This window comes from Sorangium sp. So ce394, from assembly GCF_051474665.1.
GTDB lineage: Bacteria > Myxococcota_A > Polyangia > Polyangiales > Polyangiaceae > Sorangium > Sorangium cellulosum_D.
The window spans coordinates 6,381,421-6,462,500 of record NZ_CP150339.1 but is presented as its reverse complement, the minus strand read 5'-3'; the positions used below and the strand labels follow the sequence as shown (position 1 = coordinate 6,462,500).

62 protein-coding genes, 1 tRNA gene and 3 rRNA genes (2 of these 66 only partly in view) are annotated in these 81,080 nt (G+C 73.2%); 41 read left to right on the top strand and 25 right to left on the bottom strand.

Annotated features, from left to right (window positions below):
- The 4 genes from WMF33_RS23760 to WMF33_RS23745 form a co-directional block, all read left to right on the top strand.
- Window positions 1-183 (top strand): 23S ribosomal RNA (locus tag WMF33_RS23760); it begins 2,825 nt to the left of the window's first position.
- A gap of 136 nt (window positions 184-319) precedes the next feature.
- Window positions 320-436: ribosomal RNA gene (rrf, locus tag WMF33_RS23755) — 5S ribosomal RNA — on the top strand.
- Window positions 437-644: 208 nt separating this feature from the next.
- Window positions 645-761 (top strand): 5S ribosomal RNA (gene rrf / locus WMF33_RS23750).
- A 678-nt stretch (window positions 762-1,439) separates the two neighbouring features.
- Window positions 1,440-6,368, top strand: a complete 4,929-nt coding sequence (locus WMF33_RS23745) for an Lhr family helicase (RefSeq protein ID WP_437339252.1) — start codon at window positions 1,440-1,442, stop codon at window positions 6,366-6,368.
- Between the two features lie 156 nt (window positions 6,369-6,524).
- Here WMF33_RS23745 and WMF33_RS23740 read toward each other — a convergent pair whose 3' ends face one another.
- A complete protein-coding gene (locus tag WMF33_RS23740) occupies window positions 6,525-6,821 on the bottom strand; it encodes a KGG domain-containing protein (RefSeq protein WP_061622275.1) in 297 nt (98 codons plus the stop codon).
- Window positions 6,822-7,543: 722 nt separating this feature from the next.
- Here WMF33_RS23740 and WMF33_RS23735 point away from each other — a divergent pair.
- Both WMF33_RS23735 and WMF33_RS23730 read left to right on the top strand, forming a co-directional pair.
- Window positions 7,544-8,878: a hypothetical protein gene (locus WMF33_RS23735; RefSeq protein WP_437339251.1), complete on the top strand. Its 1,335-nt coding sequence runs from the start codon at window positions 7,544-7,546 to the stop codon at window positions 8,876-8,878.
- A 289-nt stretch (window positions 8,879-9,167) separates the two neighbouring features.
- Entirely contained in the window at window positions 9,168-9,440 is a 273-nt protein-coding gene (locus tag WMF33_RS23730; RefSeq protein ID WP_061622273.1) for a hypothetical protein, read from the top strand.
- A gap of 74 nt (window positions 9,441-9,514) precedes the next feature.
- On the opposite strand, the gene WMF33_RS23725 is transcribed toward WMF33_RS23730, so the two are convergent.
- Complete coding sequence (locus WMF33_RS23725) at window positions 9,515-10,153, bottom strand: response regulator (protein WP_061622272.1); 639 nt, start codon at window positions 10,151-10,153, stop codon at window positions 9,515-9,517.
- Window positions 10,154-10,517: 364 nt separating this feature from the next.
- On the opposite strand from WMF33_RS23725, the gene WMF33_RS23720 reads away from it, so the two are divergent.
- On the top strand, window positions 10,518-11,456 hold the full coding sequence (locus WMF33_RS23720; protein WP_437339250.1) for an LpxL/LpxP family acyltransferase: 939 nt from the start codon (window positions 10,518-10,520) through the stop codon (window positions 11,454-11,456).
- A 311-nt stretch (window positions 11,457-11,767) separates the two neighbouring features.
- Here the strand turns inward: WMF33_RS23720 and WMF33_RS23715 are convergent, their stop codons facing one another.
- The 6 genes from WMF33_RS23715 to WMF33_RS23690 form a co-directional block, all read right to left on the bottom strand.
- Window positions 11,768-12,520: an ABC transporter ATP-binding protein gene (locus WMF33_RS23715; RefSeq protein WP_236644730.1), complete on the bottom strand. Its 753-nt coding sequence runs from the start codon at window positions 12,518-12,520 to the stop codon at window positions 11,768-11,770.
- A gap of 43 nt (window positions 12,521-12,563) precedes the next feature.
- Complete coding sequence (locus WMF33_RS23710; protein WP_437339249.1) at window positions 12,564-14,168, bottom strand: hypothetical protein; 1,605 nt, start codon at window positions 14,166-14,168, stop codon at window positions 12,564-12,566.
- A 270-nt stretch (window positions 14,169-14,438) separates the two neighbouring features.
- Complete coding sequence (locus tag WMF33_RS23705) at window positions 14,439-15,689, bottom strand: alpha/beta fold hydrolase (protein ID WP_437339248.1); 1,251 nt, start codon at window positions 15,687-15,689, stop codon at window positions 14,439-14,441.
- A 30-nt stretch (window positions 15,690-15,719) separates the two neighbouring features.
- Complete coding sequence (locus WMF33_RS23700) at window positions 15,720-15,968, bottom strand: hypothetical protein (RefSeq protein WP_437339247.1); 249 nt, start codon at window positions 15,966-15,968, stop codon at window positions 15,720-15,722.
- 65 nt (window positions 15,969-16,033) lie between these two features.
- On the bottom strand, window positions 16,034-16,210 hold the full coding sequence (locus tag WMF33_RS23695; RefSeq protein WP_437339246.1) for a hypothetical protein: 177 nt from the start codon (window positions 16,208-16,210) through the stop codon (window positions 16,034-16,036).
- Window positions 16,207-16,440, bottom strand: coding sequence for a hypothetical protein (locus WMF33_RS23690; RefSeq protein ID WP_437339245.1), 234 nt, complete (start codon window positions 16,438-16,440; stop codon window positions 16,207-16,209). Before WMF33_RS23690 ends, WMF33_RS23695 begins: the two co-directional genes overlap by 4 nt.
- Before the next feature lie 258 nt (window positions 16,441-16,698).
- Between WMF33_RS23690 and WMF33_RS23685 the strand changes: the two genes are divergently transcribed.
- The 8 genes from WMF33_RS23685 to WMF33_RS23650 all read left to right on the top strand — a co-directional run bounded on the left by WMF33_RS23685 (window position 16,699) and on the right by WMF33_RS23650 (window position 25,866).
- A complete protein-coding gene (locus WMF33_RS23685; protein ID WP_437339244.1) occupies window positions 16,699-17,091 on the top strand; it encodes an addiction module protein in 393 nt (130 codons plus the stop codon).
- Window positions 17,092-17,175: 84 nt separating this feature from the next.
- The gene (locus WMF33_RS23680; RefSeq protein WP_437339243.1) at window positions 17,176-18,765 is read left to right on the top strand and encodes an IS1182 family transposase; all 1,590 of its coding nucleotides are present in this window, start codon (window positions 17,176-17,178) and stop codon (window positions 18,763-18,765) included.
- Between the two features lie 767 nt (window positions 18,766-19,532).
- The gene (locus WMF33_RS23675) at window positions 19,533-19,760 is read left to right on the top strand and encodes a hypothetical protein (RefSeq protein ID WP_020736672.1); all 228 of its coding nucleotides are present in this window, start codon (window positions 19,533-19,535) and stop codon (window positions 19,758-19,760) included.
- Window positions 19,761-19,993: 233 nt separating this feature from the next.
- Window positions 19,994-21,781: a serine/threonine protein kinase gene (locus WMF33_RS23670; RefSeq protein WP_437339242.1), complete on the top strand. Its 1,788-nt coding sequence runs from the start codon at window positions 19,994-19,996 to the stop codon at window positions 21,779-21,781.
- Window positions 21,774-22,385, top strand: coding sequence for a hypothetical protein (locus tag WMF33_RS23665; RefSeq protein WP_437339241.1), 612 nt, complete (start codon window positions 21,774-21,776; stop codon window positions 22,383-22,385). Before WMF33_RS23670 ends, WMF33_RS23665 begins: the two co-directional genes overlap by 8 nt.
- A 123-nt stretch (window positions 22,386-22,508) precedes the next feature.
- Entirely contained in the window at window positions 22,509-23,870 is a 1,362-nt protein-coding gene (locus WMF33_RS23660) for a glutamine synthetase family protein (RefSeq protein ID WP_437339240.1), read from the top strand.
- A complete protein-coding gene (locus WMF33_RS23655; RefSeq protein WP_437339239.1) occupies window positions 23,867-25,021 on the top strand; it encodes an iron-containing alcohol dehydrogenase in 1,155 nt (384 codons plus the stop codon). The genes WMF33_RS23660 and WMF33_RS23655 overlap by 4 nt, the downstream gene beginning before the upstream one ends.
- A gap of 206 nt (window positions 25,022-25,227) precedes the next feature.
- Window positions 25,228-25,866, top strand: coding sequence for a sterol desaturase family protein (locus tag WMF33_RS23650; RefSeq protein ID WP_437339238.1), 639 nt, complete (start codon window positions 25,228-25,230; stop codon window positions 25,864-25,866).
- Between the two features lie 346 nt (window positions 25,867-26,212).
- Here WMF33_RS23650 and WMF33_RS23645 read toward each other — a convergent pair whose 3' ends face one another.
- Window positions 26,213-26,527 (bottom strand): hypothetical protein, encoded by a 315-nt coding sequence (locus WMF33_RS23645; protein ID WP_020736665.1) that lies wholly within the window; start codon window positions 26,525-26,527, stop codon window positions 26,213-26,215.
- Between the two features lie 193 nt (window positions 26,528-26,720).
- Between WMF33_RS23645 and WMF33_RS23640 the strand changes: the two genes are divergently transcribed.
- From WMF33_RS23640 to WMF33_RS23620, 5 genes are all read left to right on the top strand, one after another.
- Entirely contained in the window at window positions 26,721-27,263 is a 543-nt protein-coding gene (locus WMF33_RS23640; RefSeq protein ID WP_061625078.1) for a hypothetical protein, read from the top strand.
- A gap of 171 nt (window positions 27,264-27,434) precedes the next feature.
- Window positions 27,435-27,507, top strand: a tRNA-Gly gene (locus WMF33_RS23635).
- Window positions 27,508-27,756: 249 nt separating this feature from the next.
- Complete coding sequence (locus tag WMF33_RS23630) at window positions 27,757-29,205, top strand: flippase (RefSeq protein WP_437339237.1); 1,449 nt, start codon at window positions 27,757-27,759, stop codon at window positions 29,203-29,205.
- Between the two features lie 259 nt (window positions 29,206-29,464).
- A complete protein-coding gene (locus tag WMF33_RS23625; protein WP_437339236.1) occupies window positions 29,465-30,994 on the top strand; it encodes a serine/threonine-protein kinase in 1,530 nt (509 codons plus the stop codon).
- Window positions 30,995-31,155: 161 nt separating this feature from the next.
- A complete protein-coding gene (locus tag WMF33_RS23620; RefSeq protein WP_437339235.1) occupies window positions 31,156-31,974 on the top strand; it encodes a hypothetical protein in 819 nt (272 codons plus the stop codon).
- Here the strand turns inward: WMF33_RS23620 and WMF33_RS23615 are convergent.
- Window positions 31,935-32,198, bottom strand: coding sequence for a GlsB/YeaQ/YmgE family stress response membrane protein (locus tag WMF33_RS23615; RefSeq protein WP_061628248.1), 264 nt, complete (start codon window positions 32,196-32,198; stop codon window positions 31,935-31,937). The two genes, WMF33_RS23620 and WMF33_RS23615, sit on opposite strands and share 40 nt — an antisense overlap.
- A gap of 239 nt (window positions 32,199-32,437) precedes the next feature.
- Complete coding sequence (locus WMF33_RS23610) at window positions 32,438-34,243, bottom strand: serine/threonine-protein kinase (protein WP_437339234.1); 1,806 nt, start codon at window positions 34,241-34,243, stop codon at window positions 32,438-32,440.
- Between the two features lie 278 nt (window positions 34,244-34,521).
- On the opposite strand from WMF33_RS23610, the gene WMF33_RS23605 reads away from it, so the two are divergent.
- Window positions 34,522-35,604: a tetratricopeptide repeat protein gene (locus WMF33_RS23605; RefSeq protein ID WP_437339233.1), complete on the top strand. Its 1,083-nt coding sequence runs from the start codon at window positions 34,522-34,524 to the stop codon at window positions 35,602-35,604.
- 22 nt (window positions 35,605-35,626) lie between these two features.
- Here WMF33_RS23605 and WMF33_RS23600 read toward each other — a convergent pair whose 3' ends face one another.
- Window positions 35,627-37,156 carry a protein kinase domain-containing protein gene (locus WMF33_RS23600; protein WP_437339232.1) on the bottom strand — a complete coding sequence of 510 codons (1,530 nt, stop codon included), beginning with the start codon at window positions 37,154-37,156 and terminating at the stop codon, window positions 35,627-35,629.
- Between the two features lie 344 nt (window positions 37,157-37,500).
- On the opposite strand from WMF33_RS23600, the gene WMF33_RS23595 reads away from it, so the two are divergent.
- Together WMF33_RS23595 and WMF33_RS23590 are read left to right on the top strand one after the other, a co-directional pair.
- A complete protein-coding gene (locus WMF33_RS23595) occupies window positions 37,501-39,975 on the top strand; it encodes a hypothetical protein (protein ID WP_437339231.1) in 2,475 nt (824 codons plus the stop codon).
- 25 nt (window positions 39,976-40,000) lie between these two features.
- On the top strand, window positions 40,001-42,256 hold the full coding sequence (locus WMF33_RS23590; protein WP_437339230.1) for an ATP-binding protein: 2,256 nt from the start codon (window positions 40,001-40,003) through the stop codon (window positions 42,254-42,256).
- A gap of 48 nt (window positions 42,257-42,304) precedes the next feature.
- On the opposite strand, the gene WMF33_RS23585 is transcribed toward WMF33_RS23590, so the two are convergent.
- The 4 genes from WMF33_RS23585 to WMF33_RS23570 form a co-directional block, all read right to left on the bottom strand.
- Window positions 42,305-43,513: a phosphodiester glycosidase family protein gene (locus WMF33_RS23585; protein WP_437339229.1), complete on the bottom strand. Its 1,209-nt coding sequence runs from the start codon at window positions 43,511-43,513 to the stop codon at window positions 42,305-42,307.
- A 165-nt stretch (window positions 43,514-43,678) separates the two neighbouring features.
- Window positions 43,679-44,173: a hypothetical protein gene (locus tag WMF33_RS23580; RefSeq protein WP_437339228.1), complete on the bottom strand. Its 495-nt coding sequence runs from the start codon at window positions 44,171-44,173 to the stop codon at window positions 43,679-43,681.
- Entirely contained in the window at window positions 44,170-44,676 is a 507-nt protein-coding gene (locus tag WMF33_RS23575; protein WP_020736653.1) for a hypothetical protein, read from the bottom strand. The genes WMF33_RS23580 and WMF33_RS23575 overlap by 4 nt, the downstream gene beginning before the upstream one ends.
- A 251-nt stretch (window positions 44,677-44,927) precedes the next feature.
- Window positions 44,928-45,701 carry a hypothetical protein gene (locus WMF33_RS23570; protein ID WP_437339227.1) on the bottom strand — a complete coding sequence of 258 codons (774 nt, stop codon included), beginning with the start codon at window positions 45,699-45,701 and terminating at the stop codon, window positions 44,928-44,930.
- 139 nt (window positions 45,702-45,840) lie between these two features.
- Here WMF33_RS23570 and mutY point away from each other — a divergent pair, with 139 nt between their 5' ends.
- The gene (gene mutY / locus WMF33_RS23565; protein ID WP_437339226.1) at window positions 45,841-47,175 is read left to right on the top strand and encodes an A/G-specific adenine glycosylase; all 1,335 of its coding nucleotides are present in this window, start codon (window positions 45,841-45,843) and stop codon (window positions 47,173-47,175) included.
- A gap of 318 nt (window positions 47,176-47,493) precedes the next feature.
- A complete protein-coding gene (locus tag WMF33_RS23560; protein ID WP_061627165.1) occupies window positions 47,494-47,709 on the top strand; it encodes a hypothetical protein in 216 nt (71 codons plus the stop codon).
- 65 nt (window positions 47,710-47,774) lie between these two features.
- On the opposite strand, the gene WMF33_RS23555 is transcribed toward WMF33_RS23560, so the two are convergent.
- Window positions 47,775-48,200 (bottom strand): hypothetical protein, encoded by a 426-nt coding sequence (locus WMF33_RS23555; RefSeq protein WP_437339225.1) that lies wholly within the window; start codon window positions 48,198-48,200, stop codon window positions 47,775-47,777.
- Window positions 48,201-48,545: 345 nt separating this feature from the next.
- Here WMF33_RS23555 and WMF33_RS23550 point away from each other — a divergent pair, with 345 nt between their 5' ends.
- From WMF33_RS23550 to WMF33_RS23540, 3 genes are read left to right on the top strand one after another with little or no spacing between them, the layout of a single operon-like run.
- Window positions 48,546-49,220 carry a hypothetical protein gene (locus tag WMF33_RS23550; protein ID WP_437339224.1) on the top strand — a complete coding sequence of 225 codons (675 nt, stop codon included), beginning with the start codon at window positions 48,546-48,548 and terminating at the stop codon, window positions 49,218-49,220.
- Window positions 49,217-49,627 (top strand): hypothetical protein, encoded by a 411-nt coding sequence (locus WMF33_RS23545; RefSeq protein WP_437339223.1) that lies wholly within the window; start codon window positions 49,217-49,219, stop codon window positions 49,625-49,627. Before WMF33_RS23550 ends, WMF33_RS23545 begins: the two co-directional genes overlap by 4 nt.
- On the top strand, window positions 49,624-50,646 hold the full coding sequence (locus tag WMF33_RS23540) for a hypothetical protein (RefSeq protein WP_437339222.1): 1,023 nt from the start codon (window positions 49,624-49,626) through the stop codon (window positions 50,644-50,646). The genes WMF33_RS23545 and WMF33_RS23540 overlap by 4 nt, the downstream gene beginning before the upstream one ends.
- A gap of 25 nt (window positions 50,647-50,671) precedes the next feature.
- On the opposite strand, the gene WMF33_RS23535 is transcribed toward WMF33_RS23540, so the two are convergent.
- Window positions 50,672-52,177 carry a sulfatase gene (locus WMF33_RS23535; RefSeq protein WP_437339221.1) on the bottom strand — a complete coding sequence of 502 codons (1,506 nt, stop codon included), beginning with the start codon at window positions 52,175-52,177 and terminating at the stop codon, window positions 50,672-50,674.
- 203 nt (window positions 52,178-52,380) lie between these two features.
- Between WMF33_RS23535 and WMF33_RS23530 the strand changes: the two genes are divergently transcribed.
- Window positions 52,381-53,364 (top strand): hypothetical protein, encoded by a 984-nt coding sequence (locus WMF33_RS23530; protein WP_061621393.1) that lies wholly within the window; start codon window positions 52,381-52,383, stop codon window positions 53,362-53,364.
- A 23-nt stretch (window positions 53,365-53,387) separates the two neighbouring features.
- Window positions 53,388-55,487, top strand: a complete 2,100-nt coding sequence (locus WMF33_RS23525; RefSeq protein WP_437339220.1) for a hypothetical protein — start codon at window positions 53,388-53,390, stop codon at window positions 55,485-55,487.
- 127 nt (window positions 55,488-55,614) lie between these two features.
- Here the strand turns inward: WMF33_RS23525 and WMF33_RS23520 are convergent, their stop codons facing one another.
- Entirely contained in the window at window positions 55,615-57,519 is a 1,905-nt protein-coding gene (locus tag WMF33_RS23520; RefSeq protein WP_437339219.1) for an aconitase family protein, read from the bottom strand.
- Window positions 57,520-58,064: 545 nt separating this feature from the next.
- Here WMF33_RS23520 and WMF33_RS23515 point away from each other — a divergent pair.
- The 5 genes from WMF33_RS23515 to WMF33_RS23495 all read left to right on the top strand — a co-directional run bounded on the left by WMF33_RS23515 (window position 58,065) and on the right by WMF33_RS23495 (window position 65,040).
- Entirely contained in the window at window positions 58,065-58,424 is a 360-nt protein-coding gene (locus WMF33_RS23515; RefSeq protein WP_020736641.1) for a roadblock/LC7 domain-containing protein, read from the top strand.
- The gene (gene aroQ, locus WMF33_RS23510; RefSeq protein WP_437339511.1) at window positions 58,421-58,888 is read left to right on the top strand and encodes a type II 3-dehydroquinate dehydratase; all 468 of its coding nucleotides are present in this window, start codon (window positions 58,421-58,423) and stop codon (window positions 58,886-58,888) included. The genes WMF33_RS23515 and aroQ overlap by 4 nt, the downstream gene beginning before the upstream one ends.
- A 57-nt stretch (window positions 58,889-58,945) precedes the next feature.
- Window positions 58,946-59,461, top strand: a complete 516-nt coding sequence (accB, locus tag WMF33_RS23505) for an acetyl-CoA carboxylase biotin carboxyl carrier protein (protein ID WP_437339218.1) — start codon at window positions 58,946-58,948, stop codon at window positions 59,459-59,461.
- 21 nt (window positions 59,462-59,482) lie between these two features.
- The gene (gene accC / locus WMF33_RS23500) at window positions 59,483-60,829 is read left to right on the top strand and encodes an acetyl-CoA carboxylase biotin carboxylase subunit (protein ID WP_061621323.1); all 1,347 of its coding nucleotides are present in this window, start codon (window positions 59,483-59,485) and stop codon (window positions 60,827-60,829) included.
- 380 nt (window positions 60,830-61,209) lie between these two features.
- Window positions 61,210-65,040, top strand: a complete 3,831-nt coding sequence (locus WMF33_RS23495; RefSeq protein WP_437339217.1) for an FAD-dependent oxidoreductase — start codon at window positions 61,210-61,212, stop codon at window positions 65,038-65,040.
- Window positions 65,041-65,115: 75 nt separating this feature from the next.
- Here WMF33_RS23495 and yhbY read toward each other — a convergent pair whose 3' ends face one another.
- On the bottom strand, window positions 65,116-65,418 hold the full coding sequence (gene yhbY, locus WMF33_RS23490; protein WP_020736636.1) for a ribosome assembly RNA-binding protein YhbY: 303 nt from the start codon (window positions 65,416-65,418) through the stop codon (window positions 65,116-65,118).
- A 479-nt stretch (window positions 65,419-65,897) separates the two neighbouring features.
- On the opposite strand from yhbY, the gene WMF33_RS23485 reads away from it, so the two are divergent.
- The 3 genes from WMF33_RS23485 (at window position 65,898) to meaB (ending at window position 68,161) form a co-directional block, all read left to right on the top strand.
- Window positions 65,898-66,692 (top strand): arginyltransferase, encoded by a 795-nt coding sequence (locus WMF33_RS23485; RefSeq protein ID WP_437339216.1) that lies wholly within the window; start codon window positions 65,898-65,900, stop codon window positions 66,690-66,692.
- A 104-nt stretch (window positions 66,693-66,796) separates the two neighbouring features.
- On the top strand, window positions 66,797-67,015 hold the full coding sequence (locus WMF33_RS23480; RefSeq protein WP_437339215.1) for a hypothetical protein: 219 nt from the start codon (window positions 66,797-66,799) through the stop codon (window positions 67,013-67,015).
- Window positions 67,016-67,081: 66 nt separating this feature from the next.
- Entirely contained in the window at window positions 67,082-68,161 is a 1,080-nt protein-coding gene (gene meaB / locus WMF33_RS23475; protein ID WP_437339214.1) for a methylmalonyl Co-A mutase-associated GTPase MeaB, read from the top strand.
- Between the two features lie 133 nt (window positions 68,162-68,294).
- On the opposite strand, the gene WMF33_RS23470 is transcribed toward meaB, so the two are convergent.
- The 4 genes from WMF33_RS23470 to WMF33_RS23455 form a co-directional block, all read right to left on the bottom strand.
- On the bottom strand, window positions 68,295-68,588 hold the full coding sequence (locus WMF33_RS23470) for a hypothetical protein (protein WP_437339213.1): 294 nt from the start codon (window positions 68,586-68,588) through the stop codon (window positions 68,295-68,297).
- A 175-nt stretch (window positions 68,589-68,763) separates the two neighbouring features.
- Window positions 68,764-69,591, bottom strand: a complete 828-nt coding sequence (gene nth / locus WMF33_RS23465; protein WP_437339510.1) for an endonuclease III — start codon at window positions 69,589-69,591, stop codon at window positions 68,764-68,766.
- The gene (locus WMF33_RS23460; RefSeq protein WP_437339212.1) at window positions 69,560-71,242 is read right to left on the bottom strand and encodes a Fic family protein; all 1,683 of its coding nucleotides are present in this window, start codon (window positions 71,240-71,242) and stop codon (window positions 69,560-69,562) included. Before WMF33_RS23460 ends, nth begins: the two co-directional genes overlap by 32 nt.
- Before the next feature lie 682 nt (window positions 71,243-71,924).
- Window positions 71,925-77,207, bottom strand: a complete 5,283-nt coding sequence (locus tag WMF33_RS23455) for a protein kinase domain-containing protein (protein ID WP_437339211.1) — start codon at window positions 77,205-77,207, stop codon at window positions 71,925-71,927.
- Window positions 77,208-77,475: 268 nt separating this feature from the next.
- Between WMF33_RS23455 and WMF33_RS23450 the strand changes: the two genes are divergently transcribed.
- Both WMF33_RS23450 and WMF33_RS23445 read left to right on the top strand, forming a co-directional pair.
- Window positions 77,476-77,775, top strand: coding sequence for an FtsB family cell division protein (locus WMF33_RS23450; protein WP_061625815.1), 300 nt, complete (start codon window positions 77,476-77,478; stop codon window positions 77,773-77,775).
- A 396-nt stretch (window positions 77,776-78,171) separates the two neighbouring features.
- Window positions 78,172-79,797, top strand: coding sequence for a hypothetical protein (locus tag WMF33_RS23445; protein WP_437339210.1), 1,626 nt, complete (start codon window positions 78,172-78,174; stop codon window positions 79,795-79,797).
- 305 nt (window positions 79,798-80,102) lie between these two features.
- Here the strand turns inward: WMF33_RS23445 and WMF33_RS23440 are convergent, their stop codons facing one another.
- Complete coding sequence (locus WMF33_RS23440) at window positions 80,103-80,468, bottom strand: hypothetical protein (protein ID WP_437339209.1); 366 nt, start codon at window positions 80,466-80,468, stop codon at window positions 80,103-80,105.
- Between the two features lie 260 nt (window positions 80,469-80,728).
- Between WMF33_RS23440 and WMF33_RS23435 the strand changes: the two genes are divergently transcribed.
- A protein-coding gene (locus WMF33_RS23435; protein ID WP_437339208.1) for a M57 family metalloprotease crosses the window boundary here: on the top strand, window positions 80,729-81,080 show its start. Its footprint extends 1,211 nt past the window's final position; 352 of the gene's 1,563 nt are visible here — the first part of the coding sequence; its start codon is at window positions 80,729-80,731; its stop codon lies off the right edge, out of view.

Here is an 81,080-nt window from a genome sequence, read left to right as displayed (position 1 = left end):
TAGCCATGTACGGAACGGATAACCGCTGAAAGCATCTAAGCGGGAAGCCGGCCTCAAGACTAGGTGTCCCGGGCCGCAAGGCCCCTAAAGACCCCTCGTAGACCACGAGGTTGATAGGCCGGGTGTGGAAGCCGAGCAATCGGCGGAGCTAACCGGTACTAATAGGTCGTGCGGCTTGACCATACTTCTAAGGCAAACATCGAAGCATCGCGCCCGGAGTTCGGGTGACGAGCAGCGTGACACAGCTGGCCCTGCGTAAAAGAGTAGAGCGCCGCGAGAGCGGGCTCCGCGGGGTTCCGATTGGACGCACCCACAAGTTTCCGGTGGTGATATCGAGAAGGTCACACCCGATCCCATACCGAACTCGGAAGTTAAGCTTCTTGGAGCCGATGGTACTGCCAGGGCAACCTGGTGGGAGAGTAGGACGCCGCCGGGATTTTTTTTGAGCCTGCGTGCCGGCTTTGTCGCACGCAGGCCTTTTCTGCCACGGGTCTACAGCGCGAGCTGGACCCGGGGCAAGCAGCGAGCGCGCCGAGCCCGGAACTCGGGCCGCGAGCAGCGCAACAAGAATGGCCCGGATTGGAGCACCGCGAAGAGCGGGCTCCGCCGAGCGTCCCCCCCACGGGGAGGACGTGCCACAAGTTTCCGGTGGTGATATCGAGAAGGTCACACCCGATCCCATACCGAACTCGGAAGTTAAGCTTCTTGGAGCCGATGGTACTGCCAGGGCAACCTGGTGGGAGAGTAGGACGCCGCCGGGGTTTCTTTGAACCTGCGCATGGTGCAAACCGTGCGCAGGTTTTTTTTTGTGCTTTGAAACCTGGCCCAGGCGCGGCCCGTCCTCCGCGCCGCCCGTCTCCCGCGCGGCCCGGTCCGCGCCGTCCAGGGGCCCCGGCGTCCATCGAAACGGCCCCGGGGGTCGTCTGCACCCCACCCACACCTCCAGGCGCTGAGCGCCGGCGGGTGGGGCCACACGGCGGGGGCGGGCGGGCGCGCTGAGCACCGACCGAGGTGCCATAAGGTTCCAGGGGGCTCGAGGTCTCAGGCGCGCCTTGTGTGGCGCGCGACGTGACGTCTCAGGGGGCATGGCCCGAAGGGAGACATGCCGGGTGGTGTTCCCTGCGTAAGCTCCCGCGCCACGGTCTTGGCGGATGGCCAGCGCCCGCCCGCCCCCGCCGTGTGGTCCCACCCGCCGGCCCGTGCCGCTCGGAAGCACCTCTCTTCCTTCCCGGCAGGATGGCCGCCTTCGAGGCAATGCGCCCGTGGCCTTCCGCCTCGCTGACCGGGCCTGAACGAGCGGTTGCGCCAGGTCCCCCCGTGAGGGATGGCTTCTTGCATCGCCCGCAGCCGCCCGCTCAACAAGGGGCCGCATGAAGTCAGGCGCGACGATGCGCCGCGCCCAGCTGTCAGCTGGCTTCATGCGCCGCGCAACGCCGCCGATGGCCAAGAAACGCTCCTCCACGCCCGATCCGCTCGCCCGCTTCCACCCCGCCACCCAGGCGTGGTTCCGCGGAGCGTTCTCCGCGCCCACCCCCGCCCAGGCCCTGGGCTTCCCTCCCATCCTCGACGGCGCCTCCACCCTGCTGCTCGCCCCGACCGGCTCCGGCAAGACGCTCGCCGCCTTCCTCGCCGCCATCGACCGGCTCATGGCCTCGCCCGAGCCGGATGCCGCCGAGCGCTGCCGCGTCGTCTACGTCTCGCCCCTCAAGGCGCTCGCCATCGACGTCGAACGCAACCTGCGCGCGCCGCTCGCCGGCATCGCCGCCGCGGCCGAGCGCCTCGGCCTGCCGTACCGGGTCCCCCAGGTCGGCGTGCGCTCCGGCGACACCGCGCCCGAGGACCGCGCTCGGCTCGCCAAGAAGCCGCCGGACATCCTCATCACCACCCCGGAGTCGCTCTACCTCCTCCTCACCGCCAACGCGCGCGACCGGCTGCGCGCCGTCGAGACCGTCATCATCGACGAGATCCACGCGCTCGTCGCGACGAAGCGCGGCGCGCACCTGGCCCTGTCCCTCGAGCGGCTCGAGGCGCTCCGATCGGCGCCCGCGTCCATGCAGCGCATCGGGCTGTCCGCCACCCAGCGGCCGCTCGACGAGGTAGCGCGGCTGCTCGGCGGCGGCGAGATCGAGGGCGCGGGCGCCCGCTTCGCGCCGCGGCCGGTGACCATCGTCGACGCGAGCGCCCCCAAGGCGCTGGAGCTCCGCATCGAGGTGCCCGTCGAGGACATGACCAAGCTCGCCGAGGCCGCGCGCGCCGGCGAGGGCCCGCTCAAGGGGCCGGCCGAGCCGGCGCAGCGCTCGATCTGGCCGAGCATCCACCCGCGCCTCGTCGAGCTCGTCCGCGCCCACCGCACCACGATGATCTTCGTGAACAGCCGGCGCCTCGCCGAGCGCCTCGCCGCGGCCCTCAACGACACCGCGGGCGCCGAGATCGCGCTCGCCCACCACGGATCGATCGCCCGCGAGCAGCGCCAGCAGATCGAGGAGCGGCTCAAGGCCGGCCTCCTGCCGTGCATCGTCGCGACCTCGTCGCTCGAGCTCGGCCTCGACCTCGGCGCCGTCGACCTCGTCATCCAGCTCGAGGCGCCGCCCTCGGTCGCCGCCGGGCTCCAGCGCGTCGGCCGCGCCGGGCACGAGGTCGGCGGCACGTCGCGCGGCGTCGTCTTCCCCAAGCACCGCGGCGACCTGCTCGCGTGCGCCGCGGCCGCGTCCCGCATGCGCGAAGGCAAGGTCGAGGCGACCCTCTACCCGAGGAACCCGCTCGACGTCCTCGCCCAGCAGATCGTCGCCATCGCCTCGATGGACACCCTCCACGTCGACGCGCTCTTCGCGCTCGTGCGCAAGGCCGCGCCCTTCGCCGACCTGCCCCGCGCGAGCTTCGAGGGCGTGCTCGACATGCTCTCCGGCCGCTACCCGTCCGACGAGTTCGCCGAGCTGCGGCCCCGCATCGTCTGGGACCGCGTGGGCGGCGCCGTGCGCGCCCGCAAGGGCGCGAAGCGCCTCGCCGTCGTCAACGCCGGCACCATCCCCGACCGCGGCCTCTACGGCGTCTTCCTCGATTCCGGCGGCGACGCGGCGCGGCCCGGCCGGCGCGTCGGCGAGCTCGACGAGGAGATGGTCTTCGAGGCTCGCGAGGGCGAGGTCTTCCTCCTCGGCGCCTCCTCGTGGCGCATCACCGACATCACCCACGACCGCGTCCTCGTCGTCCCCGCGCCGGGCGAGCCGGGCAAGATGCCGTTCTGGCGCGGCGACCAGGCCGGGCGCAACGCGGAGCTCGGCGCCTCCATCGGCGCCCTCGCGCGCCGCCTCGCCTCGCTGCCCGACGGCGACGCCGAGCGCGCGCTCGAAGGCGAGCACGGCCTCGACGAGCGCGCGGCGCGGAACCTCGTCCGGTACGTGCGGGACCAGGCCGCGGCCACGGGCGAGGTCCCGAGCGACCGCGCCATCGTCCTCGAGCGCTTCGTCGACGAGGTCGGCGACTACCGCATCTGCCTCCTCTCGCCGTTCGGCGGCCGCGTGCACGCCCCGCTGTCGACCTGCATCGCCGAGAAATGCCGCCTCGAGCTCGGCCTCGCCGTCGACACCGTATGGACCGACGACGGCGTCGTCCTCCGGCTGCCCGAGTCCGAGTCGCCCCCCGACGCGAAGCAGCTCCTGCCGCAGGCCGACGAGGTCGAGGACCTGCTCGTCCGCGGCCTCGGCGACACCGCCCTCTTCGCCTCGCGCTTCCGCGAGTGCGCCGGCAGGGCGCTGCTCCTGCCGCGCAAGTTCCCCGGCAAGCGCTCGCCGCTCTGGGCCCAGCGCAAGCGCGCCGCGGACCTGCTCGCCGTCGCGTCGCGCTACGGCTCGTTCCCGATCCTGCTCGAGACCTACCGGGAGTGCCTGCGCGACGTCTTCGACCTCACGGCGCTCGAGGACCTCCTGCGCCAGATCGCCGCGCGCAAGGTCCGCGTCCTCACGGTCGACGTCCGCGCGCCCTCGCCGTTCGCGGCCACGCTGCTCTTCGCCTACGCCGGCAACTTCATCTACGAGGGCGACCTGCCGCTCGCCGAGCGGCGCGCGCAGGTGCTCGCCATCGACCACGCCCGCCTGCGCGAGCTGCTCGGCGAGGCCGAGCTGCGCGAGCTGTTCGACGCGGACGCCGTGCTGGCCCTCGAGGCGTCGCTGCAGCGCCTCGACGGCCGCGCGCCGCTCAAGCACGAGGACCAGGCGCACGATCTCCTGCTCTCGCTCGGCGACCTCACGCGAGACGAGATCGCCCGGCGCGCGGCGGGCCCCGACGAGCCGCCCGAGGCGGCCGGCGAGCGCGCCGCCGCCTGGATCGACGAGCTCCTCCGCGACCGGCGCGCCATCGAGGTCCAGCTCGGCGGCGAGCGCCGCATCGCCGCCGCCGAGGACGCGGGCCGGCTGCGCGACGCGCTCGGCGTGGTGCCGCCGCCGGGCCTCCCGATCGCGTTCCTCGAGCCGGCCGCCGACCCGCTCGGCGAGCTCGTCGCCCGCTACGCGCGCACGCACGGCCCCTTCCGCGCCGACGACGTGGCCCGGCGCTTCGGCCTCGGGCCCGCGCCGGTCCTGGCCGCGCTCGCGCGGCTCGCGGACCGGGGCCGCGTGGTCGAGGGCGAGTTCCTCCCCGGCGGCCGCGGCCGGGAGTTCTGCGACGCCGAGGTGCTGCGCTCGCTGAAGCGCCGCTCGCTCGCGCGGCTGCGCGCCGAGGTCGAGCCGGTCCCGCCCGAGGCCTACGCGCGCTTCCTCGCCGACTGGCACAACCTGCACCGCCGCCGCCGTGGCCTCGACGGCCTGCTCGCGGCGCTCGAGCAGCTCCAGGGCGCGCCGCTCTCGGCCTCCGCCCTCGAGGCCGAGATCCTGCCCGCCCGCGTCGAGGGCTACCGCCCCGGCGATCTCGACGCGCTCTGCGCGGCCGGCGAGGTGCTCTGGCGCGGCGTCGAGCCGGTCGGCGACGGCGACGGCCGCGTCGCGCTCTACCTCGCCGAGGCGTATCCGTACCTCGCGGCGCCGCCCGGCCGCGCCGAGGGCCCGCTGGCCGAGGGCATCCGCGCCGCGCTCGCCCGCCGCGGCGCGCTCTTCTTCTCCGATCTCTCGCGCGAGACCGGCGCCTTCGGCGCCGATCTGCTCGCGGCGCTGTGGGATCTCGTGTGGGCCGGCGAGGTCACGAACGACACGCTCGCCCCGCTGCGCGCCCTCGGCCGCGAGTCGCGCTCGAGCGGCCGGCGCCGCGACCGCGACCGCCCCGCGCCGGGCCGCGGCCTCTCCGGCCTGCGGGCGCGCCGGATCGGCCCGCCGGGCAGCGAAGGTCGCTGGTCGCTGCTGTCGTTCCCCGGCGCCCCGACTGGCGCCGGCGCGCCTACCGGCGCCCCCGGTGCGCCGGCAGGCCCGCCCGGCGCGCCCGCTGCCCCCGGCGAGACCGAGCGCCGCGCGGCGCTCGCCCGCGCGCTGCTCGAGCGCCACGGCGTGCTCACGCGTGAGGCGGCGGCGGTCGAGGGGCTCGCGGGCGGCTTCTCGGCCGTGTACGACGTGCTGCGCGCGATGGAGGAGGCCGGTCAGGCGCGGCGCGGCTACTTCGTCGCCGGGCTCGGCGCCGCGCAGTTCGCGGTGCCCGGGGCCGACGATCGGCTCCGGGCCTGCCGCGAGCCGTCCGACGATCCGCGCACGCTCGTCCTCGCGGCCACGGATCCGGCGAGCCCCTGGGGCGCCGCCGTCCGCTGGCCCGAGTTCGCCGCGCGCGAAGGCGGCGCGCCCGACGGCGCGGTCCGCGGCCCGGTCCGCCCGCAGCGGGCCGCCGGCGCCCTCGTGATCCTCCACGACGGCCGGCTGCTCGCGTGGATGGGCCGCACCGAGCGGAGCCTCACCACGTTCCTGCCCGAGGCCGAGCCGGAGCGCGGCGCGGCGATCCACGCCATCGCGTCGGCGCTCGCGGGGCTCGTCGCGGAGGGGCGGCGGCGCGCGGTGCTCGTGGCCACGATCGACGGCGAGCCGGCGCACAGCTCCCCGCTTTCGCGCGCGCTGGCCGAGGTGGGCTTCACCTCCGGGTCGCACGGCTACCTCAAGCGCGCGCCCACGGCCGAGCGAGGGCCGTGGCGGCCGCGGCATGCGCCCTCGAACGCGCCCGACTGGGCCCGCCGCGCGGCGGCGGCGGGGCTCGACGCGCCCGAGGACGAGGTCGACGGCTTCAAGCCGCCGCCCGGGCTGCGCTCGTGGCCGGCCGGGCCTCCGGCCGGCGGATGGCGCATGGCGTCCGCCAGCGCGGCCGAGGCCGGCGCGCGCGCGGCCGACGGCGGCGCGCTGGACGACGGCGACCTCGATCTCGACGACTTCGACGACGGTGCGGGGATGGACGACGGCCCCGAGTGACGGTCGCGCGCGTCGACCGCGCGCGCTGTCCGCCGGGCGTGATTGCCAAAAAGGACCGCCGAGCAACCGGGAAGGGACGGACCCTTCGTGGTTCCTCGGCGGCTCTTCGTGGTCCTTGCGGCGCTGGAGGGATCTCGAGCGGCGCGCTGGGACGGCTCAGCCCTGCTGCGGCTGCTCGTCGGCCTTCATCTGCTGGCTCGCGACGCGGTTCCTCCGGTTCCCGTTCCCCTGGCTGCGCGCCTCGGCGCCCTTGCGCCCGATCTCGGCCATGTGCTCGCGGTTCTGGCTGACGGCCTCGCCGCCCTTGCGGCCCGCTGCGCGCGCCTCCTCGGACGTGAACTCGTGCGCGGTGCCCTTCTCATGCGCCGCCTTGCCGCCCTGGCTCGCGATCAGGCGCTGTTGCTCCGCGTTCATCGCCGCGAAGCCACGCTTGGTCTCGGTGCTCTGTCCCATGATCACTCCTCGCATTGATTGCAACGTGAACGTCACTCGACGACCGTGACTACCTGCTGCGTAGCCACATCCCACCGGCGTTGCCGGCAACGCTGGACGTTGCTGCAACGCGGGTGCCATGCGCGAGCGCTCGGACGAAACCGACGAAGCGTCGAGGCCGGACAACCGGTGACCACCCGGGCAACACGCGCATCCACCGACGGGGCGATGCGGCAAACTGCCTCACTGTGCGTGCGGACGTGCGTAGGCGCCCCAACTGGCGCGGGCTCAGCCGCCGCGCCCCTCGAAATGACGCATCGCGCATTCTGATTTTCTCATTGCAATTCGCCGATGGTCTGTCTCGGCTCATCGGCACGAGCCGGCGAGTTGACCTATCACCCACATGAGATCTCCAGGGAGCTCCGTGCCCGCTTAGGGCATCTCCCGAGCACGGCGGCGATGAGAGCGAGAAATCCAGCGTGTTCGAGCGCCCCACCGGCGCGCGCGCTTCCGTCGAATGGTTCTTGTGATACTGTTTATTTTTATCAATATGGTTCTGTCTCGCTCGGCCACGAAGGTCCTTGACACGTGTGTGTCGCGAGAGGGGGAGGCGACGCTGGTGCGTCGCGTCTTGACATCGCGAGGCCGCTGCCGCTTTTGTTGCGCTGCATCATCGTTTCGGCGCCTGCGGCCCGTGGAGGGTCGTCGCGGGCAGCCGGGGTGGCGTGCAGGAGATCCTCACGATGGCGCTTTCGATCCCGGGGGCTCGGCTCGACGACGGCCGGCTCATCTCACCGATGACGACATCCTCGCCCCGCCGCGCGCGCGGCCGTGCTCCGGGCGCTGTGCGCGGCGCGGGCCTCCTCGCGCTGCCCCTCTCGCTCCTCGCCGGGTGCGGCGGGTCCACCGGCGCGGCGCCCGCGGAGGCGCCTGCGCCGGGCCCCGAGCCCGCGGCGCAGGCGCCTTTCGATCTCGAGAAGGCGCTCGCCCGCGAGGCCGGCGACCTCCCTGTCCGCGAGGTCCGCGCCGCGGACTGGTCGGCGCGCGCGTTCGGGGCAGGGGAGCCGAAGATCGAGCCGAAGGAGAAGCTCGTCGCCATCACCATCCCCCTCGGCACGGACAGCGCCGTCGAGTGCTTCGTCTACAACACGATGCTCGACTCGGGAGAGGTGATAAGGAACTTCATCGAGCTTCTCGATCCCGCCAAGGTGGAGGTCTCCCGCGTCGTGCCCTGGGAGGTCAGCGTGCACCGGGAGAGCCCCGCGGTGTTCGTGCAGGCCCTCTATCTCGCCCCCACCGCCGCCGGGAAGGCGGCCGGCCTGCTCAAGATCGCGCTGCACGCGGACCGGGCGCACCCCATCGCCTGCCTGCACGACGAGGTCGGGTATGTCCGCACGTTCGAGCGGCTCGCCAAGGGGATCTTCGACTCGTTCGACGCGAAGAGCGCTGCGCCGAAATCCGAGTACACGGACACGTTGATCCTGCGCATCGACAAGGCCCCTATCGGCTTCGAGACCAGCGATCTGTTCGAGGACGAGGGCGGCCAGCGCCGATGGCTCTCGCGCTCGGCCACCCTCCTGCCGCGAGACCCGAAGTCCCTGGAGATCGAGGACGATGCCTCGAACGTGCTCATCGACGCCCAGGGCCGGATCAAGGGAGGCGTCTGGATCGAATCGTCGGCGGGCAAGGTGAACCACCGGATCGAGCTGTCGCAGAAGGCGAACCATCAATACGAGTACTCGGGAGAGGTCGAGGGCAAGAAGGTCCAGGGGACGTTCACCCCCTCGGCCAAGGCGTGGCTCGCCTCGCCGGTCGCCACCGCCTCCGAGCTCTCCCGGCTCCTCAAGAAGAAGGGATCGTTCGACTTCAAGCAGCAGGAGTATGCGCCCTCCGTCGATCCGACCAAGCCCGTCGACGTCCAGTACGCCCGCGACGCGTCGGGCTCGGTCACGGTCTCGCTCGGGCCCATGCGCCTCGTGGGCAGCCTCGCGCCGGACGGCCGTCCGGAGGCGTTCGAGCTCTCGTCCGGTCCCCCCAGGCTGACGCTCCAGCGCGCCTACACGCGGGGCAAGCTGTAACCGTCCTCCGCGGCGCCGCGGCGGCCCGCCGCCGCCGCGGCTCGCTGGCCCGCTCGACGAGCGCGGTCGCCCGCGCGTGCGTCGAGCGCGTCCTTCCTGCGAGGCCCGCGGATGGCGGCCCGCTGAACACATCGTGGCCTGGTGTTCCCTGAGGGCACGTACGTGGGTATCGGGCGCAGGATGAGCAGAGTCCGGAGGGCCCGTCCTCCAACGGGCGAGCGGCATTTCAGCATCAAAAATCGTCACCGAAAATTGGGCACTCCATGGGGACGCTTCTTAGGGTGCTCTCATGGACAAGAAAATTTTAGCCGCAACTCTCCTGCAGGCGCTTGCCGTTGCCCAGCGCGAAGGACGCGTTGAGACCCTCGAGACGCTCGTCGAGAAGCTGCGCGTTCGCCGCCGGGACATCCGCGGCACGCTGACGGTCCTCCATCGCCAGGGCATGGTCGACGTGCTCCGCATGCGGCTCACGCTCTCGGGGTTCGCCATCGGCTCGGCGCTGATAGGAAAGACGCTGCCGGCGCTCAGGGCCGCTCCGCGGGCCGCCACCGCGGCGGCGTAGCCGTGGCCCAGGTGGCCGCCGCGGCGCGTCGCGCGGGCGTCCGGCGCTCGCCGGGAGCTCGCCCTCGATGGGGGCTACGCCTCGACGAGGCCCGATCGCACCGCGAGGCGGGTCAGGTCGGCCACGCTGTGCGTCGCCACCTTCGCGCAGAGGCGCGCCCGGTGGGTCTCGACCGTCTTCACGCTGATCGAGAGCTGCGCGGCGACCTCCTTGGCCGAGCGGCCCATCGCGAGCAGGCGGAGCACCTGCCGTTCGCGGTCGCTCAGCGCGGCCACCATGTCTCCCTGGGCGGCGGCGTCGCGGCGCTGGAGCGCGCGCACCATCGCCGCGCTCACGTCGGGCGACACGACCGTGCGCCCTCGGGCCACGGTGCGCAGCGCCTCCGTGAGATCGGCGAGCCGGCTCTGCTTGGACAGGTACCCGTCCGCGCCGGCCCGCATGGCCTCGGCCACCCGGAACTCGTCCCGGTGCATCGAGAGCACGATGACGCGGAGCTCCGCGATGTTCTTGAGCTCCCGGATGAGCTCGACGCCGCTGCGGTCGGCGAGGCCGAGCTCGACGATCGCCACCTGACAGCGGCGGCTCTGCTGCGCCCGGAGCGCCTCCTGCCCGCTTCCGGCTTGAACGACCTCGCTCACCCCTGGCTGCGATGCGAGCGCGTGCGCGAGCGCCTCCCGAACGACGTTCTGGTCATCGACGAGCAGGATATTCATGTCGAATCCCCCCTTGCCAAAGGGCCTTGTAACAGAATGCTTTGTGCTCCATGAACCTGTTTTCTACGTAAGGGAGCGCCTGGAGAGCGCGATGTCATGTCTGAGAGCCGCGCGCGGCTCCTCGCGCAATCGCCTTGGACGAGCGAGGAGGTCAATCGGGCGCGGCGGTCGATGTCGCCTGGAACGTCGTCGATCGGGCGTGGGCGCACCGGCCCTCGCAACCTCGTCCGGGAGCGCGGCGTCGCGCGAGCCCCGGGCGGCCCTGTCGGCCGCGGCGCCGGCTGCTCCGGTCGAGTCATGGCGGTGCGGCCCTGGGTCGATGCCTCTCCCTCGCCCGTTATGTTTGCGGTAGATAGGCGGCCCCATGCCTGGTCTGCGCGGCGCGCTCCTCTCCCGTTTACGACCTGACTCGGCCTTCTGGCGTCGCGCCCTCACCGCGGGCGTCACGCGCGGGCCGGAGCCCTGGGTGCGCCACAGCCCTCCGGTCTTCGGGGTGCTCTTCGCGGCCGCGCTCCCCGAGCTGCGCCGCCGCGTCGAGGAGAACCTGCGCCGGGTGCGCGGGCCGAGGTCGCGCGTCGCCGACGTGCTCGACAGCGCCGCGGTGTTCGCCACCTACGGCAGCTGCATCACCGAGGCGCTGCTGCTCGCGAGCGGCCGCGGTTACACGGTCGAGCGGCGTTCCCGGGGTGTCGAGCATTACCACGCGTGTGCTGCGGCTGGCCGGGGTGTCCTCATCGTCACGGCGCACACGGGTGGCTGGGACATCGCCGGCCAGATCCTGGGCGTGGTGCACCCTGGGGGTGTCATGCTGGCGATGCAGCGCGAACGGGACGCCGAGGCGCGCGCCATCCAGGACGCGGCGCGGCAGCGCGATGGCGTCCAGGTGGTGCACATCGGCGACGGGCCGCTGGACGCGTTGCCGCTGCTCAAGCACCTGCAGCGCGGCGGCGTCGTCGCGATGCAGCTCGATCGCGTGCCGCCCGGGATGCGCAGCCGGGAGGTCACCTTCCTCGGCGCCCGCTGGCGCGCGCCGGAGGGGCCGATCGCGCTGGCCGCGCTGAGCGGCGCGCCGATCCTGCCGGTGTTCACGCATCGCCTGGGGTTCCTCGAGTACGAGGCGGTCGTGGCGCCGCCGATCTGGCTCCCCCGCCGTCCGACCGAGGAGGAGCGGGACCGCGCGGCGGCCGAGATGATGGCCGCGATGGAGCGCTTCGTCCGGGCCCACCCCACGCAGTGGTTCCACTTCACCGGCGAAGGCCCCGTCGCCCCGGCGGAGAGCGGCTCTCCGCGTGATGGGGGGTGAAGCCCCCGAGGCGCGGTGTGCAAAGCGAGGTGTCGAGCCCCGTCCCCGCTCATCCGTCTCAGCGTCGATGATCCCTTTCAATCATCGTAAAAGCCACGCTGGCACGCCTAGAACGCAGATCACGTTGAAGTCCTGCTAAAATCGGCTCATGGAAAGAGGACCGCAGGGGCGCAAGGGGCGCAAGGGGCGCAAGGGGAAGAGAAGAATATAATCCCATCTCTGTTCCCTTGCGCCCCTTGCGCCCTTGCGGTCTCTCTTGCGGCCGGGCAGCTCTGCAAGACCTCCCCGCCGCGCCGCGCGACAGGAGACCCCTAGAGCGGCCCCTCGGTCAGCCCGTGGACGAACTGCCGCACGCGCGGATCGTCGCTCGCCTTCGCCTCCTCGGTGGTGCCGTCGAAGATGAGCCTCCCGCGGTACAGCATCCCCACCCGGTCCGTGACCGTGAGCAGCCGATCGAGGTCGCTCGAGACCATCACCACGGTCGCGTTCATCGCCCGCTGCTCCGCGCGCAGCAGATCGAAGATCCGCTGCGACGTCACCGGATCCAGCCCCGCCGCCGGCTCGTCGTAGAGGACGATCTCCCCCCGCGCGATCGTCGCCCGGGCCACGCCGACGCGCTTCTTCTGGCCGCCCGACAGCCCCGCCGGCGTCCGCTCCTCGAACCCCGCGAGCGACACCACCCGGAGCCGCTCCGCGACGCGCTCTTCGATCTCCTCCTCGCTCAGGTCGTAGAGCCGGCGCAGCGGGAACGCGATGTTCTCCCCCACGGTCATGTAGTCGAACAGCGCGTTGTTCTGGAACAGCATCCCGAACTTGAGCCGGAACGTCTGCAGCTCCAGCTCGCTCAGCGCGTGCACGTCCTTGCCGTCGACGATCACGCGCCCCCGATCCGGCCGCAGGAGCCCGGTGATCATCTTGAGCAGCACGCTCTTGCCCGACGCGCCCGGGCCGATGAGGCCGTACAGGCAGCCGGCGGGCACGTCGAGGTCGACGCCCCGGAGGACGGGCATGCCCCCGAAGCTCTTCGTCAGCTGCTCGATCTGGATCATCGGTCGCGTGGACACGGCCGCCGCGGAGGGGGGCGTGCGCCCCCGCATCCTACCCCGGTTACTTCGAGGAGAACGTCGTCCGGGCCACATCGAGCCGCGGATGGGACGGGAACGACATCCCGCGGATCTGCCCGGCGATGCACGACGCGATGCCCGGGTTCGACGGGCTGGTCGTGATGGTGACGCCCACCGCGCGGCCGTTCTGCACGGCGGCGCAGACGTTCACCTCCATGGTCGACGGCACCCCGCACGCGTTCAGGTATGTGCCGCGGTTGAGCACGTTGCCGTAGGCGCCCGCCGTGAGATCGGCCGGACCGTTGTTGCCCAGCTTGTACTCCTCGACATAGCGCGCCTGCGCCGCCTCACAGCTCATGCCGCCGCCGAGCGTCGGGTAGCTGCCGCCGCCGCTCGGCCGCGCCCCGCCGCCGGCGCGCCCCGCCGCCTTCGCGCTGTCGAGGCCCGCGTCGACCTCGATCGCGACGCGGTCGGTCGCGCCCTGGACGGCGAGCTCCCGCTCCTTGTGGCTGCGCTCGCGGTACCACCAGCCCGCGCCCGCGGCGAGGATCACGCCCATCAGCGCCATCCCGAGCAGCGCCTTGTACTGCGTGCCCTGCTTCTCGGCCGTCACCACGGCGTCGAGCGCGCGCTTCTCCTGCACGATGTCCCGGTTCAGCTTCGCCTGCTCGGCGAACGGCGCGAACTCCTCCCAGTCCTGGATCGCGCGCTCGTCCCCGGAGAACGTGTCGCGCAGGACCTGGTCGCCCGTGAAGGAGCCGGACGCGATCTGCTGGAGCAGCTCCACGGACGAGAACGGCCCGTGGTCCATGCCGTCCTTGATGACGACGTACCGCGGCCGCGGATCGGACTCGAGCGCGGCCTTGAGATCCGCGAGCTTGCGCGTCGGATCGTCGCCGCGCAGGCGCGGCGGCTGGTGGACCGGGATCGCGACCGCGAACGGCCCGTCCCCGGTCACCGCCTGGATCTTCGGCAGGGACGGCGCGGACGGGACGCGCGGCTCCTCGGGGTGGCCGTTCGGCGGCATCATGGAGAGGTTGATGTCGACCTCGAAGTCGCCGTCGCCGTCGAGGTGCGACGTATCGGCGCTCGGCGGCTGCTCCGAGGCGGCCGGGGCGATCTGGTAGAGCGCCTGCGCGAGGGCGGCGAGGTCCGCCGGGCGGTGGCTCGGATCGGCCACGAGCGACTTGCCGAGCACGGTTTCCAGCGCGGGCGGCAGGTCGGGGACCACGTCGGCCGGGCGCCGCATCCCTGGGCCCACGCTGCTGTTCGTGAGCAGCTCGTAGAGGATGGCCCCGATCGCGAAGACGCTCGCGCGCGCGTCGCCTTCGCTGCCCTTGCGCTCCTCGGGCGCGAGGCACGCGCGGTCGCGCGGCAGGAGGGGCGCGGTGTGCGCGAGCTCCTCGATGAGCTGGAGCGCGCCGCCCGCGCCGTAGCCGAGGGACGAGGGGTGAACGAACATGGTCCGCCCCTGCGCGTGCAGCTCGTGGAGCTGCGTGCAGAGCGGTACGACGAGGCCGATGGCCTCGCGGACGTCGAAGCGGCGACCGGTCGCGCGGCGCGACTCCATCTCGGCGCGGAGCGTGCCGGGGGGGACGGACATCCCGACCGGCAAGGGGGTGAGGATGGACTGGACCTGAGCAGACATCGGGGAGCAACACTACGACAACACGCCGGCTCCGCTCAACGCCGCACCGCAACGTTGCAGTGTCGACGTGCAGAAGAGCCCGGCGCGCACGTGGGATGAGCAGTGAGAGCGTGCGCTTACGGCGTCAGCGTTCGAGTGTGCGGATTCGGCGCCGATCAGCGTCCTTGAGCGCGCGTTTGCATTCGTTGAGCGCGCGGCGGCGCCAGTCAGCGAGCCTTTGCGTCGAGCGGCGTGCGGGTGCGCTGGCCAGCGCGTGTTCGCGTCCGCCGGTCAGCGTCCGGCGGGGCCCGTCTGTGTCGCGGGGCGCTCGGCGGCCGGGGTGTCCGCGCCGATCGCCAGGACGTGGCCCGCGAAGAAGCGGAGCAGATCGGCCTCGCGCGATTTCGGCCAGCGCGCGTGGTTGATGGCGCCCTTCTTGGCGGAGCAGCGGTTCCTGAGCGCGCAGTGGGGCTCGTCCCTGCTGGCCTCGTCGAGGCGCAGGAACCCGGTCTGCGCGGAGGCCGCGTCGCGCGCGCGCAGCCACCTTTCGACCGACTCGCACGAGAACATGTCGTCGCAGGCGCGGTAGATCGCCATCGCGGGCGGCGGGGGCCCGGGGCACGCCCACTCGGCGGGCGGGGCGTCGCTGCCGAAGGTGGCGAACGCCGCGACGCGGTCCGCGCGCATCATGGCGTACGTCGCCGCCATGTGGCCACCGTAGGAGGCGCCGAGCGCGTAGATGCGCCGCCGGTCCACGAGCTTCTTCTCGAGCAGCTGGTCGACGAAGGCGTCGACGGTCGCGACGTCGACGTTGTCCTCGCCGGTGAACTCGACGTCGAACGGCGCGATCGGCGTGTACGTCTTCGTGCCGCGCTCGCGCTCGGCCTGGCTCGGCGTCTTGAAGGCGCGGCCCTGGGGGGCGAGCACGATGAAGCCCGTGTGGGCGGGGTCGCCCGTCAGGTTCCACGTGGCGCCGAGCTTGCGGAGGCCGGTCTCCTTGTCGACGCTCGTCGGGTTGTCGCCGTCGGCGTGGAAGAAGACGATGAGCGGCAGCGGCGCGCGCGTCTCCACGCCGCTCGGCGCGATCACGCAGGCGTAGCGGGGCGATCCCTCGGCGTCGCGCGTCTCCAGCACCTGGGCGCCGCGGCACGGCGGCCTGCCGAGGGTCTTGCGGAGCTCTCGCCCCGGGCGCCCCTGCTCGGCGACGCAGCTCCCTTCGCTGGGCGGCCTCGCCGCGGGCGGCTTCTGCGGCGTCGCGGCCGCGCTCGCCGGACCGGCGGCGCGGGCGCCGGCGTCCTGTCGCGCCGTCGGCAGCGGCTGCCCGCCGTCGGCCGCGGCTGCGCCGGCGTCCCGCTCGAAGACGCCGAGCAGGTCGCCGCCGTCGACGCTCGAGGAGGGCGTGGAGCACGCCGAGCACGCCGCCGCGAGCGACGCCGCGGCGCCGGCAAGCGCGGCGACGAGCGCGGCGCGGAGGCGCCGGAGGCCGGGAGGGGCGGGCGTCGAGGTGCGCCGGGCGCGGGGGCCAGGTCGAGGTCGAGGCACGGGCGCACTGTAGTACGCGGGTTGCGGAGCTCAGCCGGGATTTCTCGCCCCGCGGACATCAGCGAGCGCGTCGGCGATCGGGCCGACGTCGAGCGGCGGCGGGGCGGCGCTGGCGAGCGACCCGAGCACCCGCACCCGCCTGCGCTCCGTGGGCGGCTCGGCGGTCGCGGCGAGGGCGATCACCTCGGCCAGCCCAGGAGGGAAGTCCTCTGGAAGCGTGAAGGCGATACGGCGGTCTTCAGCGACGTTGGCGTCGAGCTTGTGAGCCTTCCTGGACATGCCCAGAGGATTGGCGTCTGGTAGGCATGCAGCAGGTGATCGGACGTGACGAATGTTGCGTCTCCTCACCGGGCTTGCGCCAGCAGCATTCGATCGAGCGAATCGCGATTGTGCAGTGGGAAGGCGGCCGAGATCGATACCTGGGCTCCAGGCGCCTCGATCGCATCGACGACCTCCCGTCGCGAGCGTCCAGGATCGGCGGCAAACCAGATCACGGCGTGCGTGTCGAGCAGCCACTTCAACGTTCGTCTCCCTCGAACGCGCGCCGGATGTCTTGAGGGAGCGGTGCATCGAAGTCGTCCTTGATCTCGAACTGCCCGCGCAAGCCGCCCGCGACCGGCGCGACACCGGCCGGCGGCTCCGCCTCGCCGAGCGCGATGAGCTCGACGCGCTGCCCACGGAGCGGCGAGAGGGCGGGCAGGGCGTGGACGATGGCATCGTCCACGACCACCTGGATCTTGAGCGCTTGCATTCACGTAAGATGCGGCAGCGGGGGTCGAACGTCCATGGGCCGGAGGCCGCCGGACGGAGCGGACGGTAGCGCCGAGGGGCCGTCGCCCGCCGGGCGGGGCCAGGGGTGGACGGACGAATGCGGGCGGAAGGGGTCGTCTGGCCAATCCTCCGGCACGATTGACGAGGTAGGGCGTAATGGCGCTGCCGTGCTGAGCTGGCCCCGGCGTGGCTCGACGGGTCGATCTGGGGTGCAAGCCAAGGTACGCTGGACACCCCAATGGCTGATCCCACCCGGGACATCCTCGCTGCCGCGCTGTCGCTTCCCGAAGGAGAGCGCCTCAGGATCGTGTCCGAGCTGCTCGCCAGCGTCCAGGAGCCGTACGACGATGCCTGGAAAGCTGCGTGGCTCGAGGAGCTGGAGCGCAGGGAGCAGGCGGTGCGCGACGGGGCAGCGGGGGGAACGCGTGGGCCGAGGTCCGGGCGCGGGTGCTCGCGCGACTGGGCGCTCGTTGACCTGGCCGATCGTCGTTGGTGTCGACGGCCAGGCCGAGATGGACGAGGCTGCCGTTTCCCTTCTGTCGTGTGCGCGCTCAGCGCGAAATGCCGTAGCGCTGCTGGATCTGGCGGATCTGGTCGGCCTCGGGAATGCCTAGAGGACCGATCAGGTTGATTTTGTGATAATTCCGGTCGGCTCGATGGAAGGCTCGACCGTCTCGCCCGGGCCATGATCTCGTCCGCGACCGGAGGTACACGGATGGAACGATGGTCGCCGCCGGTGGAGCTGTCGCGGCAGGAGCAGGCGCTGATGAAGCGGCTGACACGCGTGAGAGCACTGTTCGGCTTTCTCAGGCTGCACCGGCACGAGCTGTTCGATGAGACGTTCCAGGAGCAGTTGGAAGGCATGTACCGGACGACGGGGGCAGGAGAGTCACCGCATCCGCCGGCGCTGATGTGCATGGTGACGCTGCTCCAAGGCTACGTCGGCGCATCGGATGCCGAGGCGGTGGAGCTGACCGTCGTCGACCTGCGCTGGCAGATGGTGCTCGGCTGCCTGGGTGCGGCCACGCCCCCGTTCTCGCAGGGCGCGCTGCAGGCGTTCCGAGAGCGGATGGTCGCGCACGAGATGGACCGGGTGCTGCTGGAGCGGACCGTGGCGTTGGTTCGGTCCGGCGCGATGACGGAGGCCGAGAGGCGTGCGGTATCCAAAGCGCTGCGGGTGGCCATCGATAGCCGCCCTTTAGCGGGGGCCGGGCGGGTTGAAGACACGATCAACCTGCTCGGCCATGCTTCACGCAGCATCGTCCGCGTCGTGTCGAAGATCACCGAGCGTCCGGCCGAGGAGATCTGCCGCAAGGCGGGCATCCCGCTGCTTCCGGCTCGCAGCATCAAGGCCGGGCTCGATCTCGACTGGAGCGACCCGAAACAGAAGGCGGCGGCGATTCAGATCCTGGAGCGGCAGGTCTCGTCGTTGCAGCAGTGGGTCGACCGCCATCTGGACGACGTCGTCGAGCAGCCGCTTCGTACCTATCTGGATGCGGTCACACAGGTTCGAGACCAGGATTTGGAGACAGCCGAGGATGGGACCGTTCGCATCCGGCAAGGTGTTGCGCCTGACCGCCGTGTCTCCATTGAGGACGCCGAGATGCGCCACGGCCGCAAGAGCCGCTCGAAGCGGTTCGACGGCTACAAGGAGCACATAGCGCGCGACCTTGACCTTCCCGTCATTGTCGCCTGCGCGGTCACGCCTGCGAATCGGCCAGAAGAAGAGGGGGCCGCACCGATCGCCGAGGACGTCCAGCATCAGCGGCTGCGCCTGGTCGAGCTCCACATTGATCGCGCCTACGTAAACAGTCCCGTCGTTGACGACGTGATCCGCGCGGGCGGCCAGGTGTTCTCGAAGCCTTGGGGCCAGCGGGCGCGAAGCCCCGACTTGTTCAGCAAGCGCGACTTCAAGATCGACCTGCGCGCCAAGACAATCACGTGTCCAGCGGGACAGGTCGAGGTGTTCGAGCCGGGTGACACGGTCGAGTTCGATCCCGAGGAGTGTGGCGCGTGCCCTCTCCGAGCCAGGTGCACGCAAGCTGCCTCGGGGCGAGGACGGACTGTGTCCATCGCCGAGGACGAAGCTCTGCAGGGCAAGTTCCGGAAGTTGCAGCAGACCGGGCCAGGACGCGCCGTGCTCCGGCAGCGGACAGCTGTGGAGCATGCGCTTGCTCACATCGCGGCGCGCAAAGGACACAGCGCGCGCTACATCGGCGCCAGGAGAAACCTGTTCGACCTCCGGCGCGCCGCAGCGATCCAGAATCTCGAGGCGGCCCAGCGGCTGATCCAGGAGGCTGCGTAACTTATTGAAATCAGACGATTTTCAACATGTTCGGCGTTCTAGGAAAACGAGCCGTAGCCGCGCTCGGCGCGAGTTGGAATGTGGCAGGCGCCCCCTGGCGGCGTATCGACGTAAGTTGTCTTACTCGAAGGTGCCACCGGGAGGCGTTCGGCGCGAGTTGGAATGCGGCAGGCGCCCCCTGGCGGCGTATCGACATAAGTTGTCTTACTTGAAAGTGCCACCGGTAGGCGCTCGGCGCGAGTTGGAATGCGGCGAAGCGCCGCCGGGTGGCAATTCGAGTAAGATGCCTTACCCAAAGGTGCCACCGGTAGGCGCTCAGCGCGAGTTGGAATGCGGCGAAGCGCTGCCGGGTGGCGATTCGAGTAAGAAACCTTACTTCAAGGTGCCATCAGGTGGCGATTCCAGTAAGACGCCTTACTCCGCGTTGACGCCGAGCGGCGATCCTGACAGCTCGACGACGAGGCCCGCGCCCGCCTAGCCTCTCGGCGCTCTCGCACCACGCGTCCCGCAACCCGGGTGGGCCCTGGCGGCCTGCCCGGAGATCAGGCGAGCGGGCGCCGCCGTTGCGCTCGTCCTCCAGACCGGGATGCCGAAGATCCCCTCGACCTCACCCACGGCGGCCCACGGCGGGCTCACGGCCACCCGTCAGACCCATCCGCGCCCGCGACCCGCGTCGGCATCGTGCCCGCCGGGGACGAAATCGCGTCCGTGGACGTCGCCGGGTTGCGGGGGGGCGCTTCATGGCTAGGCTGGTCCGCGGTCCACCCATGACGCCCTTCGATATCCTCGTCGGCACCGCGATCGCGGCGCTCCTCGCTTTCCAGATCTACGTCACCGTGCGCGTCTTCCGAAGCCGCGTCTACGAGCCCAAGCAGAAGGTCTGGCAAGCGCAGCTCGTCTGGTTGCTGCCGATCATCGGCGCCGGCCTCGTCTTCTCGATCCTCCAGGAAGAGGACAAGGCCCACCGCGACGCCTCCTCGCACCTCCGGAGCTGACCCAGCGCCTCCGGCCGCGCCGGCGGTGACGCCAGCCGTCACGCGGAACACGCAGAACAACCGGCCGCGCTCCCTTCTCCGTCCTCCGCGCCCATCTGGCCACCTCGGCGCATCCCGATGGCCGGCTGCGGCATCGGCACGCGGGATCGGCACGCGGGATCGGCACAATCGAACAGCAAAATTCGGTTTCGCCCTTCGGTCCAGCGGCGCCGTGCGCTATGGCTCAGGGGAGCATGGCGGACGACGTCTTCGGCATCGTCGGGACCACGCAGGCGGGTAATTTCCACGTCGAGCAGGTGGTCGCGGAGGGGGGATTCGGCGTGGTGTACCGCGCGATCCATGGCGGCTTTCGCGCGCCGGTCGCCCTGAAATGCCTGAAGGTCTCGGAGGCGAAGACCCCGCGCGAGCGCCAGCTCTTCCTCGAAAAATTCCGCGAGGAAGCCCAGCTGCTCTTCCGGCTCTCCGCCTCCATCCCGGAGGTCGTCCGCCCGCTCCACGTCGACGTGCTGCACCTCAAGCGCGGGGAGTTCGTCCCCTTCCTCGCCCTCGAGTGGCTGGAGGGCGAGTCGCTCGACAAGGTCATCGATCGGCGCAGGCTCAAGGGGGAGCCGCCCATCCCGCTCCACCGGCTGATGAAGATGATGCGCCCCATCGCGCAGGCGATCTCGCGCGCGCACCGCTTCCCGAGCCCGAACGGCACGGTGTCGATCATCCACCGCGACCTCAAGCCCGAGAACATCTTCATCACGACCCAGGAGGGGACCGAGCGCCTCAAGATCCTCGACTACGGCATCGCCCAGGCGAAGACGCTGGCCGAGCAGGCCGTCGGCCGGGTCACGAACGGCGACCCGCTGAACGCCTTCTCGCCGGCGTACGGCGCGCCGGAGCAGTGGGCGCCGAAGCGGTTCGGGCAGACGGGAACCTGGACCGACGTCTGGGGTCTAGCGCTCACCATGGCGGAGGCGCTCGTCGGGCGGCAGGTGATCGATGGCGAGGCGCAAGCCATGATGGGCACGGCGCTCGACGTGAAGCGCCGGCCCACGCCCCGGACCGAGGGCGCGAACATCCCGCCGGAGGTCGACGCGGTGTTCGAGCGCGCGCTCGCCGTGAGCCCGCGCGACCGCACGAGGGACATCGAGACCTTCTGGACCGAGCTGGAGGCGGCCATGGGGCTCGCGCCCACCTTCGGGCGCGCCGCCGCGCTCGAGGACGCGTACTCCACCCCGCCGCCGCCCTCGTCGTCGATGCGCGCGGCGGCCCCGCAGGTCAAGCGCGCCGGGCACGTCTGGCTCGACACGCCCAGGGACACAGGGTCGCTCGAGATCGATCTCGACGTGGCCCCCGCCTCGATGCGCTCGCCCCGGGGCGGCCGCCGGGACGGGCCCGCGAGCAGCGTGCGCCCGGCGCCGCCCTCGGACTCGGCCGGGCTCGAGATGGATCTGCCCGAGGCGCCGCAGAGCGCGCGGGGCCGGGGGGTGGGCGCGCTCGCCGCCGACGTGGTGCCCGGGAGCGCGCGAGGCCGCGGCCTCTGGGACGAGCGCGCCGGCTTCGCGGAGGCGACGCCCGTGGGCGCGCTCCCGCGCGGCGGCGGGATGGAGAGCGCCCCGCCGGGCCTGCACGCGCGCGGCGGCGGGATGATGGAGAGCTCGCCGCCGCTGGAGGTGGCGCTCGGCGCGACGCCGCGCGCGACGTCGCTGGCGCCGGCCGCGGTGCGCCCGCTGTCGGACCTGCCGTCGATGAGGTACCGGCCGTCGGCGCGCCCGCCGGCTCCGGACGCGCGGCCGCGCCCGCCGGAGCCGAAGCCGATCGCCGCCGGGCCGAGCCTCCTCCAGCAGCTCGCGCTGCCCGTGGCCTGCATCGTGTTCGCCTGCGTGGTCACGGTCGCCGACCTCATCATGAAACGATCGGGCGAGGTGCTGAGCTTCGGCCCGGTGCGCTCGTTCTGGGTCGCCGGCGTGCTGCTCCTCTTCGGCGTCGGCCTGTTCTTCTGGCGCATGCTCGGAGACGCCGGCGATGCCTGACCAGGCCCACGGGAGCGCCGCGGAGCGGCGCGCCGAAGAGAGCGTGTCGGCCCGCTTCACGCGGATCATGAACGCGTCGACCTCGCGGTGGGGCGTGCTCACCGATCCGCCGCTCGTGGCGCTCGCCTCGGGCGCGCTCCTGCTCGCGTTCCTCGCGGCGCTCGGCCGCGACGCGGGCCCCTCGGTGGCGCGCGCGCTCGGCGCCCTCGCGCTCGCGCCGATCGCGGTCGCGCTCGCCGTCAGCGTGGCGCTGCGCGGCGCGCGGCGCGCGGTCGTCGCGTGGCTCGCGCGCCAGCCGTTCCCGGTGGAGAACCTCAACGCCGTGCTGAACGGCCTGGGCGAGGCGCTGGAGGTCACCTTCGCGGGCGCCGTCCCGGACGCCGCGGAGCTCAACGTCGAGCTCGACAAGGTGCACCCGGACGCGTTCGTGACCGGGGGCGTCGAGGACGCCCGCACGCTGGACATCCGCATCGGCGTCGTCGACTCGAAGCGCAACCCGGCCGCGACGAACCACCAGCGCTACGCGCGCGTCCGCGAGCTCGTCGAGCGCGTGCTCGTGCCGCTCGCGGAGCGCTACCCGATCCAGAGCGTCCGGGTGAAGTGAGCGCCCGCGCGCGGGCAGGCCGCGCGCGTCCGGCGCATGTCCGGGAGATGCCGCGGGGACGTCGCCCGGGGCCGGCGCGCGCGCTTGCCCTGCGGCCCCGTACCCCTGCTATCGTCGCGGCCCATGACCGCCTCGACCTCCGAGAAGCTCCTCTCCGATCTGGAAGCGCGGGGCATCACCCGCGCCAAGATCGGCGGCTTTGACATCGACGGCCTCCTCCGCGGAAAGTACGTCTCCCTCGAGAAGCTGAAGAGCGCCCTCGGGAGCGGCTTCGGCTTCTGCGACGTCATCTTCGGCTGGGACATCGCCGACGTCCTCTACGACAACACCAAGGTCACCGGCTGGCACACCGGCTACCCGGACGCGCACGCGGTCCTCGACCCGAGCACGCTCCGCGACCTGCCGTGGGAGCCGAACACCGTCGCGATGCTCGCCGACTTCCGCGACGAGCGCGGCGCCCCGCACCCCGCGTGCCCGCGCTCGCTCCTCAGGAGCGTCATCGCGAAGGGCGAGCGGATGGGGATCTCGGCGAAGTTCTCGTGCGAGTTCGAGTTCTTCCTCTTCGAGGAGACGCCGCGCTCGCTGCACGACAAGCGCTTCGCCGGCCTCACGCCGCTCAGCCCCGGCATGTTCGGCTACTCGTGGGTCCGCGAGGGCCAGAACAAGAAGCTCATGGCCGCCATCCTCGACCAGATGCGCGCCTTCGACGTCGAGATCGAGGGCCTGCACACCGAGACCGGCCCCGGCGTGTACGAGGCGGCGATCCGCTACGACGACGTGCTCCGCGCCGCGGACAAGGCCGCGCTCTTCAAGGTCGCCATGAAGCAGATCGCCCACGAGCACGGCCTCTCGGTCACGTTCATGGCGAAGTGGAACGCGGACCTGCCCGGCTCGAGCGGCCACCTGCACCAGAGCCTCTGGCGGGACGGCAAGAACATCTTCGACGACGCGTCGTCGCCCGACCGGCTCCCGTCCGCGCTGCGCCACTACGTCGGCGGCCAGATCGCGCTCATGCCCGAGCTCACGGCGCTCTACTCGCCCACGATCAACGCGTACAAGCGGTACGTGCCCGGCGTCTGGGCGCCGCTCACCGCCAGCTGGGGCGTCGAGAACCGCACGGCGGCGATCCGCCTCATCGGCCTCGGCACGCCCGGCGCGCGCGTCGAGTACCGCCAGACCGCCGCGGACATCAACCCGTACGTCGCCATGGCCGCGTGCCTCGGCGCGGGGCTCTACGGCATCGAGCACCGCGTCGAGCCGCCCGCGCAGGCCTCCGGGGACGCGTCGAGCGCCGAGTCGTCGCGCCTCGCGCTGCCGCGCTCGCTCGCGGAGGCGACGCGGCTGCTCGCGGGCAGCCAGAGGGCGCGCGAGATCCTCGGCGAGAGGTTCGTCGACCACTATGTCCTGACGCGCGACTGGGAGGTACGGCAGTACGAGCGCGCGGTCACGGATTGGGAGCTGAAGCGCTACTTCGAGGCGGTGTGATCATGAGCCAGTTCACGGTTTGGAGCTTTCCTACACGCATCCTCTTCGGCGCCGGCGTCGTCGAGCAGACGGGCGCCGAGGCGCGCCGGCTCGGGGCGGCGAGGGCCCTCATCGTCACGGACAAGGGCGTCGTCCGCTCGGGTCTGCTCGAGCCCGTCGCGGCCTCGCTGCGGAAGGAGGGGCTCGAGGTGGCCGTCTTCGACGACGTGCTCGGCAACCCGGTCGAGAAGAACGTGCACGACGGCGTCGCCGCGTTCCGCGACGCCCGCGCCGATCTCGTCGTGGCGCTCGGGGGCGGCTCGCCGCTCGACGTCGGCAAGCTCGTCCGCCTCGGCGTGAACCACGATCGGCCGCTCGTCGACTACGACGACGCCACCGGCGGCGATCGCTTCATCACGCCGAACGTCCCGCCGATGCTCGCGATCCCCACGACGGCCGGGACCGGCAGCGAGGTCGGCCGCTCGGGCGTGGTGACGCTGGACGTGAACCACCGGAAGACGGTGATCTTCTCGCCGTACCTGCTCGCCAACGCCGCGCTGCTCGACCCGGTGATGACGCGGTCGATGCCGGCGTTCCTGACGGCGGCCACGGGCTTCGACGCGCTCACGCACTGCATCGAGGCGTACGTCGCGAAGGGCGATCACCCGATGGCCGACGGCATCGCGCTCGAGGGCATCCGCCTCGCCGCCGCGAACCTGGAGCGCGCGGTGACGCACGGGGACGACCTCGAGGCGCGCGGCGCCATGATGAAGGCGGCGATGATGGGCGCCGTCGCGTTCCAGAAGGGGCTCGGCGCGTGCCACTCGCTCGCGCACCCGCTCTCGAGCGAGTGCGGGCTGCACCACGGCCTCGCCAACGCGCTCTGCCTCCCGCCGGTGGTCGAGTTCAACGTCGCCGCGGCGGCGCCGCGCCTCGCGCGCGTCGCGGCGCTCCTCGGCGCCGCCGAGGACGCGGCCGCGTGCGCCGACGCCATCCGCGCGCTGCGCGCCCGCATCGGGCTCGCGGCCGGCCTCGAGAAGGCGGGGGTCTCGCGCGACAAGCTCGACGCGCTGGCCGATCTCGCCGCGCAGGACGCTTGCCACACGAGCAACCCGCGCCCGTGCTCGCGGAACGATCTCCGCCACCTCTACGAGGCGTCCTTCGCGGGCTGACGCGCGCGGCGCGCGGCTGTCCTGACGCGCGCCGCGCGTCGCTCGGCCGTCGGGCGCGCGACGCGCGCGCGTCGCCGCCTGGAGGGGGCGCCCTGACCCGCATCGAGCGCGGCGGGGAGCACGGCCATTTCCCGGCATCCGCCGATCCGCTGGGCGCCGGCCTACCTCTGGCCGACAATGGATAAATGAGGTAGCAGGGGTGCACGATGACGGGCACCACCACCGAGCGCACCGCGCGTCCTGCGACCTGCCAGATGTTCGAGACGCCGCTCATCGAGCGATTTTCGCGGATCCACCCGATCACGCCGTTCGCCTTCTGGCTCCCGGTGCTCGGCTACCTGGGCGTCCGCGCCGCCGGGTTTGGTGTCGGCCTCTGGTCCGGGCTCGGCCTCGTGCTCGCCGGTCTGTTCCTGTGGACGTTCGCCGAGTACGTCCTGCACCGCTACGTGTTCCACTACGTCGGTCCGCGCCTGTGGCAGCGCCGGATGCACTTCGTTCTCCACGGGGTGCACCACGACTTCCCGCAGGACGCCGACCGGCTCGTGATGCCGCTCGGCGCCAGCATTCCCCTCGGCGCCGTTTTTTACATGCTGTTCCGCGCCGTCTTCGGCCCTGTCCCCGCGGATCCGCTGTTCATCGGCTTCAGCCTCGGGTACCTCGTGTACGACGGCACCCACTACGCCATTCACCACTTCCGCATGAGCTCGCGCTGGGGGAAGTGGATCAAGCGGCATCACATGGTCCATCACCACACGGGAGAACGCGCGCGGTGGGGCGTGTCGTCGCCGCTCTGGGACTGGGTCTTCGGGACGATGGGCACCTCGCAGCCGGGAAAAGGCAGCTGAGCGGGCGGGCGGCGCGCGCCGATGCGCGCCGCGGAGGCGCCGATGCGCGCCGCGGAGGATCGTGAGCGGATGGGAATGGCCCCGGCGCGCGGCGGGTTGAGGGGCCATGATTCGGTCGCGTTTGCACGCTTCCACCTCCGCGAGGGACGCGGCGCAGCAGCCCGGCGCTGAGCTGCGGGCGCGTCGGCGAGGGGAGGGGGACGCGGGGTCGCGTCGACGTCGTTCGCCGGCTGCGCGCGCGGGCGGCGAGCGGCGCCGGCGCGGCGCCGCAGGGGCGCGGCGCATCGGTGGGCGGGATGAACGGATCGAGGGGATCGGATCGAGGAGAGCGCGGCGCCGCGGGCCGTCAGGGCGCGGGCGTCGTGCCGGAGGGGGCGAGCCCTGCTGCAGGCGGCGCGTCGGGCAGCCGCCTCATCGCGCCTGCATAGAAGGTGCGGAGCGTGTTGCGCCCGCAGTAGGGGCACAACCACGCCACGTCGAACCGGTCGAGGTGGGCATTGATGCTGTGCGCAGGAGCGAGCTCCTTGTCGGCTTCACCGCCGGCCGACCGGCCGCGGGGAGCCCGGGTGGCCCACCCGGCGGTGACGTGCCGGTGCTCGTCCAGGGTGGCTGAGAGGCTTGCCTGGCACTCGCAAGGTGTGGAGATGAGAAACCGACTCATGCATGACCGTCCTTCGTAGATGTTTCCGTAGTCGATGCCAGCATGCCGCGGCGCGGCGAGGCGAGCTAGAGAGAGAGCCGCAGCGCGGCGTGCCGAGAAAGAGCGCGTCCTCATATAAAGGTTGGTCAGTTTGAGCTCAAGGGGTGTTAGCCTGGGGCACGGTTGCCCTGGTGTGACTGAGGAAGGGGAGTCCATGACCGTTCGACGTGCACCTCGTGAGCGCGCGACGCCGGCTTCGGGGAGGTTGCAGGTCGTCGAGGCGTGCAGGCCCGGGCCGCGCTCGGTGCGCAGCTTCCGGATCCTGCTCGCGCACGACGCCCGCGCCGCGACCTGCGACGCGCTGGCGCGCGCGATCGAGGCGACCCTGGCAAACGTCGAGATCGTGGACGCGTCGTCGATCGACGACGCCCTGCTCGCGTCGGCGACCGAGCGGTTCGATGCGTGCCTGATCTGCCTCGATCTGCCGCCGGCGCCGCTCGGCGGCGCGCGGCTCGCGAGCGAGCTCGTGGACAGCGACCACCCGGTCGTGCTCGTGACGAGGAGCCTGCGGTGGCTGCCGCCGGACAGGCCCACGCTGCAGCAGCTGCCCTGGATCCCGCCGGACGCGGGCGCGGACGAGATCACGAGCGCGATCGCCGCGGCGACCAGCGACTGCAACAGCGCCGTGCGGCGGCGCTCGCCGCTGCCGGGCGATGTGCTCGGCGTGCCCGCGCTCCGTGCGCGCGCGCGCCGCTAGCGCCCCGCCGACCGAGCGCCGGGCGCGGCGTCGGTCGGAATCCGCCGGAACGCGGGGCCGGAACCGGCGGAGGAATCCGGGGACGGAAATAGGGACGGAAATAGGGACGGAAAAGAGATGAAGGGGGTTGCTCTGCGGCTCGGGATTGGGTAGAAGCTTCCTCCACCTCAAGCGGGACTAGCTCAGTTGGTAGAGCATCAGCTTCCCAAGCTGAGGGTCGCGGGTTCGAATCCCGTGTCCCGCTCCGAGGATTGCCGGCCCCCTCCTGCGCTGGCGGTCCTCCTGATGTTGGTGCCTCGGGCCCCATGAGCGCCTCTTCGATCGGCGTTGCCCGAGACGGCTCCTCGAGCTGAGCTCGGAGCAGCGGCGCGCCGCGGGCGCTCCAGCGCCGCGCGAGACGGACGCGCTCTGGGAGCGCACGATGCTCGAATCGGGCCCGCTCCCGCTGCGTGGACAGCGGTGCCCCACCCCAGGGGGACACCTGGAGGTGTTCATGCAGGATGGCCGGCGCATCGCGCTCAACGCGGCGCTGATGCTCCTCAAGCAGGCGATCATGGCCGTCCTCGGCGTCGTGTTCGTCGGCTACCTCGCGCGGAAGGTGGGCGTCGCCGCGTGGGGGGAGTTCCAGGCGTCGCTCGCGATCGCAGGGATCGTCACGATCGCCGCCGGCATCGGGGTGCGGGGGTACCTCGCCCGGGAGATCGCCGTGAAGCCGGAGCTCGGGCCGCGTCACCTCGGCGCGGCGCTCACCATCCGGGGCGTGACCGGGACGCTGGTGCTCGGCGCGACCGTGGCCGTCGCGCTCGCGACGCGCTCGGGCCTCGGCGCGCAGCTCGTCGTGCTCGCCGCGGCGTCCCAGCTCGCGACGCTGCTCTACTCGACGATGTGGCTCTCGTTCGAGGCCCACGAGCGCTTCCAGTACATCCTCTACGCGGAGCTCGGCGCGCGGCTGTTCGTCATCGCGCTCTCCGCGGCCCTGCTCGCGCTCGGCTTCGGCGTCGTCGCCGCGGCCGCGGCGTTCCTGCTCGGCAACGTGCTGGAGCTCGGGATCACCGCGCACTACCTGCGCTCCCGGCTCTACCGGCCCGAGCTCACCACGCCCCCCGCCGAGCTCTGGCAGATCGTGAAGCGCAGCCTGCCCATCGGCGCGCTCGGGGCGCTCGCGAGCGCGCTGCTCCAGACCGATCGCGTGATGCTCCGCGCCCTCTGCGACGAGGAGGCCGTGGGCGTCTACAGCGCGGCCTGGGTGCTGAGCGAGAACTTCAGGATGCTGCCCGACGTGCTGCTCGGCGCCGCCTTCGCGGCCGGCATGCGCCTCTACGCCCAAGACAGCGACGCGTTCGGCCGCCTCTACGGCGGCTGCATGCTCGTCGCCGCGCTGTTCGGGCTGCCGGTCGCCGCCGGCGTCTTCCTGCTCGCGCCGGACATCGTCCAGCTCGTCTACGGATCGGCGGGCGACTACGCGCCGGCGGCGGACGTCCTCCGGATCCTCGCCTGCGGCGTCCCCGTGACGTTCGTGTTCCAGGTCGTGACGCTGCCGCTGCTCGCCGCGAAGCGCGAGGTCGCGATGGTGAAGCTGCTCGCGGTGGCGCTCGTCGCCGACGTCGCGCTGAACCTGCTCCTCCTGCCGCGCTACCGCGCCGTGGGCGCCGCGGGCGCGACGCTCGTCGTCAGCGCCGGGGCGCTGATCGCGTCGTGGGGCCTGAGCGCGCGCTGGGCCCAGTGCGTCGAGCTCGGCCGCATCGCCGCGATCCTCGCCGCGACGGCGGCGATGGCCACCGCGGCCTACGCCGCGCGCGCGCTCGCGGGGATGTGGGCGTCGATCGCGGTGGGCGTCGCCGTCTACGTCGCCCTCCTCCTCGCCCTGCGCGCCGTCTCCTTCCGCGAGCTGCGCGCGCTGCTCGCGCGCCGCGTCCGCGCCTCGCCCGCCACCGCGGCCTGATCCGCGTTCCGCCGCGGGCGGGGCCCGGCGCTGCGCGCGCCGTCCTCTGCGCGCGCGGCCCTCTACGCGCCTGTGCGGAACAGGAGGCCATCGAATTTTCGGCTTTTCCGCGGGAAGCGGCGCTCGCCTCGGGTCTCCGCAGCTGCCGACATGCGCTCTCATCCGGCGGGATCCACGCAGCGGCGCGGGGCGCCCGTGGCTCGGAGGTGACGGTGACGCGGCCCTCTCCGTGGCATGCAGCGTGAATAGCGGAGGGGCGATGTGGCGGCGCGGGCAGGTCCGGGGGGTGGCCGGGGTGGGGCGACTCCGGCAGTGGATGGCGCGGCGGCCGTCCTCGCTCCGCGCCTTCGGCATGCCGGGGCGCGACGAGCTGGGCGCGCCCGCGCAGCCGTGGAGGCCTCGCGAGATGGACCTGCCCATGGGCGACGGCGGCTACGCGCTGCTCGCGCGCCTCTCGGCCGGCGGCATGGCCGAGCTGTTCCTCGCGTGCCGGCGCGGGTCGGCAGGGATCGCGCACCCCGTCGTCGTGAAGCGCCTTCGCCCCGAGGCGCGGCGGGATCCGTCGATCGTGCGGATGTTCCTCCGGGAGGCGTGGATCAGCGCCCGGCTCCAGCACCCGAACGTGATCCGGTTCCACGACTTCGTGTTTCACGAGGGGCGCCATCACCTCGTGGTCGAGTACGTCCCGGGCTGCGATCTGGCGGCGGCCGCGCGCGCGCTTTTCGCCGAGGGGCGGCCGTTCCCGATCGAGGCGGCCCTCGAGATCGGCGTGGGCGTGCTGCGGGCGCTCGGGCACGCGCACGGGCTCCGCGACGACGGCGGGCAGCTCGTCGGGCTCGTGCACCGCGACGTGAGCCCGCAGAACGTGCTCCTCTCGCTCGAGGGCGAGATCAAGCTCATCGACTTCGGCGTCGCGGAGATGACGGCGATGCGCGGCATCCTGGACGACGCCTTCCCGCTCGGCTCGCCGGGCCAGGCGGGCGGTCCGGCGCCGTCGAGCGACGCCCCCACGGTGAAGGGCAAGCTCGGCTACGTGGCGCCCGAGCAGCTGCGCGGGCAGCGGATCGACGCGCGGGCCGATCTCTTCGCGGTCGGGGTGATCCTGTTCGAGCTCCTGACGGGGCGCCGCCTGTTCCACCGGAAGGAAGACGGCGCCACGATGCGCGCGGTGCTCTCGGGCGAGGTGCCGGCGATCGCGCCGCTCCGCCCGGCGTGCCCTGCGCTGCTCGAGGAGGCGGTGCGGCGCGCGCTCGCGCGCGATCCCGACGATCGCTTCGAGGCCGCGGCGCAGATGGAAGAGGCGCTCGCCGAGGTGCTCGCCTCGGTGCGCAGGGCGCCGGGCGGGGGCGACGAGCCGAGCTCGAGCGAGCGCGGGCTCCTCGCCGGCCAGGAGATCGCCGCGCTCGTGCGCGAGGTCGCGAGCGGGCGCGATCGTCACCGATCGCTGCTCGTGCGGGGCTGCCGGCGATCCGCCGGGGTCCGCGGGCGCCCGGGCGCGCGGCGCACCCTGACGAACCGCTCCGGGGACGATCGCGGCGAGGCGGCGCCCGCGGCGCGCGGCGTCGACGCGGGCGCGGGCGCGGAGGAGGCGGCGATCGAGATCGAGCGCAGCGAGGGCAGGGACGCGGTGACGCCGCACTGGAGGGAGGCGCGCCCGCCGCGGCGCGCCCGGCTCCTGCAGTGGCTCGTGATCGCGGCGGTCACGTTCGCCGCCGGCGCGCTCGCGGGCAGGGCGATCGGCGCGCTCGACGGCGCCGCCGCGCCAGCGAGCCGCGGCGCGCCCCGGTAGCGCCGCCCGCCGCTCGCCCTCGCCTCGCGGGCCTTGAAAGGGCGGAGCTCGCGCGATCTCCGGGAGACATCCATTCGGCGACGCCGCCGTGATGGGCCGAACGCGAACGGCTCTTTGCGGTGGCGCGCCCAGCGACGGGCTCGCTAGCCTAGCCCGCCCTGATGCCCCTCCGGAATCCCCTGAACCGCGGCGTCGCGTTCGCCGCAGTGGCCGTACCCCTCCTCGCGAGCGCCACGGGCGGGGGCGCGCTGCCGCGCCCGGCCGCCGACGAGCCCGGCGCGCCGGCGGAGTCGAGCGCGATCGACGCGGCGATCGAGCAGCAGCCCATCTGCGTCGGCTCGACGGTCGCGAGCGCGGGGGAGCTCGGCGACGTCCTGTTCTACCGCAGCGCGCCGGGAGAGCGCGGCACGGTCTCCGTCGGCTACTACGCGTTCTTCTCGGAGGAGCGGCCCTGGGGCAACAACTGGCTCACCTGGACCGTGCTGCCAGCGCTCGCCGTGGACCTCGTCTACACGCACGGGCTGCTCTTCGGCCCGGGAGTTCAGCGCGTCGCCTACGGCAAGGGCGACGTCGAGGGGTTCAGGATCGTCTACAGCGTGGGCGACGACGGGCGGCTCACCGCCGAGCACGGCGCCGCCGACCGCGGCGATCACAGCGATGTGCGGCTCGAGCGGGCCGATCTGCTCGCGGTCGATCCCGCGCGGCCGACGGTTTACTCGCGGTGGTGGAGCCATCAGCTCGGCGGGCAGGGCGCGGGGCCGGGCGATCTCGTTTACCGCCGCTGCTACGGCGCGGGCGCGATCCGGCCGCTGCCGCCGGACGTCGCGCTCGAGTTTCGCCTGGACCGGCGCGCCGGGCCGGCCCGCGTGGTGTCCGCCGCGGCGCTGCTCGAGCCGCCCGCCTCGCCGCTGCGGCGCGAGCCCGCGAAGGGGGCGAGCCCTCAGGGCCTCGTCGCCCTCCGGCCGAGCGTCGCGTTGTAGATGGCGAGGAGGATGACGGCGCCCAGGATCGACATGAAGAAGCCCCCGCTCGACTGGTACGACGGGTAGAGCCCGAGGGCCCGGCCGATGAAGCCGCCGAGCAGGGCGCCCGCGATGCCGAGCAGCGCGGTCACCACGAAGCCGCCGGGATCGCGCCCGGGGGTGAGCAGCTTGGCGATGACGCCGACGATGAGCCCAAACAGGATCCACAACAGCACGGACATGGTTCGCTCCTCTCGACACCGGGCGACGCCGAGGGGCGTCTTCCCGCGTCAACGCGGAGGCCAGCGTTTGCAGACGACGTGCCGTTCGGGGTGAGCTCCGTTCGCACCGGGCTGAAGCGGAGGCTCGGCAGCCAGCGTGAACGGCGTCGCCATCCGGCCCGCGGCGCTGGGCACCGGCTGTACATCGTCGACCCGCCCGGCACGCCGATCTCGAGGCCGGTCTCCCGCTCCCGCGGCGCTCACGGCGGCTCCAGGGGACAGGCGCGCTCCGGCTCGTCCGCGCGCGGCGGCGTCGGCCGCGCGTCGTCGGTCGGGGGCGCGTCGCCGTCGCGCCCCGGCGAGGGCGAGGCGAGCGGGGCGAGCGCCGCGCCGGCAGCGCTGAAGAGCAGGCACAGCGATCCGCCGAGCACCGTGGCCGCGACGGTGCCAACCACGACCGGAGCGAGCCGCCGGCGACGCCGTCGGCGCAGCCGCGCCTGGCTCCGCAGCCCGCCGGGCAGGCGCGCCCGCAGCAGGAGGACGGGCGCGAGCGCGGCGTCGAGCTCCGGGCTGGGATGCGCGCAGACAAGAGCGGGCGACGGAGCCGCGGCGCTGGGAGGCGCCGCGTCCGCCGGCGGCGCGCCGGCCGCGGCGGCGTCCGCGGCGGGCTCGACGAGCGCCGCGGGCGGGCAGGGCGCGGCGCCGTGGCCGACCCAGGTGGAAGCGGACGAGGGATCGCGCCGCGCGTCCGGCGGGGAGCAGGGCAGATCCAGGAGCGCGCTCCCCGGCAGCGAGGACGGGGAACGGTACCCGACCCACGTCGAGGTGCACGCGGAGCGCGCCGAGGCGTTGTCCGCAGCGCGCGCCGGGGCGTCGTCCGCAGCGCGCGCCGGGGCGCGCTCCTCCGCGGCGGAGCGCCCGCTGCGGAGCGCGATGTGCGCGAGCGCCTCGCGCAGGGCGCGCGCGCTCTGCGGGCGGTCGTCCGGGTTCTTGCGCAGGCATTGCAGGATCAGCGCCTCCAGATCCGGATCGATCTCCGGGTGGAGGGCGCTCGGCAGGGGCGGCGGGGAGTCGACGTGCGCGGCGGCGAGCGCCACGGGCGTCGGGCGCTCGAACGGGAGCCGCCCCGTCGCCATCTCGAAGAGCAGCACGCCGCACGCGTAGATGTCGCTGCGCGCGTCCACGGGCTGCCCTGCCGCCTGCTCCGGGCTCATGTAGGCGGGGGTCCCGATGACGAGCCGGCCGTCGTCGGCGGCCGCGGCGAGCAGCGGCGCGCCCGCGAGCGCGCCGGAGCGCTCGTCGTGGAGCAGCTTCGCCGTCCCGAAGTCGAGGAGCTTCACCTGCTCGAACGGCGCGCCGCCGTCGTCGACGCGGGGCACCAGGCGGATGTTCTCGGGCTTGACGTCGCGGTGGATGACGCCCGCGTCGTGCGCGTGCTGCAGCGCGGAGCACAGCTGGCGCATGATCGCGACGATGCGCTCCGCGGGCAGGATCGGCGCGGCGTTGAGCAGGTCGATGAGGTCCTCGCCGTCGAGGTGCTCGGTGACGAGGTACCAGAGGCTCGGCGGCTCCGGCTCGCGCCCGTCGGCGCCCGCGAAGGGCGCGCCGTGGGGGAACGACGTCTCGCAGCCGAAGTCGAGGACCCGCACGATGTTCGGGTGATCGAGCCGGCTCGCCGCCATCGCCTCGACGTGGAACCTCAGCACCGCGTCCCCGGCGCGGGCGCCGCCGGAGCGCGGCCTCGAGTCGGTCGAGGGCCGCTCGCTCACGCCGCTCGAGGCGCGGAGGCCCGCGTCCTCCCGGCGCGACGGCGCGCAGACGCGCGTCGTGCAGGCGCGGCGGCCCGCTCCGCCCGCCGCGCCCGGCGAGGCGCCGCGCTCGCGGATGATCTTCACGGCGCACGCGCGCCCGAGCCCGAGGTGCCGCGCGCGGTAGACGCGCCCCATCGCGCCGGCGCCGATCAGCTGCTCGATGAGGTACCGCCCCCCGAGCAGGCGTCCCCTGAGGGATCGCTCCGAGGACGGGAATCCCGCGTCGAGGGGCGCGGAGGAGCGGAGGCAGTCCATGGCGCGTCTCACGCAGCAGAATGGGTGCCATCGCGCTGTGCGGACGGTTCACAGCCGCCCGCGGACGGCGCCTCCGAGCGGAGGCGCGCGGCGCGCTGCGCGCAGGCTCGCCGCGCCGCTGCGCGAAGCGCGCGGAGGGCGTCGAGCGGTCCGCGCGCAGCGCGCCGCCGCTCGGAGGCGCCGCGAAACGCCGGACAGAGCGCAGGCCGGCGGCGCCGCGGGGCTGATTTGTTCCGTTGCCGACGGCCTGTGATAGCGTGGCGCGCGAGGAGGCCCGAGTGCTCTTGAGACGATGCGTTCCGTTCGCTGCGGCGCTGTTCCTGCTGCTCCCGACAGGCGAGGTGCTCGCACAGTCGGACCAGGACAGAGCAGCGGCCCGGTCGCTGGCCACGCAGGGCGCCGAAGCGTTCACGTCCGGCCGCTTCGACGAGGCGATCGATCTGCTCGGTCGCGCCGAGGCGATCGTGCACGCGCCGACGCACCTCCTGCTGATCGCGCGCGCGCAGACGCGCCTCGGCCGGCTCGTGGCGGCCAAGGAGACGTACCTGCGGATCGTCCGCGAGGAGCTGCCGTCCACGGCGCCGTCTCCCTTCAAGAAGGCCCAGCAGGACGCGCGGGAGGAGCTCGCCGCGGTCGATCCCAGGATCGCGTCGCTGCGCATCGCGCTGGAGGGCGCCGCCGGCCGGAAGATCGCCGTGAAGCTCGACGGACAGCCGGTCGCGGACGCGCTGCTCGGCGTGCACCGCCCGATCGATCCCGGCAATCACGTGGTGACCGTCTATCCGCCGGGCCTCTCGCCGATCGAGCAGGCGGTCACGCTCGGCGACGGCGAGCGGAAGGAGCTGAAGATCCCGGTCCCGGAGAGCCCGGCCATGCCGCCGTCGCCCGACGCCTCGGGGGAGGGGCAGGGGACCTGGAGCAGCGGCCCGGGCGAGGTCCCCCCCGAAGGCCCGCCGGGCAAGCCGGAGCGAAAGACGAACGTGCTCATGCTGGGCGGGGGCATCGCGGCCGCGGCGCTCGGGCTCGGCGGGGTCGTGGTGGGCTCGGTGTTCCTGGCGAAGGGCGGCTCGACGCAGCAGAAAGCGAACGACCTGAGCGATACGCACCGGTGCGAGTCGTCGCAGGCAGGCCCCGGCGCGGGCTGCGGTCCGCTGATCCAGCAGCAGATCAAGCGGCTCGACGCCGACGCCGCGGATCAGCAGACGACCGGCGCGATCAACCTCATCACGGGCGGCGTGCTCCTCATCGGCGGCGCGACGCTGATCGTGCTGGAGCTGACGTCCAAGCCGGAGCCGTCGAGCTCGGCGTGGGTCGCCCCCTACGTGACGCCGACCGGGCTCGGGGTGCGCGGCGCGTTCTGACGGGAGCGCCCCGAGCGCGTGCTCAGTAGCCGAAGTCGCCCGGAACGCCCGGCTTCTGCGGCTTCTGGGGTTGCGCGCTCGGCCTCGTCGGCGGCGCCTGCTGCGGCGGCTTCGTCACGGGCGGCGGCCTCGTCTGGGAAGGAGGCGTCCGCGGCGTGAGCGGCTTCACCGGCGCCGAGGACGCCGCCGGGACGGCGCTCGGCTCCGCCGTGGCGGGCGGCGTGGGCGGCGTGGGCTCTGCGGCCGTGGCGCTCGCGGTGACGACCGGCGGCTCCGGCGGGGGCGGCGTCGCCGTCGTCGGAGGCGGCGGCGGCGTCGCGAGGGCCGTCGCGCTGACGGCGCTCGGATCCGGGCTGGCCGCGCCCGTCGCCCCGCTGCCGCCGAAGGCGAACCAGGCGGCGAGGCCGGCGCCGAGCAGGGTGGCCGTCGCGGCGAGCGCGGCGAAGACCGGCATCCTGGACGGGGGGCGCGTCGCGCGGCCCGTGACGCCCGACGAGGCGCCCCACGAGTTGGCGGTCAGCTGCGGCGTGTGCGGCGTGTGGCCCATGCCGGGCACCGGCGGCCCGCTCTGGCCCCACGAGGGGGTGTCAGGGCGGAGTGGGGGCGGAGGGGTCGTCGTCACCTCCGGCTGGGACGGCAGCGACAGCCGCGAGAGGGACGTCCGCCCCGTGCTCAGCAAGGCCAGGTTGGGCCGCGCCGCCGCCCACGCGAGGAGCGCGCTCTTGAACTCCGCGCAGCTCTGGAAGCGGGCCCCCGGCTCGCGCGCCATCGCCTTCTGGATGATCCCGGAGAACTCGACGTCGAGGTCGGGCACGAGCTGCTGGGGCACCGGCGCCGTCTCGAGGACGATCTTGAAGAGCAGCTCGTTGAAGGTCGCCGCGTCGAACGGCACCTGACCGGTCGTCGCCTGGTAGAGCAGCACGCCCATGGCGTAGATGTCGGTCCGCTGGTCGACGGGGCTGGAGCCCCGCGCCTGCTCGGGCGACATGTAGTAGGGCGTCCCGACGACGGCGCCCGTGCGCGTCATGCTCATCTCCCCGCCGGCGAGCTGCGAGAACTTCGAGACGCCGAAATCGAGCACCTTCACGAAGTTGCTGAGCCCGGCCTTCACGGGGATGACGAAGATGTTGTCGGGCTTCAGGTCGCGGTGGATGATCCCCGCGGCGTGCGCGGCGCCGAGCGCCTCGAGCACCTGGACCATGATCGGCACGGTGATCTCGGGCCCGAGCCGCCCCGCCCGCTCGATCTTGGCGCCGAGGGTCTCGCCCTCGAGGTACTCCATGACCATGTACCGCGTGCCGTCGGGCAGCACGCCGAGGTCGAGCACCTCGCAGATGTGATCGGAGCCGATCCGCGCCGCGGCCTGGGCCTCGCGCTCGAAGCGCGCCACCGACTCGGCCTGGCTCGAGATGTTGGCGTGCAGCAGCTTGATGGCGACGCGGCGCCGGATGCGCACGTTCTCGCCTTCGAAGACCGCGCCCATGCCCCCCTGGCCGAGCAGCCGGACGATCCGGTACTTGCCGTCGATGATCTCGCCGACCAGCGCGCTCATGCCGGCGTTCCCGGTGCGGAGAAGCAAATCACCCGGGCAGACTAGCACGGTGGCCCGAGGGCAGCCTACGCCCTAGGGGGCGGGCGCGCCGTCGTGTCTCCGCTTCCGCCGCCTACCCGCACGCGGACCGCCCCACGCGCGGACCGCCCCGCGCACCGCCGCCCGGCGCGACGCGCGCCGTTCGACGCAGGCCCGCCGCGCGCCCGTCGGCCGACGGCGGAATGAAAGCCCCGCCCGCGCATCCGCGGCGCTGGCGCAGGGGTTCTTCGTGATAACGTCGCCCTCGTATGCCGGTTTACGAGCTATCGGTCGACGGAACCCTGGTTCGCGAAGCGGAGAAGGTCGTGTCGCTCGCGGGCCGCGAGTTCCCGACGCTCGTCATGCGCTGGGAATCGCGCCTCTTTGACCAGCCGTGGCTCACCACGCTCGTGCTCGACTACGTGATCGCGTTGCCGCCGCTCATCGTCGGGCAGGCGACGTTCAACGAGGTCAGGATTGCCGCCTTCACGGGCCGCGCTGGCACGAAGTTCATGTACTTCGGCACCGAGATGAGCGCGAGCGTCCCCCGCATCGCGCCCGAGATGGAGAACGCGGTCGGTCCGTCCGAGCTCTACCAGGAGTTCCGTCTCGACGAGCAGACTTGCCCGATCCCCTACCTGAAGCTGATCCAGGTCAGCCCGCGCATCTACGGCGAAGGGCTCCAGAACTACTACTCGCCCCCGATCAAGGTCGAGCGCTACGACGGGGTGGCCTCGCCCGAGCTCATCGCGGACTTCTTCCCCAAGGTCGTCGCGAACCTCGATCCCGTGAAGGGGACGACGCTCGTCGACCCCGCGCAGGGCCTCTGGACGGGCGCGCGCTTCCTCGGCGCCACGGCGATCGCCATCCTCCGGCAGGGCCGCGTGGTCGGGCTGCACCGCCGCACCGGCAAGACCGACAAGGACCCGATCCCGCCCGAGGTGAAGCGGCGCGATCCGCGGCTCGATGTGCGCGCCGACTGGGTCGCCGTGGACGTCGGCGCGGCGTCGACGGCCGTCGCTGTCCGCGGAGAGCGCGGCGGCGCCGAGTTCGTCCGGATCGGCGCCGACGGGCCGGTCCGGGTCTCGGCCGACAACGAGAACCCGAGCGAGGTCGCGTTCGAGGCGCTCGCCCGGACCACGAAGGCGTGGCGCGACCGGGTGATCCTGCCGATGACGCGCTGGGGCGACGTACTCGTCGGGCACGCGGCGCGCGACATGCGCCTCCGGCCCGGCGAGGGCGCCCACGAGCGCGCCGCGGCCTCGCTCCCGGCCCTCGCGCTCTTGCGCGAGCGGACCGAGCGCGGCGAGCCGTTCCGGCTCCGGGGCCGGTGCGATCCCGACACGACCGAGGCGCTGAAGAAGCCGGCGCCGCCCATCATCGACGAGGAAGGGATCGGCGCGCACGACCCGTTCGACCCGCTCGAGCTCTACGCGTACTACGTCGGCCTGCACCTGAACCAGCGCTCGCGGGGCATCTCCACGCGCTACGCGATCACGATGCCGACGGGCTGGTCGCCCGAGCGCCGCGCCAGCGTGCTCATCGCCTTCCGCCGCGGCCTCTTCCGGAGCCTGCCCGCGGGGCTCTGCGAGTACCACGACCTCGAGGGCCTGAAGGTCGTCGACGCGGGCCCGTCGGCGATCGCCTACGCCGTCCAGGCGTTCCGCATGTTCGGGATCCAGCCGCGCGACGGCGGCGTCCCGTTCTGCGTCATCGACGCCGGGGCCAGCGAGGCGGGGATCGCCTTCGGCCTCCTGCGGAGCGCGAAGGCCCACGAGGCGGCGCAGGGGCTGGAGCGGATGGTCGAGTACCTCGATCCCACGGCGATCCCCTGGCTCGGCGGCGAGCGGCTCCTGCACCGGCTCGCCTACCGGGTGTACGCGGCCAGCCAGGCCGAGATGCGCGAGCGCCGCATCCCGTTCGAGCGCCCGCCCGAGGAGAGCCCGCTCGGCGACGCCGAAGCGCTCTTCGCGCCGTCGCCCGACGCGCGCGCCAACACCTGGGCGCTCAAGGAGCTCCTGCGGCCCCTCCTCGAGGGGGGGCCGAGCGCGCCGGTCGCGGAGCAGCTCGCGCTGGTCGGGCTCGACGGCGAGAGCTCCGTGGTGCCGCTCTCGATCGACCGCGGCGCGCTGAGCGGCGCGATCGACGGGTGGTTCCGGGACGCGATCGACGTGTTCCGGCAGCACCTCGCCGGCGCGGTGGCGAAGATCGGGCGCGAGCCGGACCCGTACCAGGGGCTCCGGATCCTGCTCGCCGGGCGCCTCGGGATGAACCCGCGCTTCGCGGAGCTGCTCGCCGGCGTGCTGCCCGCGGGCGTGCAGCTGCACCGCTTCAAGGAGCCGGACAAGGCGAACCTGGGCGCGCCGACCGTCAAGATGGCCACCGCGCTCGGCGCGCTGTCGCTGCGGTTTGATCGGATCGGGGCCACGCTCCGCGCGGAGAAGCGCGACGCGTTCCGCTACCGCGTCGGGCGCGCCCGCCACGGGCAGCTCGCCGACGTGCTCGATCCGTCGGTCGACTACGACGCGTGGCGCGAGATGGGCGCCTGCCTGAAGCCGGAGATCGAGGTCCTGTTCATGGCGGCCGAGGACGAGGGGGAGGTCGCGGCCGACGATCCTCGGGTGCGCCGCGCGGTCTGCGCGCTCGGGCGCGACGCCGTCGGGCAGCGGCTCTACATCCGGGCCGTCGGGCCGGCGCGCGCCGAGGTCAGCGTGGGGCCGCCCGGCGGCGAGCCCTCGGCGAGCGCCGTGTGCTGGTCGGTCGACCTGCAGAGCGGCGCCGCGGAGAAGACCAGCGGCTGAGCGCATGGGGGCGCCGCGGCTTCACGTGTCCCACGCCGATCTGGAGCTCGAGGGATCGATCCACGCCGGGGCGCCTGACGGTGCCGGCTCGGCGGCCGATGGTGCCAGCGCCGCGCCGGTGGCCGACGGTGCCAGCGCCGCGCCGGCGGCCGACGGTGCCAGCGCCGCGCCTGCCGACGCCCGGCAGGCCGAGGCCAGGCTGGCCGCGCTGCTCGCGACGGCGACCGCGCTGACCGGCTCGACCTCGCTCGCCGAGGCCGCGTCGCGCGTGGTCGCCGCGCTCGTCGAGCACCTCGGCTGGGACGTCGCGGCGCTCTGGCTCGCCGAGCCGCAGGCCAGCGCCGCGGGGTTCGCGCCGCTCGCCGGGGCGTCGAGCGCGCTCCGCTGCGTCGCGGCCCGGGCGGCGGCGCACCTCGAGCGCGAGGCGATCGAGGACGCGCTCCGCCAGGAGCCGCACCCCGCCGTCGAGCACGGGCTCGTCGGCGAGGTCTTCCGCAGCGGCGAGCCGGCGTTCCGCGCCGGCGCCGTCGACTCCGCTGACGCCGCGCGCGGGCCGAGCTGGGAGCGCGCGGCGTGCGCCGCCCCGATCCCGTGCGGCGACGGCGTGGCCGGGGTGATCGAGCTGAGGAGCCGCGCGCCGCTGCGCCGCGACGAGCCGCTGCTCCTCGTCCTCGCGTCGATCGGCGGCCAGATCGGGCAGAGCGTCGCCCTGCGGCGCGCCGAGCGGGAGAGCGCGCGCGCCGCGGGCGAGCTCCGCGCGCTCGTCCGCGCCATCCCGGATCTCTGCTTCCGCCTCGACGCCGAGCTCCGGATCGTCGACTGCAACGAGCCGCGGCCCTCCGCGCTCCGCGTCGCGCCCGAGGCGCCGCTCGGCAAGCGCGTGGCCGAGGCGCTCCCCGGCGAGCTCGGGGAGCAGCTGGAGCGCGCGGTCCGGGAGGCCCGCGAGACGGGCGCCGTCGTCGCGCTCGAGCACGCCGTCCCGAGCTCGGGCGGAGAGCGCCACGTGGAGGCGCGCACGATGCCGTTCCTCGAGGGGCACGCCCTCGTCCTGCTCCGCGACATCACCGAGCGGCGGCGCGCCGAGGAGGCGCTCCGGCAGCGCGAGGAGCGCTCGCGCGAGTCGCAGAAGATGGAGGCGCTCGGCCGGCTGGCCGGCGGCATCGCGCACGACTTCAACAACATGCTCATGGTGATGCTCGGCTACGGCGAGCTCATCCTGCGCCGGCTCGGGCCCGAGAGCGCGCTCCGGCGCGACGCCCTCCAGGTCACGAAGGCCGGGGAGCGCGCCGCGGCGCTCACGCGGCAGCTCCTCGCGATGAGCCGGCGCAAGGTGCTGCAGCGCGAGGTGCTCGACCTCAACGCGGTGGTGCTCGACATGCAGACGATGCTCCAGCGCCTCATCGGCGAGAACATCGATCTGCAGACGAACGTCGGGCGGGATCTCGGCTCGATCAAGTTCGACAAGAGCCAGCTGGAGCAGGTCCTCCTGAACCTGGTCGTGAACGCGCGCGACGCGATGCCGGGCGGCGGGAGGCTCGTGGTCGAGACCTCCCTCGGCGAGCCCGGCCAGAGCCCCGCGGCGCGGTCGTTCGTGCCCGCGGAGCAGGACGAAGCCGACGCGCCCGCCGCGGCCGGCCCCCCGTACGTCGTGCTGTCGGTGACCGACAGCGGCGACGGGATGGACCACGACACGCTCGCGCACCTGTTCGAGCCGTTCTTCACGACGAAGGCGCGCGGCAAGGGCACGGGGCTCGGCCTCGCCACGGTCTACGGCATCGTGAGCCAGAGCGGCGGGCTGATCGAGGTCGAGAGCGAGGTCGGGCGCGGCACGACGTTCCGCATCTACCTGCCGCGCGTCGAGGACCGCTCCGAGACGGCGCCCGCGCGCACCCGGCCGCCGCCGGCCGGCGGCGACGAGACGGTGCTCGTCGTCGAGGACGACGACGCCGTGCGCAAGCTCATCGTCGAGGTGCTCGAGCGGCGCGGCTACGGCGTGCTGTCGGCCGCGACCGGCGAGGAGGCGCTCGCCACGCTCGCGAGCGACGGGGAGGAGGCGGTCGACCTCCTGCTCACCGACCTCGTGATGCCCGGCATGAACGGCCGCGAGCTCGCCGAGCGCGCCCTCGCGATCCACCCGCGCGCGCGCGTGCTGTACATGTCCGGCTACGCGGAGGACGTCCTCGCGGGCGCCGAGGCCGACCGCGAGCTGGTGCTGCTGCAGAAGCCGTTCACCCCCGACACCCTGGCGCAGCGCGTGCGCGACCTGCTCGACCGGCGCTGACGGGAGGGGCCGCGGCGGGCGCTCGGCCGGGGCGCCGCGGATCGAGGCTCACCGCCCGCCGCGACCGAGGACATCGTCGTCGGGCGCCGGGTCGGCGATGCCGAGCGTCGCCGCCGCCCGCCGCCGCCGCAGGTAGAAGAAGTCGCGCGGCGCGGGCTCGGCCACGTACTCCTCCGGCTTGAACTGCACGTCGGGGATCAGCGCCGACCGCGCGCGCGGCCCCTCGCCGCCCTCGCCGCGCCCGTACAGGAGGAAGCGCGGGTAGGCGTGGTTCACGTCGAGCTCCGCCACGTCGTGCGCGCCCGCGGCCTTCATCCCCCGGGCGAGGGTGCGCGCGGTCACGGCCTCGCCGAGCCCGTAGAAGAGCACCTTGCCGGTCGCGTCGACGCCGAGCGCCGAGCGCCGGATCACCGTCTCGCCGCTCACGGTCGCGCCCCAGTCGCGGTTCGAGTCGTAGAGCGCGTGGTGCAGCTCGCCTTGCTCGACCAGGCAGGGCGGCGTCTGCCGGTAGGCGGCCATCCGGGCCTCGTCGGCGCGCAGCTCGGGCCAGGTGCGCATCCGCACCGCGCCGCCGCGGTAGAGGGCGATCGTGCACGCCCGGTCGCGCGGCGGCAGGAACGTGTCGCCGTCGAGCATCATCCCGTAGTGGCCGTGCATCGCCTTGAAGCCCCCGTTGAAGGCGGCGATGAGCTCTCCCGCGTGGCCCTCGGGGACGAGCCCGGGGCGGCGCTCGGCCGGGACGTCCGGCGAGAACGGCTCCTTCGTGCCCGCGACGAGCCGGAGGTCGACGCGCCCGAGGTCGATCGCCACCACGGCGATCGCCGCGAACACGCGCCTCGGATCCGGGTGCACGGCGCTCCGCCAGAGCACCGGGGCGTCGCCGGGCCGCACGGCGTCCGGGATCGGCGTCCAGACGCCGTCGCCCGTGGCCGCGACCTCGCGGAAGGGCGGCTCGAACGGGGACGGGGACGAGATCGACTCCGCCTCCAGGCCCTCGTCCCGCACGGCCTCCGCGGCGGCGGCGGGCGCGGGCTCCCAGAACGTCTTCGGGGGCGCGTGCCGATAGACGGCCTGGTTCACGCGGTCGGCGACGCCGTAGGCCACGTCCTCGGCCCACGCGACCGGCGCCGGACCGACCACGGCCCGCGCCCCGTCGGCGAGCGCCGGGCCGAAGCCGGGGACATCGTGGATGCCGTACCAGAGCGCCTCGACGGCGATCGCGCAGACCGCGACGCAGCGCAGCGCGCGCTCGGGCAAGCGCGGGCGGGACCGCCGCCTGCGCGGGGGCCCGCTGGCGAGAGGGGGCGAAGGCTTGTCCACGGCGACCGGGAGGCTACCCGATCGCGCGGGCAGCCCCAAGTTCCGGGCTGCGAGCGAGCGCGGCCGGCCAGCTCCGCGCGCCGGAAGCCCGCGCGGAGCTCGCTACACCTGCCCGTGCGCCATGGTCCGGGGCCCGTCCTTGAACAGGATCTCGATCTTGCCCCGATCGATGACCTTCGCGACCACGCCGTCGCCGAACTTGCTGTGGTGGATGAGCTCGCCCTCGCCGAAGGTGAGGGTGGTGCGGTACGGCTTGAACGCCCCGGAGGGCTGCCCCGCGATGGCGCGCTCCCACGCGAGCGTCTGATCGCGCTCGGCGCGCTGGGCGGCCGTGAGGCGCTCCACGCCGCCGCCGCGCGTCGAGGCCGACGACGCGGCCCTCGGCTCGCCGCTGCTCCGCGACGCGGCGCGCGCGGCGGCGCGGCTCTCGCGCTCGCTCTTCGGCTGGCGATAGAGGTGGTGCGACATGCAGGTCTTGCACTCGACCTTCTTCACCACGTCGCCGACCATCGCGATGATCCGATGGGTCAGATCGAGGCGGCACTTCGTGCACCAGGCGTCGACCTCGCCGCCCGTCCTAAGCTTCTTCGTCGTCACTTCTCCTCGCGGCGCCGGTCTCGCCCGGTCTCTTTGCTTCGGTCTTTGACGTTCACTTGTGCGGTCACCTCCGGCTTCGGCAGGCCCGTCCTCGGCTCGTCCTGGCCGTCGTCTCGCTTGGCCGCCTCGTTCGGGACGAAGCGGATCTCGGTCTTGATCTCGAAGGAGAGCTTCGTCAGCACCTTCGTGATCTCGTCCGCGAACTGGGTGTGCTCGAGCACGTCCCGGATCTCCTTGGCGACGACCCGGTAGAGACCGTTCTTGGTCTCGTCGATCTGGGTGTAGAGGTAGTGGAGGACCTCTTTGGGGAGCTTGAGGTCGCCCACGAAGTGCCGGAGGTTCTCGGGCCCCTCGCTCAGCTTGTCGATGCCGCTCTCGACGGCGCGCTCGACCACGCGCTTGAAGATCTCCGGGATAGCGCGCTCGAAGAGGCGCTTCTTCTCGCCTTCGCCTTCCACCTTGTCCCCTTCGTCCTCGCGGAGCGGCTCGGTGTCGTCGGCCATGGCTCGGGCTCCCCTAGCGGGACGGGGCGGCCACGTCAATGCAGGGGTTCGCGCAGGGTGCCGGCGTCGCGCCATGGTCCAAGGATCTGCCGGATTTTGATGACGATGGGGAGCCTTTCGCGCGCCGCTTCGCGGGCAGGTGAGCTCGGCCTTCGCCCCGGCCGCGCGGCGGGAGGTCGTGGTGACCCGGACAGAACCTCGCCGCCCCGCGGCGGCCGCCCCCCTGCGATCGCGGGGGGCGCGCCGCCGGCTCAGAGCCCGTCGTAGGCGTCGGTCTCGTTCATCTCGTAGGGCTCGTCGGACTCCGCTCCAGCGTCGCCCTCGCGCGCTCGCTTGTAGGACTTCAGCATCCACACCTCCGCCGCGAACCGGCCGGCGCCGCGGCGGGCGCTGATCTCGACGGTGGCGTCGTCGTCCTCGAGCGGGCAGAAAGGCCGATCCGGCTGGACGATCGGCCAGGCGTCCTCGGTGCCGTCGCTGGCGATCATCGCCCCGCGGCTGCTCCGCACGGCGACGTCCAGGTTGAGGAGCCCGGGGCCGCCGACGGCGAACACCCGGTAGCAGGCGCCCCGGAGCGCCTGGAACTTCTCCGTCACGATCGCGCCCCCCTCGGCCACCTGCCCCTCGATCGGCTTGGGCGAGACCCGGCGCATGCCGTTCTCCGGGCCGCAGAGCAGCGACAGGCGCGTCACGTCCTTCAGCGGATTGCCGCTGATCTTGAAGTTCCCGTAGCAGCGCACCCAGGGCCCGCCGACGCGCACGGGGAGGACCGGCAGGTCGGGATCCGCGGGGGCTCCGGCGTCGCCCTCGCCCTGTCCCGCGTCCGCGTCCGACAGCCCGCCGGACCCGACCGTGACGGCCACGTTCGGCGGCGCCGCCGAGAGCACCACCGGCGGGCCGGGCTGGCCCTCCCAGGGGCGCGGCTCGTCGCGGCAGCCCGCCGCGACGAGCCCGAGGAGCAACGCGGCGCCGAGGCGCGCGGCCCTGGGGACGACCGGGGAGGGGCAGGGGCGCCGGGACGACACCGCGGTCGGCTCTTGCGCTAGAGTCCCGCGCGATGGAAGCGTTTTCTGAGCGCGGCGAGCGGCGGCCGCGCAATCCGCACAAAGCGAGGCGCGCGGCGCGCAATCCGCGCCGATGGTGCAGAGGGCGGGCCTCTCGCGCGTGAGCACGAAGCCCCGGTCGCCCTCGCGCTCGCGCGAGGGCGCAGACCAGGCGTCATCGCGCTCGCGCGAGGGCGCAGACCAGACGTCATCGCGCTCGCGCGAGGGCGCAGACCCGACACCTGCGCGCTCGCGCTCGGGCGCACGCCAGAGCCAGGCTCAGGAGCGCGCCCCGCGCCGCCGCGGCTCGTCCGGTGAGCAGGGCGCGCCCCCGCCGGCGCCGCCGGATCCGAGCGAGCGCGATCGGGAGATCGCTGCCGCCCTCGGGGCCTGGTTCGATCGCGTCGCGCGCGACCTGCCGTGGCGGAGGACGCGCGACCCCTACGCGATCTGGCTGAGCGAGGTGATGCTCCAGCAGACGCGCGTCGAGACGGTGATCCCGTACTACGAGCGCTTCCTCGCCCGCTACCCGACGGTCTCCGCCCTCGCCTCCGCCGAGATCGACGACGTGCTCTCGCTGTGGAGCGGCCTCGGCTACTACCGCCGCGCCCGCGTGCTCCACCTCGCCGCGCGCGAGATCACCGAGCGCCACGACGGCGCGCTCCCCCGCGACGTCCCGGCGCTCCTCGCCCTGCCCGGCGTCGGCGCGTACACCGCGGGCGCGATCGCGAGCATCGCGTACGATCAGCCGGTGCCGCTCGTCGATGGCAACGTCGCCCGGGTGCTCTCCCGCATCGACGGCATCGACGACGACATCCGCAGCACCTCGGGCACGCGCAAGCTCTGGTCGGCCGCGGAACGCCTCGTGCGGGCCGCCGCGGGCAGCGTTCATCCGGGACGCTTCAACCAGGCCCTCATGGAGCTCGGCGCGACCGTGTGCGCGCCCCGCAATCCCCGCTGCGAGGCCTGTCCCGTCGACGGCGCGTGCGCCGCGCGCGCCGAGGGACGGCAGGCGGAGCTGCCGGTGATCGCCCCGAAGCGCGACGTCCCGGCGGTCGCGATGGTCGCCGCGGTGGTGCGGTCGGGCGACCGCGTGCTCTTCCTCCGCCGCGCCGAGGGAGGCCTCTTCGGCGGGCTCTGGGAGCCGCCCATGGTCGAGGCGCGCGCGCTCGCGGACGCTCGAGCCCTCCTCGAGCAGGTCGGCGTCGCGCCTGACGCGCCGCTCCGCGAGGTCGGCCGCGTGCGCCACATCCTCACGCACCGGCGGCTCGACGTGACGGTCGCGCGCGCCGAGGTGGCGGCCCCGTGGCGTTGCCGGGCAAAGCTTGCCGCCCCCTACGAGAAGGCGGCGTGGCTCGATCCGGGCGCGATGGAGTACGGTGTTTCCAAACTCGCGCGAAAGGTCCTGTCCGCGGCCTCGGCGCCGGACGAAGGGAGCGCGCGCGGGACGCGCTGAACGCGCGCGGCCGGGCGGTCTGGCGCGCGCCGCGGCCTCGGAGAGGCCGGCGGCGGCTCGAAATGTCGTCCTCGCGGTCCTCCGGGGAGCGTCGCTCCGCTGCGGGCGGGGCGCGGCGCCGCTTGCGGGCGAGCTGTTGCGGCAGAGCGCCGCGGGCGGGGGCGAAACCCATATGTCGTCGCGGGACGTCGCCGGCTTTGACGCTGCAGCGCGAGCGCGGTGGCACGGAAGGCGCTTGGTAGGAGGGCGGGCAGGCCCTCTAGCCTCGCGGCGCCGGCGGTGGCCGGAGCTCGATTCAAGCCTGGGAGCTCAAGCAACATGGATGCGCGACGACGGACCACAGAGACGCTGCTCACGGCGAGCGCACCTGCGCGATCCATGACCGTGATGGCGGACGACGGAGCGCTGTACGTGCTGCCGCTGTGCGAGCGGATCGTGCTCGATGTCCTGGCCTACGAGGACGAGGGCCTCTTGGCGTTCATCCGCATCGACGGCGAGGTGGTGGCGGAGCTGCCCGTGCTCGGCCAGGCGTGACCGGGCCGGTCCCGCTCGCGCGCGAGGCGGCGCGCCGCGGCTCCCCGCGCGCGACGCGCCGCCGCTCAGCCCACGTTCCGTCGCATCCGCTGGGTCACGGGTTGCTCGTCGTCCTCGTCGGCGTCCGGGTCCACGGACTCGACCTCCTCGTCTTCCAGGAGATAGGGCAGGTCGCCGTCGTCGTCGTCATGCGACATCACGACGTCGCTGATGTCCTGCCCCCTCGTCGCTCCCTCGAGGAACTCCGCCCCGAGATCGCTCGCCAGATCGGCGGCGGCGTCGGCGGCGTCGGGGTTCACCTCGAACTCGGTGCAGCCGGCGTCGTTCGGATGGTGGTGGTAGCCGCGGACCTCATCGTCGAGCGTCGGGACCACGTCGCTGAGCTCGCTGCGCGGGCTCACCTTGCCGCGCAGCGGGGGCGCCGCTGCGGCGTCGATCACGTCGGCGAACGGATCATCCAGCTCGGTCGCGCCGACCCATCGCGCGGCCACGGGGGCCTGCGGCTGCTTGCGCGGCCTTCCCTGGTCGCTGCGATCTTCTCGTTCTCGGCGCTGCGTCGCGCTCGCGCGCGGCGCGCGTAGCGCCGGTGAAGGTGCGGCGGTGCTCTGCCTGCCTCGGGTGCTTGAATTGCTCACGGTGGTCTCGCCATGCAGGGTCCGGTCCGCAGGTGCAGCGGGCGGATACGCAACGGGGGCGAGGACCGTGCCGAGGGCCGTGGCCGGCGCCGTCGCCAAGGCGCCGCGCGCGAGCCACGCGCGGCGCTGCGGCGACGGCGCCGGCCGGGACGCAATTGAGCGTGCCAGCGAGCGCCACCTCGGGGTAGAAGGCTCGTGGCGATGCTGGAACTCCGGACCGGGCTTGCGCTCGTGGCCGTGCTGCTCGGGGCGTCCTTCGGGCGCGCCGCCGCGGCCCAGCCTGCTCCCGGCCGCGGCGAGGCGGCCGCGGAGGCGCCGCCCGGCGAGCAGGGCGGCGGCGCCGAGCTCGAGGCGTACCGCGCGCTCGCGCGGCCGCCGGGAACGGCGGCGCGCGTCGTGTCGTCCCTCGCGATGGGGACGGGGCTCCGGTTCAACAACCCGTACCGCCTGCAGACGCAGCTCGGCGACACGGCGGAGTCGCTCTCGCTCACCGCGGGGTACCTCGATCTCGGGGTCGCCCTGGCGCTGGGGCCGGCCGACGGCGTCCAGCACGGCGGCGCGCTGCGCCTCTCGATCGCGCTGAGCGGCGTCCCGCAGGAGTCGCTCACGCCGAGCTACTTCGTCGCCTACCGCGGCCTCCCGCGCGCGCTCGCGTACGGTCGGCTCGGCGCGGCGATCCTGATCGAGCCCGACGTGAACGTCGGCGGCGAACTCGCGGTGGGGCTCGGGTACTACCTCCTCGCGGGCGTCGCGCTCTCGGGCGAGCTCGTCGGGGATCTCTTCTACGGCGCCGCGACGTACGAGGCGGCGTACACCGTCTACCCCGTCGTCTCGGCGCAGCTCGGGCTCATGATCGATCACGAGCTTTTGCCATGAAGTCGCCGGGGCGCGAGCGGCGCCGTGGGCGCCTCCGGGCGAACGAGGTCGCGGGGGCCGCGGCGCTCTTGCTCCTCGCCGGCATCGGGCCGGTCGTGGGCGACATCGGCAGCTGCGGGCAGGCGCCGGAGGAGCTCGACCCGCGCAAGTTCTTCGCGCTGAAGGCGCAGATCGACTGCGCCAAGTGCGAGGAATGCGGCCTGCGCACGCGCGCCTGCGCCGCCGCGTGCAGCTTCGGGGCCGCGCCGGAGCTCCCGATCGGCTGCTACCCGCTGGTCCACGACGGCGAGGTGTGCCTGCACAAGCTCCAGACGGCGAGCTGCGACGCGTACCGCGAGCACATGGCGGACGAGGGCGCCTCCATCCCGACGGAGTGCAATTTCTGCCCACTGGAGGAGGCCCCGTGAGCGGGCGCGGCGCAGCCGCCCCCGGCCGCCGCTTCGCGCGGGCCGCTCGGGCGCTCTCGTGCGCCGCGGCGCTTTCGGTCCTGTCCGGGTGCGCCTCGAGGCCAGCGCTCCTCGCGAGCCATGACGACTACGCCGCGTACCGGGCGACCCGCGTGTCGAGGACCCTCGAGGGGCGGCTCGCGGCGGCGTCGGCGTACCTGGAGCGCCATCCGGAGGGGGCGTTCGCCGCCGAGGTGCGCGCGTACCTCGCGCGGGCCGAGCCGGTCTACTACGCCGCGAAGCGCGGGACGGCCGCGGGGCTCGCGGCGTACCTGGCCACGCTGCCGAGGGGCGCGTTCCGCGAGGACGCGACCCGCCGGCTGCGCGCGCTCGTCCGGGAGCGCAGCGCCGGCGATCTGCTCTCGCGCGCGGCCCGCGAGACCGACGCGCAGCTCTCGCGGCAGCGGGCGGAGCGCGCGCGGGTCCGCGAGGAGCTCGCCGCGTGGCTGCGCCGCTTCCTCGGCAGGGAGGCCTGGGGGCGCCCGCTCGCGGAGGCGCCCGCCGAGGTGATCGTCCCGTTCAGCCTGACGCTGCCGGCGCCCCGGTGCGCGCCCGCCGGCGAGGGCGCGGCCGTGTGCGCGAAGCGGATCGCGCTCCCGTTCGTCGTGAACGCCGGGGGCGAGAGCGCCCCGCGGCAGGCGGAGATCGAGATCTCCGTCCTCGGGGACGCGGCGGGCCGTCCGATCGAGGTCGCGATCCGGGGGCCTGATCTCTTCACGCGCCTCGAGGAGGCGCGCTCGGCGCGCGAGGTCGCCCCGGACGACCCGGAGGGCCGCATCGGGGGGATCGCCCTGGCGGTCGAGCTCGCGCGCGGCGCCTTCGCGGCGCGCGTCTCCGGCGATCCCTCGTGCGGCCGCCAGGTGGAGGCGCCCGTCGTGCTGCACCTCGAGTGCGAGGGGGCCCGCCTCGTGGCGCGGGCCGCGAGCGAGGCGGGCGAGGACGACGCCGTGACGATCGCCGTCGCCCCCGCCGCGCGCTAGGCCGCGGCTCGCTGGACCGCCAGCGCTAGCACGGCTTGTTCTTCTTCTTCCCCTTGAGCTTCGCCGTGTTCTTCGGGCACACGTCCTTGATGGCCGCGGAGCGCTCCCTGTAGATGGCCTTCATCGCCTCGAAGACGGCCCCCTGCTCGCGCTTGATGTCCTTCGTCTCCCCCGGATCCGCGACGACGTCGTAGAGCTCGAACGCGTCGTCGTCGCCGTAGGCGATGAGCTTGTGCCGCCCGCTGATGAGCGCCCTGCGCCGGTCGTTGTCGCTCGTGCGCGGCAGATCGACGATGACGTCGCGCGTCTCCGCGCTCGCGCCGTAGAGCTCGGGCACGAGGCTCTTGCCCGGGAACGACGGCTCCGGCGGGGCGCCGGTCATGTCCAGGATCGTGGGCGCGAGGTCGATGGAGCTGCGCGGCACGTCGATCCGGCGCGGGGTGATCCCGCCGGGCGCCTGGATCATCAGCGGCACGTGGGTGAGCACGTCCCACACCTCGAAGCCGTGGCGGTACATCTTGTGCTCGCCGAACGCCTCGCCGTGGTCCGCGGTGATGATGATCGCCGTGTCCTTCCCCCACGGCTGCTGCGCGACGAAATCGAGCAGCTTGCCCACGTGCATGTCGGTGAACTTGACCTCCCCGTCGTACTTGTCGCGGGCGCGCTTGCCGAACGGCTCGATCCCCTCGTGCGTCATGTACACGTCGTGCGGATCGAGGAAGTGGAAGTACGCGAAGAAGGTGCCCGAGGTGTTCGCCTTGTCGGAGAGCATCTTGATCGCGAGCTCCAGGTGCCCGGGGCTCGTCACGTTCCGGTCGGTCGTGTTGTCGGCCGAGAGCCCCGGCACGATCTCGTACACGTCGAAGCCCTGCCGGAAGCCCGCCTTCTGGTCGAAGTAGAAGTGCGCGTGCGCGGTCATCGTCCGCACCCCGGCCTTCTGCAGGAGCTCCGGGAACATCAGGACGCTGTCGGGGTAGTTGCCGAAGAAGTAGCCGCTGCGCTCGACCTCGCTCGGGTACCTGCCGGCGAGGAAGCCGCCGACGCTCATCGAGGTGTACGACGAGATCGCGTAGTGGCGCGTGTAGCTGACCGCCTTCTTCTCGAACGCGGTCAGCCGGGGCGCGATGTCGCGCTCGTAGCCGTTCCACGGCATGTCGGCGCGCAGGCTGTCGATCGAGATCACGAGCACGTTCATCTTCGGGCGCTGCGCCGCCGGCGGCCCCGCGGCGCCGCCCTCCTTGACCGCGGCGGCGCTCCCGTCGGCCGGCGCGGCGCTCTCCGCCGCGGCGGCCTGCGAGCCGGCCGCGGCGGGCTCTTGCCGCGCCGTGGGCTCCGGCGTGCGCGCGGGCGGGGGGTGGCCGTCGCCCTCGCGGGAGCAGCCCGCTCCGGCGCTGACGAGCGCGAGCGCGAGCGCCGCCGCGAGGCGCCGGCGGGCCAGGCGCGAGGGCGCCGACCAGGAGGGCGCCGGGCAGGAGGGCGCCGGTTGTCCTTCCGGTTCCCAGGCTCTCGTACGTGAAGCGACCGTGTGCATGGTGGCCGTCTTACTCCGACTTGCGCCGCTCCGCCAAAGCCGCACACCGCCGGCGAGTTCCGGTATGCTCTCCGCTCATGGCCCCGGCCCCTCGGAACCCTCCGCCGCTGCCGCCTTCGGGCCGATCGCAACCTGGGGCCAGGCCAGGGGAGCGGTCGTCGCCCGACCCGCCGAGGTCGCTCCCGCCCAACGCGCCGCGGCGCGTGGGCGAGCACGTCAGCCAGGCGCTCAAGGATCACATCACCGAGATGGCGCTCGGCCTGCTCGAGGAGCAGATGCAGGCCCGCATCGTCCACTACCGCGCCGATCTCGAGACAAACCCCGAGCTCGACGCGGTCACCGCGCAGGTCGTCGCCCAGCTGAAGGTGATCCAGGCCTCCGCGGGCGCGGGCGAGCGCGGGGCGAAGAACCGCGATTCGATCCGCGACGCGCACGAGCGGACCCTCCGCGCCCTGCTCGAGCGGGTCATCCGCGAGGACGGCATCTCGCTGCTCGTCGAGCGGCGGCTCAAGAAGATCCACAAGAACCTCGCCCGCCTGTTCTTCCAGTCCGAGCTCCACGAGAAGACGCGGGGCCGCGACGGCGCGCCGAAGGTGATCCACCACGGCGAGCAGGCGCTCTTCTACGTGCTGACCCGCTACAAGAACCGGATCGAGGCCGAGCTCGAGGGCTTCGAGTTCGCCTCCGAGGAGGCGCGGGAGCAGTCGTTCGAGCTGCTCGCGAAGCTCACGAAGGACATGCAGGACGCCTTCCTGTCGCGCCGATCGAGCGAGCTCCGGCGCATCGTCTCGGTGGTGCACGTCGTGCTCGTCGACTTCTTCGGCGAGCGGCTCGCCCCGAGCCTCGGCGAGGTCGCCGCGAAGGTCGTGCGGGACGCGCGCACGTACGAGGGCAGGGCGTTCGCGTACAAGGTGACGAGCGAGGCCTTTCCTCGCTTCCGCGCGGCGTTCGAGCGGACCCTCATGGTGATGCTCGTCGGCTTCGCCGAGGACGAGCTGGTCGCGCAGCTCGCGGACACGGCGGGCTCCGAGCGCGACGAGACGATCCTCTTCATCACCGATCCCCACCTCTTCAGCATGATCTGCGGCGAGGTCTGCGAGGGGCTCTACGAGTTCCTCTGCAACGAGGGCTTTCTCGACCTGCCGCCCGACTGGCGCCGCGCCTCGACGGCGCCCTCCGACAGCTGACCCAAGAGAAACCCACGGACATCATGAGACGGTACGACGTCGCGCGAGCGGGCTCCGGCCTGCTCCTCGCTCTCTCTATGCTCGCCGGCTGCGCGCGGGGCCCCGACGTGGACGCCTCGGGGCTCGCGCTGCGGCGCGTGGTCATCTACAGGAACGGCGTCGCGTACTTCGAGCGCCGGGGGCTCATCGACGCCGATCAGGTGACCTTCCGCGTGCGCAAGGAGAAGGTCGGCGACTTCCTCGCCACGCTCGCGGTCATCGAGGCCGGCGGCAGCAGCGTCCGGAGCGCGTCGTTCCCGGTCGAGGTCGACGACGGCTCGGGCGAGGGCGACGCGCCGGAGGAGCCCGGGCCCGAGGTGACGACGGCGTCGCCGCCGCCCAAGGACAAGGGCGCGGCGGCGGGGGAGAAGAAGCGGGACGAGCTCGAGAAGGTGAAGCTCACGCTCGACGGGCGAGAGCACGACCTCGTGGTCGGCTACGTGGCCGAGACGCCGGTGTGGCGCCCGTCCTACCGGCTCGTGATGGGCGCGGCCGGGGCCCAGGGCGCGGCGTCGAAGCAGGCGCACCTCCAGGCGTGGGGCATCGTGCAGAACCTCTCGGGCGAGGACTGGCAGGGCGTGAAGCTGTCGCTCGTGGCGGGCGCGCCGCTCGCCTTCCAGGCGACGCTCGACCAGGCGGCGATCCCGCCGCGCCCGATCGTCAGCGACCAGGGCGAGGTGATCGCGTCCGTGCCGACGAGCGAGACCACGCTGGCCGCCGAGGCCGCGCCGCCGCCGCCGCCGCCGATGCCCGCGCCGGAGGCGGCGCCGGCCGTGCCGCCGGCGGCGGCAGACGCGGATGAAGGCCACGGGTACGCGTTCGAGGCCGAGGAGGCCGGCAGGCAGCATTTCTTGAAGGAGGCCGAGGCTGCCAAGAAGATGTCCGCGAAGCCGGCGGCGAAGCGGGCCGCCAGCGGCGCGGTCGGCGGCGCGGTCGGCGCGCCTGGCGCCGCGTCCCCGCGGCGGGGCGGGGCGGTGTTCGCCGACGATCCGCTGGCCATGGACAACAGGGCGATGATGAACCCGTCGCCGCCGCGCAACATGAGCGCCCTCGCCGCGGTCGCGATGGAGGCGGGCACGACGCGCTACGACATCCCGTTCCCGGTCGACATCCCCGACCGGAGCGCGACGATGGTCCTGCTCCTCGCGAAGCAGGTGCCCGGCGAGTCGATCTTCCTGTTCGCGCCCGACGGCGGCGTGCCCGCGTCGAGCTCGCACCCGTTCCGCGTGGCGCGCTTCACGAACGACACGAAGGGGCTCCTGGAGCGCGGCCCCATCGCGGTCTTCGAGAACGGCGCGTTCCTCGGCCAGGGCATGGTCGAGCCGCTGCCGCCGGGGGCCACGACGACGGTGCCGTTCGCGCTGGAGCGGGGCCTCGCCGTCGACACGGCGCGCGAGGAGACCGCCGAGGGCGCGCGCCTCGCGAAGATCGAGGGCGGCGCGCTCGAGATCGAGCGCGACTGGGTGACGCACACCAAGTACGCCGTCCGCAACGGCGGCGATCTCGCGGCGCGGACGCTCGTGAAGCACCCCCGCCTGCACGGGACGCGCCTGCACGCGCCGCCGAAGGGCACGGAGGACAACGTCGGCACGGGCAGCGCGCTCGTGCCGGTCGACGTCCCGCGGCGGGGGACGGCGGTGCTCGACGTGGACGAGCGGCGGACCTTTCGGCAGCAGATCGACTGGCTCAGCCAGCTCGCCGACGACGCGGTGCAGGCTTACCTGAAGGACCCGCGCGCCGACGCGGCCGTGGCGAAGCAGCTCGGCCAGGCCTGGGAGGTCCGGGGCAAGCTGCGCCCGGCGATCGACGAGCGCGACAGGCTGATCGCGGAGCAGCAGCGCCTCGAGCAGCAGAGCCACGAGCTCCGCCAGAACCTCAGGGCGATCGAGAAGAACAAGACCGCCGACGAGCTCCGCCGCGACCTCACCGACCGGCTCGCCAAGGCGTCGGCCCGCCTCGACGAGATCACGAAGCGCGTCATCGTGCTCGAGATGCAGATCAACGAGCAGCAGATCCGCTTCCGCGATCTCACGAACGAGATCAAGCTCCTCGCCCCGCTCGCCCCCGTGCGCGCGGCCCCCTGAGCGCAGCGCTCCCGGTCCTCGGCGGGGGTGCCTCGCTTCCCCCGGCTCCGGCGGGGGGCGGCCCGCGTTCTCCGGGGGCTCGGCGGGGGATGCGCGCACCCCGCCGCGTCCGCGGCGCGCTCGCCCGCTACCGCGCTGGTTTGCCCGCGCTGGGCGGCTGCCGCACGGTGCCTGCGTGGGTCCAGCTCCGCTCCATGCCCGTCGCGAGCCAGGCCACCTCGACGCGCTCGCTCCCGAAGACGGCCGCGACGCGGTCGCCCCACTGCGCGGGGGCGGGGAGCTCCACGCTCTTCTGCTCCTTGATGCTGCCGAGCGCCTCGGCGCCGACGAGGAACGTGGCGATCCCCTCGCTCGCGAACGCCGACACCGCGGTGCTCGGCACGAACGGCGCGACCACCGCGCGCACCGTCGACAGGTCGGTCGCGCGCTCCGCGACCGCGCGCACCTCGTCGAGCGTCGACAGGACGAGCGCCACCCCGCCCGCCGCCTTGCCCTCGGCAGGCGCGGCCTGCGCCTTGTCGTCTTCGACGATCGGCGCGACCGGCGCCGCGGGCGCGGCCGGCTCGGCCGGGGCGGCGGCCTTGCGCCCGCGCGCCCCGACCGCCGCGCGCCCGTTGCCCTTCGGCACGCCCGCGAGCACGTCGAGCGTCAGCGGCCCCTTCCAGGGCACGGCCGCGGGCGCCGGCGGCGGCTTCTTCGTGCTCACCTGCTCGCCCTTCTTGTCGCGGAGGATCAGCACGTCGTCGGTCGGCAGCGCCCGCGGCACGGTCACCCGCACCGGCCGCTTGAACGACCGCGGATCGCCGACCGAGCCGGTGGCCACGGCGTAGGCGAGCGTCTCGGCCGAGGCCACGACGAACGACGGCGCCCCGGCGATGCGCGGCTCCGGATCGGCGGTGCGCAGCGACAGGCCGCCGGGCGGCGGCGGGTAGATCTCCGAGGTGACGACGCGCCGGTCCGGCTCGACGATGCGCGCGCCCGTCGCCACGAGGTCGACGAGCGCGCCCGACTGCGCGAGCACCTCGAGCACCTGGCGCGACGGCGGCGCGACCAGCAGATCGAGCCGCGACGGGACGCGCTTCGACTTGAGCAGCAGCGCCGCCGCGAGCATGTCGCGCAACGTCACGCCGGAGTCGCCCCCGAGGACGACCTGCGCCACCGGCTTGCCGGCGAGATCGCGGACCGGCCGGACCACGCCCTCCTCGTCCATGAGCAGCGGGTCGACGGTGCCGAGGTCGATCGAGACGACCTCCTCGCACGGCGCGCCCGGGTCCGGCACGAGCGCGCGGTGGGCCTTCGACCTGCGCTGATCGCGGAGGAAGACCTCCGTCTTCTCGTCGCTCACGAACAGCGCCGCCGCCGCGCCCACCTGCGGCGCGATCCCGCAGAGGACCGCGCGGTCGCCCACCGAGAGGAGCCGCGCGCTCGGCCCGGCGAACTCGAGGATCACCGGCGCGTGGTGCTCGCCCTCGATGCGCCGGACCACCTCGTCGAGGTTCCTGCGGAGCAGCTCGAGCGCCACGTCCCTTGCGCACACGAAGGGCCGCACCCTGCCCGATAGGTGGATCTGCACGCTCCGCGGCGGCCGGAGCCAGGCCGAGCCCGTGGCGAGCGCCTGCCCGAGCTGGCTCGGCGAGACGACGAGCGACAGCATGCCGATGCCGCCGACCGTCGCGAGGCGCGGGTCGTCGGTGAGGGCGAGCCGCGCCGGCGCGGCGAAGCGCTCGAGGTGCACGGGCGCGGGGAAGCCGATGCCCGGCCGCGCGATCGGGATGTTGTAGGTCGGGAACTCGGGAGACACCGAGTGCGGGCTCCCCTCGTCGATGTCCGCGAGCGAGCTCGCGTCGGCCACGCAGGTGCCGTCGTAGGCGACGGCGACCTCGACCGGCGTCTTCTTCATGCCCGTGGCGATGGCCTCGGCCAGCGCGCGCGACGGCGCCCTGGAGAGGATCACCTGGTCGACCTTGACCTGGACGAGATCACCGCGCAGCTGAGGATCCGTCGCCCGCCCGGCGAGGATCTTCTGGGGCATCGTGCGGGGGGGATCCCCGGCTCGCGCACGCATAGATGTTGGGCCGTCCTTGTTTTTCTTGATGAGCTGGCGGGCGCGACGCAGGGCCGCGCCCGGCCACGTTTGACGTCGTCCCGCCGGCGAGATGCGCCGGCGGGATCCGCCTGCGGCCTTGCCGCGAGGCGAAAGAACGGCCGCACGTTAGCCGCTCGCCGGGACAAGGGTCAAGGCGTGCTTTGGAGCGGGCCCCCTGGGGCGGGAATCGCCCGGCTGGGACCAGGATGCAAGAGGCAAAGCGCGCTCGCCGCTCATCGCGATTACCGCGCTGCCGGGCGGACGGCGCGAGCTTTCGCGGTGTTACGCGCCGCCGCGCCGCCGCGAGATCGCCGCTCCGCGCGCTCGTCTGCTGCCGCGGGCGGCCGGCGCCAGGCGCCCCCGCGCGGCCAGGCCAGCCATGCCGGCGCGCCCGGCCGCCCGCGGGCGCCGACCCTGGTGCCGGACGCGCGTCGGACGCGCGTCGGTTCGTTTGTTTTCCCGATCGTGCCGCGCTTGGGTAGTCTCCCCCCATGTTCCAGGCCGTGCTGAAGGAAGTCGTAGAGAACACCGAGGGCGGCATCGCGACCCTTCTCATGGATTTCGAGGGGATCGCGGTCGACAGCTACTCCAAGCCGGGGGCCGCGTTCGACATCGCCACCATCGGCGCGGAGTTCAGCGTCGTGCTCAAGTCGATCCAGCGCGCCGCCGAGATGCTCGACGCGGGCAACGCCGCCGAGATCGCGATCCAGGCGGAGAAGGTCACCACGCTCATCCGTGTCGTGAACAACTCGTACTTCGTGGCCTTCTCGATGACGCCCGACGCGAACATCGGCAAGGCCCGCTATCTCTTGCGCACCAAGGTGCCGGTGCTGCTGAAGGAGCTCGCCTGAGCGGCTTCAGGATCTCGGTCATCTCGGGGCCGAACCTCGATCGTCTGGGCAAGCGCGAGCCAGCGATCTACGGCACGGCCACGCTGGATGACATCCACCGCGCCGTCGAGGAGGCCGCACAGGCCCACGGCGCCTCGGTGTCGTGCATGCAGTCGAACTGCGAGGGGGAGCTCGTGACCGCGATCAGCCACGCCGGCGATCGCGGTTTCGACGGCATCCTCCTCAACGCCGGCGCGTACACGCACACCTCCATCGCGCTCTACGACGCGATCCGCGCGGGCGCGCTCCCGACCGTCGAGGTGCACATCTCCAACCCGGACGCTCGCGAGCCGTTCCGTCGCCGCTCCCGCATCGCGCCCGCGTGCATGGCGCGCGTCGCGGGCTTCGGTCCGAGCTCGTACGTCCTCGGGTTGCTCGGGTTGCTCGGGCACCTGGAGAAGCTGCGACCGGTCGAAAGAGGTTGAACATGCGCCGTCACTCTGGTTGAAAGGCGGCAAACATCGATGGCCGAACGTCCTTCCATGAACATCAACCTCAAGCAGTTGCGGGCGCTGGTGCGCCTCCTCGAGAAGCGCAACGTGAGCGACTTCGAGTTCGAGGACGAACACGTTCGCATCCGGCTCACGCGCGGGGGCTTCGTGCCGCAGGGCGGGGCGCCGCAGCTCGCGCCCGTCGCCTACCAGCTCCAGAGCGCGCCGGCCGCGGCGCCCGCGGCGCCGCCCGCTCCTGCGCCGGCTGCCGCGCCCGCCGCGGCGCCTGCGCCGGCGGCCGCGCCCGCTGAGGCGGGCGACGAGGGGATCTCGTACGTCACCTCGCCGTTCGTCGGCACGTTCTACCGCTCGCCGTCTCCTGACGCGCCGCCTTTCGTCGAGGTCGGCAGCCCGATCCGCGAGGGGCAGGCGCTCTGCATCATCGAGGCGATGAAGCTGATGAACGAGATCGAGGCGGACTGCTCCGGCAAGATCGTCGAGATCCTCGCCGAGAACGGCAAGCCGGTCGAGTTCGGGCAGCGTCTCTTCAAGGTGCGGCGCAGCTAGCGCTGCCCGGGCGAGGGTGCCGTGTTCCAGAAGATCCTGATCGCCAATCGCGGCGAGATCGCGATGCGTGTCATCCGCGCCTGCCGCTTGCTCGGCATCCGCTCGGTCGCGATCCACTCCGAGGCGGACGCCGCGGCGCTGCACGTCCGGTTCGCGGACGAGGCCGTGTGCGTCGGCCCGGCCGACGCGTCGAAGAGCTACCTCAACATCCCGCAGATCATCGCGGCCGCCGAGGTCACCGGCGCCGACGCGATCCACCCCGGCTACGGGTTCCTCTCGGAGAACGCGAAGTTCGCCGAGGTCTGCAAGAAGTGCCGGCTCACCTTCATCGGGCCGAGCGCGGAGGCGATGCGGACCTGGGGCGACAAGGTGTCGGCGCGCGCGGTCGCCAAGCGCTTCGGCATCCCGATGCTGAGCGGCACCGGCGTGCTCACGAGCGCGGCGGACGCGGCGGAGCAGGCCGAGCGCGTCGGCTACCCGGTGATCCTGAAGGCCTCCGGGGGCGGCGGCGGCCGCGGCATGCGCATCGTCCGCCACGCCGGCGAGGTGCAGCGCTCGTTCGAGATCGCGACGCAGGAGGCCCTGACCGGCTTCAAGAACCCGGACGTGTACCTCGAGCGCTACGTCGAGGCGCCGCGCCACATCGAGTTCCAGGTGCTCGCGGATCAGCACGGGGGCGTGTGGACGCTCGGCGAGCGCGAGTGCTCGCTCCAGCGCCGGCACCAGAAGGTGATGGAGGAGTCGCCGAGCCCCGCGATGGACAACGAGAAGCGCTCCCGGATGGGCGACATCATCCGGGCCGCGATCCTCGAGACCGGCTACACGGGCCTCGGCACGCTCGAGTTCCTGATGGATGAGCGCGGCGAGCTCTACTTCATGGAGATGAACACCCGCGTGCAGGTCGAGCACCCGGTCACCGAGATGGTGACCGGCGTCGATCTCGTCGCGCAGCAGATCCTCGCCGCCGCCGGCGAGCGCCTCTCGCTGCCGGACACGCGCCCCTGGAGCTTCCGCGGCCACGCCATCGAGTGCCGGGTCAACGCCGAGGATCCGCGCTCGTTCGTGCCGTGGCCGGGGCTCATCACCGAGTACCACTCGCCCGGCGGCGTCGGGATCCGCGTCGACTCCGGCGTGTACGGCGGCTTCCGCGTCCCGAGCTCCTACGACTCGCTGGTCGCCAAGGTGATCGCGCACGGCGCGACCCGGGCCGAGGCGATCGCGAGGCTCCGGTGCGCGCTCGACGAGTTCATCATCGGCGGCATCCGCACGAACATCCCGCTGCACCAGGCGCTGCTGCGCGATCCCGACGTCATCGCGGGCAACATCTCGACCCACACGATCGAGCGCGTCGTCTCGCAGGGCTTCTGAGCGCGGCGCTCCGGCGCCCGCGGCGACGGCGGCGCTCTCGCCGCGCGGCGTCGTCCTGCTGACGCCGCGACGGGCTCCTCCCGCTCCTCGTCGCGCGAGCGGGCGGCGCTTCCGGCCGCGGCGAGCTCGCCGGCGCGCAGCCTTTGCGCGCTCCGCCGCGCCGGCGGGCTCGCGGCTGCGGGCAGCTCGCCGGCGCGGCGGAGCGCGCAACGGCTGCGCGCTCGTCGCGTCGGCGAGCGCGGGATGAGCTCGAGGAATGTTGCCTAAGCGACAGGGCGGAGCTACGGCCCGGTGCTACTTTACGTCGCCCTCGAGATCGGGTGCGCGCGCCCCTCGCCGGGCGGGCAAACCCCTTGAAATAGAAAGCATTTGCTGCGGGTATGGAAGCGAACGCTGGCGTGCAGGCTGACTTCTCTTCGTGGGTGCAGGCCACCTCCGATCCTTCCGAGCTCGAGCTCGGAATCCCTGGTTTCGGTTACGTCGATCTCTTCGACCCTGCGAAGCTCGCCGAGCTGACGGAGCGCTTCGAGGAGTATTTCCACGCGACGGACGAGGGCGCCTACGCGCGCTTCGACGCGTACCGGTCCGCCCTGCGCGCGGAGCAGGCGGGCTCCGGGGGCGGCGGCGCGGACCGGCCCGCGCTCACCGCGGAGCAGGTCTCCGAGGCGCTCCTCGCGGCCGCGCCGTACGTCGGCCGCTTCGTCGCCACGCTCTTCCGCGTCGAGCGGGAGACCCAGGCGCAGATCGACGCGACCCGCGAGCGGGCCGCGCTCTGGGACTTCAAGCGCGAGTTCTCGAAGAAGCGGCTGTTCAAGCCGAGCCCCGGGAAGGCGTGGCAGGGCACGCACGTCGAGGCGGCGCACGCGGCGCGGCGGGCGCTCGCGGCCATGGGCGCGCCGGCGAGCGCGCTCGACAGCGGCTCCGCCGCCGAGGAGCTCGCGATCGCGCGCGCGACGCTCGCGCTGATCGAGGTCGACGAGATCGCGCGCAAGGCCGCCAAGGCCGGCGGCGCGAAGTGGACGGACGAGCTCCGCGGCCGCGCGGCGAAGGCGCGCGCGGCGCTGCGGGAGGACGCGGCGCTCGCCGAGCGCGTGGCGCCGGCCGTCGCGGTCGCGGGCGCGGAGCCGACCGAGGCCGAGGACGCGGCGGTCGTCGCGTTCGCGCTCGACGCCGTCGAGGCGTGGCTCGCGGCGCGCCGCGCCGACGAGCACGACCCGGCGCATCGCTGGCCGACGCTCAAGGCGCCGCGCACGCTCGACTACCAGGCGCTGGTCCAGCTGCACAGGAAGGGCGCGAGCGACGGCCCGGGCTCGGCCGAGCTCCTCGTCGGGCCGGAGCACGAGCGGCGGGCTCGCGACGGCTTCGCGCTGACCGACCGGCGCGCGGGGCCCCGCGAGGTCGAGAGCCAGGTCGACTACTGCCTGCTCTGCCACGATCGCGACAAGGACTCGTGCTCGAAGGGCCTGCGCGACAACAAGACCGGGGCGATCAAGTCGAACCCGCTCGGCGTCGAGCTCCACGGCTGCCCGCTCGACGAGAAGATCAGCGAGATGCACACGATGCGCGGGCGGGGCGAGTCGATCGCCGCGCTCGCGCTCGTCTGCATCGACAACCCGATGTGCCCCGGCACCGGCCATCGCATCTGCAACGACTGCATGAAGGCGTGCGTCTTCCAGAAGCAGGACCCGGTGGACATCCCGCAGGTCGAGACCGCGGCGCTCACGGACGTCCTGTCGCTCCCGTGGGGCCTCGAGATCTACGGCCTGCTCACGCGGTGGAACCCGCTCGACGCGCTCCGGCCGCACGCGCTCCCGTACAACGGCAAGAACGTGCTCGTCGTCGGCCTCGGCCCGGCCGGCTACACCCTGTCGCACCACCTCACGCGCCAGGGCTTCGCGTGCGTGGCGATCGACGGCCTCAAGATCGAGCCGCTGCCGGTCGAGCTCACCGGCGACGAGACGCGCCCGCCGCGGCCGGTCAGGGATTTCAAGCGGCTCTACACCGAGCTCGACGAGCGCGTCCTCCTCGGCTTCGGCGGGGTGAGCGAGTACGGGATCACGGTGCGGTGGGACAAGAACTTCCTCACCGTCCTCTACATCACGCTCGCGCGGCAGCGGCTGCTCCGGATCTACGGCGGCGTGCGGTTCGGCGGCACGATCGATCTCGAGGACGCCTTCCGGCGCGGGTTCCACCACGTCGCGATCGCGGCGGGCGCGGGGCGTCCGACGATCATCCCGCTCAAGAACAACCTCGCGCGCGGCATCCGCAAGGCGTCGGACTTCCTGATGGCGCTCCAGCTGGCCGGCGCCTACAAGCGCTCGGCGCTCGCGAACCTTCAGGTGCGGCTGCCGGCGGTGGTGATCGGCGGCGGCCTGACGGCGATCGACACCGCGACGGAGCTCGCGGCCTACTACGTCGTGCAGGCCGAGAAGACGGCCGACCGGCTCGACGCGCTCATCGCCGAGCGCGGCGAGGCGTCGGTGCTCGCGATGTTCGACGAGGAGGAGCGGGAGTTCTTGGCCGAGCAGCGGCGCCACGCCGAGGAGATCCGCGACGAGCGCGCGCGCGCCGCGCGCGAGGGGCGGCCGCCGCGGTTCCAGGGCCTCATCGACGCGTGGGGCGGCGTCTCGCTGGTCTACCGCAAGCGGCTCATCGACTCGCCCGCCTACCGGCTGAACCACGAGGAGGTCGCCAAGTCGCTCGAGGAGGGGATCCGTTACGTCGAGAACCTCGCCCCGCTGGAGGCGGTGCTCGACGAGCGCGGGTGCGTCTCGTCGCTCGTCTTCGATCGCCAGGAGGTCGTGGACGGCAAGTGGCGGAGCGCGGGCCAGACGGTCTCGATCCCGGCCCGCACCGTGTGCGTGGCGGCCGGGACGAGCCCCAACGTCACGTACGAGAAGGAGCGCCCGGGCTCGTTCGCGTTCGACAAGTGGAAGCAGTTCTTCCAGCCGCACCGCGCGTACGTCGACGAGGCCGGCGCGCTCAAGGTCGAGCCGGCCAAGGCGCGCGAGGGCTTCTTCACGAGCTACAACGACGGCGAGCACGCGGTGAGCTTCTACGGCGACAACCACCCGCACTACGCGGGGAGCGTCGTGAAGGCGATGGCGAGCGCCAAGGACGCGTACCCGTCGGTCGTCGCGCTGTTCCAGCGCGACCTCGCCCGGCTCGGCGACGAGCCGCAGGCGGCGCGCGACGCGCGGCGGCGCGACCTCTTCGCCCGCCTCGATCACGATTTCACCGCGGTGGTCGAGCGCGTCGAGCGGCTGACGTCGACGATCGTCGAGGTGGTCGTGCGCGCGCCCGCGGCGGCGCGGAAGTTCGAGCCGGGGCAGTTCTACCGGCTGCAGAACTACGAGGTGCGCTCGCCGGTGGTCCGCGGCACGCGGCTCGCGATGGAGGGGCTCGCGCTCACGGGCGCGTGGGTCGACAAGGAGAAGGGGCTGCTGTCGCTCATCGCGCTCGAGATGGGCGCGTCCTCCCGGCTGCTCGCCGCGCTGCGCCCGGGCGAGGAGGTCGTCGTGATGGGGCCGACCGGGACGCCGACGGAGATCCCCGAGGGCGAGACCGTGCTGCTCGCCGGCGGCGGGCTCGGCAACGCCGTGCTGTTCTCGATCGCGAAGGCGCTCAAGGCGCGCGGCGATCGCGTGATCTACTTCGCCGGCTACCGGCGCGGCGAGGATCTCTTCAAGCAGGACGAGATCGAGGTGGCGACCGATCAGGTCATCTGGTGCACCGACGGCGGCGCGGAGATCCCCCCGCGGCGCGCCACGGATCGCCATTTCCGCGGCAACATCGTCCAGGCGATGCGGGCCTACGCGGAGCGGCAGCTCGGCGGCGAGCTGGCGAGCCTCTCGGAGGTCCGGCGCATCATCGCGATCGGCTCGGACAAGATGATGAACGCGGTGCGCGAGGCGCGGCACGGCGTGCTCGCGCCGCACCTCAACCCGAAGCACGTGGGCATCGCGAGCATCAACTCGCCGATGCAGTGCATGATGAAGGAGGTCTGCGCGCAGTGCCTCCAGCGCCACGTGGATCCGGAGACGGGCAAGGAGACGGTGGTCTTCTCGTGCTTCAACCAGGATCAGCTCATCGACCACGTCGATTTCAAGAACCTCGCCGCGAGGCTCCGGGCCAACACGGTGCAGGAGAAGCTGTCGAACGCCTGGCTCGATCACATCCTGGCCGAGCGACCCGCGCTGCGGCACGTGTGACGCGGTCCAGGGCGCCCCGGCGATCCGGGGCGCCCTGCGTTGCGGCGGGCGGTGAGGTGGCTGGGCGGCTCGCGGTCAGGCGCCTGCGGGCAGCTTGATCTTCGGCTCCTTCGGGTGGCGCCGGTAGAGCAAGATCGTCCGGCCGAGCGTCTGCGCCACCTCGGCGCGGAGCCGCTCGGAGAGGGTGTCGGCGACCTCGCCCAGGTCGTCCGGACACTCGGTGCCCAGGCGTACCTTGACGAGCTCGTGTCGCTCCAGGGCGGCGTCGACGGCCGCGACGACCCCGTCCGTCAGCCCGGCCTTGCCGAGCTGCACGATCGGGTCGAGGTGATGCCCCAGCGCCCGGAGGTGGCGGCGCTGCTTTCCTGTGAGATCCAAAGCGTTCGGCCTTTCTTGCGTCGCTCGCGCGAGGCGGGCCCTTGACCGGGCCGGCCTCTCCTCGCGGGCGCGCGCTGGGTCATACCGGCCTCGGGGCCAAGGGAAAAGGGCGCGCCGCGCAGCTCCGCGCGCAGCCCGTCCGGCTGGGCGCGCTGAGCGCGCTAGATCGGACAACGGGTGCGTCTATCTGGGTAAATGTATGCAAAGGGGCACTATGGTGTGAATGAGCGGTGGCGCGAGAGCGTGCGCAACGCGCAACGCGCAACGCGCAACGCGCAACGCGCAACGCGCAACGCAACGGATGCCCGCTGGCCGATGCCGAATACCGCTCCACTGGCCGCGTTGCGCGAGCGGGCGGGATCTCCCGGCGCGCCCTCGTGCCGCTCTGGGTTTTGCTTGACGTGGCCGCGCAACAGGCATCCCCTGAATGTAGCGGCCGGCGTGTCGACGGGGTTTCGAGCGCTCGGATCGACAGCGACATGGGCTCATCGAGCGAGCGAGATGCGGCATCGGGTCAAGACGTCGAGCTCCCTCGGCTCGACGAGGTCTCGGACCCGATCGAGCTCACGGTCCACGACGAGGTGAGCCCTTGCCCGTACCTCCCCGAGGTCGACGCGCGGATGCCGCTCCGCGTGCCCATCCGTCCGCTCACGCGCGCGGAGTTCGACCGGCGGCTGGTCGCGGGCAACCGCCGTCACGGCAAGCTGCTCTACCGCACCCAGTGCCCCTCGTGCCGCGCGTGCGAGCCGATCCGGATCATCGTGCGCGACTTCGTCCCCGGCCGCACCCAGCGCCGGGTGCTCCGCCGCGGCGAGCAGGTGGTCGACGTCGAGATCGGTCCGCCCGTCACCACGCGGGAGAAGATCGCCCTCTACAACCTGCACAAGCACGGCCGGGGGCTGATGCGCGACGACGGCCCGCTCGGCGCCGCGGGCTACGAGGCGTTCCTCGTGGACAGCTGCTGCGAGACGTTCGAGATGCGCTACCGCGTCGGCGGTCGCCTCGTCGGGGTCGCCGTCGTGGATCGCGGGCAGGAGTCGCTGTCGGCGGTCTACTCGTTCTACGATCCCGAGCTCGAGCCGCTGAGCCCGGGCGTCTTCTCGATCTTGAAGCAGCTCGAGCTGTGCCGCGCCTGGGGCCTGCGGTACCTGTACCTCGGTCTCTACGTCGAGAAGTGCTCGCGGCTGGTCTACAAGGCCCAGTACCTGCCGCACGAGCGGCTCATCGACGGCCGCTGGCGGCGCTTCGACCGGCCGGCGACCCCGGCGCCCTGACGGGGGGCGCGCGGCTGTCCCGGGCGGCGCCCCGCCGCGCCCGCGTCGCCCTGGCGGGCGCGGGTGGCTGGACTTCGCGGGCCGCCCGCTTCAAGAACGCGCCCATGTGGAATCGCGCGCTCGTGTTCGCCTCCTGCGCTGTGCTCTCGGCCCTGCTCACCGTCGCCTGCGGCGACACGCGGCCGATCGTCGATCGCGGCGACGCCGCGGGCGGCGCCGGCGGCGCTGGCTCGTCGGCGAGCGGGGAGGGCGGCGCCGGCGGGGGGCCGTCCGGTGACGGCGGTCAGGCCGGCGGCGCCGCGGGCGGCGGCGGGGAAGGGTAGAGACCTCCACGCCGCGCCGCCCCCGGGCCGGTTGTGTCCCCGCATCGCCGGGCCTAGACCGCTCGCGTGCATCCGCTCGCAGAGAAGGTCCTCGCCCGCGACATGCGCGCGACGGCGCGGGCCTGCCGGCTCGTCGACGATCGCGCCGGCGACTACGCCGCGATCCTGAAGGATCTCTTCCCGCACACCGGCCGCGCCTGGGTCCTCGGCGTGACCGGCAACCCGGGGGCGGGCAAGAGCACGCTCACCGACCGCCTGATCGGCGCGTTCCGGAAGCAGGATCGCCGGGTCGCCGTGGTGGCGGTCGATCCCACGAGCCCGTTCACCGGCGGCGCCATCCTCGGCGATCGCATCCGCATGCAGGCGCATTTCGGCGATCCCGACGTGTTCATCCGGTCGCTGGCGACCCGGGGCGCGCTCGGCGGGCTGTCGCGCTCGGCGGTGGATATCGCGCGGGTGCTCGACGCGTGGGGCGCCGACGTCGTGCTGGTCGAGACCGTCGGGGTCGGGCAGGACGAGCTCGAGATCACGCGCATGGCGCACACGACCCTGGTCGTCGCGGCGCCGGGCATGGGCGACGAGGTGCAGGCGATCAAGGCGGGCATCCTGGAGTGCGCCGACGTCTTCGCCGTGAACAAGGCCGATCGGGACGGGGCCGACGCCGCGGTGCGCGATCTCGAGCTCATGATCGCGCTCGGCGGCGAGGTGGCGAGGGCGTCCGGGCGGTCGCGCGGGCACAGCGCCGCGGCGCTCCACGCCCGCGCGGCCGACGCGGCGTCGGCCCCGGGCGGCGCGCCGGCCGAGGGGCCGTGGGAGCCCGCCATCGCGCGGACCGTGGCCACGCGCAACGAGGGCGTGGCGGCGCTCGTGGACCGGCTGGAGGCGCACCGAGCGTGGCTGTTCGGGACCGCGGCCGGCGCCGCGCGCCGGGAGGAGCGCCTGCGCGAGGCGATGCACGTGCAGCTCCGCGACGCGCTCACCGACGCCGCGGTCGCCGCGCTCGGGTCCGCGCTCGACGCGGCGGTGCGCGCCGTCGCGCGGCGCGAGGTCGACCCCTACACGGCGTCGGAGCGGCTCGTCGACGCGTTCCGCGGCGCCGGAGCCGTCTTCCCCGGCGCCGCCGTCGCGCCGGGCGACGGGCCCTGAGCCGGCGTCGAGGTCGCCGGGATGCGGCGCGGTGACAGCGCTCCCGCGCCCTGCGCCGCCGCCGCCGGCGCAGCCGCCTGTCCGACCGCGCCGGGCCGTCCGCCACCCCGTCGGGGACTCCCGACGGGCGGCGCTAGTCCACGCACCGATCCAGCGCCTCTCTCTCGTCCTTGCACGCCGTATCCCACCTATAGTCGCGGCAAATCCCGGTATCGTCCTCGCACGCGAGGAGATCGTCGTACCGGTCGAGGCAGTCGCGCCGGTCCGCGTCTACGAACCTGACATCGTAGCGATCGAGGCAATCGTTGAACTCGCGCTCGTTACACCCCTCGCAGTCGCACTTGTCGTCGCAGAGATCGTCCTCCGGGCGGCCGCACGCGGCGGTGAAGAGGCAGGCGAGGGTGAGGGTCAGGTACAAGGCCTTCATGGGCCAAGCTTACCTCGCGTCTTCAGCGCCGAGGGAATAAACAGCTGACAGCAGACGTGCCGAGCCGCGATGAGCGATGGGCGATGGGCGATGAACGACGGGCGATGAGCCGCGCTGCCCCGCTCCCGTTTCCGTAAGTGCGCTCGACGCCCGGCGTGCGCAGCGTCGATGGCGCTCAGGCCTGCGTGCCGCCGCGGCGCGGCGAGCGCGGCGCCTTGCGCCCCACGTTCTCCGCGTGGAACGCGCTCGGGCACGCCTCGTTGATGCCGCAGCCTCCGCACGCGGGCTTCCTCGCGAAGCAGATCCGGCGGCCGTGGAAGATCAGCGTGTGAGACAGCATGTCCCAGTCGCGCTTCGGGAAGAGCGCCATGAGATCGCGCTCGATCTGCTCCGGCTTGTCGCTCTTCGTCCACCCGAGCCGCTGGGACAGGCGCTGCACGTGGGTATCGACGACGACGCCCTCCGGCGCGCCGAAGGCCACGCCGAGCACCACATTCGCCGTCTTGCGCCCGACGCCGGGCAGCTCCACGAGCTCCGCCAGCGTCCTCGGCACCTCGCCGCCGTGCCGCTCGACGAGGCCCCGCGCGAGCCCCACGACGTTCCTGGCCTTCTGGTTGAACATCCCCATCCCGAGCCGCCGGAGGAGCGCGCCCACCTCGGCGGGCTCGGCGCCGGCGAGCGCGCGGGCGTCGGGATAGGCGGCGAACAGGTGGGGCGTCACCTTGTTGACCAGCACGTCCGTCGTCTGCGCGCTGAGCACCGTCGCGACCAGCAGCTCGAACGACGATTTGTGGTCCAGCTCGCAATGAGCGTCCGGGTGCAGCGCGCGCAGCCGCGCGAAGGTGGCCTGAGGAGGGGTGCCAGGCCGCGGGCGCGCCGGCGCGGGACGAGCGGCGGCAGCGGCCCCGGGCGGGCGGCGCGCGCCCCGTCCGACCGGAGCGGGGCTGCCTCCGGGGCCACGCTTCGCTGTCTCAGCTGACGAAGGCGCGTTTCCGCGTCTCATGCTCATCGAGGAGCTTCTCGACGCTCGCGAGCGCGTTCTCCACCGACTCCTGCACCATCTGCAGGACCGTCGTCGCCGAGCCCTTCAGCGCCTCGTAATAGCGCTGCCGCTCGGTCGAGTGGATGATCGACGGGGGCAGGCCGGTGCGGAGCAGCAGCATGTTCATGAACAGCCTCGCGACCTTGCCGCTGTCGTTCGGGAACGGATAGACCCGCAGCAGATCGTAGTGCGCGCGCGCCGCGATCCGGATGCCGTTCCGCGTCTTCCGCGTCTCGGGGTCGTTCAGCCAGTCGATGATCTGCCGCACCTTGTAGGCGATCTTGTCCGGCGGGGCGTACTCGTGGAAGTAGAGCCGGTGCTGGGGGATGTCCTTGCGGTATTTGACCGTCTTGAGGTCCCCCTCCTCCGGGTGGAGGATCAGGTACAGCTTCTTCATGCAGTCGAGCGTGATCGGCGCCCGCTTGTTCTCGCCCTGCTCGCGCACATAGACGATGGCCTCCTTGTGGCGCCGGATGTCATCGTACGTCGGCTGAAGGCTCGAGTCCGTCACGAGCGGCGCCGGGCCGCTGAGGGCCGCGCGCAGCTCGTCGAACGTGTAGACGACGCCCTCGAGCGCGCTGTCGTGGTAAATCCACGACATATCGAGGCTCTCGATATAACGCCGCCGGAAATCCTCCGATTGCGCGTTCAGCCGCTGCTCGATGATCGCGCTGCGCTCCTCGATGGTGGCGCGCCGCGGCGGGGGCAGCATCGGCAAGGGCAGCGTGACCACCCGCGGGGGCTCCCGGAGCGGGACGCGGCGGCGCTCGATCGACGACGCCGGGCCCTTCCCCTTGACCACGCCCGGCCGCACGCTCTTCTTCTCGGCGGCGGGCTTGTCGCTCGCGCGCTGCGGCCTGTCGCTCGCGCGCTGCGGCTTGTCGCTCGCGCGCTGCGGCTTGTCGCTCGTCCGGCGCGGGCGCTCGGTCTCGACCGCCGCTTCCTGCTCCCCGCCGTGCTTGAGCTTCAGCCGCTCCTTCAGCCTCGGCTGGTCGTCGCCGAGCCTCAGCTTCTTGCGGAGCTTCTTCGGCTCCGCCGCCGGCGAGAGCGCCCGCTCGGAGCGCGGCGCGATCTTTCGCCTGACGAGCCTCGGCTTCGCGGCCTTGACCCGCGCCAGCCTCGGCCGCGTGGCCTTGACCCGCGAGGTCTTCGTCTTCGCGGCCTTGGCGCGCCGCGCCCGCCCGGCGGCCGCCCTCGGCTTCGCGGCCCTGGCCTTCTTCGCCGCCCGCGGCTTCGCGACCCTGGCCCGCGTCGCCCTGGCCTTCGTGGCCTTGGCCCGCGCCGTCTTGGCCCGCGTCGCCTTGGCCTTCGCGGCCCTGGCCTTGACCTTCGTCGCCCGCGCCTTCGCCCTGGCCTTGGTGGTCCTGAGCTTGGCGGCGGCGCGCGTCGACCTCGCCTTCGTCCGGGCGGCCGACTTCTTCGCCTTGGACGCGCTGGCTCGCTTCGCCGCGGCGCGCGTCGCCTTCTTCGCCTTCGTGGCCGCCGATTTCTTCCTGGCGCCCGTCCGGGTTGCCCGCGCCGGTGCGCGCGTCGCCTTGCGCCGCGCCGGTGCCGCCGACTTGCGGGTGGTCGCCCGTTTTGTCGTCGCCTTTCGGCGCTTTGCCGCCTTCACGGCAGCGGTGCGTCGCGCAGCAGGTCGAGAGGACGCGGCCTTTCGTTTAGGCTTTCGAGCGGCTGAACGGGCGGCGGGCTTCGCCTTCCGCGTCCGCGCCGCAGGCGCGGCTCGCCTCGAGCTCGCCGCGCTGGCCTTGGTCGCTCTCTTCCGGTCTTTTTTTGAAGTTTTTCGGGTCTTCTTTGCCGCCATGGGCGTGCTTTCACACGATCGCTCAGGCTGCCCGCTGCCATGCTGCGGCGAGCTAACGTACATCCAAAAGGGGCCTAATGCCGGCCCGCAGCCTAGCAATTTGCTGATTTATCCGTCAACCAGTCCGGTGCAGAAGTGGGCCGGAACCGACATGCGTGAGCTGGATCGTCCGCGATCCAGCTCGGCCGCTCTGCCAGGCAGCGCCCGCGCACCGCGGGCCAGGCAGCGCCCGCGCACCGCGGGCCAGGCAGCGCCCGCGCACCGCGGGCCAGGCAGCGCCCGCGCACCGCGGGCCAGGCAGCGCCCGCGCACCGCGGGCCAGGCAGCGCCCGCGCACCGCGGGCCAGGCAGCGCCCGCGCACCGCGGGCCAGGCAGCGCCCGCGCACCGCGGGCCAGGCAGCGCCCGCGCACCGCGGGCCAGGCAGCGCCCCGCGGCGGGCGCAGGTGGGATGCCCCGCGATCGAGCGAGAGCGCTCCGCGGCCCGGCGCTCAGCTGTCGACGTTGATCCCGAGCCGCTTTCGGATGGCGAAGTACTCCTCGCTGACCGCGTAGAGCATGAGCTCCTTGAGCCGCTCTTTCTGGGGCACAGCGGCGCTCGCGTCGTCGGCCGCCTTGATCATCTCCTGCGCCAGCTCGAGGTCGTTGGCGAGGAGGAACCCGGCTCGGTCGGCCGTCAGGTCGACGCCGGAGACCCAGCGCTTCAGGTCGATCGCGCCGGCCTGGAGGAGCTTGGTCACGATGCTCGCCAGCTGATCGCGCGCCGGCCCCACGATGGTGGGATCCAGGACCGCCAGGTTCTCCTTCACCGGCCCCTCCAGCTCCTTCGTGATCGGGAACGTGGGCGAGATCAGCTTGATCGCCGCGAACAGCCAGGCGCGCAGGCCGGTGCCCGTCGGCACCAGGTGGCGGAGGTACATGCCCGGCCGGTAGTAGGTGAGGTGGCGCGCCGCGATGAAGGCGGCGGCCTGGGTCGGCAGATCCATCTGGAGCGCCGCGGCGCCGAGCACGATCGCCGGCACGTGCGCGTGGAGGAACGAGACGCCGCCGCCGTCGTTCGGGTTCTGGAACGTGACCGGCGGCTCGAGGCCGAGGACGCCCGCCGCGTAGTAGAGCGTCTGCGACATCGGGTAAGGGTGGCGCGAGAGATCGATCTGGTAGGCGAGCTGGTAGCCGAGCTCCTCCAGCGACTGCCCGTTCTTCCGCAGCACGGCCGGCTCGATGGCGCCGAAGATGGCGGTCAGGAGCGGATCCGCGTCCGGGTGGACGAGCGCGGCCGCCCACGCCTCGTCGTCGAGCGGCTGCTGGGCCGCCGCGGCCGTGTCCGGGCGCAGCCGCCGGAAGAAGCGCTCCTCGTCGGGCTCGGCCGCGTTCAGGCAGCAGAGCGCCTGGCAGAGGCAGAAGGCGGCGTCGGCCCGCTTCGTCTCCGTGTACATCTTCCGCAGCAGCCGGTAAGCGTCCGGCTTGTAGGGGGAGCGCCGCAGGATCGGGAGCTGCGCGGCCACCGCCTTGTCCAGGTACTCCGCCGGGTTGCTCGCGTAGAGGTTCGCCAGGAGCTCGTTGCGCTCCTCGTTGTCCGGATCGAGCGTCTGCGCCGCCTCGTAGGCGTCGATCGCCTCGCTCATCCAGCCGAGCTTGTCCTTGTAGACGGCGCCCAGCCGGTCGAACGTCTCGAGCATCTTCGCGGTGTCGTTCTCCTCCGTCGCCCGGTCGAGCTCGACCTTGAGCAGGCGCTCCACCTCCTCGTGGTCGCCCTTCTCGGCGCGGAGCTCGATCGCCTCGGCGAGCGCCCGGGTGAGGGACGGATCGAGCTCCAGCACCTCGTCGTAGAACTGGGCCGCCCGGTCGAGATCGCCGAGCTGCCGCGCGCTCACGATCGCCGCCGTGTGCAGGTACTTCGCCTTCTGCCGGCTGTCGTCGATCTTCGCGGCGAGCTTGAGGACGATGTCGATGAGCTTCGACCAGTCCTTCTCCTCGCTGTAGAGCTGCATCAGCTTGGTGAGGATCTTCCGGTCGTCCGGCCGCTCGTCGAGCGCGGCCACGTAGCTCTTCGCCGCGCGCGTCCGGTCGTGGAGGTGCGTCGCGAGCAGGTCGCCGATCTCGAGCAGGAGCGCGCTCCGCTCCTCGCCGGTCACCACGTCGAGCCGCCGGTGCTTGAGGCGCGCGACCTCTTCCCAGTCGCCCTTGGCCTCGAACACCCGGGAGAGCAGGGCGAGCGGGGCAGGGGACTCCGGGACGAGATCCGCGGCGTCGTTCAGCGGCGCCACCGCGCCGTCCGGGTCGCCGGCCGCGAGCCGCGCCTCGCCGAGCCGGAGGAGCGCCTCGGCCCGCTCCCGCTCCGGCAGGCCGGCGCCGAAGCGCTCGACGAGGCGCTCGTAGAGCTCCGCGGCCTCCGTGGCCCTGCCCGCGTCGAGGTTGACCTTCGCGGCGCGCGACAGCGCCGCCGGATCGTCCGGCGCGAGCGCGAGCAGCGCCTGCACGGTGCCGATCGCCTTGCCGCTCGAGCCGCTCTTGCTGAGCGCGTCGACGTAGCGGAAGAGCAGCTTGAGCCCCTGCTCTCGCGGCAGGGCGTCGACCCGGCTCGAGAGGAGCTCGTAGTGCCGCGCCGCCTCGAGGAACCGGCCGGCCTCGAACGCGAGATCGCCCGAGATCATGAGCCCCGGTACGCCCGTCGGATCGAGGTCGACCGCCCTCGTGGCCGCCTCGGCGGCGCGCGCGTCGTCCTTGAGGCGCTCCCGCAGCAGGAGGGCCATCTCGCCGTAGAGGCGGGCCTTCGTGAGGTTGCCCTCGGCGACCTCGGCCTCGCGCGCGATGAGCTCGACGGCGCTCGTCGCGTCGCCGCGGGCGAGGTAGGCCGCGCGCAGCGCCGAGGACGCGCCCGCGTTCTGCGGCTGCGCGTCGAGGGCCATCTTGTACCGCTCGATCGCCCCGTCGCGATCGCCCTTCTCCTCGAGCATCTTCGCCGCGCGGATCCAGAGATCGGCCCTGCTCTCCGCGGTCTTGGCGGTCGCCGCGAGCGACTCGATCGCGCTCAGCGCCGCCGCGGCGTCGCCGGTCGCGGCCCGCACGTGCGCCAGCGACTCGAGCGCCCCGGCGTGGTGCGGGTCGATCGCGAGCACCCGCTCGTAGGCCTTGCGGGCGCGCTCGGGCGAGCCGACCTGCTCGAGCAGCACGCGGCCCATCGCGAGCAGCAGCTCCTCCCGCCGCTTGTCGTCGGGCACGATGCCGAGCTGCCGCTCGTAGAGGGCCACCACGTCCTCCCACCGCTCGAGGGCGCGGTAGTGCCGCCCGAGCGCCGCCAGCGAGCCCTCGTGCGCGCCGTCGATCCTGAGGATCGCCTCGAGGGCCTCGGCCGCCTTCGCGTGGTCGAGGAACTCCTCGTCCTGGATGCCGGCGATCCGCTCGTAGAGGTTGATCTTCTGGCGCGGCGTCGCGCTCACCTCGATCTGCCGCTCCAGGTTCTGGAGCAGCTCCTGGTAGCGCCCGGCGCGGCTGTAGATGCGGTCGAGCCCGCGCAGGGCGGTCAGGCTGGTCGGATCGAGCTCGAGCGCCGCCTCGTAGCGGCGCGTCGCCTCGCCGAGGTCGCCGAGCCGGTCCTCGTAGAGCTCGGCGAGCCTGCACATCGTGTCGACGCGCTCCTCGCCCCGCAGCGCCTCCGCGCGCCGCTCGAGGATCTTGGCGTAACCGGCGTGGTCCTCGACGCGCCGGTAGATCCGGAGCAGCGCGTCGCACGCCTTCGTGTGGCCGGGGTCCTCGGCGAAGATCTGCTCGTAGAGATCGCGCGCGCGGCCCGCGTCGTTCAGCTTCGTCTCGAGGAGCTCGGCCGCCGCGGCGCGGAGATCGCGCGCCTCGCCGGGGGTCGCGGCGCGATCGGCCCGCGAGAGCAGCACCTGGACGAGCTCCTGCCACTGCTGGGCGCGGCGGTAGACCTGCGCCAGCCCCTCCAGCGCCTTCTCGTTCGCCGGGTCGAGCCCGAGCACGAACTGGAAGCACGGGATCCCGAGGTCCGCCCGCGCGATCTTCTCCGCGTACCAGGGCCCGAGCCGGTTGAAGAGCGCGATCTTCGGCTCGGCGGCCATCGCCTCGTCGGTGCTCGCCTGGCTCAGGATCTGGAGCGCCTCGGACCAGACCTTCATGTCGTTGCCGGCCGCGCGCTCCAGGTCGACGGCGTACGCGTCCTGCTCCGGATCCTGGGCGAGCGCCTGGGCGAAGGCGAACACCCCCTGGTCCTTGTCGTCGAGCTCCCGCACGTAGAGGTGCCCGATCTCGCTCAGCGCCCGGGCGCGCTCCCCCGCGCTCTCGGCGCGCTCGCTCCGCTGGAGGAGCATCTCGACGAGCTCCTCGTGCTTGCCGAGCGCCTTGCGGAGCTCCTCGAGCGCGCTGAAGGCGACGTCGTCGCCCGGGTCGAGCTCGAGGAGGCGCAGGTAGACGGCCTCCGCCTTGTCGTGGAGCCGCCCCTTCTCGTAGATCCGGGCCGCCCGGTAGTAGAGGAGCCGCTTCGCCGCCGCCTGGTCGCCGCCCGCGGCCGCGTCGACCTGCTCGGAGGCCGTCACGAGCGCCTCGGCGACCCGCCCCGGGTCCGCCCCCCGGTCGACGGTCGCCTCGACGGCGAGCGCCAGGTCGGCGTCGGTCGGGCGCGCGACGAGCCGGTCGATGAGGTCGTTCAGCTCGGCGTCGTCGATCGCCGCCCCCTTCTGCTGCGGCTTGCCGAGCGGCTCGACCGCGTCGAGCGCCGCGCGCGCGCTCCGCGGCCGGTCGTCCGGCGCCTTCGCGAGCAGGCGCGCCGCGAGCTCGTCGATGTCCTTGCCCACCCACCCGCGCGGCGCGACCGCGCCCGGCGCGGGCGGCGGCTCGGTGAGGTGCGCGACGGCCACGTCGACCGCGGCCGCGCCCGAGAACACGGGCTTGCCCGTGAGGAGCTCGAAGAGCAGCGCGCCGAAGGCGTAGAGATCGCTCGCGGGGCCGACGCCCTCGCCGCGCAGCTGCTCGGGGCTGGCCGTCTTGACGAGCTCCGGGCTGGACCACCCGGCGCCCAGCCGATCGCCGCCCGCGTCGACGAGGATCGGGAGCGGCTGCCCCTCCTCGCCGCGGGCGACGAGCACGTTCTCCAGCTTGAGCGCCCCGTGGACGAGGCGCTGCTCGTGGAGCGCGGCGAGCCCGCTCAGGATCCCGCGGAGCAGCGGCTTGGCCTCGTTGATGTGGAGCGGCCCCGATCGCGCGAGGCGCGCCGACAGCGGGAGCCCGTCGACGTGCGTGTAGGCGACGAACGCCCGGCCGCCCACGAGCCCGGCATCGACGCCGCTCGCCAGGTTCTCGTGGTGCACCTGCGCGGCGAGGCGGACGTGGGTCAAAAACCGGCGCACCGCCCGGCCGTCGCGCGTCGCCTCGCGCCGGAGCACCTTGAGCGTCCGCGGCTCGGTCCCCCGCGTCGCCGCGTAGACGAGGCCTCGCGGCCCCTCGCCGATTTTTCTCGTGATGATGTAGTCGCCGAACGCCTCGCCGGGCGCGAGCTCCTCGGGCAGGCTGATCCCCTGGGCGCCGAGGGCGCGGACGCGCGCGTCGACCTCGGCGCGTGAGGCGATGACGGCGTCGAGCAACGCCTCGATGGCGTCGACCTCGACGCAATGGTCCGTGAGCGCGCGTGCGAAGGAGGCCTTGGAGGCGTTGCCGCCGATCTCGGCCGGGCTGAAACCGAGGAGGTCGGACGACAGGGCCATCATTTCATCGAGCGAAAAGAGGCGCTCGAGCTCGCCTCGGACGATATCAATGGACATGGGTCTCCTCGGGCCGAGCCCTCGTGGCGGCGCGCGCAGCGGGCCTGCCGCACGGCGGGACGTGCGTCATGCTAGCGAAGCTTGCGGCGCCATGCGACCTCCGACTCCCTCCGGCGCCGGCATCGCCCCGGGCGGCGCTCGACGCGGGCGCGGCCGGCGCGCGGCCGCGCTTCACCCTGGTTGCCGCGCCGAACCCCGGTGGAAGTTAACGCGGAGTTGCAGGAACCCTGGAGGAAAGTTGACAGGAGCGCGGGTGATGTGCGAGCGGATGTCCGTGCGTCGAATAGCGCAGTTCCTCGAGCGGACCCTCCCCATCGCGGTGCTCGTCGTGGCGGTCGTGGGCGCTCCGGTCATGATCTTCTCGCCTCAGGGCCTGCCTCGCCTCCGGGAGCTCGAGAGAGAGCTCGCCGACGTCGAGGAGGAGAACGCCGAGCTCGGGCGGCAAATCGAGGCGCTCCGCGGCAAGGTGGCGCGCCTGCGCGACGACCCGACCGCCGTGGAGAGGATCGCGCGGGACAACCTGGGTCTCGTGCGGCAGAGCGAGGTGGTCTTTCAGTTCTCCCGCTGACGACTCGGGGTCTTCTGGCGCTCTCCAGGCCTCGTGTCGTATCGGACACCAGCGCTCCTCCGCCGGGCGCCCCGCATGATCGGGTGAGCTCGCCCGCCGCTCGGCGCCGCGCTGCCGCCGCGCCTGCGCCCTCCGAGCGCGACGCCGCTTCCACTCCCGTCGCGGCGCTCCGAGCGAGCGACGGCCGCCCCGGCGCCGCGCCCTCCGCGCCTCCGAGCGCGCCGCCGCGCGCCGGCCCCGCGGCGCCGCTGGCGAGGCGCGGTCGGCCCGCCCGCGCCGCCCGCGTCTCCTTATAGGGAGATCCGGCGCGCCGCTCGCGCGAAGGCCCCGGCGTCCGTCGTGGCCGAGCGCGGGGCGCTGCACGCTGGCAGCGCCCTTTCTGGTATCGTGCAGCGAGTGTCGCTAGACCTGGGCCGCCTCCTCATCTCCGCCGGCGCCGTCTCCAAGGCTGAGGTCGAAGCCGCCCTCTTCGTGGCGGTCCTGCGGGGCATCTCGTTCCCCCGCGCCCTCATCGACCGCGCCGCCATCACGGAGCGCGCCCTGGAGGCGGAGCTCGAGCGCCGCGGCGGCCTCGCGCTCCGGCAGGTCGTCGGCGCCCGCGATCTCGTCGCGCGCCTGCCGCGCGCCATGTGCCGCCGCCTCGGCGCCGTCCCGATCCGCGTCGACCCCGGCGCCGGCACCGTCGACGTCGCCGCCGCCGATCCGCTCGACCGCCACATCGCCGACGAGTTCAGCTTCCACCTCGGCGCGCCGGTGCGCATCTACCGCGCGCCGATCACGGCGATCGAGGAGGCCATCCGCGCCCTGGAGCTCGACGAGCGCGAGCAGGTCCCCGCCCGCTCGCGCCGGGCCACCCCGGCGTTCCCGCACGGCGCGCCCCAGTCGACCATCCCGCCGCCGCCGTCTTACGAGGTGCCCATCCCGCTCATCCGGCGCGCCGCGGTGCCCTCGTTCGACGAGCCGGGTCTCCACGAGCCGCCCAGCGGCAAACCAGGCCGCCGCGCTCCCGCGCACAACGGTCACGCCCTGCTCGCCGAGGCGCCGTCGTCTCAGGAGGAGCCGATCCTGCCGCTCCGCCACGCCAAGGCGGCGCCCGGCGCGCGCGGCTCTCCCGCGAGCGCGCGCGGCCCGCTGGAGGCCGAGCGCGGCGCGGGCGCGCGTCGGGCCACCCTGCGCGCGCCCGCGGACGTCGAGCCGCCGGCCGTCTCGTTCCCGCCGTCTCCGCCCGTGGAGATCTCTCCCCCGTTCAAGCTGCTCGCCTCGATCATGCCCCAGAGCTCGCCTGCGCCCGAGCGCGGCCCGGACGGCGGCGGGCGCGAGCCGGCCCCCTCGACGCGTCGGCTCGGTCGGCTGCCGCTCGACGCGCCCTCCGGCGTCGCCCCGGCGTCGCGCCGGAGCGCCGTGGCCGCGGAGGTCCCGCCGCTGCTGCGCCGCGGGGGTCGTCCCGAGGGCGCCGCGCCGCCGTCGAGCCTGCGCGCCGGGCGGCTCCCGGCGCTGCCTCCCGCGCCCGAGGAGCTCATCGATCCCCTCGACGACGACCCGCCGCCGCAGCCGTTCGTCGATCTGAGCGACGTCATCGACGCGCTCTACCTCGCGCGCACGCGGGACGATGTCGTCCGGCTCGCGCTGCGGGGCCTGCGCCTGTTCGCGCGGCGCGTCGCGATCTTCGCCGCGCACCGCGGGGTCTTCCGGGGGTTCGCCTGCAACGCGGAGTTCGGCGATCAGGAGGCGCTGCGGAAGCTCACCCTCCCGATGGATCAGCCGAGCATCCTCGCCACCGCCGTGGCGACGCACCTCTACGTCGGGCCGATCCCCGGCACGCCCACGCACGCGCCGCTGCTCGACGTCATGGTCAACCCGAGCCTCGACGTCGCCGCGGTCGCCGTGCAGGTCGTCGGCCGGCCCGCGATGATCCTGGTCGCCGACCGGATCATCGACACCGCGAGCGGGTCGCGCCGCATGGTCGAGCTCGCGCGCGCCGTGGGCGAGGCGTTCAGCCGGATCCTCTCCGCGCGCGGGTGAGCGCGGCGCGGCCGCGGCGCTCGATGCGGGGCCGCGTCGACCGCATGCGCGCGGCGGGCGGCGGCGCGCGCAGCGCTCGTTCCTCATCCCTCCAGCGACCTCCTCCGACGATCGCGGCGGCATCTCCTCGAGCTACCGCGGCGGCATCTCCTCGAGCGACGGCGAGCGCATCGCCTTGAGCGACGGCGAGCGCGCCGCGGGGGCGATCGCGACGCTCGAGCGGCGCCGCGCTGCGCGCGATCCTGAACGAGCACCGGTGAGCGACCGTCATCTGAGCGCGGGCCATCTCGGTAGGTGAACGCGGGTCATCTCGGTCGACGCCTCCGGCCGCTGCGCTCCGGCGTGCTGCGTCGCCGCTGCAGCGACGGCGCGATCTCGCCGGGCGCCTGTGGCAGCCGCTGGCCTTCTCGCGCGCCGCACACTGCTGCCGCGCGCATCGCTGCCGCGCGCATCGCTGCCGCGCGCATCGCTGCCGCGCGCATCGCTGCCGCGCGCATCGTTGCCGCGCGCATCGTTGCCGCGCGCGCTGTTGCCGTGGCGCAGGCCGCGCGCCGCTCTCGCGCCCGCGCGCATCGCGCCGCGCGCCGCAGGCGCCGCGTTGCAGGCTTGCGCGCCGTGGCTTTCATCCGCGCAACGAAGGCAGGAAAATCCCGATGCTTGTCGAGGTGCAAGTGCGCGTCGCCTGAACTCAAGAGGTGTGATTTTCCAGTGTGTCGGTCCCGGACGATCTGAGCGGTTTGCGTGTCACAGGAATTTTCCTGTGACGGGGGAACCCCGTGCGCTCCTTTCGAAATTTTTTACAATCCGGAACCCTTTTTCTGAACGGCGGTCAGATTTGGCTATCCGACTGAGGGTCAAATCGGGTTAAGGCATTTGGGTCTCATCTAGTTCGCGTAGACAGCGTGATTCGCCTCCCCGAAAGGAGCTTCAAATGCATCCTGCAAAGCCGCACCAGAGCAATGTGGTCACCCGTAAGCTCGCCGTGGTGATCGCTGGTTTGACCGCTGCTGCGGCCGGTTGCTCGGCAGACGTCGGCGACGGTAGCACCGAGGCAGTCGGCACGAATCAATTGGGATTTGACGACTTCGAGCGGACCGTCTTCCGCGAGGCTGACACTGGCATCTACATTGTTAACGGGGACACGCCTGTCGTAGATATCAAGCATCTGCGCGAGTTCTGGGAGACGCATGTGCGCGATGGTGCGCTGATCGTCAACCAGTCCGGGGGCAGCGATATTGTCTGGACGACGGAGCAGCGGCGCAATCTCACCTACTGCGTGAGCA

Bases quoted from the DNA above. Each gene is read 5' to 3' on its own strand.
- WMF33_RS23745 (WP_437339252.1), top strand. From the start codon at position 1,440: ATGGCCAAGAAACGCTCCTCCACGCCCGATCCGCTCGCCCGCTTCCAC.
- WMF33_RS23740 (WP_061622275.1), bottom strand. From the start codon at position 6,821: ATGGGACAGAGCACCGAGACCAAGCGTGGCTTCGCGGCGATGAACGCG.
- WMF33_RS23735 (WP_437339251.1), top strand. From the start codon at position 7,544: ATGGCGCTTTCGATCCCGGGGGCTCGGCTCGACGACGGCCGGCTCATC.
- WMF33_RS23730 (WP_061622273.1), top strand. From the start codon at position 9,168: ATGGACAAGAAAATTTTAGCCGCAACTCTCCTGCAGGCGCTTGCCGTT.
- WMF33_RS23725 (WP_061622272.1), bottom strand. From the start codon at position 10,153: ATGAATATCCTGCTCGTCGATGACCAGAACGTCGTTCGGGAGGCGCTC.
- WMF33_RS23720 (WP_437339250.1), top strand. From the start codon at position 10,518: ATGCCTGGTCTGCGCGGCGCGCTCCTCTCCCGTTTACGACCTGACTCG.
- WMF33_RS23710 (WP_437339249.1), bottom strand. From the start codon at position 14,168: ATGTCTGCTCAGGTCCAGTCCATCCTCACCCCCTTGCCGGTCGGGATG.
- WMF33_RS23700 (WP_437339247.1), bottom strand. From the start codon at position 15,968: ATGTCCAGGAAGGCTCACAAGCTCGACGCCAACGTCGCTGAAGACCGC.
- WMF33_RS23690 (WP_437339245.1), bottom strand. From the start codon at position 16,440: ATGCAAGCGCTCAAGATCCAGGTGGTCGTGGACGATGCCATCGTCCAC.
- WMF33_RS23685 (WP_437339244.1), top strand. From the start codon at position 16,699: ATGGCTGATCCCACCCGGGACATCCTCGCTGCCGCGCTGTCGCTTCCC.
- WMF33_RS23680 (WP_437339243.1), top strand. From the start codon at position 17,176: ATGGAACGATGGTCGCCGCCGGTGGAGCTGTCGCGGCAGGAGCAGGCG.
- WMF33_RS23675 (WP_020736672.1), top strand. From the start codon at position 19,533: ATGACGCCCTTCGATATCCTCGTCGGCACCGCGATCGCGGCGCTCCTC.
- WMF33_RS23670 (WP_437339242.1), top strand. From the start codon at position 19,994: ATGGCGGACGACGTCTTCGGCATCGTCGGGACCACGCAGGCGGGTAAT.
- WMF33_RS23665 (WP_437339241.1), top strand. From the start codon at position 21,774: ATGCCTGACCAGGCCCACGGGAGCGCCGCGGAGCGGCGCGCCGAAGAG.
- WMF33_RS23660 (WP_437339240.1), top strand. From the start codon at position 22,509: ATGACCGCCTCGACCTCCGAGAAGCTCCTCTCCGATCTGGAAGCGCGG.
- WMF33_RS23650 (WP_437339238.1), top strand. From the start codon at position 25,228: ATGACGGGCACCACCACCGAGCGCACCGCGCGTCCTGCGACCTGCCAG.
- WMF33_RS23645 (WP_020736665.1), bottom strand. From the start codon at position 26,527: ATGAGTCGGTTTCTCATCTCCACACCTTGCGAGTGCCAGGCAAGCCTC.
- WMF33_RS23640 (WP_061625078.1), top strand. From the start codon at position 26,721: ATGACCGTTCGACGTGCACCTCGTGAGCGCGCGACGCCGGCTTCGGGG.
- WMF33_RS23630 (WP_437339237.1), top strand. From the start codon at position 27,757: ATGCAGGATGGCCGGCGCATCGCGCTCAACGCGGCGCTGATGCTCCTC.
- WMF33_RS23625 (WP_437339236.1), top strand. From the start codon at position 29,465: ATGTGGCGGCGCGGGCAGGTCCGGGGGGTGGCCGGGGTGGGGCGACTC.
- WMF33_RS23620 (WP_437339235.1), top strand. From the start codon at position 31,156: ATGCCCCTCCGGAATCCCCTGAACCGCGGCGTCGCGTTCGCCGCAGTG.
- WMF33_RS23615 (WP_061628248.1), bottom strand. From the start codon at position 32,198: ATGTCCGTGCTGTTGTGGATCCTGTTTGGGCTCATCGTCGGCGTCATC.
- WMF33_RS23610 (WP_437339234.1), bottom strand. From the start codon at position 34,243: ATGGACTGCCTCCGCTCCTCCGCGCCCCTCGACGCGGGATTCCCGTCC.
- WMF33_RS23600 (WP_437339232.1), bottom strand. From the start codon at position 37,156: ATGAGCGCGCTGGTCGGCGAGATCATCGACGGCAAGTACCGGATCGTC.
- WMF33_RS23575 (WP_020736653.1), bottom strand. From the start codon at position 44,676: ATGGCCGACGACACCGAGCCGCTCCGCGAGGACGAAGGGGACAAGGTG.
- WMF33_RS23560 (WP_061627165.1), top strand. From the start codon at position 47,494: ATGGATGCGCGACGACGGACCACAGAGACGCTGCTCACGGCGAGCGCA.
- WMF33_RS23550 (WP_437339224.1), top strand. From the start codon at position 48,546: ATGCTGGAACTCCGGACCGGGCTTGCGCTCGTGGCCGTGCTGCTCGGG.
- WMF33_RS23545 (WP_437339223.1), top strand. From the start codon at position 49,217: ATGAAGTCGCCGGGGCGCGAGCGGCGCCGTGGGCGCCTCCGGGCGAAC.
- WMF33_RS23535 (WP_437339221.1), bottom strand. From the start codon at position 52,177: ATGCACACGGTCGCTTCACGTACGAGAGCCTGGGAACCGGAAGGACAA.
- WMF33_RS23525 (WP_437339220.1), top strand. From the start codon at position 53,388: ATGAGACGGTACGACGTCGCGCGAGCGGGCTCCGGCCTGCTCCTCGCT.
- WMF33_RS23520 (WP_437339219.1), bottom strand. From the start codon at position 57,519: ATGCCCCAGAAGATCCTCGCCGGGCGGGCGACGGATCCTCAGCTGCGC.
- WMF33_RS23515 (WP_020736641.1), top strand. From the start codon at position 58,065: ATGTTCCAGGCCGTGCTGAAGGAAGTCGTAGAGAACACCGAGGGCGGC.
- accB (WP_437339218.1), top strand. From the start codon at position 58,946: ATGAACATCAACCTCAAGCAGTTGCGGGCGCTGGTGCGCCTCCTCGAG.
- WMF33_RS23495 (WP_437339217.1), top strand. From the start codon at position 61,210: ATGGAAGCGAACGCTGGCGTGCAGGCTGACTTCTCTTCGTGGGTGCAG.
- WMF33_RS23485 (WP_437339216.1), top strand. From the start codon at position 65,898: ATGGGCTCATCGAGCGAGCGAGATGCGGCATCGGGTCAAGACGTCGAG.
- WMF33_RS23480 (WP_437339215.1), top strand. From the start codon at position 66,797: ATGTGGAATCGCGCGCTCGTGTTCGCCTCCTGCGCTGTGCTCTCGGCC.
- WMF33_RS23470 (WP_437339213.1), bottom strand. From the start codon at position 68,588: ATGAAGGCCTTGTACCTGACCCTCACCCTCGCCTGCCTCTTCACCGCC.
- nth (WP_437339510.1), bottom strand. From the start codon at position 69,591: ATGAGACGCGGAAACGCGCCTTCGTCAGCTGAGACAGCGAAGCGTGGC.
- WMF33_RS23455 (WP_437339211.1), bottom strand. From the start codon at position 77,207: ATGTCCATTGATATCGTCCGAGGCGAGCTCGAGCGCCTCTTTTCGCTC.
- WMF33_RS23450 (WP_061625815.1), top strand. From the start codon at position 77,476: ATGTCCGTGCGTCGAATAGCGCAGTTCCTCGAGCGGACCCTCCCCATC.